This is a genomic window from Dactylosporangium salmoneum, from assembly GCF_039532525.1.
In the GTDB taxonomy this organism is placed as follows: Bacteria; Actinomycetota; Actinomycetes; order Mycobacteriales; family Micromonosporaceae; genus Dactylosporangium; species Dactylosporangium salmoneum.
Map to the genome: position 1 here is coordinate 291635 of NZ_BAAARV010000016.1, position 99961 is coordinate 391595.

Annotated in this window: 86 protein-coding genes (1 of these 86 only partly in view); 40 read left to right on the plus strand and 46 right to left on the minus strand. The window is 73.8% G+C overall.

Annotation, left to right across the window (positions count from 1 at the left end):
• Window positions 1–580 carry the 3' portion of a DUF998 domain-containing protein gene (locus ABD352_RS08960; protein ID WP_344611773.1) on the plus strand. The gene continues 125 nt to the left of window position 1, outside the view, so only the last 580 of its 705 coding nucleotides appear in the window; its start codon lies off the left edge, out of view; the stop codon is at window positions 578–580.
• A gap of 229 nt (window positions 581–809) precedes the next feature.
• Here ABD352_RS08960 and ABD352_RS08965 read toward each other — a convergent pair whose 3' ends face one another.
• The 6 genes from ABD352_RS08965 to ABD352_RS08990 all read right to left on the minus strand — a co-directional run bounded on the left by ABD352_RS08965 (window position 810) and on the right by ABD352_RS08990 (window position 8863).
• The gene (locus ABD352_RS08965; RefSeq protein ID WP_344611774.1) at window positions 810–3221 is read right to left on the minus strand and encodes an FtsX-like permease family protein; all 2412 of its coding nucleotides are present in this window, start codon (window positions 3219–3221) and stop codon (window positions 810–812) included.
• A 1-nt stretch (window position 3222) separates the two neighbouring features.
• Window positions 3223–3954, minus strand: coding sequence for an ABC transporter ATP-binding protein (locus tag ABD352_RS08970; protein ID WP_344611775.1), 732 nt, complete (start codon window positions 3952–3954; stop codon window positions 3223–3225).
• A 75-nt stretch (window positions 3955–4029) separates the two neighbouring features.
• Window positions 4030–5130 (minus strand): nucleotide disphospho-sugar-binding domain-containing protein, encoded by a 1101-nt coding sequence (locus tag ABD352_RS08975; RefSeq protein WP_344611776.1) that lies wholly within the window; start codon window positions 5128–5130, stop codon window positions 4030–4032.
• 3 nt (window positions 5131–5133) lie between these two features.
• The gene (locus ABD352_RS08980) at window positions 5134–7167 is read right to left on the minus strand and encodes an alpha/beta fold hydrolase (RefSeq protein WP_344611777.1); all 2034 of its coding nucleotides are present in this window, start codon (window positions 7165–7167) and stop codon (window positions 5134–5136) included.
• 35 nt (window positions 7168–7202) lie between these two features.
• Window positions 7203–8114: an N-acetylmuramic acid 6-phosphate etherase gene (locus tag ABD352_RS08985; protein ID WP_344611778.1), complete on the minus strand. Its 912-nt coding sequence runs from the start codon at window positions 8112–8114 to the stop codon at window positions 7203–7205.
• The gene (locus ABD352_RS08990) at window positions 8111–8863 is read right to left on the minus strand and encodes an ROK family protein (RefSeq protein WP_344611779.1); all 753 of its coding nucleotides are present in this window, start codon (window positions 8861–8863) and stop codon (window positions 8111–8113) included. Before ABD352_RS08990 ends, ABD352_RS08985 begins: the two co-directional genes overlap by 4 nt.
• Before the next feature lie 210 nt (window positions 8864–9073).
• Between ABD352_RS08990 and ABD352_RS08995 the strand changes: the two genes are divergently transcribed.
• Window positions 9074–10186 carry an RICIN domain-containing protein gene (locus tag ABD352_RS08995; protein ID WP_344611780.1) on the plus strand — a complete coding sequence of 371 codons (1113 nt, stop codon included), beginning with the start codon at window positions 9074–9076 and terminating at the stop codon, window positions 10184–10186.
• Between the two features lie 178 nt (window positions 10187–10364).
• Here ABD352_RS08995 and ABD352_RS09000 read toward each other — a convergent pair whose 3' ends face one another.
• Together ABD352_RS09000 and ABD352_RS09005 are read right to left on the minus strand one after the other, a co-directional pair.
• Window positions 10365–11174, minus strand: a complete 810-nt coding sequence (locus ABD352_RS09000) for a class I SAM-dependent methyltransferase (RefSeq protein ID WP_344611781.1) — start codon at window positions 11172–11174, stop codon at window positions 10365–10367.
• Window positions 11175–11295: 121 nt separating this feature from the next.
• A complete protein-coding gene (locus ABD352_RS09005) occupies window positions 11296–12069 on the minus strand; it encodes an ROK family protein (protein WP_344611782.1) in 774 nt (257 codons plus the stop codon).
• An 84-nt stretch (window positions 12070–12153) separates the two neighbouring features.
• Between ABD352_RS09005 and ABD352_RS09010 the strand changes: the two genes are divergently transcribed.
• The 3 genes from ABD352_RS09010 to ABD352_RS09020 all read left to right on the plus strand — a co-directional run bounded on the left by ABD352_RS09010 (window position 12154) and on the right by ABD352_RS09020 (window position 15647).
• Window positions 12154–14514, plus strand: coding sequence for an RICIN domain-containing protein (locus ABD352_RS09010; RefSeq protein WP_344611783.1), 2361 nt, complete (start codon window positions 12154–12156; stop codon window positions 14512–14514).
• A 78-nt stretch (window positions 14515–14592) separates the two neighbouring features.
• A complete protein-coding gene (locus ABD352_RS09015) occupies window positions 14593–15237 on the plus strand; it encodes a TetR/AcrR family transcriptional regulator (protein ID WP_344611784.1) in 645 nt (214 codons plus the stop codon).
• Window positions 15238–15368: 131 nt separating this feature from the next.
• Entirely contained in the window at window positions 15369–15647 is a 279-nt protein-coding gene (locus ABD352_RS09020) for a hypothetical protein (protein WP_344611785.1), read from the plus strand.
• Between the two features lie 61 nt (window positions 15648–15708).
• Here ABD352_RS09020 and ABD352_RS09025 read toward each other — a convergent pair whose 3' ends face one another.
• On the minus strand, window positions 15709–18651 hold the full coding sequence (locus tag ABD352_RS09025) for a carbohydrate binding domain-containing protein (protein WP_344611786.1): 2943 nt from the start codon (window positions 18649–18651) through the stop codon (window positions 15709–15711).
• 197 nt (window positions 18652–18848) lie between these two features.
• A complete protein-coding gene (locus tag ABD352_RS09030) occupies window positions 18849–19610 on the minus strand; it encodes an SDR family NAD(P)-dependent oxidoreductase (RefSeq protein WP_344611787.1) in 762 nt (253 codons plus the stop codon).
• A gap of 41 nt (window positions 19611–19651) precedes the next feature.
• Between ABD352_RS09030 and ABD352_RS09035 the strand changes: the two genes are divergently transcribed.
• Entirely contained in the window at window positions 19652–22447 is a 2796-nt protein-coding gene (locus ABD352_RS09035; RefSeq protein ID WP_344611788.1) for an Hsp70 family protein, read from the plus strand.
• A gap of 16 nt (window positions 22448–22463) precedes the next feature.
• Here the strand turns inward: ABD352_RS09035 and ABD352_RS09040 are convergent, their stop codons facing one another.
• Entirely contained in the window at window positions 22464–26771 is a 4308-nt protein-coding gene (locus ABD352_RS09040) for an MBG domain-containing protein (RefSeq protein WP_344611789.1), read from the minus strand.
• Between the two features lie 193 nt (window positions 26772–26964).
• Between ABD352_RS09040 and ABD352_RS09045 the strand changes: the two genes are divergently transcribed.
• Window positions 26965–27996 carry a cation diffusion facilitator family transporter gene (locus ABD352_RS09045; protein ID WP_344611790.1) on the plus strand — a complete coding sequence of 344 codons (1032 nt, stop codon included), beginning with the start codon at window positions 26965–26967 and terminating at the stop codon, window positions 27994–27996.
• Here ABD352_RS09045 and ABD352_RS09050 read toward each other — a convergent pair.
• Window positions 27969–28925: a helix-turn-helix transcriptional regulator gene (locus tag ABD352_RS09050; RefSeq protein ID WP_344611791.1), complete on the minus strand. Its 957-nt coding sequence runs from the start codon at window positions 28923–28925 to the stop codon at window positions 27969–27971. The two genes, ABD352_RS09045 and ABD352_RS09050, sit on opposite strands and share 28 nt — an antisense overlap.
• Before the next feature lie 65 nt (window positions 28926–28990).
• On the opposite strand from ABD352_RS09050, the gene ABD352_RS09055 reads away from it, so the two are divergent.
• Entirely contained in the window at window positions 28991–29674 is a 684-nt protein-coding gene (locus ABD352_RS09055; protein ID WP_344611792.1) for an alpha/beta fold hydrolase, read from the plus strand.
• An 86-nt stretch (window positions 29675–29760) separates the two neighbouring features.
• Window positions 29761–30849: a cellulose binding domain-containing protein gene (locus tag ABD352_RS09060; RefSeq protein ID WP_344611793.1), complete on the plus strand. Its 1089-nt coding sequence runs from the start codon at window positions 29761–29763 to the stop codon at window positions 30847–30849.
• Here ABD352_RS09060 and ABD352_RS09065 read toward each other — a convergent pair.
• From ABD352_RS09065 to ABD352_RS09080, 4 genes are all read right to left on the minus strand, one after another.
• The gene (locus tag ABD352_RS09065) at window positions 30846–33446 is read right to left on the minus strand and encodes a putative bifunctional diguanylate cyclase/phosphodiesterase (protein WP_344611794.1); all 2601 of its coding nucleotides are present in this window, start codon (window positions 33444–33446) and stop codon (window positions 30846–30848) included. The two genes, ABD352_RS09060 and ABD352_RS09065, sit on opposite strands and share 4 nt — an antisense overlap.
• A 186-nt stretch (window positions 33447–33632) precedes the next feature.
• Window positions 33633–35921: an ABC transporter permease gene (locus tag ABD352_RS09070; protein ID WP_344611795.1), complete on the minus strand. Its 2289-nt coding sequence runs from the start codon at window positions 35919–35921 to the stop codon at window positions 33633–33635.
• Window positions 35918–36649 (minus strand): ABC transporter ATP-binding protein, encoded by a 732-nt coding sequence (locus tag ABD352_RS09075; protein ID WP_344611796.1) that lies wholly within the window; start codon window positions 36647–36649, stop codon window positions 35918–35920. The genes ABD352_RS09070 and ABD352_RS09075 overlap by 4 nt, the downstream gene beginning before the upstream one ends.
• Window positions 36650–36727: 78 nt before the next feature.
• On the minus strand, window positions 36728–37159 hold the full coding sequence (locus ABD352_RS09080) for a hypothetical protein (RefSeq protein WP_344611797.1): 432 nt from the start codon (window positions 37157–37159) through the stop codon (window positions 36728–36730).
• A 48-nt stretch (window positions 37160–37207) separates the two neighbouring features.
• Here ABD352_RS09080 and ABD352_RS09085 point away from each other — a divergent pair, with 48 nt between their 5' ends.
• Window positions 37208–37636, plus strand: coding sequence for a DUF2716 domain-containing protein (locus ABD352_RS09085; RefSeq protein ID WP_344611798.1), 429 nt, complete (start codon window positions 37208–37210; stop codon window positions 37634–37636).
• Here the strand turns inward: ABD352_RS09085 and ABD352_RS09090 are convergent.
• A complete protein-coding gene (locus tag ABD352_RS09090; RefSeq protein ID WP_344611799.1) occupies window positions 37619–37990 on the minus strand; it encodes an STAS domain-containing protein in 372 nt (123 codons plus the stop codon). The genes ABD352_RS09085 and ABD352_RS09090 overlap by 18 nt on opposite strands.
• 346 nt (window positions 37991–38336) lie before the next feature.
• Between ABD352_RS09090 and ABD352_RS09095 the strand changes: the two genes are divergently transcribed.
• Genes ABD352_RS09095 through ABD352_RS09110 form a run of 4 tightly spaced genes read left to right on the plus strand, consistent with a single transcriptional unit; the run spans window position 38337 to window position 41965 of the window.
• Complete coding sequence (locus tag ABD352_RS09095; protein WP_344611800.1) at window positions 38337–39599, plus strand: ABC transporter substrate-binding protein; 1263 nt, start codon at window positions 38337–38339, stop codon at window positions 39597–39599.
• A complete protein-coding gene (locus ABD352_RS09100; protein ID WP_344611801.1) occupies window positions 39596–40582 on the plus strand; it encodes a carbohydrate ABC transporter permease in 987 nt (328 codons plus the stop codon). The genes ABD352_RS09095 and ABD352_RS09100 overlap by 4 nt, the downstream gene beginning before the upstream one ends.
• Before the next feature lie 4 nt (window positions 40583–40586).
• The gene (locus tag ABD352_RS09105) at window positions 40587–41513 is read left to right on the plus strand and encodes a carbohydrate ABC transporter permease (protein ID WP_344611802.1); all 927 of its coding nucleotides are present in this window, start codon (window positions 40587–40589) and stop codon (window positions 41511–41513) included.
• Between the two features lie 23 nt (window positions 41514–41536).
• Window positions 41537–41965 (plus strand): GNAT family N-acetyltransferase, encoded by a 429-nt coding sequence (locus ABD352_RS09110; RefSeq protein ID WP_344611803.1) that lies wholly within the window; start codon window positions 41537–41539, stop codon window positions 41963–41965.
• Between the two features lie 85 nt (window positions 41966–42050).
• Here the strand turns inward: ABD352_RS09110 and ABD352_RS09115 are convergent, their stop codons facing one another.
• The 4 genes from ABD352_RS09115 to ABD352_RS09130 form a co-directional block, all read right to left on the minus strand.
• A complete protein-coding gene (locus ABD352_RS09115) occupies window positions 42051–42467 on the minus strand; it encodes a hypothetical protein (protein WP_344611804.1) in 417 nt (138 codons plus the stop codon).
• A 48-nt stretch (window positions 42468–42515) separates the two neighbouring features.
• The gene (locus tag ABD352_RS09120) at window positions 42516–42941 is read right to left on the minus strand and encodes a MarR family winged helix-turn-helix transcriptional regulator (RefSeq protein WP_344611805.1); all 426 of its coding nucleotides are present in this window, start codon (window positions 42939–42941) and stop codon (window positions 42516–42518) included.
• Window positions 42942–42965: 24 nt separating this feature from the next.
• The gene (locus tag ABD352_RS09125) at window positions 42966–44183 is read right to left on the minus strand and encodes a PQQ-dependent sugar dehydrogenase (protein WP_425553508.1); all 1218 of its coding nucleotides are present in this window, start codon (window positions 44181–44183) and stop codon (window positions 42966–42968) included.
• Window positions 44184–44332: 149 nt separating this feature from the next.
• Window positions 44333–47977 (minus strand): choice-of-anchor D domain-containing protein, encoded by a 3645-nt coding sequence (locus ABD352_RS09130; RefSeq protein ID WP_344611807.1) that lies wholly within the window; start codon window positions 47975–47977, stop codon window positions 44333–44335.
• Window positions 47978–48247: 270 nt separating this feature from the next.
• On the opposite strand from ABD352_RS09130, the gene ABD352_RS09135 reads away from it, so the two are divergent.
• A complete protein-coding gene (locus tag ABD352_RS09135) occupies window positions 48248–48706 on the plus strand; it encodes a hypothetical protein (RefSeq protein WP_344611808.1) in 459 nt (152 codons plus the stop codon).
• Between the two features lie 4 nt (window positions 48707–48710).
• The gene (locus ABD352_RS09140; protein ID WP_344611809.1) at window positions 48711–49355 is read left to right on the plus strand and encodes a class F sortase; all 645 of its coding nucleotides are present in this window, start codon (window positions 48711–48713) and stop codon (window positions 49353–49355) included.
• Here the strand turns inward: ABD352_RS09140 and ABD352_RS09145 are convergent.
• The 6 genes from ABD352_RS09145 to ABD352_RS09170 all read right to left on the minus strand — a co-directional run bounded on the left by ABD352_RS09145 (window position 49328) and on the right by ABD352_RS09170 (window position 55021).
• A complete protein-coding gene (locus tag ABD352_RS09145) occupies window positions 49328–49987 on the minus strand; it encodes an isochorismatase family protein (protein WP_344611810.1) in 660 nt (219 codons plus the stop codon). The two genes, ABD352_RS09140 and ABD352_RS09145, sit on opposite strands and share 28 nt — an antisense overlap.
• Window positions 49984–51027 (minus strand): FAD-dependent monooxygenase, encoded by a 1044-nt coding sequence (locus ABD352_RS09150; RefSeq protein ID WP_344611811.1) that lies wholly within the window; start codon window positions 51025–51027, stop codon window positions 49984–49986. The genes ABD352_RS09145 and ABD352_RS09150 overlap by 4 nt, the downstream gene beginning before the upstream one ends.
• A 9-nt stretch (window positions 51028–51036) precedes the next feature.
• On the minus strand, window positions 51037–52296 hold the full coding sequence (locus ABD352_RS09155) for a phenylacetate--CoA ligase family protein (protein ID WP_344611812.1): 1260 nt from the start codon (window positions 52294–52296) through the stop codon (window positions 51037–51039).
• On the minus strand, window positions 52293–53042 hold the full coding sequence (locus ABD352_RS09160; RefSeq protein ID WP_344611813.1) for an amidohydrolase family protein: 750 nt from the start codon (window positions 53040–53042) through the stop codon (window positions 52293–52295). Before ABD352_RS09160 ends, ABD352_RS09155 begins: the two co-directional genes overlap by 4 nt.
• Complete coding sequence (locus ABD352_RS09165; RefSeq protein ID WP_344611814.1) at window positions 53039–54097, minus strand: 3-dehydroquinate synthase II family protein; 1059 nt, start codon at window positions 54095–54097, stop codon at window positions 53039–53041. Before ABD352_RS09165 ends, ABD352_RS09160 begins: the two co-directional genes overlap by 4 nt.
• A 129-nt stretch (window positions 54098–54226) precedes the next feature.
• Window positions 54227–55021: a 2-amino-3,7-dideoxy-D-threo-hept-6-ulosonate synthase gene (locus ABD352_RS09170; protein ID WP_344611815.1), complete on the minus strand. Its 795-nt coding sequence runs from the start codon at window positions 55019–55021 to the stop codon at window positions 54227–54229.
• 80 nt (window positions 55022–55101) lie between these two features.
• Here ABD352_RS09170 and ABD352_RS09175 point away from each other — a divergent pair, with 80 nt between their 5' ends.
• The 9 genes from ABD352_RS09175 (at window position 55102) to ABD352_RS09215 (ending at window position 65575) form a co-directional block, all read left to right on the plus strand.
• Complete coding sequence (locus ABD352_RS09175; protein ID WP_425553504.1) at window positions 55102–56943, plus strand: anthranilate synthase family protein; 1842 nt, start codon at window positions 55102–55104, stop codon at window positions 56941–56943.
• 105 nt (window positions 56944–57048) lie between these two features.
• Complete coding sequence (locus tag ABD352_RS09180) at window positions 57049–59847, plus strand: helix-turn-helix transcriptional regulator (RefSeq protein WP_344611817.1); 2799 nt, start codon at window positions 57049–57051, stop codon at window positions 59845–59847.
• Between the two features lie 120 nt (window positions 59848–59967).
• The gene (locus ABD352_RS09185; RefSeq protein ID WP_344611818.1) at window positions 59968–61497 is read left to right on the plus strand and encodes an FAD-dependent monooxygenase; all 1530 of its coding nucleotides are present in this window, start codon (window positions 59968–59970) and stop codon (window positions 61495–61497) included.
• 93 nt (window positions 61498–61590) lie between these two features.
• Window positions 61591–62211, plus strand: a complete 621-nt coding sequence (locus ABD352_RS09190; RefSeq protein ID WP_344611819.1) for a hypothetical protein — start codon at window positions 61591–61593, stop codon at window positions 62209–62211.
• A 161-nt stretch (window positions 62212–62372) separates the two neighbouring features.
• Window positions 62373–63443 (plus strand): MAB_1171c family putative transporter, encoded by a 1071-nt coding sequence (locus tag ABD352_RS09195; protein WP_344611820.1) that lies wholly within the window; start codon window positions 62373–62375, stop codon window positions 63441–63443.
• 77 nt (window positions 63444–63520) lie between these two features.
• Window positions 63521–63928: a helix-turn-helix domain-containing protein gene (locus tag ABD352_RS09200; protein WP_344611821.1), complete on the plus strand. Its 408-nt coding sequence runs from the start codon at window positions 63521–63523 to the stop codon at window positions 63926–63928.
• Window positions 63929–63976: 48 nt separating this feature from the next.
• Window positions 63977–64339 carry a MerR family transcriptional regulator gene (locus ABD352_RS09205; protein ID WP_344611822.1) on the plus strand — a complete coding sequence of 121 codons (363 nt, stop codon included), beginning with the start codon at window positions 63977–63979 and terminating at the stop codon, window positions 64337–64339.
• The gene (gene trxA / locus ABD352_RS09210) at window positions 64339–64656 is read left to right on the plus strand and encodes a thioredoxin (protein WP_425553505.1); all 318 of its coding nucleotides are present in this window, start codon (window positions 64339–64341) and stop codon (window positions 64654–64656) included. Before ABD352_RS09205 ends, trxA begins: the two co-directional genes overlap by 1 nt.
• A gap of 61 nt (window positions 64657–64717) precedes the next feature.
• On the plus strand, window positions 64718–65575 hold the full coding sequence (locus ABD352_RS09215) for a siderophore-interacting protein (protein WP_344611824.1): 858 nt from the start codon (window positions 64718–64720) through the stop codon (window positions 65573–65575).
• Window positions 65576–65594: 19 nt separating this feature from the next.
• On the opposite strand, the gene ABD352_RS09220 is transcribed toward ABD352_RS09215, so the two are convergent.
• Together ABD352_RS09220 and ABD352_RS09225 are read right to left on the minus strand one after the other, a co-directional pair.
• The gene (locus tag ABD352_RS09220; RefSeq protein ID WP_344611825.1) at window positions 65595–66254 is read right to left on the minus strand and encodes an SIMPL domain-containing protein; all 660 of its coding nucleotides are present in this window, start codon (window positions 66252–66254) and stop codon (window positions 65595–65597) included.
• Window positions 66255–66408: 154 nt separating this feature from the next.
• Window positions 66409–67023, minus strand: coding sequence for a DUF1707 SHOCT-like domain-containing protein (locus ABD352_RS09225; RefSeq protein ID WP_344611826.1), 615 nt, complete (start codon window positions 67021–67023; stop codon window positions 66409–66411).
• A 291-nt stretch (window positions 67024–67314) separates the two neighbouring features.
• Here ABD352_RS09225 and ABD352_RS09230 point away from each other — a divergent pair, with 291 nt between their 5' ends.
• The 3 genes from ABD352_RS09230 to ABD352_RS09240 all read left to right on the plus strand — a co-directional run bounded on the left by ABD352_RS09230 (window position 67315) and on the right by ABD352_RS09240 (window position 70099).
• Window positions 67315–68589: a coiled-coil domain-containing protein gene (locus ABD352_RS09230; RefSeq protein ID WP_344611827.1), complete on the plus strand. Its 1275-nt coding sequence runs from the start codon at window positions 67315–67317 to the stop codon at window positions 68587–68589.
• A gap of 179 nt (window positions 68590–68768) precedes the next feature.
• The gene (locus ABD352_RS09235; protein WP_344611884.1) at window positions 68769–69659 is read left to right on the plus strand and encodes a ParA family protein; all 891 of its coding nucleotides are present in this window, start codon (window positions 68769–68771) and stop codon (window positions 69657–69659) included.
• A 2-nt stretch (window positions 69660–69661) separates the two neighbouring features.
• A complete protein-coding gene (locus ABD352_RS09240; RefSeq protein ID WP_344611828.1) occupies window positions 69662–70099 on the plus strand; it encodes a hypothetical protein in 438 nt (145 codons plus the stop codon).
• Between the two features lie 13 nt (window positions 70100–70112).
• Here ABD352_RS09240 and ABD352_RS09245 read toward each other — a convergent pair whose 3' ends face one another.
• The 5 genes from ABD352_RS09245 to ABD352_RS09265 form a co-directional block, all read right to left on the minus strand.
• Window positions 70113–72089 (minus strand): GmrSD restriction endonuclease domain-containing protein, encoded by a 1977-nt coding sequence (locus tag ABD352_RS09245; RefSeq protein WP_344611829.1) that lies wholly within the window; start codon window positions 72087–72089, stop codon window positions 70113–70115.
• A gap of 105 nt (window positions 72090–72194) precedes the next feature.
• Window positions 72195–74372 (minus strand): FtsX-like permease family protein, encoded by a 2178-nt coding sequence (locus tag ABD352_RS09250; protein ID WP_344611830.1) that lies wholly within the window; start codon window positions 74370–74372, stop codon window positions 72195–72197.
• A complete protein-coding gene (locus ABD352_RS09255; protein ID WP_344611831.1) occupies window positions 74369–75055 on the minus strand; it encodes an ABC transporter ATP-binding protein in 687 nt (228 codons plus the stop codon). Before ABD352_RS09255 ends, ABD352_RS09250 begins: the two co-directional genes overlap by 4 nt.
• Complete coding sequence (locus ABD352_RS09260; RefSeq protein WP_344611832.1) at window positions 75052–75576, minus strand: PadR family transcriptional regulator; 525 nt, start codon at window positions 75574–75576, stop codon at window positions 75052–75054. Before ABD352_RS09260 ends, ABD352_RS09255 begins: the two co-directional genes overlap by 4 nt.
• A gap of 370 nt (window positions 75577–75946) precedes the next feature.
• Window positions 75947–76756, minus strand: coding sequence for an SAM-dependent methyltransferase (locus ABD352_RS09265; protein ID WP_344611833.1), 810 nt, complete (start codon window positions 76754–76756; stop codon window positions 75947–75949).
• Between the two features lie 147 nt (window positions 76757–76903).
• On the opposite strand from ABD352_RS09265, the gene ABD352_RS09270 reads away from it, so the two are divergent.
• Window positions 76904–77215, plus strand: coding sequence for a diacylglycerol/lipid kinase family protein (locus tag ABD352_RS09270; RefSeq protein ID WP_344611885.1), 312 nt, complete (start codon window positions 76904–76906; stop codon window positions 77213–77215).
• Window positions 77216–77232: 17 nt separating this feature from the next.
• Here the strand turns inward: ABD352_RS09270 and ABD352_RS09275 are convergent, their stop codons facing one another.
• Entirely contained in the window at window positions 77233–78306 is a 1074-nt protein-coding gene (locus ABD352_RS09275; RefSeq protein WP_344611834.1) for an LLM class flavin-dependent oxidoreductase, read from the minus strand.
• Window positions 78307–78416: 110 nt separating this feature from the next.
• Between ABD352_RS09275 and otsB the strand changes: the two genes are divergently transcribed.
• The gene (gene otsB, locus ABD352_RS09280) at window positions 78417–79244 is read left to right on the plus strand and encodes a trehalose-phosphatase (RefSeq protein ID WP_344611835.1); all 828 of its coding nucleotides are present in this window, start codon (window positions 78417–78419) and stop codon (window positions 79242–79244) included.
• A gap of 39 nt (window positions 79245–79283) precedes the next feature.
• Here otsB and ABD352_RS09285 read toward each other — a convergent pair whose 3' ends face one another.
• The 3 genes from ABD352_RS09285 to ABD352_RS09295 all read right to left on the minus strand — a co-directional run bounded on the left by ABD352_RS09285 (window position 79284) and on the right by ABD352_RS09295 (window position 84420).
• Window positions 79284–80654, minus strand: a complete 1371-nt coding sequence (locus ABD352_RS09285) for an EAL domain-containing protein (protein WP_344611836.1) — start codon at window positions 80652–80654, stop codon at window positions 79284–79286.
• Window positions 80655–80818: 164 nt separating this feature from the next.
• A complete protein-coding gene (locus ABD352_RS09290; protein WP_344611837.1) occupies window positions 80819–83224 on the minus strand; it encodes a penicillin acylase family protein in 2406 nt (801 codons plus the stop codon).
• A gap of 56 nt (window positions 83225–83280) precedes the next feature.
• Complete coding sequence (locus tag ABD352_RS09295) at window positions 83281–84420, minus strand: type III PLP-dependent enzyme domain-containing protein (RefSeq protein WP_344611838.1); 1140 nt, start codon at window positions 84418–84420, stop codon at window positions 83281–83283.
• Between the two features lie 171 nt (window positions 84421–84591).
• On the opposite strand from ABD352_RS09295, the gene ABD352_RS09300 reads away from it, so the two are divergent.
• Window positions 84592–85140 (plus strand): hypothetical protein, encoded by a 549-nt coding sequence (locus ABD352_RS09300; RefSeq protein WP_344611839.1) that lies wholly within the window; start codon window positions 84592–84594, stop codon window positions 85138–85140.
• A gap of 7 nt (window positions 85141–85147) precedes the next feature.
• Here the strand turns inward: ABD352_RS09300 and ABD352_RS09305 are convergent, their stop codons facing one another.
• The 3 genes from ABD352_RS09305 to ABD352_RS09315 are packed head-to-tail and all read right to left on the minus strand — an operon-like array spanning window position 85148 to window position 87990.
• A complete protein-coding gene (locus ABD352_RS09305) occupies window positions 85148–85762 on the minus strand; it encodes a GNAT family N-acetyltransferase (RefSeq protein ID WP_344611840.1) in 615 nt (204 codons plus the stop codon).
• Window positions 85763–85791: 29 nt separating this feature from the next.
• Window positions 85792–87318, minus strand: coding sequence for an APC family permease (locus ABD352_RS09310; protein WP_344611841.1), 1527 nt, complete (start codon window positions 87316–87318; stop codon window positions 85792–85794).
• A 33-nt stretch (window positions 87319–87351) separates the two neighbouring features.
• A complete protein-coding gene (locus ABD352_RS09315) occupies window positions 87352–87990 on the minus strand; it encodes a GOLPH3/VPS74 family protein (RefSeq protein WP_344611842.1) in 639 nt (212 codons plus the stop codon).
• 193 nt (window positions 87991–88183) lie between these two features.
• Here ABD352_RS09315 and ABD352_RS09320 point away from each other — a divergent pair, with 193 nt between their 5' ends.
• The 4 genes from ABD352_RS09320 to ABD352_RS09335 all read left to right on the plus strand — a co-directional run bounded on the left by ABD352_RS09320 (window position 88184) and on the right by ABD352_RS09335 (window position 92357).
• Window positions 88184–89032 carry a helix-turn-helix domain-containing protein gene (locus tag ABD352_RS09320; protein ID WP_344611843.1) on the plus strand — a complete coding sequence of 283 codons (849 nt, stop codon included), beginning with the start codon at window positions 88184–88186 and terminating at the stop codon, window positions 89030–89032.
• A gap of 38 nt (window positions 89033–89070) precedes the next feature.
• Complete coding sequence (locus ABD352_RS09325; RefSeq protein WP_344611844.1) at window positions 89071–89283, plus strand: DUF397 domain-containing protein; 213 nt, start codon at window positions 89071–89073, stop codon at window positions 89281–89283.
• 917 nt (window positions 89284–90200) lie between these two features.
• The gene (locus ABD352_RS09330) at window positions 90201–91517 is read left to right on the plus strand and encodes a condensation domain-containing protein (protein ID WP_344611845.1); all 1317 of its coding nucleotides are present in this window, start codon (window positions 90201–90203) and stop codon (window positions 91515–91517) included.
• Between the two features lie 87 nt (window positions 91518–91604).
• Window positions 91605–92357, plus strand: a complete 753-nt coding sequence (locus ABD352_RS09335; protein ID WP_344611846.1) for an SDR family NAD(P)-dependent oxidoreductase — start codon at window positions 91605–91607, stop codon at window positions 92355–92357.
• Window positions 92358–92429: 72 nt separating this feature from the next.
• On the opposite strand, the gene ABD352_RS09340 is transcribed toward ABD352_RS09335, so the two are convergent.
• The 4 genes from ABD352_RS09340 to ABD352_RS09355 all read right to left on the minus strand — a co-directional run bounded on the left by ABD352_RS09340 (window position 92430) and on the right by ABD352_RS09355 (window position 94716).
• Window positions 92430–93260, minus strand: coding sequence for a type 1 glutamine amidotransferase (locus ABD352_RS09340; RefSeq protein WP_344611847.1), 831 nt, complete (start codon window positions 93258–93260; stop codon window positions 92430–92432).
• A gap of 106 nt (window positions 93261–93366) precedes the next feature.
• A complete protein-coding gene (locus ABD352_RS09345) occupies window positions 93367–93777 on the minus strand; it encodes an FMN-binding protein (protein ID WP_344611848.1) in 411 nt (136 codons plus the stop codon).
• A gap of 16 nt (window positions 93778–93793) precedes the next feature.
• Window positions 93794–93922, minus strand: a complete 129-nt coding sequence (locus ABD352_RS09350; protein ID WP_344611849.1) for a hypothetical protein — start codon at window positions 93920–93922, stop codon at window positions 93794–93796.
• 182 nt (window positions 93923–94104) lie between these two features.
• Window positions 94105–94716 carry a TetR/AcrR family transcriptional regulator gene (locus ABD352_RS09355; protein ID WP_344611850.1) on the minus strand — a complete coding sequence of 204 codons (612 nt, stop codon included), beginning with the start codon at window positions 94714–94716 and terminating at the stop codon, window positions 94105–94107.
• A 95-nt stretch (window positions 94717–94811) separates the two neighbouring features.
• Between ABD352_RS09355 and ABD352_RS09360 the strand changes: the two genes are divergently transcribed.
• Complete coding sequence (locus tag ABD352_RS09360) at window positions 94812–95375, plus strand: class I SAM-dependent methyltransferase (protein WP_344611851.1); 564 nt, start codon at window positions 94812–94814, stop codon at window positions 95373–95375.
• A 5-nt stretch (window positions 95376–95380) separates the two neighbouring features.
• Window positions 95381–95872 carry a DinB family protein gene (locus ABD352_RS09365; protein WP_344611852.1) on the plus strand — a complete coding sequence of 164 codons (492 nt, stop codon included), beginning with the start codon at window positions 95381–95383 and terminating at the stop codon, window positions 95870–95872.
• Here ABD352_RS09365 and ABD352_RS09370 read toward each other — a convergent pair.
• Window positions 95869–96579 (minus strand): MBL fold metallo-hydrolase, encoded by a 711-nt coding sequence (locus tag ABD352_RS09370; protein ID WP_344611853.1) that lies wholly within the window; start codon window positions 96577–96579, stop codon window positions 95869–95871. The two genes, ABD352_RS09365 and ABD352_RS09370, sit on opposite strands and share 4 nt — an antisense overlap.
• 71 nt (window positions 96580–96650) lie before the next feature.
• On the opposite strand from ABD352_RS09370, the gene ABD352_RS09375 reads away from it, so the two are divergent.
• The 3 genes from ABD352_RS09375 to ABD352_RS09385 all read left to right on the plus strand — a co-directional run.
• Window positions 96651–97580: a GlxA family transcriptional regulator gene (locus tag ABD352_RS09375; RefSeq protein ID WP_344611854.1), complete on the plus strand. Its 930-nt coding sequence runs from the start codon at window positions 96651–96653 to the stop codon at window positions 97578–97580.
• Window positions 97581–97639: 59 nt separating this feature from the next.
• Entirely contained in the window at window positions 97640–98938 is a 1299-nt protein-coding gene (locus tag ABD352_RS09380; protein ID WP_344611855.1) for a helix-turn-helix domain-containing protein, read from the plus strand.
• A partial coding sequence (locus ABD352_RS09385) for a helix-turn-helix domain-containing protein (RefSeq protein ID WP_344611856.1) occupies window positions 98935–99961 on the plus strand: 1027 nt, incomplete at its 3' end. The genes ABD352_RS09380 and ABD352_RS09385, both read left to right, overlap by 4 nt.

The window sequence follows — 99961 nt, forward strand, 5'->3', positions numbered from 1 at the left end:
CCAGGAGGCCACCCGAGTCGGCTTCGACCCGTCCCGACACCCGCTCAGCGCCCTCAGCCTCGGCGACTTCGGCTGGATCCAGACCACGAACTTCGTCGTCACCGGGCTGCTCGCCGCGGCTGGCGCCGTTGGCGCGCGACGGGTGCTCGGCTCCGGCCCCGCCCGGACCTGGGGGCCTCGCCTGCTCGGCGTGTTCGGCCTCGCCCTCGTCGCAGCCGCCGCCTTCGTCACCGACCCGGTGTCCGGCTTCCCCGCCGCCGGCACCGGCGCGGCGACGCCGTCCTGGCAGGGGCAGGCGCACAACACGGCGGCCCTTGTCTCCGGACTCGCGCTGGACGCCGCCAGCATCGTGTTCGCCCGGCGGTTCCTCAGCCGAGGCCAGCACGCGTGGGCGGCGTACAGCATCGCCGCCGTCGCCGCCGACCTCGCCGCCGCGGGAATCGCTGCAACGACCGGCGACTTCCGGTGGCTGCTTCTCGGCGGAGCGGTCACCTGGACCTGGGCCTCCGCCATCAGCCTAAAGCTCCTCCGCCAACACACCACCGGCCAGGACACCGGCCGCTCAGTTGATTGCGTATGAGGACCCATCGGAGCGGCTGTATGGCAGCTACAGCACTCCGGGCTGTCGCAGTCCCACGGTTGACCGCCGGGCGGCATCAGCACTTCAGGTAGCCGCTGGTGGTGCCGTCGCTGTTGAGGGTCCCGCACGAGGACGGTCAGCACTTGACATAGCCGGTTGCGGTGCCGTCGTCGGCGAGGGTGCCGCACCACGCTGGCACACATAGACCCTTTACCAACAGGCACTTAGGTTAGGCCGGGGGTACGACAAGGTTGGCCGTTCGCGCCGCCCGCCGGGCCGGCAGCACGGCGGCCACGACGGCGGCGAGCGCGGCCAGCCCGACGAACAGGGCAAGGCGGGCCACCGGGACGTCGAACAGGACCGTGCCGCCCAGCGCCGCGGTGGTGGTCAGCCAGCCGTAGGGCACCCCGAACGCCACCCCGCCCAGCGCCCCGGCCAGGGCCATGAGCAGCGCCTCGGTCAGCAGGGTGGCGCCGAGCTGCGCGCGGGTCAGCCCGAGCGCCCGCACCAGGGCCGACTCCGGCGCCCGCTCCAGCACCGACAGCGACAACGTGTTGCCGATGCCGATCACGGCGATGACGAGCGCGAAGCCGAGCAGGGCGGCGATCACGGCGACGAACTGGCCGATGGCGGCGTCGCGCTCGTCGCGGACCTGGGCCAGGTCGGCCACCTGGACCAGCGGGTGGGCGGCCAGCGCGGCGTCCAGCCGGGCCCGTGTGCCCCCGGACACCAGCACCATCGCGTCGTCGCGCACGTCCGGGAAGAGGGCGTCGAAGTCGGCCGCGGTCACGAGCACGTCGCCGGCCAGGGACGAGTTCTGCGCGGCGGCCACGGTCAGGCTCAGCCGGCGGGGGCCCGCGACGAGGTCGACGCGTCCCGACCGGGCCGCCGCCGAGCCGGCGGGCACGACCGCGGCGCCGGGCCGCGGGGACGGCAGGCCGCCCGCGAGGGCCGCCGGGTCGAGCGTGCCGACCAGCACGTCGCCGGCCCGGCCCTGGCGCACGGGAACGACGACAGGGAAGCCCGCGGCGCGGATCTCGCCGGCCACCTCGGCCGGCACCGACTGGCCCGCCACCGCCGGGGTGAGCAGGAAGTCGACTGGGAACGCGGCGTTCAGGCGGGCCTCGGCGGTGCGGCTGACGGTGGCCGCGACCGTGCCGCCGCCGGCCATCAGGGCCACCCCGATGAGGAGGGTCGCCGTCGTGGCCGCGGTCCGCGCCGGGTTGCGGGCCGCATTCGCCGTGGCCATTTTCGCCGGTACGCCGAACAGCCGCCCCGGCAGCCACCCCAACGCCCGCACCACCGGCCCGACGAGCCGCGGCGCGAGCAGCAGCAGCGCCAGGAAGATGCCGATCCCGCCGAGCATCACCAGCGTCATGCCGGCGAGCGGGCCGCCGGTCCCGCGCACCCCGACCACGGTGAGCGCGGCGCCCGCGACCGCCGAGAGCCCGGCGAGCACGACCGACAGCCGGCCGCGCGGGCGGGGCGAGGGCGCCGCCGCCCGCAGCGCCGCCACCGGGCGCACCCGGGCCGACCGAAGCGCCGGCGCGACGGCCGCGGCCACGGTGACCAGCACACCGAGGGCCGGGCCGGCCAGCAGCGGCAGCGGGCCGAGCACGACCGGGCCGGCGGGCAGGCCGAGCACCGGCGAGAGGCGGGACAGGCCGAGCGCGACGAGCACCCCGAGCGCGGTGCCGGCCACCGCGCCGGCCAGGCCGACGAGCGCGGCCTCCGCGAGCACCAGCCGGAAGACCTGGCCCCGCCCGGCGCCGACGCAGCGCAGCAGCGCCGTCTCCCGCAGCCGCTGGGCCATCAGGATCGTGAACGTGTTGACGATGACGAACCCGGCGACCAGCACGGCCACGAGGGCGAACAGGGCGATGCCGACCAAGAGCCCGCTGAGCTGGCCGGAGGCCTCCCGGGCCAGGTCGCGGCGCAGCTGGTCGCCGGTGCGCGCCCGCGCGGCCGGGTCGAGGCGGGCGGCGCGCTCGCGCACCGCGGCGGCGTCCGCGCCCGGGCGCAGCGACGCCACCACCTCCCGGTAGCCGCGGTCGCCGGTGAGCCGGGTCAGCTCGGCGTCGGTGAGCACCACGGTGGACGTCCCGCTGCCGCCGACGCCGGTGACGTCGACGAGGCCGACCAGGCGCAGCGGGCGGCGGGTCTCCCCCGCGTCGACCACGGTCACGTCGGCGCCGACCGTCGCGCCGATCCGGGCCGCGGTGCGGGCGTCGAGCGCGGCCTCGCCCTCGCGCTCGGGCAGCCGCCCGGCGTGCAGGTCGAAGGGGCGAAGCGCCGCGACCGCGCCGGCGTTCACCGCGAAGCCGGGCTCGCCGAGGTCGGTGACGAGCCGGCCGTTGCGGTCCAGCAGCGGCAGGCGGGCGGCCATCCGCCCGTCGGCCGCGGCCACCCCGGCGTCCGCGCGCAGCGCGTCGAGTGCGGCCGGGTCGAGGCGGGCGCCGCCGCGGGCGGTGAGGGCCACGCCGACGTTTCTGGCCCCGCGGGCGTACTCGTCGTAGAGCGCGGCCCGGGCAGTGTCGCGGTAGATGAGCGTCCCGGCGACGAACGCGACGGCCAGGACCACCGCGACCAGGGTCGCCCCGAGCCGCCGGACCCGCAGGCGGGAAAGCGCGAGCGCACGCATCTCAACCACCCAGCCGGCGAAGACCGGCCAGGACCGACTCCGGGTCCGGCTGCTGGATCTCGTCCACGATCCGGCCGTCGGCCAGCAGGACCGCCCGATCGGCGTGGCCGGCCGCCACCGGGTCGTGGGTCACCATGACGATGGTCTGCCCCAGCTCGCGCACGCTGCGCCGCAGGAACTCCAGCACGCCGGCCCCGGTGCGCGAGTCGAGGTTGCCGGTCGGCTCGTCGGCGAAGACCACATCGGGCCGGCCGAGCAGCGCCCGCGCGCACGCCACCCGCTGCTGCTGCCCGCCGGACAGCTCGGCCGGCCGGTGCCGCAGCCGGTCCTGCAGACCGAGCGCGGCGACCAGCTCGCGCATCCAGGCCGGGTCGGGGCGGCGCCCGGCCAGGTCCAGCGGCAGCGTGATGTTCTGCTCGGCGGTGAGCGTCGGCAGCAGGTTGAACGACTGGAACACGAAGCCGATCCGCTCCCGCCGCAGCCGGGTCAGCGCCCGGTCCCCCAGCCCGGTCAACTCGGCCCCGCCGACCTGCACCGAACCGCCGTCGACCGCGTCCAGCCCGGCCAGGCAGTGCATGAGGGTCGACTTGCCGGAGCCCGACGGGCCCATCACGGCGGTGAACTCCCCCGCCGCGAACTCGACACCCACCCCGTCCAGCGCCCGCACCGCGGTCTCCCCGGTGCCGTACACCTTCACCACATCGGCGGCCCGCACCGCCACAGTTCTCGTCACGCTCAGCCACGCTAGGCACGCGAGCGGACGGCGTCGTCTGCGCGAGGTCGTACGACCAAAGTCGCACGACGGTCGTCAGGCCCTCACGAGCGCGGCGATCCTGTCGGCCACCGACGCCGGGGAGGGCATCGCGGCGATCTCGGCGGCCAGCGCGGCCGCCCGGGCCCGGTAGCCGTCGTCCGAGAGCAGCTTCGCCGCCTCGATCCGCACGGCGGCCGCCGAGCGCTCCGGAAACGGCACGCACCGCGCCGCGCCGGCCGCGGTGAGCCGCTCGGCGATGGCGAACTGGTCGCACATCTGCGGCATGAGCAGCTGCGGCCGCCCGATGGTCAGGGCCGCCATCGAGCTGCCCGACCCGCCGTGGTGCACGAAGAGCGCGCACGAGGGCAGCACCTGGTTGTGCGGGATCCAGCCGATGCGCCGCGCGTTGCCCGGCAGGTCGGCCACGCCGTGCACGCCGGCGCCGGAGACCACCACCTCCACGTCGAGGTCGCGCAGGCCGTGCACGGCGGCGGTGAGGCCGTCGACGCCCTCCGGGATCGGCACGGTGCCCATCGACACGCACACCCGCGGGCGCCGCGGCGGCTCCAGCAGCCAGTCGGGGACGGTGCAGGCGGCGTTGTAGGGCACGTACCGCATCGGCGTCCCGCCCGCCGCCGCGCCCAGGCTCGGCGGGCAGGTGTCGACCGTGAGGGCGGGCGGGTCGACCACGATCCCGCCGTACAACTGGGAAAGCCTCGGCTCGACGCGGGCCAGCGCGGACCGGTGCGCCGGCTCGGGCACCGGCAGCCCCCAGTGCTGCAGCACCCACGGGATGCCGGCCCGGGTGGCGGCGAGCGGCCCGGCGTACTCCACCGGCTCGGTCACGACCAGGTCGGGCCGCCACGCCCGCACCAGCGCGCCGACGTCGTCGCGGGTGCGCTCGGCGATGGCCACGAAGACGTCGAGGTCGAGCTCCTCGTTGCCGCCGAGCTCCAGCCCGGCCGGCCACAGCTCGAAGAACGACGCCTCGCCGCCGACGACCGCGGCGGTCAGCCCGGCCCGGCGGACCTGCTGGTGCAGGGGCTGCGGCACGGCCACGAGCACCTGGTCGCCGCGCAGGTGCAGCGCCCAGGCCAGCGGCACCATCGAGAACAGGTGCCCCGGGGCCGGGTTCATGGTGAACAGCACGCGCACGGGTCAGGCCTCCAGGGTGACGGGCAGGTCCTCGATGCCGCGCAGCATGGTGCCGGGCGCGCGGAAGCGGGGCGGTCCGGCCGGGCGCAGGCCCGGGAACCGGCGCAGCAGGCGCGGGAAGAGCACCTGGGCGTGCATGCGGGCCAGCGCCGCGCCCGGGCAGAAGTGCCGCCCGGCGCCGAAGCTCAGCGACGCGCGGGCCGGCCGCCGCAGCACGTCGAACCGTTCGGGATCCGTGGTGTACGCCGGATCCCGGTTGGCCGCCCCGACCAGCCCGAGCACGGCCATGCCCGGCTCGACCTCGACGTCGCCGAAGCGGGCCGGCACGGTCGCGATCCGCACCGCGATCTGCACCGGCGGCTCGTACCGCAGGATCTCCTCGACGGCCCGCTCGGCGGTGGCGTCGTCGCGCACCAGCGCGGCCTGGTCCGGGTGCTCCAGCAGCAGCCGCGCCCCGAGGGTGACGAGGCTCGCGGGCGAGTCGTAGCCGGCGCCGAACAGCAGGACGAGGTCGCCGAGGTACTGTTCGCCGGCGTCCGGGCGCAGCCGCCGTACCACCGCGAGCAGCCCGTCCTGGCGATCGGCCGCCAGCGTCTCGAGCGCGTCCAGGAGGAGCTCCCCGGCGTCGGCCATCTCGCCGCGCTGGCGGGGGGTCATGAACGGCTCGAAGGCGGCCGAGGCCACCCGGGCCGCCTCGCCCAGCCGCAGCGCCTCCGCGTCGGGCAGGTCCAGCAGCCGCCCGATGACCAGCGACGCGAACGGGATGGCCAGCGCCTCGGCCAGGTTGACCACGCCGCCGCCGGCCAGCCGGGCGCCGAGCATGTCCAGGCACTCCTCCGCGGTCGCCGCCGTGCTCTCGCGCAGCTCCTCGGCCCGCCGGGGCACCAGCCGGCGGCCCAGCGCGGCGCGCAGCTCGCCGTGGACCGTCCCCTCGCGCCAGCCGAACGACTGGTAGAGGCAGCGGATGATCCGCACGTCCCGCCAGCTCGGGGTCAGCCGGGCCGGGTCCTCGCCGGGGCTGACGAACCCGGACTCCTGCAGCACCCGGGCCACGTCGGCGTGCCGGCTGAGCACCACCGCGGCGGCCTTGCCGGGCAGCTCGATGCGCAGCACCGGCGTGCGCTCGCGCAAGGCCCGGTAGGCGGCGTAGGGGTCGGGCAGGCCGCGGGGCCGGACCAGATCCAGGAACAGCCGCTCGGCCGCGCGCCGCTCGGCACCGGCCCAGAACCGCAGCAGCGCCGCGACGGTGCGCTCCGGCTGCTCCAGGTTGGGGCTGTGCGAGGCGTCCGGGATGATCTCCAGCTCGGCGCCGAGCCGTTCGGCGTAGGAGGCGAAGTCGCGGGCGGACCACAGGCGCTGGTCGCGGTGGCCGTGCAGCAGCAGCACCGGCAGCCGGGTGGCGCGCAGGTCGGCGCCGCGGTCGCCCTCGACGGTGAGCGAGCGCAGCGCCCCCTGCAGGAACGCCAGCCGCATCCCGGCCAGCCGGCGACGCCAGAACTCGCGACGGGCCACGTCGCCCTCCGGCACCAGCCGCCGTACCACCGGCCACATAACGGCCGAGCCCTGCAGCCGCAGCGTGTGGTCGAAGCCGGACAGCAGCTTGCGGTGCTTGGCGTTGTCCATGCCGGGCCCGGCGCCGATCAGCGTCACCGAGGCCGGCAGGTCGGGCCGGGCCAGGGCGGCGGCGCGGGCCACGAAGCCGCCGTAGGAGTGCCCGACGAGGTGCACCGGGCGCTTCGAGCCGAGGCGCTCCAGCAGCGCCACGAGGTCGGCGCCGTGCCGCTCGATGGTGTGCCGGTCCGGGGACTCGCCGGGCAGCTCCGCGTAGTGGCCGTGGTAGTCGTAGGCGTAGGCGTGGTACCCGGCCGCGGCCAGGCTCGGCAGCACCGGCCCGAAGTCCTCCTTGGAGCCGACCACGCCCGCGCACAGCACGACGGCGGCGCCCCGGTCCGCGTCCGGCGGCGGCAGCGCCCGCAGCGCCGCGACCGGCCCGCGGGCGGTGGCGAGCAGCAGTTCGGAGTCGCTGTACGTGAGCACCCCGCCACCCTAATCGGACTTAACGGATTTTTCCGTCAGGTCCGACCGGATGTCACCGCCCGGACGCTCCCACCGGCGGCCTCCAGCGAGGCCCGCGCCTCTTCCGGCGTAACGCCGGTCAGCAGCACGACCAGGGCGGTGCGCAGGTCGCCGCCGGCCGCCGCGAGGGCCTCGGCGCAGGCCGCCGGGTCCGCCCCGGTCGCCTCGCCCAGAATGGTGAGGGTCCGGCCGCGCAGCTTGGCGTTGGTGGCCCGCAGGCCCACCATGAGGTTCGAGTAGGTGTACCCCAGCCGGACCAGCACCGCCGTGGAGAACGTGTGCAGCACCAGCTTCTGCGCGGTGCCCGCCTTCATCCGGGTGGAGCCGGTGACCACCTCCGGCCCGGTGTCCACGACGATGCAGACGTCCCGCCCGGCGGCCAGCGGCGCGCCCGGGTTGGACGTGACGAGCACGGTCCCCGCCCCGGCGTCGGCCGCCGCCGCGAATGCCCCGGCCAGGTACGGCGTGCGCCCGCTGGCGGCCAGCCCGACCAGCAGGTCGCCCGGGGCCAGGGCGGCGGCCAGCTCGGCCCGGGCCTGCCCGGCGTCGTCCTCGACCGACTCCAGCGCGGTGCGCAGCGCGCGCTCGCCCCCCGCGATGTGCGCCACGAACCGGTCCGGCGCCAGCCCGAAGGTCGGCGGCAGCTCGGCCGCGTCCAGGACGGCCAGCCGCCCCGACGTGCCGGCCCCCGCGTAGTGCACCCGTCCCCCGCCGCGCAGCGCGGCGACCGCCAGGTCCACGGCCCGCGCGATGGCGGGCAGGGCGGCGGCCACGGCGGCCGGGACGGTGGCGTCCGCGGCGTGGATGCGGGCCACCAGCTCCGGCGTGTCGAGCAGGTCCAGGTCCAGGGTGTCCGGGTCGCGCAGCTCGGTCGGCGACCGGACGATCACCGGCTCGGGGTCGGTCATGCCCCCATCAGCTTCCAGGCCCGCGCCCCGCCGACCACGCCGGCGGTGTTGGGCACGATCGTCACGTCCGGGCCGAGGCGGGCCACGGTGTCGGCGTCGATCAGCGCCGAGTTCCCGCCGCCGATGTAGAGCCGGTCCCAGTGGAACACCGGCCGCAGCCCCTCCACCACGCGGCGCACCCGCCGCGACCACCGGGCGTTGCCCAGCTCCCGGCGCTGGATCTCGCCGATGTACGTGTCGTAGGTGCGCTTGCGCCGGATGGGACCGTGCGAGAGCTCCAGGTGCGGCGCGAGCACCCCGTCGTCGAAGAGCGCGTTGCCCAGCCCCGTGCCGAGGGTGATCACCAGCTCGAGGCCGGTGCCGTCGACCAGGGCGGCCCCGTGCACCTCGGCGTCGTTGAGCACGAGCACCGGCCGATCCAGCGCCCGGTGCAGCGCGGCCCGCGCGTCGTAGCCGGTCCAGGCGGCGTACAGGCCCGGGTCGACCGCGGTGTGCGGGCCGGCCTTGGTGACGTAGTGCGGGGTGGCGACCACCACGCCGTGACGGATCATGCCCGGCAGCCCGATCGTGGCCCGCTCGGCCGGCGGCAGCTGGGCCTCGATGTCGAGCACGGCCCGGATGAACCGCTCGGGTGGAAACGGATACGGCGTCGGGACCCGGATCGGTCCCCCGGCCAACGCGTCGGAGTCGTCGACCACGGCCGCCTTGAGGCCGCCGCCGCCACAGTCGATCGTCAGCGTGTTCACCACCCGCTGGATTCTGCGCCACCGGGCGGCCGGTTGCCGCATCCGCGGCGAAAATGCCTCGCTGATCACGTGTGCCGACCACTCGGCGCACCGGCCGGGACACTCGCCGCGCCCGCCGGACCGCCCAGCCCCTCGAAGCGCTTGACATCGTCGACACTCGATGCGCCCGCCGCCCCCGCCAGGGCGGCGCGCTTCGGAAGGAGGACCGAATCCATGCGTCACACCCTGCGCCGGCTCGCCGCCGGCGGCCTCGGGCTGGCCCTGGCGGCCGCCGCGCTCGTGCTGGGCCCCGCCGGCCCGGCCCACGCGGAGTCCAACGGCGGCGTGAAGATCATGCCGCTGGGCGACTCCATCACCGACGGCTACAACGTACCCGGCGGCTACCGCATCGAGCTGTGGAAACGCCTGGCCGCCGGCGGCTACACCGCGGACTTCGTCGGCTCCGGCTCGAACGGCCCGGCGAGCCTCGGCGACCACGACCACGAGGGCCACTCCGGCTGGCGCATCGACCAGATCGACGCCAACATCGTCGGCTGGCTGCAGGCCTACGCGCCGCGCACCATCCTGCTGCACATCGGCACGAACGACATGAACCAGAACTACGACATCGCCAACGCCCCCGCCCGCCTGTCCGCGCTGATCGACAAGATCCGGGCCAACGACCCGACGGTCGAGCTGTTCGTCGCCCAGATCACCCCGGAGAGCGACGCCACGCTCGAGTCCCGGGTCCAGGCCTACAACGCCGCGCTGCCCGGCGTGGTCGCCTCGAAGGGCGCGCACACCCACCTGGTCGACATGCACTCGGCGATCACCACCGCCGACCTGGCCGACGGCGTGCACCCCAACGCCGGCGGCTACGACAAGATGGGCGCCCGGTGGTACTCCGCGCTGCAGTCCGTCCCGGCCAGCCTCGCCTACGTCGGCGTGCCCCCGGTCGGCTCGGCCGTGTCCGTGCTCAACCCGCAGTCGGGCCGCTGCCTGGACGTCTACGGCGCCGGCACCGCCAGCGGCACCCAGCTCATCATCTGGGACTGCCACGGCGGCACCAACCAGTCCTGGACCCGCACGGCCGCCGGTGAGCTGCGGGTGTACGGCAGCAAGTGCCTCGACATCAACGGCAACGGCACCGCCAACGGCACGAAGGTGCAGATCTGGGACTGCAACGGCACAACGGCCCAGAAGTTCACGTTCAACGCTGACGGCAGCATCGTCGGCGCCGGCTCGGGCAAGTGCGTGGACGTGACCTCGAGCGGCACCGCCAACGGCACGATCGTGCAGCTGTACCAGTGCAACGGCACCGGCGCCCAGAAGTGGACGACCCGGTAGCAACTCCCCGGCGCGGGCCTTCCCCGGAGGGCCCGCGCCTTCGTCGCGGCTCGAGCGGCGGCACGTGGACCGACCTCCACGTGGCGACCTGAGGGCTACTCCAGCACGGTGACCCCGTCCGGTGCTTCGCTTCGATCTGGCTCTGTCGGCAGGCTTTGACGTGAGCCTCTCGCGGCACTCACCCGGGTTTGCGGCCGGACCAGATGCCCGTTGTTCGCCGCAGGACGTGGTCGTCGGTGGGAAGCTCCATGACACGATGGTGGAATTCGCGGCGGCGATCGTCCGGCAGATCCTCGATGAATGCTCGGTAACCGTGGCTCAGCGCCCATCGCCATAGCATCGCGTTGTCCGGGAACGCGATGGCGATCTCGGCGCGGTCCTTGTGGAGGTCCACGAAGCCCGCCTCCTCCAGCAAGTCGGCGGTGTCGACCGCTTGACCCATGCTTCCGTTCGGGGGCAGGTAGGCGGCGAACTCCTCGAACAGTGCGTCGAGGCGGCCGCCGAGTGAAGGCGTCTGGATGGCCGGGTGCTCACCGGGGCGGTGGCCGTTGCTCTGACGGGCGCTGCTACCAGTGAACGCGAACCGCCCGCCAGGTACCAGGACGCGATACGCTTCGGCAACTCCAGCCGCCGGATCGTCCAGGATGTGGATGACGAACGAGGAGGCGACGAGGTCGAAGGAGTCCGAAGGAAGTCTCAGGGCTTGCGCGTTCATGACGTGTGTGACTGCTGCGGGATAGTCCGCGGCCAGCCGCTCGATCATCGCCGGTGCCGCGTCAACGGCTGTCACGACACAGCCTCGCTCAAGGGCTGGCGCGGTGAGCGCACCACGTCCAGCACCCAGATCCAGGAATCGGCAACCAGCCGGAGGGTCGAGGACGTCCATGATGGCTTCGCCATATTCGGCAAAGAATGGGGCTACCTGGTCGTAGTCGGCGGCGACGCGATCGAACAGCTTCCATGCCGATTCTTCCATGGCGACGAACATCGCGGTGATCGCACGTCTGCGCAAACTATTTCCCACGCTGGCCCGGTCCTGTGGGAGCTGTTGAGCAGCTGAACCGGCGCCGGCTGCCGGGCGGCCACAACGGGCCGCCCGACAGCCGTGATCAGTGCAGGACCGAGTCCGGCGGCAGTTCGGGCAGCGCTTCGGCGCCGCGTAGCGGTGCGTCCTCGCCCAGCGCGGCCGGGACCACCGACACCTGCTGGTAGGTCAGAATTCGGGCGAGGGCCTCGCGCAGGGGCGGCCACAACAGCGGGTTCAGGGCGATGGCGCCGCCCAGGGCGACCGCCTCCAGGCCCGCCGTCAGCGCGAAGTTGGCCACGCCGAGGGCGAGGCTCCCGGCGTACGAAACCCAGAAACCCTCGTCCGTGATGGTCTCCAAGGGGCGGCCGAGACGCCTGGCGAGCGCGGCGCCGCCGGTCAGGGTCTGCAGGCAGCCGGCCTGGCCGCAGTCGCACCGCAGGTTGTTGCCCGCGATCAGCTGGTGGCCGGCCTCGGTGGTGAGGTGCACGCCGCCCAGCCGCAGCGCCGCGCCGACCCCGGTGGACAGGGTCAGGTAGCCGCAGCGCTCGAAGCCGCGCAGGGCGCCCTCGCGGGCCTCGCCGATCAGGCCGCAGGTGGCGTCGTGGGCCACCCGCACCGGCCGGCCCAGGGCCGCGGCCAGGTCGGCGGCGAGCGGCCGGCCCTCGTAGCCGCGCAGGTTGAGGGCGACCCGCACCTCGCCCGCGGCGGTGACGCGGCCGCCGAACGAGACCCCGACCGGATCATCTCCCGGCGGCACGGCGTGCGCGATCGTGTCGATTTCGCGGTGGTACTCCGGGAGCGTCCGAAATCGCGCCGGCCCCACCCGGGTCCACGTGCCGCCGATGTCCACCGCCACAGCAACCGACATTAGCGTGTAGATTCCTGTCGATGTGTGTGCGAATCTGATGGTGGTTCACACCACCGCCAGGGAGGACCGCACATGAAGCTTCGTCTCGCCCTGTTCGCCGCCCTCTGCCTCGTCGCCGCCCAACTGGTGGCGCCCGGCGCGGCCAGCGCGGCGACCACCGTCACCATCAACGGCACCGCCGCCGGGCGCACGTTCGACGGCGTCGGCGCCATCTCCGGCGGCGGGGGCAACAGCCGCCTGCTGTACGACTACCCGGAGCCGCAGCGCACCCAGATCCTCGACTACCTGTTCAAGCCGGGCTACGGCGCGGCGATGCAGATCCTCAAGGTCGAGGTCGGCGGCGACACCAACTCGACCAGCGGCGCGGAGCCCAGCCACCAGCACACCGCGGCCGACCTCAACTGCAACCGCGGCTACGAGTGGTGGCTGGCCGAGCAGGCCCGCGCCCGCAACCCGCAGATCAAGCTCTACGCGCTGGCCTGGGGCGCGCCCGGGTGGATCGGCAACGGCAGCTTCTGGTCCACCGACATGGTCAACTACTACCTGAGCTTCCTGGACTGCGCGAAGAACAGCCACGGGCTCACCTTCGACTACATCGGCGGCTGGAACGAGCGCGGCTACAACAAGGGCTGGTACGAGCAGCTCAAGTCGGCCCTGGGCAGCCACGGCTACGGCAACGTGCAGGTGGTCGCCGACGACACCAGCTTCGACCCCGCCAACGACGTGGTCACCGATCCGGCGTTCGCGGCGGCCGTGGACGTGCTCGGCTCGCACTACGTCTGCGGGTACCGCGGCTCGCAGTCCAACTGCCCCAGCAGTACCAACGCGATCAACAGCGGCAAGAAGGTCTGGGCCAGCGAGAACGGCTCCGACGACTACAACCTCGGCGCGGTCGCGCTGGCCCGCGGCATCAACCGCGGCTACCTCGACGGCAAGATGACCGCGTACATCAACTGGCCGGTCATCGCCGCGATCACGCCGAACATCCCGTTCCCGACGATGGGCGTGGCGCTGGCCGCCCAGCCCTGGTCGGGCAACTACTCGGTCGGCAAGAACGCCTGGGTGATGGCCCACACCACGCAGTTCACCGCGCCGGGCTGGCGCTACCTGGACTCCGCGTCCGGGTACCTGGGTGGCAACCGGGCCAACGGCAGCTACGTGACCATGCGCGACCCGAACAGCGGCAACTACAGCGTGGTCATCGAGACGCTGGACGCCACCGCGGCGCAGACCTTCACCGCCACGGTCACCGGCGGCCTGTCCACCGGTTCGGTGCACGTCTGGTCGAGCCTGCTGAGCTCGTCGAACGGCGCCGACCTCTTCGCGCACACCACCGACGTGACCCCGTCCGGCGGCTCCTACACGGTCACCCTCCAGCCGGGCCGGGTGTACACGCTGAGCACCACGACCGGGCAGGGCAAGGGCACCGCGACGTCGCCCGCGGCCGGGAGCCTCGCGCTGCCGTACACCGACGACTTCAACTCCTACGCGATCGGGCGGGAGGCGAAGTACCTGGCCGACATGCAGGGCGCCTTCGAGATCGCCCAGTGCGGCGGCACCCGCTGCGTGCGCCAGATGTCCCCGCGGGCGCCGATCACCTGGGACGACCTGAGCGACCCCTACGCGCTGCTCGGCGACCTCGGGTGGAGCAACTACAAGGTCTCCGCGGACGTACTGCTGGAGCAGGCCGGTTACGCCGAGGTCATCGGCCGGGCGGGCACGCAGCACGCCTTCGGCCCGGCCGGGCTGAACGCGTACTACCTCCGGCTGTCCAACACCGGCGCCTGGAGTCTCTTCCGCAACGACACCAACAACACGAACGTCACGCTTCGCAGCGGTACCGTCACTGCTCCTGGCACCGGAACGTGGCACAACGTCGCGCTGACGTTCTCGGGCACCAACCTCACCGCCCAGATCGACGGCGCCACGGTGGCCACGCTGTCCGACTCGACCTGGAGCACCGGCCAGGTCGGCATCGGCACCAGCCAGGGCGAGACCGCCGAGTTCGACAACCTCTCGGTGACCGCCGTCGCCGGCCCACCCCCGCCGGTCAGCGGCCAGCTGATCTCCGCCCAGTCCGGCCGCTGCCTCGACGTGCCCAACGCCTCGCAGACCAACGGCACGCAGGTCGAGATCTGGGACTGCAACGGCGGCGGCAACCAGCAGTGGACGCAACTGTCGTCAGGGGCGCTGCGGGTGTACTCCAACAAGTGCCTCGACGTGCTGAACAACGCCACGGCCCCGGGCTCCACGGTGGCTATCTGGGACTGCAACAGCGGGACCAACCAGCAGTGGCGCGTCAACTCCGACGGCACCATCGTCGGCGTCCAGTCCGGCCTCTGCCTGGACGTGACCGGCCAGGGCGCGGCCAACGGCACGCTGGTGGAGATCTGGACCTGCAACGGCGGCGCCAACCAGCGCTGGACCCGCTGACCCACCGGACTCCGGGCGCGGTGCGACGCATCGCGCCCGGAGCGGGCCAGGGGCGGCGGCCCTTCGTACAGTGGTGGGGTGGCGGAACACCAGTCGATCTTCCAGCGGCCGCAGCGCGGCACCCGCGGCCCGGCGCCCTCGCACAGCCGGGAGGAGATCGTCGAGGCCGCCGTCGCCCTGGCCGACGCCGACGGCCTGGCCGCCGTCTCCATGCGCGCGGTCGCGGCCCGCCTGGGCACGGCCGCCGGATCGCTGTACCGCTACCTGTCCTCCCGCGACGACCTGCTGGAGCTGATGTCGGACGCGGTGGTGGCCGAGCTGCGCCCGTTCCCGTCCGCCGCCGACCCGCTGGACGCCCTGGTCGTCCTGGCCCGGGCCCAGCTGGCCATGTACCAGCGCCACCCGTGGCTGACGGAGGCCATCCAGCACGCCTCGGGCCTGGGCCCGAACTCCCTCGCGTACTTCGACCACTGCCTGGGCGCGATCGCCCCGCTGCCGTGCCCGGTGACCGCGAAGTTCGAGGCCATCGCGATGCTGACCGGCATCGTGACGCTCTTCGCCCGCCCGCAGGCCGGGGCCGGCGTCTTCGCGGGGCTGGACTTCACGCCGTACCCGAACCTGATCGCCGCCATGACCTCGGCCGCCACCGACCCCGCGGCCCCGCAGGCCCGGGACCTGTTCGAGCGCACGATCCGGGCCGTGATGTCCGGCCTGCTGCGCTGACGAGCGGCAGTTCCACTCACGGGAGCACCGCAGGGTTCCCTCGTCTTTCGGCCGTCCTGCAACGGACCGTTGCGATCGGCGGCCACGGGCTGACCATCCGCATGACCAGCCCGATATGCGATCCTGAGCGCGTGTACGAACGCGCCGACGAGCTGCGACGACTGCTCAACGAATGGGACTTCGTCGGCGTCTTCGACCCCGACACCAACGTCGACGAGTATGACTGCATGCTCTCCCCGTTGCTGGAGAAGCTGGCGGGCGGGGCGGACGCCGATGAGGTCCGGGCATTCCTGGACCAGGAGGTCAGCGGTCACTTCGGCATGTCACCACAGCTCGTCGGCACCGCGCCCATGGCCGAGCGCCTCATTGCCTGGCGCGACGCAGGGCGGTCGATCGCGGGGAATCCCTAAACCAACCGGCCGCCTCGACCAACTCGGCGAGGCGGCCGGCTGAGCCGTATCCCAGGGCCGGTCAGCGCAGGTACGGGCCGTCCGTGCCGACCTTGCCCGGGGCCGGGTTGCCAGGCAGAGACAGGACGTAGGCGCGCAGGTCGCCCTTGGCGGTGACGGTGGCGGTGAGGACCCCGTTGGTGACGACCTTGACGTCGCCCGTCACGGCGTCGGTGTAGGTGCCGTTCGGGATGCCGGTGAAGGTGGCGGTCGAGGAGACGGTCACCAGGACGAAGCTGTCCACCGAGCCGCTGGTGTAGCGGCGCTTGAAGGCGATCTGGCTGCCCGTGATCCCGGCCGTCGAGTACTGGCCCATCTGCAGGGCCGGGACGGCGCGGCGGATCTGGTTCAGCCGCTGCAGGTGCTTCACCAGCGGCTGGGACAGGGTGGTGGCCACCGCGCCGGAGGAGGCGGTCACCACGCCGTAGTCCGGGGCGGTCACCGTGCCGGTGATGTGGTCGCCGTAGTAGGCGCGGCCGGTGGTGGCCAGCGGGCAGCTCGGGCCGCAGTCGATCTGCTTGCCGGCCTGGAACTCGATCTCGGAGCCGTAGTAGAGAACCGGTACGCCGCGGAAGGTCCACATCAGGGACATGTTCTCGGCCCAGGCGTCGGTGCCGCCGGCGTAGCGGGTGGAGCTCTTGTTCGGGCCGTAGTCGTGGGAGTCGACGTAGACCGCGTTGTACGTGGCGTCGTTGGTCGAGTCGTCGGAGTCGGCGCCGTTGCGGAAGGCGTTCGGGGCGTCGCCGAAGTTCATGTGCATCCGCATGTCGATGATGTTCATGCCGGAGAACTGCGAGTGGTCCGGGGCGTGGTACTCGTTGCCGTTGAGGAAGGCGTTGGTGCTCGCCGGCTGGCCGGCCGGGCCCTGCTGCTCCTCGTAGTTGTACTGGTCGAGCGCGGCCTGGACGTCGTCGTCCACATAGGACCGGCGCTCCTTCCAGGTGTAGAACTGGGCCGAGTGGTTGACCGAGCCGCGGTTCCACTTGTCGTTCACGAACGCCGCGACCTCGCCGAAGACGTAGAAGTCGGCCGCCTTCGCCGCGCCGTACTTCTGGATCAGGTGCTGCTGCAGGGCCGGCAGGAAGCGGCGGTTCCACGTCACCCGGGGGATGTGGACGGCGGTGTCGACCCGGAAGCCGTCCACGCCCATGTCGATGTACTTGTTGTACGCCCCGATGAGGTACTGCTGGACCACCGGGTTCTCGGTGTTGAGGTCGGCGAGGTCGTCGGCCAGCCAGCAGGAGCGGGAGTCCTCGCCCTCCCAGTTGCCGATCCAGCACTGGTGGTAGAGGCTCGCGGGGAACATCGAGGCGGTCGGGCTCGGCCACTGGCAGCTGTGGATGGTGTACCCCTCCGGGCTGTACTGCCCGTTCGGCAGGCCGTAGTTCGGGCAGGTGTTGCCGGGCGGGGCGGTGCTGGACCACAGGTCGCCGTTGTAGGCGCGGCCGAGCGAGTTCTCCTGCATCGGGTCGTAGACCGCGCCGGGGACCTTCTCGCTGTACATCCAGTCCCACTGCCCGTCGCGGGCGCCCCACACGGTGGGCACGAACAGCCCGTTGGCGCCCCAGCGGGAGCTGTGGTTGTAGACCACGTCCTGGTATATCTTCAGGCCCTTGGCGTGCGCGGCGTTGATGAGGTCCTGGTACGTCGCGCCCGGCGACTCCAGGCGCGGGTCGACGCGGTAGAAGTCCCAGCCGTGGTACCCGTGGTAGTCGTAGTCGGAGCGGTTGAGCACGACCGGCGTGATCCAGATGGCGGAGAAGCCGAGGCCCTTGATGTAGTCGAGGCGGTCCACGAGGCCCTTGAAGTCGCCGCGGAACATCGGGTCGTTGTTGGCCGCGTTGCCCGACCGGACGTGCTGGCTGCCGCCGCGGTCGTTGGACGTGTCGCCGTCGTAGAAGCGGGCGGTGAGCACGAAGTAGATGCTCTCCTTGCGCGGGTCGCCGCCGAGCATCGTCCCGCCGGGCGGCAGCGGCGGCGCGTCGCCGGTCGTGACGGTGACGGTCGCGCTCGCGGCGGAGAGGTTGCCGGCGGCGTCGACCGCGCGGACCGAGTACGAGTAGGTGGTCTGCGGGGCCAGGCTGCCGTCGATGTAGGCGTTGGTGGACGTCGTGAGGACGTTCCCGCCCGGGTTTCTGGTCACCTGGTACCCCGTGACGCCCCGGTCGTCACTCGAGGCGCTCCACCCGAGGGTGACCGTCACGTGGTCCACGGCGGCGGTGAGGTTGCCCGGCACGCTCGGCGGCGTGGTGTCCGGCGGCACCGCGGCGCACGGGTCGGCCGCGTTGCCGGTGACGACCCCGCCCGCGACCCGCGTGGTGCCCGCGGCGATGCGGTAGTTGTTGCCGTTGTTGTTGTCCCACACGCCGGATCCGTTGTTGAACACGGCCTGCATGCCGGTGGCCGCGCCCAGCTGGACGGTCTTCTTGGTCCAGCCGGCGCACGCGGTCTCGTTCATCGGCACGCCCGGCACGGCGGTCCAGGCCTCGCCGTCGGGCGCGTAGTGGATGTTCACCGTCGGCCACGTCTTGCCGGCGGTCGAGTAGAAGACGGTGGCGGTGTTGCCGCCCGGCGGCGAGGAGGTCGGCGGCGCCGAGCAGGGGTTGGCGGTACCGATGCTGCCGTTCGAGATCGCCACGATCCCGGTGCCGACGGAGTAGTTCGCCCCCGAGTGGTTGTCCCAGGTGCCCGACCCGTTGTTGAACGTCAGCTGGGCGCCGGTGGCGGAGCCGAGGTCGAGCGTGCGGGTGTACCAGCCGGCGCAGCCCGCGGCCGACATCGGCTGGCCGGGCACGGCGGTCCAGGCGCCGCCGTTGGGCGCCCAGTGCACGTTGACGGTGCTCCAGGCGGCGGGCGGCTTGTAGTAGACGGTCAGGGCGTTGCCGGCGGCCGCGAGGGCGCGGGCCGGCAGCAGCGCGGCGAGCAGGGACAGGACGACGATCCAGGCACGTCTGCGGCGGGGCATGGTGGGGGTACTCCTTGCACTCTGCGAATCGGTGGCGGCCGGCGGAGACACAAGGCGTTGCAACGCGTGGGGGAAGAGTGGTCGTTCCCATTCATGCTTGTCAAGGTTCTTGCAGGAATTGCCCCAGCTCATCGCCAATAACACGGCCTGAGCTGGGGCAACTTCCTGAAACAACGGCAAGTTCTTGCAATGATCGACTAGTCGAACGCCGCCCCCGCGGAGATGTTGATCGAGGCGCCGGTGACGGTCCGGGCCAGGTCCGACGCGGCGAACGCGGCGACCTCGCCGACGTCGGCCAGGGTGGCCGGCCGGCCGGAGATCGTGAGGTCGGTCAGCGCCTTGACGAGCTCGTCCCGCCCGGCGAAGTCGTCCGGGATGGTCTCCGGCAGCCCGCCGGTGTGCAGCGTGACCACCCGGATGCCGTGCGGGCCCAGCTCGGCGGCGAGCTGCCGGCGCATCGACTCGACCGCGTCGAACATGACGCCCAGCCCGCCGACGCTGAACCGGCGGCACACGGTCCAGTCGAATCGGCCCCCGAAGTACAGGATGAGGCCCGAACGCCGCGGCACCATGACGCGAGCGGCGGCGCGGGCGGTGAGGAACTTGGACCGCACCGCCGTGACCACCGGTGACAGGTAGTCCTCGACGCTCATCTCGACCATCGGCGTGCCCTGCACGTCCCGGTCGGAGATGACGTTGACGGACGCGTCGAGCCGGCCCGAGCGCGCCACGACCCGCTCGACGTGCTCGTCCACGGCCCGCTCGTCGAGCGCGTCGACGACGTCCACGTGGGCCGTGCCGCCGGCGCCGGCGATCTCGTCGGCCACGTCCCGCAACGTCGCCTCGGTCCGCCCGGCCAGGTGCACCACCGCACCGTGGCGCGCGTACGCCCGGGCGATCGCGCCGCCGACCGACCCCGCGCCTCCATAGACAATCGCAACCTTGTCCTGTAGCAGCATGGTTCCACCACTACCAGACTCGGCTGGCTATCGTGTGCGTCGTGGACGGTTACCGCCTGGCGATCGACTTCGGGACGTCCACCACCGTGGGCGTGCTGCGCGACGCGTCCGGGCGCGTGCGGCCGCTGCTGTTCGACGCCTCCCCGCTGCTCTCCTCCGCCGTCTGGGCGGCGGCCGGCGAGGAGGTGCTCACGGGGTCCGACGCCGAGCGGGCCGCGCTGGCCCGGCCGGCCGGGCTGGAGCCCAACCCGAAGCTGCGCATCGACGACGGCACCGTGTGGCTGGGCGAGCGGGAGATGGCCGTCGCGGACCTCGTCGCCGCGGTGCTGGACCGGGTGGCCGGCGAGGCGCGGCGGGTGGCCGGCGGCGCCCCGATCGACGCCGTGCTGACCCACCCGAGCGGCTGGCGGCACCTGCGCAAGGGCGTGCTGGCCGAGGCGGCCGCGCGGGCCGGGCTGGGCGACGTGCGCATGGTCGCCGAGCCGGTGGCGGCGGCCGCCTACTACGCGGGCGTGCTGAGCAAGCGGCTCGCCGAGGGCCAGTGCCTCGTCGTCTACGACCTCGGGGCCGGCACGTTCGACGTCAGCGTGGTACAGCGGCGCGGCGACGGCTTCGCGGTGCTGGCCGAGGACGGGCTGGCCGACGTGGGCGGGCTGTACCTCGACGCGGCCATCCTCGACCACGTGCGGGCCCAGACGCCGCACGAGCGCTGGGCGGACCTCGACCGGCCGGTCACCAACCCGCACCGGCGGGCCCGCTACGAGCTGCTGCGGTCCGCCCGGGCGGTCAAGGAGCAGCTGTCGCGGCGGCCTTCCGCGGGGCTGCACGTGCCGCTCGTCGGGGCCGACGTGCACGTGACGCGGGAGGAGTTCGAGGCGCTGGCCCGGCCGATCCTGGAGCGCACGACGGCGCTGACCCGGACGGTACTGCGCACCGTCGGCGTCGAGCCGGAGTCCCTTGGCGGGGTCTTCCTGGTCGGGGGTGCCTCCCGGGTGCCGCTGGTGGCCACGCTGCTGCACCGGTCCCTGCGCGTCGCACCGACCACATTGGACCTTCCCGAGCTGGTCGTGGCCGAGGGCGCGCTCGACGCCGGCGGCGACATCGTGCCGGCACCCGCCGTACCGCCGCAGCGAAACGCCGAGGAGGAACTGCGGCTGGCCGAGCGGCTCCTGAACACCCCCTCGGCGCGGGCGGACGGGCAGACGGTGCTGCGCGCGCTGCTGGGCGAGCCCGACCGGGCCGTGGCGCGGCGGGCGCGCGAGCTGTGGTACGGCAACGGCCTCGGCGCCATCCCCGGCCAGCGGCCGCCGACCGATCGCGACCCGATCGTCGGCATCGACCTCGGCACCACGAACGCCTCGGTCGGCCTCCTCGAGCAGGGCCGGGTGCGGCTGCTGCCCAACGCCGAGGGCGCCGAGACCACCCCGAGCGTCGTGGCCGTGACCGCGGACGGCGCGGCCCTCGCGGGCGCCGCGGCGGCCCGGCAGGCGATGACCAACCCCGACGGCACCGTGCGGGCGGCCAAGCTCAAGGTCGGCACGGGCTGGAGCATCGCCCGGGGCGGGGTGCGGTACTCCGCCGAAGACCTCCTGACCCTGCTGGTCGCCCGCCTGCACGTCGACGCCGAGTCCTATGTGGACGGGCCGATCCGCGGCGCGGTGCTCACCGTGCCGGCCTCCTTCGACCAGCGGCAGCGGCTGGCCCTGGCCGGCGCGGTCCGCCGGGCCGGCCTCGACGTGCTGCGCATCCTCAACGAGCCCACCGCCGCGGCGCTGGCGCACGGGCTGCACCGGAACGCGGAGGAGACGGTCCTCGTGTTCGACCTGGGCGGCGGCACGTTCGACGTGTCGCTGGTCGAGATCGGCGAGGGCATCATCGAGATCAAGTCGACCGCGAGCGACCCGAACCTCGGCGGCGACGACTGGGACCGCCGGCTCGTGACGCACCTGACGAGCCTGATCCGGCAGCGGTACGGCCTGGACGTGACCGGCCGCCCCGCCGCCCTCGAGCGCCTTCGCGAGGCGGCGGAGCGGGCCAAGGTCGAGCTGTCCTCGGCCGGCAGCGCGGAGATCGCCCTGCCGTACCTGGGCACGACCGAGGCCGGCCCGGTCCACGTCGCCGAGACCATCACCCGCCCGGCCTTCGAGCAGCTCACCCGCGACCTGCTGGCCCGCTGCCGGGCCCCGGTCGAGCGGGTCCTGCGCGACGCGGGCATCCAGATCGGCGGTGTGGACCGGGTCGTCCTCGTCGGCGGCGCGGCCCGGATGCCCGCGGTCGGCAACCTGGTCCGCGACCTGACCGCGGGCCGCGCGCCGTACCGCGGCCTGCCCCCGGAGGGCGTGGTCATGGGCGCCACCCTGCAGGCGGGCGTGCTCGGCGGCGGCCTGAAGGACGTCATCCTGCTCGACGTGACCTCGCTCGGCCTGGGCATCGAGCTCGCGGGCGGCGCGATGCTGACCCTGATCGAGCGCAACACCTCCATCCCGACCCGCATCACCCGGACCGTCACCACGGCCGCCGAGACCCAGGATTCGGTACTGCTGCGCGTCTTCGAGGGCGACCACCCCGAGGCGCCGGCGAACACGCCCCTGGCCGCCTTCGAGCTGACCGGCCTGCCGGCGCCCGGCCCGATCGACGTGTGCTTCGACATCGACGCCAACGGCCTGCTGGAGGTCACGGCCACGGACCGCGGCAGCCGGCGGCGCAGCTCGGTGACGGTGGACCTGACAACCGTGGCCGCGGCCGGGGCGTTCACCCCGACCGCGGCCCAGTCCGCCCTGCTCCCGGCACTGCCCCCGCCACCGCCTCCCCCTGAGCCCGTCGAGGGCCACGAATAGCGACACGCCGGGTCCGCTACGAGAACACCCCCAGGGCCGCCGCGATGCCGACCGCCACCACCGCGCCGCCGGCGAGCTCGCGGGGCCAGCTCTGGTCCTTGGTCTCGCCCTCGCGGCCGAAGAGCTCGATGAGCGAGAAGGCCAGGCCCGGCAGGGTCAGCAGGATGAAGCCGTTGACGATGCGCGACTCCGGGTCGTGGATCAGCTTGGCCAGGACCAGGCTGGCCACCGTGCCGACGAGCATCATGAAGACCGTCTTCACGATCCGCTTCGGCAGCACGCGGAACAGCTTCGGCTGGTTCGGGAACTTGTCCTCGTACACGCTGAGCACCTGCGGCACGATGAACAGCACGGTGCCGACCCACAGCTGCCAGGGCGCGCCCAGGAACGAGACGGACACGAAGACGAACACCGCGGTCCGCAGGCCGATGGCGGTGAGCCGCTGCACGGTGCCCGGCTTCGGCAGCTTCTCCGGGCGCACCTCGCACAGCCGCTGCGGGTACGCCCACGCCGCCACGGTCTCCAGGACGATCCGCCCGGCGATGGTCGCGAGCGCGGCCAGCGCGATCCGGTCGGCCGACGACGCGATCGGCAGGTGGTGCCCGGCCAGCCCGGACAGTGCGCCCACGGCCTTCTGCACGGCCCAGCCGCCCATGAGCGACGCGATGAGCACGTCGGCGCCGCGGGTCCACCAGTCCAGCGCGCGCTCGGCCGGAGGCCGCCGGAACGGCCGGACGACCCCGGCGAGCAGGGCGAACGCGAACCACATGGCGCACACGCCGAGCAGCAGGCGCAGCCCGTCGGCCGAGGTGACGCCGCCGGAGGCGACCACGGACGCGAAGAACACGACGGCGGCGGCGAGGCCGGCGAACGCGTCCAGGATGCCCAGCACCACGAGCGCGAGCATGATTCCGGCCGACGGCAGCGGCGAGCCGTGGCTCTGCACCGCGGCCACGGCGCCGAGCACCGCGCCGGCCGCGGGGACCGCCCACCAGCCGACGCCGAACATCGAGCGCAGGTAGGAGCCGTCGCCGAGGATCCGGGCGATCAGCGGCGAGTACGGCGCCACCCGTTGCGGCAGCGCGAGGCTCAGCCGGTCCAGCCATCCGGAGGGCAACAGCCGCCACGTGAACGAGCGGTCGCCCGGGCCGGTGCCGTCCCAGCGCTCCTTGAAGAACTTCGAGGAGCCGGAGCTGATCTTCCCGCCCTTGCGCCGGCTGGTCTTGTGCGTGGCCGCGCCGGCGCCCGCACCGGCCGAGACGGCCAGCAGGGTGAAGCCGGCGACGCCGGTGTTGAGCACGGCGGCGGCGTGGGCGGCCGGGACGTACTTCGGCAGCCGGTCCAGCGGGTCGGAGCTCGCCGGCGGCGCCGGTGCGGTGGTCCTCACCGGCCCGGACGGGACGGCCTGCACGTCGCTGGGCTCCGCCGGGGCCGTGGTGGCCGGGCCCGAGGCGGCCGGCGTCGGGGTGGCCGGCACGTCGACGAGCACCAGCCCGACGGCGAGCGAGCGCTGCTGCCCGTCCGCGGTGAGCCCGTTGACCTGCAGCGTGTGCTCGCCGACCGGCAGCGACGCGGGCACCGGCAGCGTGGCGTCCACCGAGCCGTCGGCGCCGGCGGTGACACGTCCGATGAGCACCGGGTCGGAGAACAGCCACACGTCCGCGCGGGTGTTGGCGGCGAAGCCGGTCATCGAGACGAGCACCTCGTGCTTGCGGTCGACGACGAGCTTGCCGTCGGCGTCCAGCGGCTGCCGGACGCGGCTCGCGCTGAGCGCGGCGACCGCGGCGGTGAAGCCGGAGCCGGTCAGCTTCAGCCCGCCGCCCTGGTCGGGGGCGCGGGTGATCGTGGACGCCTTGCCGCCGACCATGGACAGCGCCGCGTTCGGGGCCAGCTCCGGCCGGGTGCCGGTGATCGGGTTCTGCACCGGCGCCGGGGCGGGCTGCGCGAGGGTCAGCCGCGCGACCACGGGCGCCGCGACCCAGTCGGGGTTGTCGAGCGCGGCGACGACCCGGTAGGTGCCGGGCTTGCGGGGTGCCGTGCCGGAGGCGTTGTAGGTGACGGCGACGCCGGTGAGGCCGGACGGCGTGGTGGTCACCGCGGCCGTGTGCTGCCGGCCGTCGGCCGCCTGGGACAGGTCGCGCACGTGCAGCGTCGCCGCGCCCCGGGCGACCCGGGCCGTGGCGGTCGCGGTGGCCGCCGGCAAATAGGACTCGTCGCCCGGCTGGGCGGCGGTGACCGTGCAGTCGCCGGCGTGCACCGGCGCGAGGGTGCCGGCGCCGGCCTCGGTGCGCAGCTCGCAGCCGCCGGCCGCGGACACCTGGACCGGCAGCCCGGCGCTGGACTCGGCGGCGACCGCGCCCGCGGCCCCGCCCACGGTGAGGGCGCCGGGCGCGCTCAGGCGCAGCTCCTGCACGGCCCGGGCCACGTCGATGGTGCGGGCCACGCCGGGCGCCGCGAGCCGGTTCGCGTCGCCGTCCTGGTGGGCGGTCACGACGCACTCGCCGCCGCGCGCGAAGGCGAGCGCGCCGTCGCGCAGCTCGCAGCTGCCGGTCGCGGTGAAGCGCACCGGCAGCCCGGACGACGCGGTGGCCGCCAGCGGGCGTGGGGCGTCGCCGAACGTCGCGGCGGCCAGGTCGGCGAAGTCGACCGCCTGCGGCGCCTTGGCGACGGTCAGCGTCGCCTCGAGCAGGCCCTCGCGGTTCGGGCCGTCCACGCTCACCACGACGTGGTAGGTGCCGGCCGTGGTGGGCGGGGTGAGCGACCCGTCGTAGGTGATGCGCACGGTGCCGACGCCGGCGGGGTCGACGGCCGCCTTCACCTCGCGGGCGGTACCGCTGTACACCTGCGACAGCCCGGTCAGCGTGATCGTGACGGCGCCCTTGGCCACGGCGAAGGAGCGCGAGACGGGCGCGGCGGCGGTGTGGTTGGCGTCGCCGCCCTGCGCCGCGGTGACGGTGCACTGCCCGGCGCCGGTGATGGTCAGCGTGGCGCCGGCCACCGCGCAGGTGCCGGCGGCGGCGTAGGTGACGGGCAGCCCGGCGCCGCTGGAGGCGCCCAGGCGGACCGGGTTGTCGCCGAAGCTGCGGCCGGGCAGCTCGGGGAAGGTGATGGTCTGCGCCGCCCTGGCCACCACGAGCGTGCCGGACGCGCTGCCGGCGTGCGTGGCGGAGGAGTACGTGGCCTGCACCGCGTAGCTGCCGGCGACGGTCGGCGCGGTCGCGGAGCCGTCGTAGGTGACGGTCATCGCGCCGTTGCCCGGGTCGGGGTCGGCGACCGCGGTGACGGCGCGCTGGGTGCCGTCGTACGTCTGCCCCAGCCCGGCCAGCGACACCGGCACCGGCGCCTTGGTGACCTGGAACGCGCGGGTGACCGGGGCGGCCGCGGTGTAGGTGCCGTCGCCGGCCTGGCTCGCGGTCAGCGTGCAGGTGCCGACGGCGGTGACGGCGACGGTCGAGCCGGACACCGTGCACGCGCCGGACGCGGCGAGCGACACCGGCAGGCCGGACGAGGCGGCCGGGCCGACCGTGAACGGGGCGACCCCGTACGTGACGTCGGCGATCGCCGCGAAGTCGATGGACTGCCCGCCGGGCGGGCTCGGCCGGCCGCCGCGCACCTGGTACACGTACCGCCCGCGCTGGCTGCTGCCGCCCGAGTTGTGCACGAGCCCGGTCGAGGTGTTGGTGTCGACGAGCGCGCCGGCCACGCCGGAGCCCGGGTAGACGTAGGTGGAGGCCTCGGTGCCGCTGGAGTAGCCGACGGTCAGGCCGCCCGACGGCTCGTAGACCAGGCGGTCGTAGTTCATGACGATGTCGAAGTTGTTCGCCCCGGTGTCCGACCTGTCGACCAGCAGCAGCTGGGAGCTGTTGAGCCGGTCCTCGCCGTTGTTGTAGTAGCCGACGTTGACCCAGTTCACGCAGTAGGCGGGCCGGCCGGCGTAGGTGACCGGGCCGTAGGAGACCGGGGTGGTGCCGGCAGATCGGGTGTCGACGTCGTAGAACGCGACCGCGACGATCGGGCTGCCGAAGGCGGAGAGGTCAAGCCCGGAGTAGCCGGAGTAGGCCTCGCCGAACGTGACGTCGCCGTTGTTGCTGACGAACATGCCGCCGTACGTCGTGCCGAAGAAGTTGACCGAGAACCCGAGCGGGACCTCGCCCGACGTGCCGTCGTCGGAGCGGCCGAGCGAGGTCGTGCGGCAGCCGGCGTCGGTGATCACCGCATTGGGCCCCGCCGCCTCGGCCGGCGCCGCGTCGACCAGGAGGAATGCTCCCTGGATGGCGAGGGCGAGCAGTGCGAGGAGCCGGTAGGCACGACGGCGGTAGGTCATGCGCGCACCATCGGCGGGCCCGCCGCCCGGTTGATCTCTTCTCGGTGTGGACCGGGGAACACCACAGGCCAGAAGCGGACAGATGCCCCGCAAAACGAAAAATCCGATAGGTCGCGGCGGGCCGGCGCCCGCCCCTTGTCGAAAACCGGCACCACCACCCCATGGCCCGGTGCGCGTGGGAGAGTCTTGAAGCGTGAGCGACCACCACGACGAGCACCGGAGCCTCCCGCACGACCATGAGCACGACCACGACGAGCACGCGGGGCACGAGCACGGGGAGCACGGGCACCACCACGGGGTGCAGCGCGATGCCGACCGGCGCTGGCTGAGCCTCGCGCTCGGGCTGATCGGCGCCTTCATGGCCGGCGAGGTGGTCGTCGGCCTGCTGGCCCGCTCGCTGGCGCTGCTCTCCGACGCCGCGCACATGCTCACCGACGCCGGGGCGATCGGGCTGGCGCTCGTGGCCATGCGGCTCGCGGCGCGGCCGCCCAAAGGGGGGTACACCTTCGGCCTGAAGCGGGCCGAGATCCTCTCCGCGCAGGCGAACGGGATCACCATGCTCATCCTCGGGGCGGTGCTCGCCGTCGAGGCGGTGCGGCGGCTGATCGAACCGCCGGCCGTCGTCGGGTGGCCGGTGCTGGTCACGGCGGTCGCGGGCATCGGGGTCAACCTCGCGGCGGCGTGGGCGATGAGCAAGGCGAACCGGCGCAGCCTCAACGTCGAAGGGGCGTTCCAGCACGTCCTCAACGACCTGTTCGCGTTCATCGCGACGGCGGCGGCCGGGCTGGTCATGGTGGTCACCGGGTTCACCCGGGCCGACGCGATCGCCACGCTGCTGGTGGTGGCGCTCATGGTGCGGGCCGGTTTCGGGCTGGTGCGGGCGTCCGGGCGGATCTTCCTGGAGGCGGCGCCGAGCGGGATCGACCCGCCGGCGCTGGGGTCGCGGCTGGCCGGCGTGCCGGACGTGGTCGAGGTGCACGACCTGCACGTATGGCAGATCACCTCCGGGGAGCCGGCGCTGTCGGCCCACGTGCTGGTGGCCGAGGGGCGGGACTGCCACCGGGTGCGGGCGGCGATCGAGGGGTTGTTGCGCCGGGAGTACCGCATCACGCACTCGACGCTGCAGGTCGACCACGCCGCCATCACGGCGGCGGTCGCGGCCGACGACCAGCACTGCGCCGACGCGCACGGCGAGTCCTACCGGCCGGCCACCCCGCTCAGGTAGCGGGCCAGCGCGGCCACCTCGTCGCGCAGCGCGTCCGGGCGGACGATCTCGAACTCCCAGCCCAGGCCGGCGAGCATCCGGGCCATGCCGTCGAGGTGCTCGGCCCGGCAGGTCAGGCGGGCGCGGTCCCCGGCCGGCTCGACGGCGCCGATGGTGGCCGGGATGCGGCGGCGGACCTCGTCTACGCCGGCCCGCAGCAGGACCTCGACCTCGTGGCGGTACGGCACCGCGGCCAGCCCGGCCACGACGTGCCCGACCGGGTCGAAGGTCTCCGGCGGGGGCTCGAACCGGTCCTGCCCCAGCACGACGGTCCCGATGCGGTCCAGCCGCAGCGTGCGGGGCTCGCCGCGGAGGTGGTCGAGGCCGGTGGCGTACCAGCGGCCGGCGTGGAAGACGAGGCCGTAGGGGTCGAAGGCGCGCTCGGTCTCCTCGCCGCGCCACGAGCGGTACGACAGCGTCACCCGCCGCCGGTCCCGCGCCGCCTCGCCGAGGGTCAGCAGGTGCCGGGCCTCGACCGCGACCTGCTCCTTCGGCGGCTGGGTGAAGCCCAGGGTGGCGCGCACCGCCCGGACCCGCTCGCGCAGGGCGTCGGGCAGCACCCGCTCGATCTTGGCCAGCGCCGTCTCGCGCGCGGGCGCGGTGACGCCGAGGCCCAGCCGTTCGGCGGCGAGCAGGCCGAGCACCACGGCCACGGCCTCGTCGTCGGCGAGCATCAGCGGCGGCAGGCGGTAGCCGGGGGCGAGGCGGTAGCCGCCGTAGCGCCCGCGGCCGGCCCGCACCGGCAGGCCGAGGTCGGCCAGGGCGGCGGCGTAGCGGCGCACGGTGCGCTGGTCGACGCCGAGCCGCTCGGCCAGCTGGGGGCCGGTCAGCCCGGGCCGGGCCTGGAGCACCTCGAGCAGGGCGAGCACGTTGCCCGTCGACTGTGACACGGGCCACTCCGGATGGGCGCTGAATCAGGACGGATCTCGCCCTGATTCGATCCTAGCCTCGGGGCATGACGAACTTCATCCTGGTGCCGGGCATGTGGCTGGGCGGCTGGGCGTGGGACGCGGTGGCGGAGCCGCTGCGCGCGGCCGGGCACGACGTGACCGCGGTGACGCTGGGCGGGCTGGCCGAGCGGCGGGCCGAGGCGGGCACCGCGACGCTCGAGTCGCACATCGAGGACGTGGTCGCGGCGGCCGGCGACCGGGCGGCGGTGACGCTGGTCGGGCACAGCTACGGCGGGCTCCCGGTGCGGGGCGCGGCCGAGCGGCTGCCCGGCCGGGTCTCCCGCGTGGTGTACATCGACAGCGGCCCCGTCCCGGACGGCACCCGCCAGGCCGACTTCTCCGCGAAGGTCGACGAGCAGGACGTCGTGCCGCCCTCGTTCGACCCGGCCGACGACCCGGCGCTCTTCGCCGGCCTGGAGGGCCGGTCGGCCTGGATCCGCGAGCGGGCCACCCCGCACCCGTGGGCCACCGTCGTCGAGCCGCTGCGGCTGCGCGCGCCCGAGCAGCCGCCGACCGAGCTGGTGCTCAACACGTTCACCAGGGCGGCGGTCGAGGGGATGATCGCGGCCGGGCACCCGTTCGTCGCCGGGCTGGACCGCCGCGCGTACCGGCTGCACGAGCTGCCCACCGGGCACTGGCCGATGTTCAGCCGGCCCGCGGACCTGGCCGCCCTGCTGCAGGCGCTGTGAAACGTTCACCCGCCGGGCCCTGGTCCGGCGGGTGCCACACTGATCGACATTGAGCGATCGTCGAAGCGCTTGCTGCACTGCTGGGCATGCGCCTGCGGATGATGTCGACGATCTCGGCGGTGCTGGCCTGCGTCGCCGCCACGGTCCTGCTCGCCCTGCCCGGGGCGGCCGCGGCCGCCCCGGTGCGGATCATGCCCCTCGGCGACTCGATCACCGGCTCGCCGGGCTGCTGGCGGGCGCTGCTGTGGCAGGCCTTGCAGTCCGGTGGGTACACCAACATCGACTTCGTCGGCACCCAGCCCCCGCAGGGCTGCTCGGTGCCGTACGACGGCGACGGCGAGGGCCACGGCGGCGCCCTCGTCACCGCGGTCGCCGACCAGAACCAGCTCCCCGGCTGGCTCGCGGCCACCCACCCGGACGTGGTGCTCATGCACTTCGGCACCAACGACGTGTGGAGCAACCGCTCGGTCGACACGATCCTGGCCGCGTACTCCAAGCTGCTCGACCAGATGCGCGCCAGCAACCCGGCCATGCGCCTGCTCGTCGCCCAGATCATCCCGATGAACCCGTCCTCGTGCCCCGAGTGCGCGCAGCGGGTGGTGGCGCTCAACGCCGCGATCCCGGGCTGGGCGGCGGCGCACACCACGGCGGCCTCCCCCGTCGTGGTGGTCGACCAGTGGACCGGCTTCGACACGGCCGCGGACACGGGCGACGGGGTGCACCCGAACGACAACGGCAACCGCAAGATGGCCGACCGCTGGTACCCGCCCCTGGCGGCGGTCCTGAACAAGGTGCCGACCAGCCCCTCAGCCTCCACATCGGCCTCCGCATCGGCCACGCCATCGGCCTCGGCCTCGGCATCACCGAGCGCCAGCACCGGCACGTCGGCCTGCACCGCCACGTACAAGGTGACGAACCAGTGGCAGGGCGGCTTCCAGGCGGAGGTCACCGTAAAGGCCACGACGGCCATCACCGGCTGGACGACCCGGTTCACGTTCGCGAACGGGGAGCAGGTCACGCAGTCCTGGAACGCGACGCTCACCCAGTCCGGGGCCGCGGTCACCGCCTCCAACGTCGCCTGGAACGGCACCCTGGCGGCCGGCGCGACGGTCAGCTACGGCTTCATCGGCTCCGGCACCGGCGGCACTCCCGCCGTGGCCTGCACGAAGTCCTAGACCAGGGCGAAGGAGCCCTTGGCCAGCAGGGTCGCGAAGGCGGCCTCCGGCACCGGCCGGGAGAAGTGGAAGCCCTGGCCGATCGGGCAGCCCAGGCGGCGCAGTTCGCGCGCCTGGGCGGCGTCCTCGATGCCCTCGGCCACCACCTGCAGGCCCAGCGCCTGCGCCAGGTCGAGGATGGCCCGGGCCAGGGCCGAGTGCTCCTGGCCGCCGGCCACCCCGTCGACGAACGGCTTGGGGATCTTCAGGATGTCGATCGGGAAGGCGTGCAGGCGCGACAGCGACGAGTAGCCCGTGCCGAAGTCGTCGACCGCCAGCCGTACGCCCAGCGCCTTGAGCTCGGCGAGGCGGTTCGCGGCGACCTCGGCGTCCTCGCTGAGCAGCGACTCGGTGATCTCCAGGGTCAGCCGGTGCGGCGGCAGGCCGCTGTGCAGGAGGGTCTGCTGGACGTACAGCGTGACGGCCGGGTCCTGCACCTGGCGCGGGGAGAGGTTCACGCTGATGCGCTGCTCCCCCGGCCAGCCGGCGGCGGCCCGGCAGGCGGCGCCGAGCACCTCGTAGCCCAGCGGCAGGATCAGGCCGGTCTCCTCGGCCAGCCCGATGAACCGGTCCGGCGGGATGAGCCCCTTCTCCGGGTGCGGCCAGCGGACCAGCGCCTCGGCGCCGACGATCGCGCCGTCGCGCAGGTCGACGAAGGGCTGGTAGTGCGCGAGCAGCTCGTGCCGCTCGATGGCGCCGCGCAGGTCCTCGGCCAGGTCGAGCTTCTCCATCAGGCCGGCGTGCATGCTGGGGGCGAAGTAGGCGTAGCGGTTGCGGCCCTGACGCTTGGCCATGTGCATGGCCACGTCGGCGTTGCGCAGCAGCTCGTCGGCGTCCGGCAGGCGGTCCGGGTCGGGCAGCGCGATGCCGACGCTGGCCCGCGGCTGGATCTCCCGGCCCTCGACGGTCAGCGGCCGGCGCACGGTCGCGAGCACCCGCTCGGCGATGCGGGCCGCCTCGGCGGCGTCGTCGAGCTGCTCCAGCAGCATCGCGAACTCGTCGCCGCCGAGGCGGGCGGCGGTGTCCGCGGAGCGCAGGCAGGAGCGCAGCCGGTCGGCGGTGGTCCGGAGCAGGGCGTCGCCGGCGACCCGGCCGAGGGAGTCGTTGACCGTCTTGAAGTCGTCGAGGTCGACGATGAGCAGGGCGATGTGGCGGTACGGCGTGCCGCGCCGCTCCAGCGCGTGGTGAATCCGGTCGGCCAGCAGGGCGCGGTTGGCCAGGCCGGTCAGCTCGTCGTGGAACGCGCGGTGGGTCAGCTGCTCCTCGAGCGCCTTGCGTTCCGTGATGTCCCGGGTAGTGAAGAGGTAGCCGCTCTCGTCGGCGTCGTCGACGGCCCGGCCCACGGTCTCGGTGATCACGTACCTGCCGTCGGCCCGCCGCAGCCGGCACTCCACCGGCCCGACCAGACCGGCCTCGTCGCGGGTGTCGAGCAGGACGGCGACCCCGTCCCGGTCGTCGGGGTGGACCAGGTCGGTGAGCGGCCGGCCGAGCACGGCCGCCGGTGGCACGCCGAGCAGCGACTCCACCGAGGGCGTCACGTACTGCACGACGCCGTCGCGCCGGCAGATCGACAGCAGGTCGGTGACCTGCTCGGTGAGGCGCTGGAACCGGCCCTCGGCCCGCTGCCGCTGCACCTCGCGCAGCACCTCGACCACGTCGGCCAGGCGGACCAGGACCAGCACGAACAGCACGCACGAGGCGGTGAGGAAGACCGCCAGCTCGGCCGAGGCGGCCGCCTTGACGGTGATCACGACCGGGATGAGCAGCGCGGCCACGGCCAGCAGCACGGCCACCCGGCCGCTGGACAGCCGGGGCGCGGCCGGCGGGAGCCGCTCGTCGACCAGGCGCATGCCCGGGTGCAGCGCGGCGCCGCCGATGCCGAGGTAGAAGCCGATCCAGAGGAGGTCGGGCCAGCTGCCGGCGTGGAAGGTGCCGCGCAGCGACTGCCAGGTGAAGGCGGCGTCGGCGGCGAGCAGGCAGGCGAAGCCGGCGAAGAGGATGCGCAGCGGCGCGGCGCGGGCGCTGCGGCCGCCGCCGATCCGGGCCATGACGGCCAGCACCAGCACGTCGCCGAGGGGGTAGCCGACCGCGATGACGCGCTGGACGCCGGAGATGCCGGGCTGGCTCAGGTACGGCTCGATGAGGAACACCCACGTCAGCAGCGCGGCGCCGACGGTGACGATGGTGCCGTCGATGAGCGCGGCCCGGTCGCCGCCGGGGTTCTGCCGGCGCACCACGATGACCAGGGCTATGGCCAGGCAGGGGTACATCACCAGGTAGAGCACGTCGGCCAGCCCCGGGCCGGGTGGCGGCCGGCCCTCGACGAGCTGGGGCCAGTAGAACACCCCGTCGCCGGTCGCGTAGCAGGCCACCCCGGCCGCGAGGAGCAGCCACGGCAGGGTCCGGGCCGGCCGGTGCACGGCCACGCCGAGCAGCACGGCCCCGACCGACGACGCGGCGATCGCGATCAACAGCAGGGTGCGCAGGGGTGAGTCGGGCGTCAGGAAGTAGCCGACGCTCAGCGCCACGCCCACGGCGAGGTACGCCCGCAGCAGCACAAGCTCTCGATCGGCCGCGAACCGTGCGTCTTTACCCTTTCCGCGCGTTCACTCCCGCACGGCCGCCATCCGGGCGGCCGGGATGCGCCGCCGTTCACTCCCGCACGGCCGCCATCCGGGCGGCCGGAATGCGCCGCCGTTCACTCCCGCACGGCCGCCATCCGGGCGGCCGGGATGCGCCGCCGTTCACTCCCGCACGGCCGCCATCCGGGCGGCCGGGGTGCGCAGGGCGACGGCCGCCGGGATCAGCGCGGCCAGGAGCGCGACCACCGCGCAGGCCCCCGCCACGCCGAGGACGCGGTCCCAGGGCACGACGATGATCGCGGCGACGCCCTGGTCGTGCAGGCGCGGGACCATGCCCAGCAGCATGCCGCCCGCCACCAGCCAGGCCAGCGCCGTCCCCGCCGCGGCGCACAGCAGCGCCTCCAGCCCCACCATGGCCAGCACCCGGCGCGGCGTGGCGCCGGCCAGCCGGAGCACGGCCAGGTCCCGCGACCGGTCCGCGGTCGCCATGACGAGCGTGTTGGCGATGCCGATCATCGTGTACACCATGGCCATCCCCAGCACCGCCAGCAACGCGAGGTCGTTCATCCGCCGCTGCTCGGCCTCCAGGCTCGCGAAGTACTGCCGCGGGGTCAGCACCTGACCGGCGATCCCGGTGGCGGGGCCCGGCAGGTAGACCGCGTCGGGGCGGCCGGGCCCGAGCGACCAGGGCAGCAGGACGGCGTCGTCGAGGTCGGCCGACGGTGCGAGGACGCCCGCCACCGTCAGGTGCACCGGCGTGGAGTCGTCGAGCCAGAAGTCCGCGGTGCCGCCGGGGTGCCAGCCCATCGAGGCGGCCAGGCCGTGCCCGGCGACGACGGTGCCGTCGGCCGGCTCGACGGGCACCTTCATGACGCGGGACAGGCCCGGGCCGGCGAACACGGCGTCGAACGGCTCGGCGTAGTCGGACTGGTTCACGTACACCACCGAGCGGGCCACCGGCACCCCACCGGGCGGCACCGACGCGGGCGCCACCAGCACCCCGCTCGCGGTGAGCCGGTCGGCGCCGGCCCGCTCCTGGGCGCCCCACAGCGTCGCCGAGCCGGCCAGGGTGCTGGCCGCGATGCCCGCGGTCACCAGGATCGGGGCCACGGTCGAGGCGGTGCGCCGCACGGAGGTGCGGGCCCCGTCGCGGGCCAGGGCGGCGGTCACGCCGGGCAGCAGCCGGCCGAGCAGCCAGGCCGTGCCGGGGGCGAGCAGCGGGGCGAAGAGCGCCACCCCGGTGATGGCCAGCTGGGCCTCCAGCAGCACCAGCGCGATCACCTCGACCCCGCCGGACAGCGTCAGCACGAGCGTGAGCGCGCCGCCGAGGAACAGCAGGCCGAAGACGAACCGGCCGGCGGTCATCACCCGCCGGTCGGCGGTGGCGTCGCGCAGCGCCTCGATCGGGCGGACCCGCCCGGCCCGGTGCGCCGCGACGGCCGCGCCGGACAGCGCCACGAGCAGCCCCGCGCCGAACGCGGCCAGCAGCGGCCAGAGCACGAAGCCGGCGGTGAAGTCGCGCGGGGCGAAGCCGGCCCGGGCCAGCCCGTGCGCGAAGGGCGGGGCGGCGAGCAGGCCCACCCCGCAGCCGGCCAGCCCGGCGATCACCCCGACGACGAGGGCCTCGCCGAGCACCAGCCGGCGCACCTGGCGCGGGGTGGCCCCGGCCGCTCGCAGCAGCGCGAGCTCCCGCCGGCGCTGGGCGACGGCGAAGGCGAAGGTGCTCGCCACCACGAAGACGGCGACGAACGAGGCCAGGCCGGCCGTGGTGCCCATCATCGAGGCGGCCACGGCGAGCAGGTCGGCGTCCTGGTCCGGCTCGGCGTCGGCCCGGGCGTCGCCGGTGAGCACCCGCGGCCCGTCGCCGACGGCCTTGCGGACCTGGTCGGCGGTCATGCCCCGCACCGCGATCGCGTCGATCCGCCCGCCGCTGAGCTCCTCGGCGGCCTTGTCGGTGAGGTACACGGCGGGCGGCCCGCCGACCGTGCCGGTCACGGTGAAGGTCCGGCCGGCGACGTCGACGCGGTCGCCGGTGCGCGCGCCCGGGCCGGACACCACGGCCTCGTCGTCGCGGGCCGGCCCGGCGCCGGGCAGGTCGTGCAGGGCGGCGGCGGACCAGGGGTGGGCGCCGCCGGGCAGCCAGCGGTCGACGACGGCGCCGGGCAGCCGCGCGGGGAGGTCGGCGGGCAGCGCGCGGCTGCGGTTGGTCGTGGTGGTGCTGGTGTACTCCTCTTCGGTCCCGGGTCTGACCACCACCGTGATGCTGTTGTTCCCGGCCACCACCACGTCGGCGCGGTCGTACCAGGCCGGGTGCCGCTCCCGCCCGACGCTGGAGGCGAGGGTGAGCCCGGTCGTGGCCAGCAGCGCCACGCCGAGCCCGACGGCGATGAAGACCCCGGCGAACGAGGCCCAGCGCGCGCGGACCGTCTGCAGCGCGATGCCCGTCATCATCGGCCGGCGCCCGTCGTCTCCAGGCCGGTCATGCGCTCGGCCACGGCCTGCGGGGTCGGCGCGGCCATCTCCCCGGCGACCCGCCCGTCGGCCAGGAACACCACCCGGTCCGCGTGCGCGGCGGCGACCGGGTCGTGGGTGACCATCACGACGGTCTGGCCCTGGCCGTCCACCATGGAGCGCAGCAGGCCGAGCACCTCCCGGCCGGTGTGCGAGTCGAGCGCCCCGGTCGGCTCGTCGGCGAAGAGCACGTCGGGCCTGGTGATGACGGCCCGGGCGATGGCGACCCGCTGCTGCTGGCCGCCGGAGAGCTCCGCGGGGCGGTGCCGGGCCCGGTCGGCCAGCCCGACGGCGGCGAGCACGGCCCGCACCTCGCGGCGGGCGGGTCGCCGGCCGGCCAGCCGCAGCGGCAGGGCCACGTTCTGCTCGGCGGTGAGCGAGGACAGCAGGTTGAAGGCCTGGAAGACGAAGCCGATCCGGTCCCGGCGCAGCACGGTCAGCCGGGTCTCGCTCAGCGGGCCGAGGTCGGTGCCGGCCAGCCGCACGGTCCCCTCGGTCGGGCGGTCCAGGCCGGCCGCGACCTGCAGCAGCGTGGACTTGCCGGAGCCGGACGGCCCCATCACGGCGGTGAACGTGCCCCGGGCGAAGCCCAGCGTCACCGCGTCCAGCGCGGTGACGGCGCCGAACCGCTTGGCGACACGGTCGAGCTCGACGACGTGTTCGGTCATGCGTCGATCGAACCGTGCGCGACCGGTCCGCCACACGCCCGCGGACCGGTGTCTGGGAGGTAGGGCTGGCCGTACCCCCTAGTTGGGGTAGGGGTACACCTTCCACGGCTGCGTCTTGAGGCCGCCACGGCCGTCGATGCCGGTCTTCATCCGCTCGCTGGTCTCGTGGGAGATGCCGGGCGACTCCGCCGGCGGCACCTCGACCGCGGTGGCGGTGAAGGTCTTCTCGTCGGTGCCCCGGTAGTCGACCCGGACCACGGCGGTGCCGCCGGCCGTCTCCAGCAGCAGGAAGACGTGCCCGTCCCCCGGCAGCGGCGGGGTGCGCCGGCCGAGGTCGATGCAGCTGTTGACCTGCCCGAAGGGCGACGAGCGGGCCACCAGCCCGCAGGCCTTCGGCTCCTGGTCGGCCAGGAAGCTCGACCGCTGCGGGAAGGTCACCGCGAACGGCAGCCCGCCGCACACCACCAGGGCCGCCCCCGCCGCGCTCAACGCCCACCCGAGTCGATTCATGCGGACATTGTTAGCAGAACCGGCCCCGGCGCCAATATCCTGGGCCGCGTGGCGGCGTGGGAAGAGCTTCCGTTCGACACCTACGAAGAGCTGTGGTCACGCGTGCCGGCCGACCCGGAGCCGTCGGTCACCTTCGATCTGAGCGGCTTCTTCACCGCGAAGGTGCAGGCCGAGTTCAACTCCGCGGAGCGGGCCGTCAACGACCTGGCGCAGCTGGCGTTCGTGCGGCTGCTGCCGCCCGAGCGGCCGCTGCTGGTGCTCGACTGGGAGCACGCGTCCTTCCGGTTCTGGCCGCACCGGAGCACCGAGCCGCTGGACCGGCTGGTGGTGCCCAACGGCGACCACTACATCGTCGGCACCGAGGACTTCTCCATGGGTACCGCGGGCCACCCCTGGGAGCAGACCCTGCGCGTCTGGGGCGAGCCGCTCCTCGGCGTGCTCGCCCCCATGCTCTCCTGGCTACCGCTGCGCGGGTAGCCCGCCGGCGGGCCTGAGCAGCCCCCCGGAGGGATCGGCCGCGCCCATCAGCACCTGGACGGGGACGTCCAGGTCGCCGGCGGAGTCGATGGTGGCCAGGATCGCGCCGACCACCCGCGGGTCGAGCCGGGTGGCGCCACGCAGGTCGATCACGATCGGGTCGGGGCGGTGGTGCAGGAGGGCCTCGACGAGCCGGCGCTGCGCCTGGGCGGCCCAGGAAGCGTCGATCTCGCCGTCGAACTGGACTGCAACGGGGCTGGCGGGGGCGTGCAGGAGGGTGACTGCCCCGCCGCCGGGGACCGGTGAACGCTCGTACGGCACCTTCGCCTCCGAGGTGTCGGCTGGATGTTGCACCGTGGGCCACAGTAACCAACCTCACACCGGAATGTGAACAGCCTTACGCCATCCGGTGCGTCGCCGTAGGGCGTCCTGCAGGGTCTCCCGCGCGCGTGACCTGTCGAATCGTCAGACATCACCGCGAGCGACGCTTCCATTACGCCGTGATGGAAGTTCATCCATTCGTCGGATGTAAGTGCCCGATCGACGCTACGTAGCGACCTAAGGTTCAATCACCAACCGGTATGTGCGCGCAATACGGTCCCAGGACGACATACGTGCGCCGCCCCGCCACATGGAATCGCCGCGCCGCGTCCTGAATGCAGATCCCAGCGCCGCCGCGTGGACTCCTGGAGGATTTGGCGTGTGGAAGGGCCGCTTGGCCATCGTGGCGATCCTGGCCGTATCGCTGCTCGCCACCCTGTCGATGTTCGCCGTGCGGGGCGCGAGCGACGACCAGCTCGAGGTGTACTCCTGGTGGACCGGGCCGGGTGAGGAGGAGGGACTGGCCGCGATGGCCAAGTCCTTCGAGACGGCCAACCCGGGCGTGCGGTTCGTCAACGCGGCCGTCTCCGGGGGCGCCGGCTCCAACGCCAAGGCGATCCTGGCCAGCCGGCTGCTGGCCAACGACCCGCCCGACTCCTACCAGCGCCACGCCGGCCTGGAGCTGCTCGACGACGTGCGCTCGGGCAAGGTCCAGGACCTGAGCGACCTGTACCGGCAGCAGGGCTGGACGAAGGTGTTCCCCAAGGGCCTGGTCGACAACCTCACCATCGAGAACAAGATCTATGCGGTGCCGGTGAACATCCACCGGGCCAACCTGCTGTGGTACAACCCCAAGGCCCTCAGGGAGCTGGGGATCGCCGCGCCGCCGAAGACCTGGGCGGAGTTCCTGCAGCAGGCCGAGGCCATCAAGGCGAAGGGCAAGATCCCGCTCGCCGTCGGGCCGGAGTGGACCCAGAAGCACCTGCTGGAGACGGTACTGCTCGGGGAGCTCGGCCCGGACAAGTACGAGAACCTCTTCGCCGGCGGCATGAGCTGGCTCGCCCCGGACGTCGCCGGCGCGCTGGACATGTACGCCAAGGTGCTCGCCGAGTCCGACGTGAAGTCCGCCGCCGGGGACTGGCAGCCGCAGCTGGACAAGGTGTTCTCCGGGTCGGCCGTGTACGCCGTGATGGGCGACTGGTCGTCGTCGTACCTCGAAGGCTCCAAGAAGCTGCAGTTCCACGCCGACTACGACGTGGTCGCCTCGCCGGGCAGCAACGGGGTGTACGACTTCCTCTCCGACTCCTTCACCCTGCCCACCGGCGCCCGCCGGCCCGACCTGGCCCGCAAGTGGCTGGTCGAGTGCGGCTCGACCGAGGGGCAGAACCTGTTCAACCCGCTGAAGGGCTCCATTCCGGCCCGCACCGACACCGACGCCGCCCTCTACAAGGGCTACCTCGAGTGGGCGCTGCAGCAGTGGCGCGACCCCAAGACCCGCATCGTCGGCTCGCTGACCCACGGCGTGGTGGCGAACAACGCGTACAACGCGGAGATCGACTCGGCGCTTGGCCTGTTCGTCCAGCACGGCGACGAGGGCAAGTTCGCCCAGACCGTCGAGCGGCAGTTCCGGGAGACGCAGTGAGCGCGATCGACCAGCACGGCCCCGCATCGCACGTCGCGCGGCACTCCTCCGAGCCGGCCCGCCCGACCTACGTGCCCAAGCAGCGCAGGCCGCGCAAGCAGCGCGGCCCCCGGTGGCTGCCGGGCCTGGTGCTGGTCTCCCCGTCGCTGATCCTCATCGGCATCTTCGTGTACGGCTTCCTGGGCTGGAACGTGCGGGTGTCGTTCACCAACTGGCGTGGGCTCTCCCCGAAGTACCACTTCGTGGGCCTCGACAACTACACGGCGCTGCTGCGCGACGAGCGCTTCCGCGCCGACGTGCGCAACCTGGTCGTCTTCACCGTCGTCTTCGTCGCCGGGGCCCTGCTGCTGGGCTTCTTCATGGCGATGCTGCTGGACCGGGGCGTGCGCGGCGAGGGCTTCCTGCGCGGCGTGTACCTCTTCCCGATGGCCATCTCGTTCATCGCCACCGCGATCGTGTGGCGCTGGCTGCTGGACAACGGCGAAGGCGCCGACACCGCCGGCATCAACAAGCTCCTGTCCGAGGTCGGGCTGGGCTTCCTGCGCAGCGACTGGCACAAGTCCGACTCGATGTGGGCGATCGCCGCGGTCGCGCTGCCGGCCGGCTGGGCCCTGTCCGGCTACGTGATGGCGCTGTTCCTGGCCGGCATGCGCGGCGTCAACGAGACCCTGCGCGAGTCGGCCCGCATGGACGGGGCCAGCGAGCGGCAGATCTTCTGGTACGTCGTGCGCCCCGCCCTGCGCCCGGTGACCTTCAGCGCGCTGCTCATCATGGTGCACATCTCGCTCAAGACGTTCGACCTGCTCTACGCCCTCGACCAGGGCAACCTGCGCATCGACACGCCGTCGCTCTACATGTGGTTCACCACCTTCGACGGCGGCTTCTACGACCGCGGCGCCACCATCGCCACGGTCCTGCTCCTCGGGGTGGCCCTCACGGTCGGCCCCTACGTCTGGTACAGCCTGCGTACGGAACGGCGGTAATCCCATGGTCCGCGCAACCGCCGTCGTGCCCCGGCAGAACATGGCCTCGCCGCCGCTGCCGCCGCCCCCCGTCGCCGAGACCCCTCGCTGGCAGCGTCCCAGCCGCGCCCGCACCGTGGCCCGCTACGTCGTGCTGTGGGCCCTGGCCGCGTTCTTCCTCATGCCGGTCTACGTGCTCGTGGTCACCAGCTTCAAGAACCCGGCCGACGTGAGCGTCACGCGCATCTGGGAGCTGCCGACCAGCTTCTCCTTCGCCAACTTCGGTGCCGTGCTGCCCAAGCTGTCGTCGGGCTTCCGCAACTCCCTGGCCCTGTCCATCCCGGCCAGCCTCATCTCGGCCCTGCTGGGCTGCGCCAACGGGTTCGTGCTGTCGAAGTTCCGCTTCCCGCTGTCCAACGTCGTCTTCCCGCTGATCCTGTTCGGGATCTTCGTGCCGTACCAGGCGGTCATCATCCCGGTCTCGCAGACCATGACCGCCGTCGGCCTGCGCGGCGCGGGAGACGCCACCGGGGGCCTGCTCGGCCTGATGCTCATCCACATCATCTACGGTCTGCCGATCACCACCCTGATCTTCCGCAACCACTTCATCTCGCTGCCCGACCCGTTGCTGGAGTCGGCCCGCCTCGACGGCGCGGGCGTGCTGCGGACCTGGGTGGACCTGGCGGTACCGCTGTCCAAGCCGGCCTTCGCGGTCGCGGTGATCTGGCAGTTCACCTCGTCCTGGAACGACTTCATGTTCGGCGCGATGATGACCAGCCGCGACTCCTGGCCGGTGACCATCGCCCTGAACAACGTGGCCGGCGGCCAGTCCGTCCCCTTCGGCCAGGCCATGGCCGGCGCCCTGCTGGTGAGCCTGCCGACCCTGGCCATCTACGTCCTGCTGGGCCGCTTCTTCATGCGCGGCCTGCTGGCCGGCACCCTGCAGGAGTAGCGCCTGCGGTTAGAGTCGGCCGAATGACCGTCGAGATCTTCCTCGCCCGCGACGTCGACGATGAGCTGGTGGCCGCCTTCGCCCGCCTGCTGCCCCAGCTCTCCCGCTCGGCCACGCCGCTGGACCCCGCCGCCCTGCAGGCGCTGGTCGCGTGGCCCGGCACCCACCTGCTGCTGGCCCGCGTGGACGGCACGATCCAGGGCACCCTGACCCTGGTGACCTTCCCGATCCCGACGGGCCTGCGCGCCTGGATCGAGGACGTGGTGGTCGACGAGTCCGCCCGCGGCCGCGGCGTCGGCGCCGCCCTGACCGAGGAGGCGATCCGCGTCGCCCGCGCGGCCGGGGCCCGCACGGTGGACCTGACGTCCCGCCCCTCCCGCGAGGCGGCCAACCGGCTCTACGAGCGCCTGGGCTTCGAGCGGCGCAACTCCACCGTCTACCGCCTGGCCTGAGGCACTTGCGCAATCGGTCAGGCACGAGGCGCTGGTCGCCGTTGCGGAGCGGCCGAGACGGCGAACCATTCCGGGTTCCAGTCGATCAAGATGCAGGAATGCTCGCCCGCCGCTGGATTGCCGCGCTCCTCGCCGTCGCCGCGCTCGCCGCCTGCACCCCGCAGGCGCCGGCCAAGCCGAACACCGCCGTCGGCGCGCTGCCGAGCAGCAGCGCCGACGGCTCGCCGAGTGCGTCGCCGAGCCCGTCGCCGTCGTCGTCGCCCTCGCCGAGCCCCGCCGCGGACGTGCCGACCACGGCGCCCGCGGTGCCGGCGCCGGGAAACACCACGACGACCAAGCCCGCGCCGGGGAACACGACGACGAAGCCCGCGCCGGTGAAGACGACCACGAAGCCGCCGGTGGTGAAGACGACGCCGCCGGCCGGGCCGGTCGGGAACGTGCATCCCGGGGCGTTCTGCTCGCCGGAGGGGGCGTTGGGGTACACCTCGGCGGGGACGCTCATGCGGTGCACCCTCAAGGCCGGGGAGAAGCAGCCCCGGTGGCGCGCTGCCTAGTTGTGGGCGCCGTGATGGGTCAGCAGCCTGGTGAGCAGGGTGGTCAGCTGGGCGCGCTCGTCCGGGCTCAGCGGGGCGAGCAGGTCGTCCTGGACGCGGGCCAGCTGCTTCTCCAGGCGGCGCAGGTGGCGACGGCCCGGCGGGGTGATGGTGATGACGTTGCGCCGCCGGTCGGACGGGTCCGGGGTGCGCTCGACGTAGCCGCCCTCGGACAGCTCGTTCAGGGTCGCCACCAGGTCGCTCAGGTGGATGCCGCTGCGCCGGCCCAGGTCGGCCTGGCTGGCGGGGCCCTCGCGGTCCAGGGCGGTCAGGGCGCGGAAGTGGTAGCCTCGCGCGCCCGCCGCCCCCAGACCCTCGGCGACCAGGCGGTGTGCGTGGGCGGCCGTCTGGGTCAGCAGCCAGCTCGGCAGCTCCGTGAACATGCGCGAAGCCTAACCACCGGCGGGTCAGACGGGGCCGAGGGTCAGGCGCAAGATGCGGTCGTCGTCCGCGGTCGGGCCGCCGGGCCGGCGGCCGTCGCGGTTCGACGTGGTGATCCAGACGCTGCCGTCGGGGGCGGCCAGGGCGGTGCGCAGCCGGCCGTACTTCTCGAACAGCGCCTCGACCGGGCGGCCGCTCACGCCGACGCCCTGGCGCCACCGGACGCTGGCCGTGACGTCGAAGGACGGCTCGGGTGACGGTGCCCTCGTCTTTCCCAGCGGTACCAGATAGATGCGCTGGCCCCGCAGGCACGTCACGACGGCCGTCTCGCCGACCACCGCCACGCCGGAGCTGACGCCGACCTCCGGGTGCCAGGCCACGATCGGGTCGATGTACTTCGGGTTGTGCCCGATCCCCTCGACGATCGGCCAGCCGTAGTCCCCGCCCGGGCGGATGATGTTGAGCTCGTCCCAGACCGCCTGGCCGATCTCGGACTCGTACATGGTGCCGTTCGCGTCCCAGGCCATGCCCTCCGGGTTGCGGTGGCCGTAGGACCACACGAGCGAGTGCGGGAACGGGTTGCCGGGCGGCGGCTTGCCGTCGGTGGTCATGCGCAGGATCTTGCCGCCGAGGTTGTGCAGGTCCTGCGCGGCCTCGGTGCGGGAGGCCTCGCCGGTGCTCGCGTAGAGGTAGCCGTCGGGGCCGAAGGCGAGCCGGCCGCCGTCGTGGATGCCGCCCTTCGGGATGCCGGTGAGGATCGGCTGCGGGCGGGAGCGGCCGTCCAGGCGCAGGCGGGCGACGCGGTTGTCGTCCTTCGTGGTGTAGTACACGAAGACCGTCCGGTCCGTCTTGTACTGCGGGGAGACCGCGAGCCCCAGCAGCCCGCCCTCGTTGTCGGCGGTTGCCTCCGTGACCCGGGCCAGCGGGGTGATCTGCCCCTCGGGGGTGACGTGCAGGATGCGCAGCGTGGCGCGCTCGGTGACCAGGGCGCTGCCGTCCGGCAGGAAGCCCAGCCCCCACGGGATCTCCAAGTGCTTGGCGATCGTCGAGACGTGGACGTACCCGTCGGCCCCGCCGGACGGGTCGGCCCCCGCGTGGTGGAAGTCGGTCGGGTCGATGCCCGGCAGCTGCTTCCCGCTGGCCTTGGCCGGCGTCGGCGTGCAGCCGCCGAGCAGCCCGGCGGCGAGGACCGGGACGAGCACCCCGGACGCGACACGTAGCGCCCGGCGGGGTGGCGCGATCATCGGGCGGCGCCCGGCGCGCGGCCGGACGGAGGAGGCGCGAAGCGCCCGGGCGACGGGCGCGATCATCGAGCGACGCACCGTCCCAGGCTCCCGCGCCCGAGGATGGTCCGCCCTCACCCGGAGCCGGATGAGGGCGGACCGCAGCGACCTCAGGCCGAGTACACCTCCAGCTCCGACAGCTGCCCGGCCGGCCACCCGGTGTTCGCGGTGAACGTGACCCGCAGGTTGCGCACCCCGGTCGCGGCGAACGTCAGGGTGACGGCGTTGCCGGAGGCCGGGTCGAAGGTGCACTGCCGCGAGGCGACGAGCACCGCGCCCGTGGTGGCGTCGGTGACGGTCACCGTCTGGGTCCGGGTCGCCCAGGCCGTGAGCGGCGGCAGCCGCAGCACCACGCGGCCGACGGTCTGGGTGCTGCCGAGGTCGACCTGGACCCACTGCGGGAAGGCGTTGTTGGCGCTCTCCCAGTACGTGCCCGTGTCGCCGTCGACAACGTTGCCAGACCCGTAGTTCTGCGTGTTGGACGACTGGGTCGTGGTCCGGTGCAGGGCCAGGTTGGTCCCCGCGGCCGCGACGCCGGTGCCGGACAGGACCACCGTCGCCTCGGCGTTGGTCGCGGTACTGCGCACCACCAGCGAACCGCTGCGCGAACCCGCCGCGCTCGGGTGGAACGTGACCGTGGCCGTGCAGTTCGCCCCCGGCGCGATGCTGCTGCCGCACGTGGTGGTGACCGTGAAGTCGCCCGTGGCGGTGATGGACTGGACGGTCGCCGGGGCCGTGCCGGTGTTGGTGACGGTCACGGTCTGCCAGTCACTGTTGGTGTTGACGTCGGTGTTCTCGAAGTCGAGGCGCGACGGGCTCAGCGCCAGGGTGGCCGTGCCGCCGCTCGTGCCGTACACCTCGAAGGAGGACAGCTGCCCCGCGGGCCATCCGGTGTTGCCGGTGATGTTCAGCCGGACGTAGCGGGCGGTCACCGACGGGAACGCGATGCTCACGGTGTTGCCGGTGGCCGGGTCGAACATGTAGTCGGCCGAGCCCACGACCGTCGACCAGGCGGATCCGTCCACGCTGGACAGCACCGACATGGTCTGCCGGCGGGCGGCCCAGGCGGTCGGCGGCGGCAGGCGAAGGGTCACCTTGCCCACGGTGGCCTGGGCGCCCAGGTCGACCTGGATCCACTGCGGGAAGGCGTTGTTGGCGCTCTCCCAGTACGAGTTCGCGTCGGCGTCGGTGACGTTGCTCGCCGGGTAGCCGCCCTGCGTCGACTGGGCGGTGGCGGGCCGGCCGGCGGCCAGGTTGGTGGTGCTGGTCGGGGGCACGCCGGTGCCGGTCAGCTGCACCAGGACGGCGCCCTGGCCGTCGTCGCCGGTGATGGAGTAGACCGCCGACTGGGCGCCCTGCGCAGTCGGGGTGAAGGTGACGGTCTGGTGGATGACGTCGCCGGGCGAGAGCTGCTGGCCCTCGGAGATCGGCGTCGAGGTGTTGAACGCACCGACCGGCGGGGCGGCCTTGGTGATGGTCAGCGTGATGTTGCCGGTGTTGGCGATGTCGAAGGTCTGGGTGGCGGTGGTGCCGACCGGGACCGAGCCGAACGCCACCGGGTTGGGCGTGATGCTCAGGTGGGCGGCGCCGGTGACGGCGGTCCCGCTGAGCGGCACGGTGACCGAGCCGGCGCTGCTGGCGATGCTCAGCGATCCGGTCTGGTTGCCGGCCACGGTCGGGGCGTACTTCACGGTGACCGACACGGAGGCGCCGGCCGCGAGCGTGCTGCCGTTGGCCGGGAAGCCGGTCGCGGTGAAGGGCGCGGCCGGAGCGGTCGAGCCGGTGATGGTCACCGCGCTCGTGCCGGTGTTGGTGATGCTGACGCCGAGGGTCTTGCTCGCCCCGGTCGGCACCGTGCCGAAGACCAGCGCCGACGGCGTCGCCCCGAGGCCGGGCTGGGTGCCGGTGCCGTGCAGGTCGAGCGCGACGGTCCCGGCGTCGGTGGTGAACGTCAGGCTGCCGGCGGCGCCGCCCGCCGCGGTCGGCGTGAATCGCACCGGTACCGCCAGTGTCTGCCCCGTGTTGAGGCTGACCGGCAGCGCAGGCGGGGTCGCGCCGAACGGTGCGGCGGCCGAGATCGCGGTGATGCGCACCGCGCGGGTGGCCGTGACGGTGACGGTCGCGTTGGCGGTGGCGCCGACCGCGACGTTGCCGAAGTCGGTCGGCGGGGCGTTCAGCGCGGCGGTGGTGGGCCGGCCGAAGCCGAAGATCCGCCCGTCGCGGTTGCCGACGTAGACGCGGCCGTTGTCGGTGGCGGGCACCACGAACTTGGTGGCGGTGCCGATGGGCGCCGAGTAGCGCAGGTGGAGCTGGTTGCCGGTGGGCAGTGCGTCATACGCGCGCAGCTGGCCGTTCGCGCCGGTGGAGCCGTCGCTGTACACCGCCCAGACGATCGCCGAGCCCGACGTGGTACCGCTGGAGGTCACCACGGGCGAGCCGGACGTGTAGCCGAAGGTGGACGGGCTGGTGGCCGCGGACGTGAGCGTGGGCAGGCCGTTGCCGTTGACGCCGTACTTGAAGGCGCGCAGGAAGCCCTGGTTCTCGACCTGGTAGACGTAGCCCCCGTCGCCGCCCCAGACCGCGGGGTGGCCCCAGACGCCGTTGTACGGGCCGGCCGGCGCAACCAGCGACCCGTCCGAGCCGCCCGGGCCCTGGCCCATGCCGCCGAGGTTGTCGCGGTCCAGCAGGTAGACCCGGCCGTCCTTGCCGGTCTGCACGAGCAGGTGCGGGTGGGCGGCGGTGCCGAACTGGGCGGGCAGCGCGACCGGGCCGCCCGAGCCGAAGTCGGTGTCGTCCTGATCGAGCTTGCCGTTGTTGGCCGGGCTGAAGAAGTCCTTGGCCGACAGCGAGCCGTCCCCGTTGACCTGCAGGCGGATCACCGACTCGGCCAGCGTCGCGGGCGGGTTGGTACCGGGGCCGGGCGCGGGCGACACGCCGTTGCCCGTGGCCACGATGATCCGGCCGGAGCCGTCGGAGACCAGGCCGCCGCCGGACTGCCAGATGCCGCCCATGCCGGTCGAGCGGCCGGCCTCGGTGGACCACAGGGTCGACATGGCGGGGGTGGTGGTCTTGACGCCGGCGATGTAGCCGACGTACGGGCCGTAGTCGCAGTGGCTGGCGAACCCGGCGTAGACGACGCCGTCGAGCAGCAGCAGGCCGGGGCGCTGGGCCGCGGTCTTCGGGTTGAAGGTGTTGGCCGGGTCGTTGGTCGGCGAGCCCTGGATGGTGACCGGCCAGCCGCTGCGCTCGGCCCCGGTGGTGGGGTTGATCGAGTGCATGTAGAAGTGCGGGTGGCTGGTGTCGGACCCGTCGTTGACCTTGGCGGTGAAGAACACCGACTGCGTCGCCGGGTCGTAGACCGGCGTGCTGGTGACGCCGATGTTCGGCACCAGGTCGCCGCAGCCGATGGCCGAGGCGGGCCAGGCCGGCCCGACGCTGCGGGACCAGACGATGGCCCCGGTCTGCGGGTTGAGCCCGTAGATCCAGTTGTTCTCGGTGGCGGCGATGAGCGTGCCCTGCGCCACGATCGGCTGGGCGTAGATCTGCCCGTTGAGGTCGGTGGCGAAGAGCTGCCCGAAGTCGGCGGCGGAGACGGCGGACGGCCCGAGTGCGGGCTCGTTCTGGTCCCAGCCGGTGCGGAGGGTGTCGACGGAGACCGTGGTCTCGTCGGCGGCGGCGGTGTGCGCGAGGGCGACGGCGGCGCCGAGCGCGAGGAGGGGTGGCAGGAGTGCGGCGGCCAGCCGGCGTGCGGCCATGACTGCTCCAGAGGGGGCGCGGCGGGGTGACGGCGGGACTCCGGAGGTTGGCGGCGGCTCCAGGGTCGACGGGAACCGTAACCCGCCCGACAGACGGCCGCAAGATACTGACATCGATGCGAAATACTTGCACGCATCGTTGCAACTGATCGCGACGGCGCCGAGGGGCGCCACCCTAGGGGGTATTGATCGTTATAGGTCCGTGGCCGTGGGGTACCACACTCGAACCCACCTGCGGATTCTCGGGGCCATCTCGGGAGGGACGGACCGATGACCGAACCAGCACGGCGACACTTCGGCGGCCGCGACAGCCGCACCGCGATCGCGGCCGGCGGCGCGGTGCTCATCGTGCTGCTCCTGGCGCTGCTGGGCTACTGCCAGTACCACGGCTCCGGCTCGGGCGACGACGCCGCGCCCGGCCCCTCGAGCACCGCCCTGCCGGCCCGCACCGGCGGGGACGCGTCCGTGGCCCCCTCGACCGGCCGTACCGGCGCCGCCGGCGCGCTCGCCCCGACCCGGACCACCGCGGCGCCGTCGGAGCCGACCGGCGACGCGGGCGTGGGGGCGGCGCCGACGACCGCCACCGCGGCGGCACCGAGCGGCGCGCCCCACACCGGCGGCGGCGACGGGCTCGGCATGCGCAGCCCGGTCCTCGCCGGCACCGGCATCGTGCTGCTGCTGGGCGCCGCCGCCCTGTACGTGTTCCGCCTGCGCCCCCGCGAGCGCTGAGCCCGTGCGCCCGATCGTCGGCAACGGGCTCGTCGCGGCGCTGGCGGTGAGCGGCCTGACCCTGCTGGTCGTCGGGGCCTCCCCCGCTCCCCCGCCGCCGCCCCGGGCCGAGCCGCGGCAGGCCCTGGCGTCCCCCAGCCCGATCGCGAGCTCGCCGGCGGCCGGGCCGGTGGCGACGCGGGGACTGCCGGCCTCGGTGCCGGTGCGCCTGCAGATCCCGGCGATCGGCGTGGACACCTCGCTCATGTCGCTCGGCCTCAACCCCGACGGCACGGTCGAGGTGCCGCCGCTGCGGTCCGGGGCCCCCGCCGGCTGGTACCGCAACCTGCGCACCCCCGGCGAGACCGGCCCCGCGGTCATCCTCGGCCACGTGGACACCGCGCACGACGGCCCGGCCGTGTTCTACCGGCTGCGCGAGCTGCGCCCCGGCGACACCGCGACCGTGCGCCGGACCGACGGCGCCGCGGCGGTGTTCGTCGTCGAGCGGGTGGTGGAGGTACCGAAGAACGACTTCCCCACCGACGACGTCTACGGCCCCGTCGACTACCCGGCGCTGCGCCTGGTCACCTGCGGCGGCACGTTCGACCACCTCCGCCACGAGTACCTCGGCAACATCCTGGTCTACGCCCGGCTCGAGCCCGCGGCCTGAGGCACCCCGGCCAGCCGGGCCAGCACCGTCTCCGTCGTCGGGGTGGCGGCGCAGCTGCGGGCGGCGTAGTCCAGCGCCATCGCGTGGTCGGCCGCGGTGAAGTCGGCCATCGCGTCGGCGACCAGGAACGGCTGGATGTCGTGCGCGTAGGCGTCGCAGGCGGTGAGCAGGCAGCCCAGGTGGGCGAAGACGCCGCACACGAGCAGCTGGTCGCGGCCCAGCGCGCGCAGGGTCACGCCGAGGTTGGTGCGGTGGAAGGCGCTGTACCGGTGCTTGGTCACCACGACGTCGGCCGGGCCGGGCGCGATCGCCGGCACGATGCCGCGGCTCTGCTCGTCGTCGGTCATGCCGGGGCCCCACACGTCGTGGAGCAGCCCGCGCTCGGCCCGGGTCATCCGGCCCGGCTGGGCGGTGTACACGACCGGGATCCCGCGCCGCGCGCACGCCGCGCGCAGGGCGGCCACGTTGGCCAGCAGCTCGCGGCCGGGCGAGAGGTCCGGCGCGAAGCGGTCCACGAAGTACCGCTGCATGTCGTGGATGAGCAGCACGCTGCGGTGCGGCTCGACCCGCCACGGGGCCGGGCCCTCGCGCCGCGGCACGGGGATCGCATAGGGGGCGATGGTGGGAATCATCGGCAGTACAACCAATCCTGGTCGGGCAGCCCGGAGGCCGCGATCCGCTGGTCCCGGCGGCGCTGGTCGGCCCCGTCGGGGAGGTGGTGCTCGACGCCGCCGGCGGTGCTCGCCGCGGCGATCCGCTCGGCCCGCGGCCGGCGGGCCGCCTCGAACGCGGTCAGGTCGTCCACCGTGGACGCCAGAGCAGCGGCGTCCTCGATGGCCTGGGCCGCGCCCTGGGCGATGAACGGGGGCATTGGGTGGGCCGCGTCGCCGAGCACGACCAGACGCCCCCGGTGCCACGCCGGCAGCGCCGGTCGGACCCTGATCTCGTGGGCGGCGGCGGCCCCGGCCGCGCGGACCATGTCGCGCACCGGCGCGTGCCATCCGTCGAACGCGCCGTCGAGCGGCCCGGCAGTGACGGCGACGACGTTGCGCCCGCCCGGCACCGGGTAGGCGACCACGTGCCGCCCCGGGCCGAGCCACACGGTGACCACCGGCGGCGGGTCGGCGGCCGGCAGCACGGCCCGGAAGGCGGTCAGGCCGATCGGCCGCGCAGCGTCGCCGGGGCTGGAGAGGGCGCCCCGGACGGCGGAGTGCAGCCCGTCGGCGCCGACGACGAGGCCGGCCCGCACCACGGCGCCGCCGGCCAGGCGCAGCGTGCCGTCGGGCGCCGCGCCGACACAGCGGGCGCCGAAGCGGACCGTGCCGGGCGCCAGCGCGTCGAAGAGGACCCGGACCAGGTCGGCGCGGCGCATCGCGAGGTACGGCGCGCCGTAGCGCCGCTCCGCCTCCGCGCCGAGCGGCACGCGGCCGATCAGGGCGCCGTCGCACCAGCGGCGCAGCTCCCGGGCGACCGGGCGGACCGAGATCGCGGCCAGGGCCGGGCCGAGGCCGAGCGCCGCCAGCGCGCGGGTCGCGTTGGGCGGCAGCTGGATGCCGAAGCCGTCGGCGGCCGGGGCCGGCGCCCGCTCCAGGACCGTGCACCGGCCGGGGACGGCAAGGGCCGCGGTCAGGCCGCCGATCCCGGCGCCCACGATCGCCACGTCGATGTTCATCGGGGTCTCCTAGTAGTACTGCAGCGCGGCGTCCCAGTCCTCGCCCGGCCCGAACAGGCCGCGCGGCTTCATCACCTCGGCCTGGGCGGTGAGCATCCGGAAGGGCACGAGGCCGCCCGGCGGGACGGGGACGACGGTGGTCTCCACGGCCGGATGGGCGGCCCGGACGGCCGCGCCGAGCGTGTGCACGGCCGCGCTGCGCCAGCGGTCGGCCACCTCGATCTCGACGCGCAGCCGGTCGCCGTCGGCGCGGGCCCGCCAGAACCAGACGCCGAAGTCGTCGGGCAGGCCGAAGACGAGGTCCTCGAGGCCCAGCTGGGTGAGCTCCCCGGCGGCGAACGCCGAGCGGCCGAGGATGCGCACGGCGGGCAGGTGCCAGCCGCAGGGGCACTCGCGGTACGACACCTCGGCCTCGTCCTCGATGGCATAGCGCAGCAGGGGCATGGCCTCGCGGAACAGCGGCGTGACGACCAGCCGCCCGCGGCCCTGCGGGCTCAGCTCGCCCGTTGCCGGGTCCTGGACCTCGAAGATCGCCCGGTCGGCCCACAGGTGCATGGTGCCGTGCTCGCACTCGCCGGCCAGGCTGCCGGTCTCGGTGGCGCCGTACTCCTCCACCACCGGCGCGCCCCAGATCCGCGCGATGCGGGCCTTGCGGGCCGGGCCGACGGGCTCGCCGCCGACGAAGAGGGCGCGCAGGGCCGGGAAGTCGCGATAGCCGGCGATCCGGGCGGCGGCCGCCCACAGCAGCGCGTCGGTCGGCAGCGACCAGGTGAGCGTGACGCCGAGGTCGTGCAGCAGGCGCACGACCCGGGAGTACGGGGTGGCCAGCGAGCGGTTGTCGGCCGGCACGACGGTGGCCCCGTGCCGGCGCGCGGCGGCGTGGGCGAGATGCCCGGTGATCATCAGCGCGTACGGGGTGCGCACCAGCATGGTGTCGGCGGCGGTGATGCCGGTCCACTTGCGGGCGAAGCACTCGGCCAGGTCGACCCAGTCGGCCTCGGTGTAGTAGGAGGCGGTCGCGTCGCCGGTGCTGCCGCTGGACTCGTGGTAGGTGGCCAGGTCGGCGCGGTCGGCGGCGAGCATCCCGAACGGGTAGGCGTCGCGCAGGTCCTGCTTGGTGGTGAGCGGCTGCTCCTCCAGCGGCCCGACGCCGCGCTTGCGGTAGAACGGCGAGCGCTCGGCCGCGGCCAGGACGGCCGGCAGGCGGTCGCGCTGTAACCGGGCGAGGCCGTCGAAATCGGCCCAGTCGCCGATCTGGGGCAGGTTCATCGGTCCTCCAAGGACAGCAGGCGCAGCGCGTTGCCGCCGGCCACCAGCGCGTGCTCGCCCGGCGGGAGGCCGAGCGCGCGCAGCTTGGCCACCTCGACGGCGGGGTGCTGCAGGGGATGTTCGGTGCCGAACAGCACCCGGCCGGCGCCGAGGCGGCGCACGGCCAGGCGGGCCACGGCGGTGAAGCAGCCGGACAGCTCGACGGCGACGTTGGGCACGCCGGCCAGGCGGGTCAGGCCGGCCGCGTCCAGGCCGGTGTGCCCGCAGTGGCCGGACACGAAGGTGACCGACGGGTGCCGGCCGGCCAGCGCGGCCAGGTCCTCGGCGCGGGTGCCCGGGCGGCCCAGGCACACCACGTAGACCGGGTGGCCGTGGCGGGCCGCGACGGCGGCGAGCTCGTCGACGCCGGGGTCGTCGAGCCGGAACCCGTGCACCGCCGGGGAGATCTCCAGGCCGCGGTACCCGGAGGCCACCGCGGCGTACTCGGCGGCGTCGCGGCCCGGGTCGGCGAAGAAGAACGGCACCAGCCGGCCGCCGGACGCCGCGCACGCCCGGCGGACCCCCTCGTTGTCGGCCCGCGCCTCGCTCCGCCCGCCGTCGACGATCTGCACGGAGAGCCGGTCGAGGTCGACCAGGCCGCCGGCGCAGACCGCGGCCCGGTCCACCCCGGCCGAGTCCAGCGCCCCGAGGAGGGCGTCGAGCGCGCCCGGGCCGGGGCTCAGGCGCGCGTGGAAGTCGACGATCATTGCTCGTAGCACAGCTCGTCGATGGGGTAGCCGACGTGCCGCTCGCGCTGGGGCAGGTACCCCAGCAGCCGGTCGCCGGGGCGCAGGGCGGTCGAGTTGAGCACCTTGCCGCCCGGGCCGAGCACCCGCACGTGCCAGTCGTCCTGCAGGATCAGGTTGACCGGCTCCCCGCTGTCGGAGACGGCGTCGACGGACAGCAGCGGCCGGGTCTCGATCTTCACCCGGCCGACGACGACCGGCCGGGTCCGCCCGTCCGCCCCGACGGCCAGCACGACGCCGCCGGCCCGCAGCTCGCTGAGGTAGCGGGTGTGCCCGTCCTCGGTGAGCGTGTAGGACATGATCGCGCCGGCGTTGACCCGGAACGGCCGGGTCGGCATGTACGGCAGCGGGTGCGTCTCGCTGACGCACAGCACCATGCCCTTGGCCCGCGAGCCGACCAGGATGCCCTCGTCCTGGGCCAGGTACGTGCACGTGTCCACGCAGGCCCGCTCCCCCATCCCGGCGTGGGTGATGCCGGTGACGGTCAGCTCGGTCAGCGCGAGGTCGGGCGAGCGGCGCTCGACGGCGTCCTTGAGCCGGCCCGCCTCGCCGGGCGCGGTGGGGGCGATCATGACCCCGTCCGGGCCGTGCTCGAGCACGCCGAGGAACACGGCGGCCTCCTCGGGCCGGTCCAGCACGGTGATGCAGACCCCGCCGGCGTCGGCCGCCGCGGCCAGCACGATCTCCAGGGGGATGTTGGTCGGGTCGGCGAAGCGCACCACGGTCACCGGGTCGCGCACCACGCTCTCGCAGGCCTCGGCCAGCGTCTCGGCGTCGACCACCTCGACGTAGGCGCCCTGCTTCGAGCCGAGCACGAGGTCGATGTACTCGGGAATGTCGGAAGGCGCGCCGCCCGGGCCGGGCAGCAGCACCCTGGTCACGGTCGGCGGCAGGCCGTCGAGGTCGGCCGGGTCGGCGGCGACGATCGCGTCGAAGCCGCGGTGGATGGCCTCCTGGCACAGGGCGGACTTCAGGGCGTCGTCGGCGGAGCGGATGTCGAGCCAGCACTGCTTCACGGTGGGATTCCCTTCACCGGCCGGTGGCCGGGGTTACCGGCTGTGGGCCGGGGCGCGGTCGTGAACGAACGGTGGTTTCGCTCACCGGCTGTGGGCCGGGGCGCGGTCGTGAACGAACGGTGGTTTCGCTCACCGGCTGTGGACCGGGGCGCGGTCGTGGACGAGGGCGGCGAGCCGGCGCAGCACGGCGGCCGGGTCGGGGTTGGTGAAGACGAGCCGGCCGGCGGCGATCCCGCCGGCCCCGGCCCGCATGGCTTCGGCGAGGTGGCCGAGGGTGGCCGCCCCGTCCGCGGCGTCGCCGCCGGCGGCCAGCACGGGGATCGGGCAGCCGGCCATCAGCGCCTCGAGGTCCGCCCCGGCCCGCGGCAGCACCGTCTTGACCAGGTCGGCGCCGAGCTCAGCGGCGATGGTGGCGGCGTGCGCGACCAGGCGCGGCGCGCGGCCGTCGGTGATGCCGGGGCCGCGGGCGTACACCATGGCCAGCAGCGGCACGCCCCAGTCCTGGCAGGCGGCGGCGACGGCGCCGAGGTCGGCCAGCTGCCGGGGCTCGGTCGCGGCGCCCGCGTTGACGTGCACGCTGATCGCGTCGGCGCCCAGCCGCAGCGCCTCCTCGACGCCGCAGACCAGCACCTTGTCGTCCGGGTCGGACAGGCCGGTGCCGGCGCTGCAGTGCACGATGAGGGACAGGTCGCGAAACCAGCGGGGCTGGACGTGGCGCAGCGCGCCCTTGTGCAGCACCACGGCGTCGGCGCCGTTGCCGGCGAGCTCGCCGACGAGCCGGTCGAGGCTGCCGTGGCGTCCACTGTGGAGGTTCGGGCCGCCGCTGACCGGGTGGTCGAGCGGGACCACGAGGAGGCCGCCGGATCCGTTGCGGTACAGGCGGTCGAGCCGCACCCGGCGGGCGAAGGTGTCGTTGTGAGCCACGTCGCCGACGCTAGCCACGGGCCCGGACACGGCCCACTACCTCAATGAGTAGTGGCCGCCCACGCGCGGGGACTGCCAGCGTGGGGACCATGATGCCGCTGCTGGACCGAATCGCCGCCGGGGACGCCGAGGCGTTCGCACTCATCCGCCGGGGCGACCGGGTGGAGATCCGCACCGGAGCACCCCTGGGCGAGCTGCCCGACCGGCCGGTGGCCGCCGAGATCGTGGCCGCGCTGCCGTACCGCGCCATCGCCGACGCCGGCCTGCCCTGCATCGAGGACGGCGCCCCGCTGCTCGCCTTCGCCGCCGCCGAGCGGGCCGACCTGCCGGTGGCCGAGGCCCTCGAGCTGCTGCCGCACGACCCCGTGCGGGTCGAGGGCGGCCGGTTCGACCTCGACGACGAGGCCTACGCCGCGATCGTGCGGCGGGTCGTCGCCGAGGACATCGGCGGCGGCACCGGCTCCAACTTCGTGATCCGCCGGGCCTACCGCGCGAGCATCCCGGGCTTCTCCGCGCGCCTGGCGCTGGCCGCGTTCCGCCGGCTGCTGCTGGCCGAGCGCGGCGCCTACTGGACGTTCCTGGTGCACGGCGGCGGCCGGACGCTGCTCGGCGCGACCCCGGAGGCGCAGGCCCGCCTGGCCGGCGGGGTGGCCGCGATGAACCCGATCAGCGGCACCTACCGCTACCCGCCCGGCGGACCGACCGCCCGCGGGCTGCGCCGTTTCCTCGCCGACCGCAAGGAGACCGAGGAGCTGTACATGGTCGCCGACGAGGAGCTCAAGATGATGGCCCGGGTGTGCCCGGGCGGCGCCCGGCTGCGCGGGCCGTGGCTGCGGCCGATGTCCCGGCTGGCGCACACCGAGTACGTGATCGACGGGCGGACCGCGCTCGGGCCGGCCGAGGTGCTGCGGGCCACGATGCCGGCCCCGACGGTGACCGGCAGCCCGCTGACCGCCGCCTGCCGGGTGGTCGCCGCCCGCGAGCGCACCGGCCGCGGCCACTACGGCGGCGCGGTCGCGCTGCTCGGCCCCGGCACCCTGGACTCGGCGCTGATCATCCGCACCGCCGAGATCGACGCGGACGGCGGCCTGGTCATCGGCGTCGGGGCGACGCTGGTGCGCCACTCCGACCCGGCCGCGGAGGCCGCGGAGACGCGGGTCAAGGCCGCCGCGCTGCTCGCCGCGCTGGGTCAGGAGCAAGACCCGGCAGCGGTACGACGAACAGCCCTCCCCAAGGTCGAGGGCGCCCTGCGGCGGCGCAACGCGGGCCTGTCCCCGTTCTGGCTCGGCCGCCCGGTCGCGTTGCCGCCGCTGTCCGGCCGGGTGCTCGTCGTCGACGCCGAGGACGACTTCACCGCGATGCTGGCCCGGCTCACCGAGGCGCTCGGCCTGACGGTCGACGTGGACACCAAGCTGCGCGACGGCTACGACGCGGTCGTGGTCGGCCCCGGGCCGGGCGACCCGCGCGACCGCACCGACCCGCGCATCGACGCGCTGCACGGGATCGTGCGGCGGCTGCTGGAGGAGCGCACCCCGATGCTCGCCGTGTGCCTGGGCCACCAGGTGCTCGCCGACGAGTGCGGCCTGCCCATCCGGCGCCTGACCGAGCCGGCCCAGGGCGTGCCGCGGCGCGTCCCCGGATTCGGCACGGTGGGCTTCTACAACACGTTCGTGGCCGTGAGCGACGCGCCCGACCGCCGCGTGAATGCCATTCACGTGGCGACGGTGCGTGACGGCGGGCCGGAACGGATCGGGATATTGCGGGACGCACGCACCGGCGCCGTGCACGCACTGCGTCTGGCCGGTGTGCGATCGATCCAGTTCCACGTCGAGTCGGTGCTGACCGAGCGCGGCCCGCAGATCCTCCGGCGACTCCTGGCCGAAATCCTCGACCCGGCGCCGGGTGGCCCCGAGCAGGACTGAATCGGTCCTACGGCCGATGCCGTCCGGGTTCGCCAGGGTCCCCCGAAAGGCTGTTCAAGTGGATCTTCAACGGCCGCGAGAATCAGCAGACCGCCATTCATCTCAATGACATCGAGGGTGATTCCGCTGACGCTGCCACACTCGGCCACGTTCGGACGAGACCGCGAGCTCGCTGTCCTGCGCAGAGCGGTGACCGGCGCCGCGGACGGCTTCGGCGGCTGCACGGTCCTCACCGGCTCGTCCGGCATCGGCAAGTCGCACCTGCTGCGGGCGACCGCCGAGTGCGCGCAGCGGCGGGGCGTGGCGGTGGCGGCCCGGGCCGCGTTCGAGCTCGACAAGGCGGCCCCGCTCATCACCCTGCAGTCCGCGCTGCAGCAGCTGCAGCCGGCCGTGGACTGGACCCGCGAGGACGGCGACGCGCAGTACCGCATCATCGAACGCCTCGGCGCGGCGCTGGAGGACTACGCCGCCCAGCGCCCGCTGGTCATCGTGATCGACGACGCCCAGTGGATGGACGAGCTGTCCGCCCTGGCCGTGGCCGAGCTGGTGCCGGCGCTGGCCTCCTCGCCGGTGCGCTGGATCTTCGCGCACCGCCCGGCGCCGACCGGCACGCCCGGGCAGCAGCTGATGGAGCGGCTGGTGCGCGACGGGCACGAGCACGTGGTGCTCGGCGCGCTCGACGACGACGCCGTGCGCCGGCTCTGCGCCCAGGTGGTCGGCGCCGACGTGGACAACACGGTGCTCGCCCTGGCCGGCTTCTGCGACGGCAACCCGCTGCAGGTCGAGCAGCTGGTCCGCACCCTGCACCTGACCGGCCAGATCGTGGTCGCCGACGGGGTGGCCACGGTGGTCGGCGAGGAGCTGCCGTCGAGCTTCATCACGATCGTCGACCAGATGCTGCACGGGCTGTCCAGCGACGCCCAGGAGCTGCTGCAGGCGGCCTCGGTCTTCGGCCGGCCCTTCGGCGTCGAGTCGGTCGCGCAGCTGCTGGAGGTGCGCCCGGCGACGCTGCTCAAGCGGATCAAGGAGGCGACCACGGCGAAGATCCTCGTCGACCACGGCGAGGGGCTCACGTTCGTGCACGACCTGGTCCGCCTGGCCGTCTACGGCACGCTCAACAGCGCCGTCGCCACGATGCTGCACCGGCAGGCCGCGGCGATCACCCGGGCCGAGGGTCGCTCCCCGATCGAGGTGGCCGAGCACCTGCTCAAGACCGGGCGCTCGGGCAGCGCGGAGGCGGTCACCATCCTGCACGACGCCGCGCTCGAGGTGGCCCCGGCCGCGCCCAGCACCGCCGCCGACCTGATCCTGCACGCCCTCGACGTGATCGGCGAGCACGACCCCGGCCGGGTCCGGCTGATCGCCGACGCGGTCGGGCTGCTCGCCTCGGCCGGCCGGTTGGAGCGGGCGCACGACCTCGGCGAGACCGCGCTGCTGGCCGGCCTGGACCCGCGCACCGAGGCGCAGCTGCTGCTCGGGCTCGCCGACGCGTTCAAGCACGCCGGGCAGAACCGGACCGCGGTGGAGTACGCCGACCGCGCGCTGGCCGTCCCGGACGTGCCCGATTCGGTGCGGGCGAAGCTGCACGCGGTGCGCGCCCACGCCCGCTTCTACAGCGACGACCTGCGCGGCGCCGACGAGGACGGCGAGCGGGCCACCGAGGCCGGGCTGGGCACCGGGGAGTACGCCGCCAGCGTCTTCGGCCTCACCGCGCGCAGCCTCGCCGCTCAGGCCGAGGGGCGCCTCGACGACGCGCACGGGCACGCCGAGCGGGCCACCGGCATCGCCGACAGGGTCCGCGGCGACGCGATCCACCGCCACCCGCGCATCTGGCTCGGCAGCGCCCAGGCCGGGCTGGATCGGTTCGACGAGGCCGAGCAGACGTACCGCCGCGGCCGGGAGACGTCCGAACGGCTCGGCACCGCCTGGTCGACCCCGCTGTGGCACTACTACCACGCCGGGCTGCTCACGGCCCGCGGTCAGCTCGACGACGCCGTGGCGGAGGCCGAGGCCGGGGTGGCCGTGGCGCTGAACATGACGGCCTACGCGCTTGCCGTACCACTGCTGGGAATGCTGACCAGGCTCGCCGTCCTGCAGGGCGACCTGCCCCAGGCCCAGGCGCACCTGGCCCACCTGCAGCGGCGCACGGCGGCCGGCACCACCGCGGCGCCCGAGGACATCACGTGGAGCGAGGGCGTGCTGCAGGATGCCGTCGCCGGGCCGGGGACCGCGCTGGCCACCCTCGCCGGCATGTACGACGCGCTGCCCGCGCGGCCCGCGCTCATCGCCCAGGACCCGGCCACCGCGGCCGCCCTCGTGCACATCGCGGCCAAGGCCGGCGACGAGGCCCGCGCCCGCGTGGCCGTCGCCGCCGCCCGCCGCCTCGCCGAGCGCAACCCGGGCGTGATCTCCCTCGCCGCCGCCGCCGACCACGCCGAGGGCCTCCTCACCGGCGACCCGTGGCTGCTGCGGGCGGCCGTCGAGCGCTTCCGCCGCACCCCGCGCCGGCTCGCGCTGGCCGGCGCCCTCGAGGACGCCGCGCTCAACGCCGCCGACCCCGAGCAGGGCCGGGCCTGGGCCACCGAGGCGATCGCGATCGTCACCGAGTGCCGGGCCGAGCGGGCCCGCCGCCGCCTGGAGTTCGCCCTCGGCGGCCCCAAGGCCACGTCCGAGGCGGCCGCGTTCCGGCCCGGCTCGCCGCTGCACCAGCTGACCCGGGCCGAGCTCGGGGTGGCCGTGTGGGTCGCCGACGGGTTCACCAACCGGCAGGTGGCCGCCGAGCTCTTCCTCTCCCGGCACACCGTCGACAGCCACCTGCGCAAGATCTTCACCAAGCTCGGCCTGCGCGGCCGCGTCGAGCTGGCCCAGCTGGTCGCCCGCGATCGCCTGGGGCCCGCTGCATAACAGGCCCTAACCACGTGAACGCGTGATACCGCGTTTCCCTCGCCGGACCCGAGCATGACTTAGGCGACGCTGCGGTCGCCGGGTCCGGACGACTGGGGGACGAGCCATGGTGGTGGATCGGTGACGGCGGCCGCGCTGCGCGCCCAGGTTCTCGTGGTCGGGGCCGGCCCCGCCGGCGCCGTGCTGGCGCTGGAGCTCGCCCACCACAACGTGCCCTGCCTGGTCGTCGAGCGCGCGGTCGCGCCGCCCCGCCACCCGGGCGTCGACCGGGTCACCGGCCCCGGGATGGACCTGCTGCGCCGGCTCGGCCTGGCCGACCTGGTCCGCAAGTACGGCGCCGGCCCCGACGGCGGGCCCGGGGACGTCGAGTGGCGGACCCGCCTCGACGACGCACCGGTGCTGGTCGCGGCCGGGATCCCGGCCGGCGAGCCCGACCACCGCATCGGCGCGGCCGAGCTGACCCGGCGGTTACGCGACGAGCTGCGCGGGCACCCGCTCATCGAGCTGCGCGAGGGCTGGACGTTCACCGGCCTGCGGATGGAGCCCGGCGGCGCCATGGCCAACGTCCTGGACGTGCGAAGCGGCGTGCGGCACGCGGTCGCGACCCGGCACCTGGTCGGCTGCGACGGCGCGCAGAGCACCGTGCGGCGCTGCCTCGAGGTGCCGATGGACCAGCTCGGCCACCCGGTCCAGCACTGCTCGGTGTTCTTCCGCAGCACCGACCCACGGCTACCGGCCGCCGACCGGCCCCGCACCACCGTCGTGGTCGGCGGGCTGACCTGCGTGAGCCGCGGCGACGGCGACAGCTGGGTGGCCCACCTGCCGCTGGGCGCCGACGAGCCGGTGACCACCGACCCGGTGGCGATGCTGCGCGACCGGCTCGGCGCCGCCCTGGAGGTGCCGGAGATCCTGGGCGTGGTCCAGTGGGACGACGCGCTGGCGGTCGCCACGGTGTACCGCCGCGGGCCGGTCTTCCTGGCCGGCGAGGCCGCGCACCGCTTCCATCCGGCCGGCGAGCTGCTCGACACCAGCCTGGCCGACGCCGTCGACCTGGGCTGGAAGCTCGCCGCCGAGATCAACGGCTGGGGCGGGCCGGGCCTGCTGGCCAGCTACGAGGCGGAGCGCCGCCCGCGCGCCCTGCTCGACCGCGAGCTGCTGGCCCGGGCGCAGGAGACCCGGCGCCGGTTCGGCCGGCTCACCGCCGCCGGCGCCGCCCCCGAGCTGCTGGCCGGGGTGCTGCGGCAGGAGGCGCACCGCCCCGACGCCGGCGGGCTGCCCGCCCGGCACGCGACCTCGGCCGTCGTCTGGCACGACGGGATGCTCGCGGGCACGACGCCCGACGCCGCGGTCCGCGCGGGCGGGCTGGCCCCGGACGTGCGGCTGGGCGGCGGCGACCCGCTGGCCGACCGCTTCGGCCCCGAGCTGACCCTCGTCGACCTCACCCGCGACGCCACGGGGGCGCGGCTGGCCGCCGCGGCCACCGGGCGGGGCATCCCCGTGCGGCACCTGCCGGTCGCCGACCCGGCGGTGCGGGCCGGCTGGGACCGGCCGCTGGTGCTCGTCCGCCCGGACCGCCACGTCGCCTGGTGCGCCGACGCCGCCCCGCGCGACTGGGACGCGGTGCTGGACCTGGTCAGCGGCAGGGGCTAGCGCGAAGACCACGCACATTCGGGATATCCACGCCGCACGGGGGCGGCCAGTCTCAAGAGACGCCCGCTACGACAGCCAGGAGACAGGACCGCGATGATGACGACGACCCTGACAAGCCTGACGGTCACCCCGGATCTGAGCAACACCGTCGTCGCCCGGTGGCACCGTCGCCTGTCGGCCAACCCGACTGCCAAGCGCAGCCACTGGCGGACGAAGACCGTCTACTTCCGGGCGGTCGCCGCCCTCGTGACCACCACGCCGACCGCCCAGATCAACTGGAAGAACATCGTCGAGACGGCGGCCCCGCACGGCAGCCGCAGCACCTTCTACGAGGTTGCCGGTGCGCACGCCCGCCACCCGCTCCTCGAGGCCTTCATCAACGACGGGCGCAACGAGTCCACGCTGCTGGCGCTGCACTACCAGCGCGGGGACGCGGTCGCCCAGCTCATCGACGAGACGAAGGTCTGGTCGTACTGGCCCTACCGGGACCGGATGATCGACGCGCTCACCGGCCCGGCGGCCCCCGAGGCGGTGCAGGCCGAGGTGGTCGCCGCGGTGCAGAAGTGGGGACGGGCCAACCCGCAGCTGGCCGCGGCGCTGGAGCACGCGCCGCCGGCCTGCGCCGTCGAGGACCTCATGCTCGCGCACAACGGCCGGCTGGTCGCCACGCGGGCCGCGCACCTGCTCGCCGACGAGCTGCGGCGAACCGTCTGACCCGACCTGCGGTGCGCCGTGGCAACGTGCCGCGGCGCACCGTTCGGCGTCTCTGGGGCCGGCGCGTACCTGGCCGCCGTGGGACTGCGGCGCCTGGAGCGGGAGTGCCGGCGACCCGCTGCTGCGGGGGCTGCAGGAGGCGCTCATCCCGGGGCCGGGGCATGGCCTTCGCTGACACCCTCGAGTTCCTCGTCCTCGCCGCGTTCTGGGCGTTCACGGTCTGGCGCTTCGTCACGCCGCAGCCGCCCCGCGGGCGGGCCATCCGGCTGGTCGCGCTGCTCGTCACGATCTCGTTCACGGTCAACCGGCGGGAGATCTCGTTCGCCACGGACCGGCTGCTGCACGTGGCCGACGTGTCGGTACCGCTGAAGAACCTCGCGACCGTCGCGGCGTCCGTGGCGATGGTCCACCTCACCGGACTCCTGCCCGGCCCGGTCGCCGACCGCCCCCGCCTACGCCGGTGGGCCTACGCGCTGCTGGCCGCGGCCGGCACGGGGATGATCGGGCTCTTCCTCGCCGTGCCCCGCAGCCCGGCCCGCGGCGACTTGGTGGCCGAGCGGGCCGGCACGCCGGCGGTCACCGCCTACTCGGTGCTCACCCAGTTCGGCCTCTTCGTCGGGCGGGCCTGCTGCCTGGCGCTGTTCCACCCCGCGGCCGGGCGGGCCGGGCGGGGCGCGCTGCGGCTGGGCCTGCGCCTGCTCACCGCCGGCGCGCTGGTCGGCCTGCTGTTCATACTCAACCGGGTGGCGTTCCAGGTCAGCAACGCCCTGGGCAGCGACGCGCTGAACGGCCCGGCCGCGCAGAGCGCCTCGCGCAGCCTGCTGGCGGCGATGCTGCTGCTCTTCGCGGCGGGGGCGGCCCTGCCGGCGCTGGGCGGGCTACGACGGTGGGCGGCGCGCTACGCGGCCCTGCAGCGGCTGCGTCCGCTGTGGGCGTCGGCGGTGGCATCGGTACCGCACGTGGTGCTGGGCGATCCGCCGGGGCGCGTGGCCGACCTGCTGGCCGTGCGAAGCGTGGACCTGCGGCTGTACCGCCGCATCATCGAGATCCGGGACGCGCAGTGGGAGCTGGGGCTGCACCACGACCGCTTCGACGCCGCCATGCCCGCGGACGCCGACCTGGTGGATCAGGCGCGGGCCCTGCTGGCGGCTGGAAGCGTTGTGGCCACCCCCGTCTCAGTGCCCGGCCACAACGATCCGCCCGACACCCCCCGCATCGTCAATCTGAGTTGATGACGCGCCAGAGCCCATAAATCTGAGCTTATGATGGAGATTCCACCGATGCGGTGGGATTGTCAAGGGTTGATGCGATGAGTGAACCGACACTGGCCGGCAAGCTGGACCGCCTGTTCCGCACCGTGCACCCGGCCGGCCGCGGCGAGTACACGTACGAGGAGGTCGCCGCCGCCATCCGCGACCGCGGCGTGATGATCTCGCACACGTACGTGTGGCAGCTGCGCAAGGGCGTGCGCGACAACCCGACGAAGCGGCACCTGGAGGCCCTGGCCGAGTTCTTCGGGGTCAACGCCGCCTACTTCCTCGACGACGACCCGGCCACCGTGCGCCGCACCGAGGAGCAGCTCGACCTGCTGGCCGCCCTGCGCGACAGCGCCGTGCGCGCGGTCGCCCTGCGCGCCGCGGGCCTGTCCGCCCCCAGCCTGGAGGCCATCCACGGCATGATCGAGCACGCCCGCCGCATCGAGGGTCTGTCCGAATAGCTGTTCGCACTAGCCTTGACATGGGCGTCAAGGTCTACCGTCGGCTGCATGCGGATCGGCGAGCTGGCGGAGCGGACGGGCACGAGCACCCGGTCGCTGCGGTACTACGAGCAGCACGGCCTCCTCGAGGCCCGGCGCACCTCCAACGGCTACCGCGAGTACGACGAGATCGACCTGCGCCTGGTCCGGGAGATCCGATCTCTGCTGGAGATCGGCTTCAACCTGGAGGACACCCGCCCGTTCGTGGAGTGCCTGCGCTCGGGCCGCGCCACCGGCGCCGAGTGCCCCGGGTCGATCGATGTGCTGTCGAGAAAGCTGGACGACCTGGACGGCTGCATCGCCCGCCTGCAGGCGGCGAGGGCGCTGGTCGAGCGCGAGCTGGCCCAGGCCAAGGACGAATGGGAGAACTGATGACCGCCGAGGTGACCGACGCGACGTTCGCGACGGAGGTGCTGGACAGCGACGTGCCGGTGCTCGTCGACTTCTGGGCGCAGTGGTGCCCGCCGTGCCACCGCATCGCCCCGATGCTCGACGACCTGGCCGCGGAGTACGAGGGCCGCGTCCGCATCGTGAAGCTCAACGCGGACGACAACCCGGTGACGGCCCGCAAGTACGGCGTGATGGCGATGCCCACGCTGGCCGTCTTCCGCGCGGGGGAGGTCGTCTCGCAGCAGGTGGGCGCCCGGCCGAAGGCCAGGTTGCGCGAGCAGCTCGACGCCGCGCTGTAGTCCACGCAGCCCGGGGCGAACGGACCGGCGCCGGAGGGAAAGGGGAGGCTACCCTGATCCCGTGTCCGTCCAACCGACGGGGCCGTCGCAGCAGCGGCCCACACCGCAGACCCACACCGGCCGCGTCGTGCGGGGCGAGCGGCTCACGCCGAACCTGCACCGCGTGGTCCTCGGCGGCCCCGAGCTCGACCGCTTCGCCGCCGGCGAGCACACCGACCACTACGTCAAGCTGCTGTTCCCGCGGCCCGGCGTGCAGTACCCGCAACCGTTCGACGCCGCCGCGATCCGCGCCACGTTCCCGCGCGAGCAGTGGCCGGTGACCCGGACGTACACGGTGCGCGCCTGGGACCCGCGGGAGCGGGAGCTCACCCTCGACTTCGTCCTGCACGGCGACTCCGGCCTGGCCGCCCAGTGGGCGGTGCGCGCCCGGCCCGGCGACGAGCTGCAGTTCAACGGGCCCGGCGGCGGGTACTCCCCCGACCCGGGCGCCGCCTGGCACCTGCTGGCCGGTGACGAGACCGCGCTGCCCGCCATCGCCGCCGCCCTGCCCCGGGTGCCGGCGGGCGCACCGTGCGTGGCGCTCGTCGAGCTGGGCGATCCCGCCGACCGGCAGGACATCCCGGGGGTCACGTGGTTGTACCGCGGCGACGGCCCCGTCGGCTCCGCGCTCGTCCCCGCGGTCCTGGCCCACCCGTTCGCGGCCGGCGACGACCCGGCCAAGGGCCACGCGTTCGTGCACGGCGAGGCGACGTTCGTCAAGGAGCTGCGCCGCTACCTGCGGGTCGAGCGGGGCATGCCGCGCGAGCGGATGTCGATCTCGGGGTACTGGCGGCTCGGCCACGACGAGGACGGCTGGCAGGCCTCCAAGCGGGCCTGGAACGCGCAGATCGAGGCCGAGCAGGAGCCCGCCTTCTCCTGAGGCGGGCCCCGGCGCCGGGCTACAGCGCCGTCGGGCTGGTGATCGTGAACCGGGCCTCGACGGCGGCGTACACGCGCTGCAACTGCGGGTCGAGCTCCAGCTCCGGGCCGCCGCCGCTGCCGAAGGACTTGCCGCGCGGCGCCCCGTAGGCCTGGTAGGTCGCCACCGCCTCCACCCGGCCGCTCAGGCCCGGGTCGGCCAGCTCGACGAGCTCGACCACCTCGGCGCCGAGGGCCGCCGCGTACTCGCGCGCCCGGGCGATGGCGTCGGCCACCGCGGCCCGGCGGGACTCGGCGTGCACCGGGCTGTCCGGACGCAGGGACCAGGCCGGGCCGTTCACGCGGGTCTGGTCCTGGGCGGCCGCGGCCAGCATCATCTCGCCCAGCGCGGCGAAGTCCGTCACGACGACCGTCGTCGAAACGCTGCCGTTGTACGCCGAGACGCGCTCCCCGCGCTTCCCGCCCTCCGGATAGACGTGCAGCCCGCCGGTCTCCCGGCGCTCGATCGCGCCCGCAAACTCGGGGCGCTCCAGCAGCTGGCGCAGGGCGTCGGCCCGCTCGCGCAGCCGGGTGAGGGTCGTGGCCCGGTCCTTGTCCCGGGCCGTGCTGACCACCGTGAACTGAGCCAGCTCGGGCTCGACCTCGCGCACCGACTCTCCGCGCACCGCGACCGTCGTCATGGGGCTAGAGCCTAGGTCGTCCCGCGGGAGCGGTGGGACCGGCACGGGTGGCCGGCCCCGCCGCCGGGTCGGTGTCGCGCGGCTCGCGCCGGCTGGACCTCGGGGTCGCCGGGCTCGCGGCGGCTAAGCCTCGGGGGCGCGGCGCTCGCGGCGGCTAAGCCTCGGGGGCGCGGCGCTTGCGGCGGCGGCGCTCGACCGCGACGCCGCCCCAGAAGGCGAAGCCGGTGACGACGATCCGCGGGGCGCCGTGGCGGCCCGGACCCGCCGCGTCGTGGCCGAACCCGCCCATCAGGCCCATGCCCGTCACGTGCACCTCGGCGTCCTCGGGGACGATGACGTTCACCCCGCCCATGACCGCGAAGGCGCGGATCTTCACCTCGCCGTGCAGCATGCGCGCCTCGCGCAGGTCGACCGTGCCGCCGCCCCAGAAGGCCAGGCAGCTGAAGACGCGCGGCGGGATCCACGGGCCGCGGCGGGTGAAGCCGCTCATCACCGCGACCGCACCGCCGGCGGCCGGCACCTCGCCGGGGCGGGGCGGCAGGCCGTCCAGCGCCATCGGGGCCGACCGGGCCGCGGGCAAGTCGCGGGTGATGGGCTCCAACTCGGCGTAGGTGCGGGCGGCGTACACCTGGTGCAGTCGGTCGTCGACCTCGTCGAGGTCGAGCCGTCCCTCGGCTGCGGCGGCGCGCAGGACCTCGGCCACGCGCTCGCGGTCGGCGTCCGAGGCGCGCATCTGCCGAGGGTCCATCTGCTCGGGGAGTTCGGCCATGGCGACCAGCGTAGGGCGCCGGGCCGGCGGCCGTGGACCGGCACCGGCGACGAACGGCCCCCGGCGACGCATCCAGGTAGACCAGTGCGACACCTCCGGACGAGCCGGCACGACACGTCGGGAAAAATCCGGAAAAAACGGGCTTGCCGCGTATCCTGCCGAAGCAGCCGAATCGCAAACCGGAGACTTGCGCTAGAGCCTCAGTAGCGTTTTGGATGTCCTGGCGGGCCGTATGCCACGGTCCGTGAGCGTCGGCGTCGCAAGCTTCCCGATCGTATGGAGGATCCACCCATGACCCACGGCGGGGATCTGCTAACGCAGCGCGACGATGCCGGCACGCGCCCGAGCTTCACGCAGCAGGTGCGCGGCTACGACAAGCGCCAGGTCGACCAGTACCTCAACCAGCTCGACCGGCAGATCAACAACCTCACCGCCGAGCGCAAGCGCGCCGCCGGGCAGGCCCAGGAGCTGACCAACCAGGTCCAGGAGCTCACGGCGCAGCTCAAGCAGCTGCAGGCCGAGATCGTCGAGGTGCGCCAGCGGCCGGCCCGCGTGGACCGGGCCTCGTTCCGCCACCTCGGGCCGATGGTCGACCAGATCCTCGCGCTGGCCGAGAAGCAGGCCGGCGTCATCATCGACAACACCGAGCAGAAGGCGGCCGAGCACCAGGCCGCGGCCGAGAAGGCGCTCGCGGAGGCCAAGGAGCGGGCCGAGAAGCTCGTCGCCGACGGCGAGGCCGCGCACGAGCGCGCCGAGGCCGAGGCCAAGCGGATCAACGAGCAGAGCATCGAGCACATGGAGAAGACCCGTGCCGAGGCCGACCAGCTCGCCGAGGCCGCCCGCCAGCAGGTGCTGCAGGAGGTCAAGACCGGCCGGGCCCAGGCCCAGCAGGAGCTGGCGCAGTGGAAGGCCACCGCGCAGCGCGAGATCGAGGAGCTCAAGGCCGCCTGCGACCGGGAGCTGGCCGAGCAGCGGGCCACCACCGAGCGGGACCTGACCCAGCAGCGCCAGGCCTCCGACCAGAAGAACGCGGCCCTGCACGCCGACGCGCAGAAGTACGCCGCGGACGTGCGCAAGCGCGCCGACGAGGAGAACGCCCGGCACCAGCAGCAGCTCGCCGTGGTACAGCAGGACATCCAGGCCCGGCAGAAGGCGCTCACGCAGCTGCAGACCGAGCTGGAGGCGACCCAGACGCACCTCGGCGAGGCCCGCCGCGAGTCCACGACGCTCGGCCGCGAGGTCAACCAGCTCCAGCAGCGCCTGGCCGACACCAAGCAGAGCCTGACCAGCGAGCTGACCCGCCTCGAGCACGCCCGCCAGGCCGCCGACTCGGCCGAGCGGCACGCCAAGGAGGTCCGCGCCCGCGTCCAGCGCGAGGCGAAGCGGGTCGCCGACCTGGCCGCCGCGGCGGTCATGGCGGCGGCCGCGGGTGGCGCCGACACGGGCGAGTACCCGAAGGTCCCGACGCGCCAGCTGCCCGAGGCCCTGCCGACCCAGCCGGACAGCACCAGCGCCGCCGACGCCGACCAGCGCCCGGTGCGCCGCGAGGAGACCGAGCAGGCCTGACCCGCCGAGCCCGGCAAGGCGAACGCGCCCCGCGATTACCCGGAATACATCCGTTGACCGGCTCGCGGGGCGCCGCCGTTCGGCCCCGATGATGCCGTCCCCGGGCCGGTGCCGGGGAGGCGAGGATTCCTCTAGCGTCCTGCGTGGTGTCCGACCGCGGAGGTGAGCGCTTGAAGATCGTGGCCGTTGTCAACAACAAGGGCGGGGTCGGCAAGACCACCGTCACCGCCAATCTCGGCGCCGGCCTGGCCGCCCGCGGCCTGAACGTCCTGCTGATCGACCTGGACGCGCAGGCGAGCCTGACGAAGTCGTTCTTCACCGTCCAGGAGACGCAGGACTTCGTGCTGGCCAAGCGCACGATCGGCGCCTGGCTGCAGAGCAGCGACCGGGGCCGGGCCCAGACGCTGGCCGACCTCATCCTGTCGCCGCAGCGGTGCAACGCCCTGCTCAAGAACACCGGCGGGCGGCTCGACCTCGTGCCCTCCGACCCGTTCATCGTCGATGCCGAGGTCCTCGTGCCGGGCGCGGTCGACCAGACCGGCCACATCAAGGCCGCGAAGTTCGTGCCGTTGCACCGCCGCCTCGCCGACGACCTGGCCGACCCGGCCTTTTCCAAGTACGACGTGATCCTGGTCGACTGCGCCCCCGCCTTCGCGCTGACCACGAAGATGGCGTCGGTGGCCAGCGACATGATGGTCATGCCGGCCCGGGCCGACTTCCTGTCCACCGAGGCGATCCAGGACATGGGGCGCCGGCTGCTGGACCTGACGAAGGAGTACAACAAGCACCAGGGCGAGCCGCCGATGCGGATGCCCCGGGTGAAGGTGCTCTTCACGATGGTGCAGATGCGCGGCAACCAGCCGATCGAGGTGCAGGCCCAGTTCATCAACGAGGTGACCGCGCTGGGCGTGAAGGTCTTCGGCACCCTCGTGCGGGACCGCAGCAGCGCCTACGCCGCCTCCGGCCGCCACGGCGTGCCCACCATCCTCGCCACCGGCGTGCCGCCCGAGATCCGCGGCGACCTGCACGGCTGCGTCGACGAGCTGCTCCAGACCCTCGAGAGGTTGTGACCGTGACCCAATCCCCGCAGCTGGCCGCGCTCGCCCTGAACGAGATCGGCAAGCTCCTCGGCAGGCTCACCGAGGACCAGCTCGCCGCCCTGGCCGACGGCCGCGCGCACGTCGAGTTCCGCAACGACGACGAGGGCGTCGCCGGTGCCCGCGGCCCGGCCCGGCCGCCCCGGGCTGCGGCCAAGGACCCGGTCGACCTCGACGCCATCGTCGCCGACATCAAGGCGCTGACCGAGGAGGACGCGGTCGAGCGGTACCTCATCGACCGCGACCGCGACCTCCCCCTGCCGCGGCTGCGCGAGCTGGCCGACCGGATCGGCCCGCCGGTGACGTCGAAGGGCGCCAAGTCGAAGGCCCAGCTGCGCAAGAACATCGCCGCCGGCACCGCGGGCCTGCTCAACCGCCCGGCCTCGGCCTTCGGCGCCGGCTGGGACCGCTAGCCCGGCCCCTTCTTCAGTCCGTGCTCCCGGCCGGCAGCGGGATCCGCTCGCCGGCCCACGGCTTGTGCTCCACCGCCGGCATCCGCCCGGGCGCCTGCATCACCGCCCGCTCCCGGTGGATGATGTCGAGCCACTCCTGGGCGGTCCCCGACACCACGAACGGCCCGATCGGCACCTCGATCGCGTCCTCCACGACCTGCACGGGCACCTGCTCGTCGCTGATCCGCACGTCCCCGTCCTGACCGCGGGTGGCCGCCGTGATCGCCGCGACGAAGTCGTCCATGTCGGTCGACCCGGACCACGCCACCCCGGCCCCGGACGCATGGAGCACGAGCGTCCCGGGGATCCAGGCGCTGCCGTACAGCACCATCGTGAGCTTGTACCCGTCGCTGTTCGTCGCCGGCGCGCTCGGCAGCTGGTCGAGCCAGCCCGGCCGGAACGAGGCGAGCAGCTCCGTCATCGCCTCGGCCAGCAGCCGCCGCCGCTCGGCCAGGAACCGCGGAAACGCCTCGGCCGCCCGCAGGTCCTCGGCCACCGGGATGAGGTGCTCGGTCAATCGATCCTGGTTGACCGTGGGAAAGTAGTCGACCGGCGAGCGGTCGCTGATCTTCAGGTTCGCCTTGCGGGAGATGAACGCCAGGTTCGCGAGGTCGTTGATCTCGCCCTTGTCGAAGCGCTCCAGCGTGGCCACCGGGTGGACGTGGTGAAATTGCAGCTGGTAGTCCTGCTCCCCGGGCATGATCTCGGTCGAATACCACCAGTCCCGCACCCGCCGGCGCTGGGCCACGAGGAGGCTCAGGAAGAAGTAGGGGCTCTCCTTGGAGCGCCCGGCGATCGAGTCGGGGGTGATGGCCGGCACCGCCTGCAGCACGCCCAGGTTGCGCAGCAGACCCCGGACCGGCTCCGGCTTGCGCACCGCCTGGATGTCCCGCGTGAGGTTGGTGTCGGAGGAGGTCGAGTAGCGGGCGCGCACGGTCGCGATGAGCAGCCAGTAGAGCAGCGCCTTGTTCGTCTGCTCATCGACCGGCTCGTCGGGCCGTTCGCCGAGCAGCACGACGAGCGGGATGAGCACCGTGAGCGAGGGAAGCGACTCCGACCGGGACAGACGAAGGTCCGACTTCAACAGGTGCACCAGCGCCTTGAGACCGCGTTGCACGACGTCCCAGGCGCGGGCCAGGTCGGGCTCGGCGACCTTGCTCAGGTCGCTGACGGACCAGGAGGACATGCCGCCGCCGAACAGCGCCGCGGCGAAGGCGCGGGTCAGGAAGTCCACGTCGAGGTCGCCGTAGCCGGCGTGGCGCCAGTGGGCGGCCTCCTTCTGGAACTTCTCGAGCACGCCCGGCCACCTTGCCGACAGGGTCGACATGGCCAGGTCGGCGCGGCTCAGCGGGCGGCCCGCGCTGTTGACCCGCACGAAGATCTCGGAGACGTCGTGGTAGTCGCAGTCCCGGAGGATCTCGACGTGGAACGTGCGCCGCTCCAGCGCCCGCACGGCGGAGAGGCGGCGCTCGATCTCCAGGTCCGGCAGCTGGCACCCGGCCGAACGCAGCCGGCCGATCATCGAGATGAGCGACTCCTCGCCGCGCAGCAGGGAGTACACCTTGATCCAGTTCGGATCGGCCTCGGTGACCGCGCTCTGGTTCTGGAAGCGCTCCTTCTCGACGTGGAAGACGATCTGGGCTTCCTGGTGGTCGGTGAAGACCCGGTGCAGCGAGGTGAGGCGCTGCTGGCCGTCGAGGAGGTACAGCGGCGGCTTGAAGGGCTTCTCGACCGCCCCGGCGACCGCCATCGCCCGGGTCGCCGGCTCCTCGTCCGACTGCCAGAAGAGCAGCGAGCCGAAGGGGAATCCGCGGTACAGCGAGTCGACCAGCTTGGCGACCTGGGTCGGCCGCCACACGTAGCTGCGCTGCAGCTCGGGCAGGCGGATCTCGGTGTGCGTGACCTGGCGGATGAGCTCGCCGACCTGCAGGGTGGCCTGGTCGATGTGCATCCGCCCATCGTGGCCGGGGCGCGGCGGGCACGGTAGCGCCCGGACGCGCGCCCCGGCATCGACGGTTCGGCGTGGAAGCGGGACCCTCGGTCATTGCATTCCGGGTCAGTCGTTGCGGGCGGTCTCCGGGCCGGTGATGCGCTCCAGCAGCGGCAGGGTCGAGCCGATGATGCCCAGCGACATGAGCAGGCCCAGGGCGGCCAGCGCGTAGAAGGTCCAGCCCGGCGGGGTCAGCGTGTAGCCCATCTGGGCCTTCAGGAACAGCTGGGCCGCGGCGAACCCGACGCCGGTGGCCAGCACCGCGACGGCGAGCAGCGGCACCGCGCTCTCCAGCGCCACCACCTGGCGCAGCGCGCGCAGCGGTACCCCTGTCAGCCGCAACAGGCTGAACGGGCGCTTGCGCTCGGCCAGGCCCGCCGCCACCGCCACCGCCAGGCTGCAGCCGGCGATCGGCAGGCTGAACAGCATGATGACGTCGGCCAGCTGCTGGAACAGGTTCAACTGGGTGCGCGAGTCCCCGCTGAAGTCGACGTCGGTGCCCGGCATGACCCCGTCGGGAAAGGCCAGCTCCACCGCTGTCCGAGCCCGCTCGTGGGCCGCCGTCGAGCCGTCCAGGCCGACGATCAGCATGCCGATCGGGAAGGCGTCGAGGTCCGCCGCGCGCAACGCGGTCGCGGGCCAGACGGTCACGGACCCGGCGCCGGTGCGGTCGCGGCCGTAGCCGATCAGGTTGGCGTAGACGCTGACGACCTCGGCGCCGGGGGCGCACGTGCCGTACTGCGGGATCCGCGCCAGATCGGCGCACGCGATGACGGCACCCAGCTCATCGGGGACAGGGTCGGGGTTGAAGCGCAGCGGCTGGACGAAGGTCACCCCGGGGATGGCGTGCAGCCGGTCCTTCAGCTCGTCCGGAACCTTGCCGCCGCCGGCCCTGAAGTCGAACTGCTCCATCATCGTGACGTTGGCGAGCGAGTTGTAGCGCACCGACCGCTCCTGCACGATGGTCCCGATCACGCCGGTGGCCACGCTGACCACGAAGAGCCCCAGCACCACGCCGCTGATCGCGCGGAACGCGGCCCGCGGGTTGTCGGCCAGGCGGCGGGCCGCGACGAGCGTGGGCAGCCGGCGGGCGCGGCGGGCCATGAACCGGGCGCCGACCATGGTGATCCACGGGCCGGCGAACACCAGCCCGACCATGATCAGCAGGAACCCGGGCAGGAAGGCCGCCGTCTGCCCGTTGGAGGTCGGGGGCCGGCGACCCACGAAGTACGCCAGCTCCAGCAGCCCGGCCAGCACGGGGACCAGCCGCCAGGCGCTCGGCGGCTTCGGGGTGACCTGGCGGGCCACGCCGAGCGGCGAGATGCGCACCCGGCGCATGGCGAGGCGGGCCGCGACGGCGGCGGCCAGCGGCACGCCGACCGCGACGAGCACGCCGCCGAGCCAGCCCGGCGAGATGTCGGACGAGAACGGGCGCTGGCCGGTGATCATCCCGTACTGCGCCATCGCCGAGCGCAGCGGCAGGAACAGCGCGAAGCCCAGCAGCGTGCCGATGACCGCGGCGGCCGTGGACTCGACCGCGGCGAGCGTGCTGACCTGCCGCGGGGTGGCGCCGATCAGCCGCATGGCCGCGAAGCGCTGTTCCCTTCGGGTGGCGTTGAGCCTGGTCGCGGTACCGATGAAGATCAGGACGGGGAACAGCAGCCCGCCGGCCACGACCGAGAGCACCAGGTCGAGGGCGGCCTGCGGCACATCGTGGCCCTCGCTGGACAGCGAGGTGACCTTCCGCTCCCCGTAGATCCCGCCGACCTCGCCGGCCGTGCGCCCGACGACGACCACGAGCGAGTCCGGCGAGGCCAGCGCCGCGTCGCCGATCAGCCCGGCCTGGTGGCCAGGGAAGCGGGCGGCGAGCTGGTCGTACGGGTTCGCGGCGATGAGGTCGCGCAGGGCCGGGGAGACGTAGTACTCCCCCGGGCCCGGCAGCCGCGGCAGTCCGGGCGCGTCAGGCGTGCGGGGGCCCGTTGCGCCGACGTCGATGCGCTCGATGCCATGGCCGTCGAAGTAGTCGTACCGGTGCACCCACACGACGGGATCGGCGGACCCCACGGCGTAGGGCGACGGGTTCATCCACCCGATCCGGTCGAACTGGCCGTTGACGGCGCGGACCCCGCCCACGGTACACAGCAGCAGCCCGACGCCGAGGGTCACGGCGAGCGCGAGGACCACGAACCGCACGAGCGCGTCCCGCCCGGCGGCCACGGCGAGGCGCAGGCCGAAGGGGATCACGACCCGCTCCGCTCGGCGGTCAGCGCGTGCACCGTGCCGTCGCGCACGATGACCTCCCGGTCGGCGTACATGGCGACCCGCGGCTCGTGCGTGACCAGCACGACGGTGGTCCCCTGCTCGCGGGCGGCGGCGACCATGAGGTCCATGACCTGCTCGCCGGTGAGCGAGTCGAGCGACCCAGTCGGCTCGTCGGCGAAGAGCACCCGGGGCCGGTTGATCATGCCGCGGGCCAGCGCGACCCGCTGGGCCTGCCCGCCGGACAGCTCCCCGGAGCGCCGGCCCTGTGTGCCCTCCAGGCCGAGCCGCTCCAGCCAGCCGCAGGCCTGGCGCAGCGCCCCGGCCCGCCGGATGCCGCCGAGCAGCAGCGGCAGGGCCACGTTCTCCTCGACCGTGAGTTCCGGCACCAGCTGGCCGAACTGGAACACGAACCCGAAGTGCTGCCGGCGCAGGGTGCTGCGCGCCTGCTCGTCGAGCCCGTCGATGCGCTGCCCGTCGAAGCGGATCTCGCCCTTCTCGGGCGTGAGAATGCCGGCCAGGCAGTGCAGCAGGGTCGACTTGCCGGAGCCGCTGGGCCCCATGACGGCGACGATCTCGCCCGGCCCCGCCTCGAAGGACGCGCCACGCAGGGCCGGGGTGGCGCCGAAGGACAGCACGGCATCGCGGGCCTCGATGAGGGCGCTCATCGGCGCACCAGCCCGGCGAGGTGGTCCAGGCGCGCGACGGTCAGGTCGATCCAGCGCAGGTCGGCCTCGAGGTGGAACAGCCCGTGGTCGGCGAGCATCGCCTCGATGAGGTCGTCGCCCTTCTTGATCTCGTGCAGCTCGCGCATCCGCTTGAGGTGCGCGGCGCGCTGCATGTCGAGGTACTCCCGCGCCGGGCGGTCCAGCATGAGCGAGAGCATCACCTTGGAGAACAGCACCGTCTGCAGGTGCGGCTCGGGCTCGACCGGCTGGGTGAGCCAGGCGTCGACCTCGGTCGCGCCGAGCTCGGTGATGACGTACCGCTTCCGTTCCGGCCCCTCGCCGGCCTCGACCTCGCTGATCACGACCTTGCCGTCGCGGGCCAGGCGGCCGAGCGTGGAGTACACCTGCCCGAAGGGCAGCGGACGGCCGCGGCCGAAGAAGGTGTCGTAGTCGCGCTTGAGGTCGTAGCCGTGGCTGGGCTCGCGCTCGAGCAGGCCGAGCAGGGTCAGAGGAACGCTCATGCCGGACACCATACACCGGGGATATACACTCGGTATATACCCCGGGGGAATACGCCGGTTCGTGTTCGAGTACGTCGTCACGGCTCGGATGAGACCGCAGCTGACGGACCTGGCCGTGGACGGCTGCATCACCAAAGCGGTCCGCGGCGACGCTCACGTCGGCCGGCCCTGGTCGGCTGAGGCAGAGGCGGCCGGGAACGCTTCGTCGCCACCGACCGCGGCAGCGTCCCGCCCGGCATTGCGGCGCTCCGGCCCGCCAACCCCTCGCCACACGTGGCCGGCGCGGCCGCATCGCCCGCTCCGAGTAACGGCACGGAGCGCCGCACATGTCGATATGCGACTTACGCCCGTTTCATCGGTGGGCGGAGGCTCAGCCGATCCGGGCCACGAGTCCGTGACAGGCGACGTCTTCGGCCGACGGGCGCGGCCCGGGGACATCGTCCGCGCGCCAATGCGCGACGGAGACCATCCCCGGCGGCACCGGCGAGCAGCGGGACAGCAGCTCGGCGAAGCGCGCCGCCGTGCGCGGCTGGAACCGCCCGTCCCGGTTGTTCGCGATCAGCGCCGCGATCGCCTCCGCCGGCAGGTACTCCCAGGTGGCGTGGGAGGCGACGATGAAGCTGCCGGGCGCGAGGGCCCCCGTGAGCGCATCGATGATCGCCTGTGGGTCCTCGTCCTCGCGGATGAAGTGCAGCACGGCGACGAGCAGCAGGCCGACCGGGCGGGAGAGGTCGAGCGTGGCCCGCAGGTCCGGGTGGTCCAGGACCGAGCGCGGCTCGCGCACGTCGGCGTCGATGTACGCGTTCACGCCGCCCGGCTCGCTGGCCAGCAGGGCGCAGGCGCGGGTGGGAACGATCGGGTCGTTGTCGACGTACACGACGCGCGTGGCCGGGTCGACGGACTGCGCGACCTCGTGGGTGTTGTTCGGGGCCGGGATGCCGGTGCCGATGTCGAGGAACTGCCGGATGCCCTGCTGGGCAAGGTATCGCACGGCCCGGGCCATGAACGCGCGGTTCTCGACAGCCATGAGCTTCACGCCCGGCATGGCGAACGCGATGGCATCGCCCGAGGCACGGTCGGCGGCGAAGTGGTCGCGCCCGCCGAGCCAGTAGTTGTACCGCCGGGCGGGGTGGGCCACGGTCGTGTCGATCCGGGCGGACAGGTCGTCGGTGGCGTCCATCAACCGCTCATCGTAGCCATCGGTGACCGCGATTGCCGGACCCCGCGGCTGGGTACCCGGCGTTTGTGAGGGTGGCGGTGGTGGCACATCGGAAGAAGATCCTCGGCGGCGGACTGGGCGTTCGAGGGCCCCTCGACCTGCCTGCTGCTGGGCAACATCGGCCGGATCATGGGCGGCATCAAGGCGTTCGACGACGCCAGCCCCTTCGACGGGCGCCTGGAGGTCGGGGTGGCGACCGCGCGCAATGCGCTGCAGTGGGGCCGCACGCTGGGCCGCATGGCGACCGGCCGGACCGAGAAGTCGCCCTTCGTGCGGATGGGCAGTGCCCGCAAGGTGTACGCCGAGTTCGACGAGCCCGTGCTGGTGGAGCTGGACGGCGGGGCGCGCAAGAAGCTCAAGCGCCTGGAGGCCGAGGCCGTCCCCGCCGCCGTCACGCTGGCCGTCCCCGCTAGCCGCTGAACAGCGCCGGGCCGCGCCTACCCGGCGGTCGCGGCCGGGAACGGGCGGCTGGGGATCTCGCGGCGCAGCACCGGGGCGACGGCCGACTGGAAGAGCTCCAGCGAGGCGTGGTGCTGCCGGTCGGTCAGCCCGTCGGCGTCGGCCTGCACGTGCATCACCTCGTGGCCGAGGTGCTCGTGGTAGCGGTGCACCTTGTCGACGATCTGCTGCGGGCTGCCGACCAGGATGGAGCCGCGCTCGATCGCGTCCTCCAGGCTGTGGAAGACCGGCTCGACCCCCAGCCGGCGGAAGGTCTCCCGGCGGGCGTCGAAGATCGGGCGGTACGTCTCGAGGGCCACCTGCGACCGCTCGTGCACGTAGAGGCCCGCCGAGCCGGCCCCGACGAGGGCCGCGGCCGGGTCGTGGCCGTGGAAGGCCAGCCGCTCCCGGTAGTGGGCGACGAGCTGCGCGTAGGGCTCGACCGGGTTCGTCACGTTGGCCGAGAAAAGCGGGTCGCCGTGGATCGCGGCCAGCTCGACCGACTGCCGGCTGGTCGCGCTGCCGTGCCAGATCCGGATCGGCTGCTGCAGCGGCCGCGGCCAGGTCTCGGCGTCCTCCAGCGGCGGGCGGAACCGGCCGGACCAGGTGACCCGGTCCTCCCGCCACAGCCGGGTGAACAGCTCGTACCCCTCCCGGTTGCGCTCCCACTGGTCCTCGGCGGTGACGTGGAACAGCTTGGCCTGCGCGGCCCCGTTGCCCTTGCCGACGATGAGCTCGAGCCGGCCACCGGAGAGGTTGTCGAGCGTCGCGTAGTCCTCGAACGCCCGCACCGGGTCGAGCAGGCTGAGCGTGGTGACCGCGGTGAAGAGCCGGATCCGGGCGGTGCGGGCCGCGATGTGGCTGAGCACCACCGGCGGCGAGGAGGAGATGAACGGCCGCTCGTGTCGCTCCCCCACGCCGAAGCCGTCGAACCCGAGCGACTCGGCCAGCACCGCGTTGTCCACGACCTCGCGCAGCCGCTCCTGGGCCGGCTTCGCGCCGTCGCTCACGATGAGCGTGATGGCCAGGAACTTCATCGCGTCGCCGCCGTCGCCCCAAGTCTGTGCATGCAACTAATCCTATCGGAAAAGTATTCTTTGGGGAACCGGGCCGAGCTATGCGGCTGTGCGCCGCGTCACCACGTCATAGGTGGCATCCGTGGCCGTCCGGTAGCCTTCGGTGCATGGTGCTGAAAAGCCCCGGAACGGCGGAAGGTGCGGCCGGGCTGGCCGCGATCCTCGACCGGCCGCAGGAGGCGTCCCTCGCGTTCGACTTCGATGGCGTGCTCTCGCCGATCGTGGCCGACCCGGGGCTTTCCCGGCCCTATCCGGGGGTCGTCGCCGCGCTCGGGCGCCTCGCCGAGCTGGCCGGATCGGTCTCGATCATCACCGGCCGGCCGGTCGCCGACGTGCTGCGCCTGGGCGAGCTCGGGGAGCTGGCCGCGCTGGAGCACTTCTCGATCTTCGGGCTCTACGGCATGCAGCGCTGGGACTGGGGCAGCCGGTCGGTGGTCTCCGAGCCCGCCCTGCCCGGGGTGGCGGCGGCCCGGGCCGAGCTGCCGGGGCTGCTGGAGCGGGCCGGGCTGCGCGGGGTGTCGGTCGAGGACAAGACGATGTCGGTCGCGGTGCACACCCGCCGGGCCGACCAGCCGCAGCAGGCCTTCGAGGCGCTGCGCGAGCCGCTGCGCGAGCTGGCCGGCCGGCACGGGCTGGCGCTGGAGCCGGGACGGATGGTCCTGGAGCTGCGCCCGCCGGGCATCGACAAGGGCCACGCGCTGGAGGCGATCGCCGAGCAGCACCGGGTCCGGGCGGTCGCCTACTTCGGCGACGACCTCGGCGACCTGGCCGCCTTCGACGCCGTCGAGCGGCTGCGGGAGGCCGGCCTGGCCGGGCTCAAGGTCTGCAGCGGCTCGGACGAGGTGCCCCGGCTCGCCGAGCGGGCCGACCTCATCGTGGACGGCCCGCCGGGCGTGCTGGAGTTCGTCGAGGGGCTCAACGAGCGTCTCAAGTAGACACCCGGCCTCGGGCAGACACCCGAGTGCGGGCGGACGTCAGCGGGGCAGCTGCTGCAGGACGATGCGCGCAATGGAGGCGACCAGCGCGCGGTCCTCGGTGTGGGCGAAGGCGATCGACTCGTGGCCGCCGCGCCCGCACAGCGCCGCCGCGTACCGCGGCGCGATGACCACCGCCGCGCACTCCTCGACCTCAGCGCCCGGGCCGGCGGCGAAGCGCACGCCCGGGCCGACCGCCGCCGGGTCCAACGGGGCGACCAGGCCGACGAACGCGGCCCGCTCGGCGAGCCCGCGCAGCGACGGCAGCCACGACAGTGCGGTCTCGGCGTCGGTGCAGGACGCCAGCACCACCGCACCGGCGCCGTGGTCCTGGTGGGCCCGGCGCAGCAGGTGATCCATGTGGGCGGCGAACGCCGCGGCGGTGCCCTGACGCGCCTTGCCCCGGGCCGCGGCCGCCTCGAACGGCGTGCCGGAGGGCAGGTGCAGCCCGGGCCGGGAAGGGCGCAGCAGCGAGGCCGAGCCCAGGTCGGCGGTGTCGGCGATGCCGGCCTCGTCGAAGGGCGCGAGCGGGGCCGGGCCGCCGAAGAGCAGTCCCTGACCCCAGTTGGCCCCGAGCGCACGGGCGTTGGCCAGGTCGTCCTCGGTCTCGATGCCCTCGGCGACGATAAGCGCGCCGGTCCGCTCGGCCACTGCGTGCACCGCGGCGACCACCTCGACGGTCCGGGGCGAGTGCGGGGCGCGCAGCAGCTGCAGGTCGAGCTTGACCACCTCGGGCTCCAGCAGCGGCAGGAAGGCCAGCGACATCGGGTCGGCGCCGACGTCGTCGAGGGCCAGGCCGTGGCCGTGGGACTGGATCGCGGCGGCCAGCTGCAGCAGCGCGGCCGGACGGGCGGCCAGCGACCGCTCGGTGTACTCCACCACGATCCGGAAGGGCGGGTCGCTCGTCATCAGCTCCAGCAGCCGGGCCGACGGCGGCTGGTCGACGACGGCCGGCTCGGCGTTGACGAACACCAGCGGCGGCGGCGCGGCGGCGGCCCGGGCCAGCTCCAACGCCCGCTCGGCGCAGAGCGTGTCGAGCTCGGCCAGGCGCCCGGCGGCGACGGCCGCGGCGAAGAGCGGCCGCGGGTGCCACAGCCGGCTGCCGGCCGGCCCGCGGGCCAGCGCCTCCACGCCGACCGGCCGCAGCGAGTGCAGCTCGACGATCGGCTGGAACAGCGGCTCGATCGCCCGCTCGGCGAGCACCCGCTCGATCGACCAGTCGTCGTGCTCGCCCCCACCCGTGAGGGCGGCGAGCGCGGGCGCCTCGACGGTGGCGGTGCGGCGGGACCGGGGCGCGAGCGTGCGGCTCACCCGGGAGACCCGGGAGCGGAAGGAGGACGGGCTCAGCGGCATGGGTGCCGGAACGGACACGGAGGGTGAGGATGCGGTCGCTGCCATCGGAAGCATTGGCTGGTCCTGGGCCTGCATGCCAACCTCCCGGTGCGACACCGCCGTGTGCCCGCCTACGCAACCCTAGACCCTGACCGCCCGGCTAACCAGCCGAGCAGGTCAGGGCCCACAGAGCGAGATATCGATCAAGCGGTGGCGGCGACCAGCTCAATCGACTGGGTGTCGGCCGAGATGGCCGAGTCCGAGTACCGGCAGTCGCGCAGCTTCTTCTGGGAGTACAGCTGCGTCTGGTCGCTGTAGTGCGACGAGGCCGGGTCGGCGGACTCGCTGAAGGTGAGGATGCACTTGGCCGACGGCCCGCTCGAGGTGTAGGCCAGGGTCAGCAGGAAGCTGGTCCCGTAGTTGACCACGTACCCCTTGTCGGTGAGGTCGCTGCCGTCGGCGAACGTGCCCGGGTCAATGAACGGCTCGAGCGAGGAGCCGGGCACCGCCTCGTACTGCGCCATGTTGGCGATGCCGATGTTCTCCGTCGAGCCCGGCACCGGGATCTTCTGGCCGTTCTTGATCGTGTACTGCACCTGGGAAAGCGGCACGTTGAGCGCCAGCCCGACGGCCCGCATCCGCAGGATGGCCCGGGCCAGCCCGTCGAGGATCGCGTCCGGCGACGCCGGCCCGCCGCGCGGGGTGCGGGTCGGGTCGGTGGCGCTGAACGGCGTGCCGAACAGAGGCCCGTCGGCGTCCAGCGCGCCCGGGTTCTGGGCCACGAGCGCGCCGACCGTCTCCCGCCAGAGCACCGCGCCGCGGCTGGAGAGCTCGAACTGCTTGTCCCAGTTGGCCAGCGCGGTGCAGCCGGGACTGACGTCGACCGGCGCGCCGTCGACGACCACGGGCGTGGTGCCGCGGGCCCGGCAGGCGGCGACCGTGTAGGCGGCCAGCTGCGCGGCGGTGTACGTGTCGCCGGACAGGATCGTGGTGCCCAGGCCGGCGAGGTCGAACTTGGCCTGGCTGGCGACCAGCTTGAAGTTCTGCCGGGTGCGCACGGTCAGCGGCGCGCCCTCCGGGCCTTGCAGCGGCGAGAACCCGGTCAGGAACTGGTTGGCGTTGGGCACCCAGTGGCTGTCGTTGGAGTTGAGCACGTAGTCGCGGCGCTGCAGCTGCGGCTGCTGGGCGAAGGGGATCAGGCCCGGCGAGCGGGCGCCCGGCGCGACGACCCAGGCGTTGGCGCTGTTGCTGCCGTCGAGCAGGCCGAGCGGGTTGCTGCCCCACTCCGCGAGGGCCGACGCCGAGAGGTTGGCCGTGGGCGAGGAGTCGAGGTAGAGCGCGTTGCCGGCCGAGTCGGTGGCCATCGTGTTGACCCACGGGATGCCCTGGTCGCGGCCGATCGAGGCCTTGAGCCCGTTGACGTCGGTGGCGCGGGCCATGTTCCACCAGACCCGGGTCAGCCGGTCGTTGTCGATGTTGGCGTCGCGGTAGCTGATCGCGCTGACCGTGCTCCAGCCCAGCGACGGGTCGAGCGCCCCGAGGTCCAGCACCGGGCCGTACCGCGTCGACCACATGGTGCGGGTGACGTTCTGCAGCGAACCGTTGGGCTGCTTGACCTTCACCGTGACCGTCTTGCCGGCCATCGCCTCGCTGCGCCCGTCGACGATGTACCGCGTCGGCGAGGACGGGTCGAGGGTCATCGCGTAGAACGTGTAGCGCTGGCCGGCGGCGATCGTGTGCGTCCAGGCCACCTTGTCGGTGAAGCCGATCTGCACGCCGGGCAGGCCGCCGAGGCTGGCGCCGTACACGTTGACGTTGCCCGGCACGGTCAGCTGGGACTCCCAGAAGCGCAGCTCGCCCTCCCACGGGAAGTGCGGGTTGCCCACGAGCATGCCCTTGCCGGTCTGCGACTTGTCGGCGCCCAGTGCCCAGCCGTTGCTGGAGAGCTTCTTGTCCTGGTCGATCAGCTGCTGCGCACCCTCGCGGACCAGCGACGGGGCGATCGCCGGCGCGGCGGTGACCGGCGGGGTGGCCGCGGCGATCGGGGCCAGCAGTGCGCCACCGCTGCCCAGCAGGGCGATATCGCGCTCGTACGCCAGCAGGTCCACATTCGTGATCGGCCCGACCCACGGCTGGCCGGCGCACCAGCCCGGCACCCGGGTGGCGCCCCTGGTGGCCAGGAAGGCGTTGTAGCCGCGCACGTAGCCGTTGACGATCGACAGCTCCTCGGGCGAGAGCTGCGCGAGCTGGGTGCGGGCGCGGTCGACGACGCCGAGCGAGGCGTAGGCGAAGTCGGTGGCGAGGTTGGCGCCGTCCGCCCCCGGGCCGAACCAGCGGGACCGCTCGCCGCGCACCTTCACGATCTGGTCGGCGAGGTCGCAGAAGCGGTCCTCGGCGTAGGCCCAGGCCTGGCCGAAGGCGACGCTGCCGACGCTGTTGGCGGTGATGTGCGGCACCCCGTAGGAGGTGCGCTTGATGACGGCGGAGTATCCACCGGACGCGACGGCGTCGGCGGCCGCGGCGGCCGGCCCGGCCGTGGCGAGGACGGCGGCGGGGACTACAAGCGCCGCGGCAGTGAGCGCATGGACGATCCGGCGGGTTCGGGACACGGTTCCTCCGTTAGTCGGACCGAGGAAGCACGACGGAGATCAGGAAACTGAGCGCATCAACCACAGTACGCAGCGTCATCACTGGTTTCAATGGCCACACCAGTCACACAGCGAACAACCGGCACATCAAAACCATTGAACCTTGACGCATAAACCGTGGTATATGCGCCTGCGCACTCCAGGTACACCTCGTCGCCGGTGCGCAGGTCGGCCGACAGCTCGACGTCGAACATGATCGTGTCCTGGCTGTCGCACGTCGGCCCGGTCAGGTGGAACCGGTCGCGGGTCGCGCTCCCCCGCGAGTCGGAGACGGGAAACCGCAGCTGGTTGCCGGTCTCCAGGCTCTCCATGAGCCCGTTGAAGGCCCCCACGTCCAGGTGCGCCCAGCGCCGGCCGCCCCGCTCGGCGGTGCCGATCACGGTCGCCCGCAGGCGCCCGGCCTCGGCCACGAGCGCCCGCCCGGGCTCACAGACGGCGGCCACGCGATACGGCAGATCCTGCAGCCCGGCGTCGATCGTGGCCCAATATTCGGCCAGCGTTGGCGTCTTTCCGGCGTACCGCGCGGGAAACCCACCGCCAAGGTTCACCATTTGCAAGAACACATCTTCGGCCGCCAATTTGTACATGAGGGCGCCCACGGCCCGCAGCGGCGCCCGCCAGGCGTGCGGCAGCAGCATCTGCGACCCGACGTGGAAGGCGGCGCCGCAGGGCACCAGGCCGCGCCCGCGGGCCGCCAGCATGAGCGCCGCCGCGGCGTCGACACCGACGCCGAACTTGCCCTCGCTCGGCACGCCGCTGCGGATCTGGTGCGCCGCCAGCCGCACGAACACGGCCGCCCCCGGCGCGGCCACGGCCAGCTTGTCCAGCTCACTCTCGGAGTCGAAGGCGAAGCACCGCACCCCGGCCGCGAACTGCCGGGCGATGTGCGCGGCCGGCTTGACCGGGTTGCTCGACAGCACCAGCGCCGGGTCGGCCCCGACCGCCACCAGGGCGTCGAGCTCGGCGGCGGAGGCGATCTCGAAGCGGCACCCGAGCGCGTGCAGCAGCGCCAGGATCTCCGGGTGCGGGTTGCACTTCATTGCGAAATGCACGTTGACGCCTGGCAAACCCGTGGCCAACGCGCGGTAGCTCGCGGCAACTTTGTCCAGGTCAATGACGAGTTCGGGGGCCGGCGGGAAGCCGTACGGGCGGTCCATGGACTCTCCCGAGATCGCAAATGGCGACGGATTGCAGTCACCATATTGCACTCGGTGACTCTTGGACTACTCTCAATACACAAACGATCGAAGGTAATTGATCGACTGCCCCACCGCTTCCCCCATGCAGCAAGCACGTGTGCCTGGCCGACGGCGATCGGAGTGCTGGACATGAACGTCAAGATTGTCGATCAAGTGGATGGCGACCAGCGCGAAGAGGCGTGGACGCTCTACTCGGAGGCATTCGCCGAGCTCAACGCGCTGGCCGTGCAGCGCCACCTGATGTACCGCCACGAGTTCGACGACGTCATGGGCGACCCGCAGATCTCGAAGTACCTCTGCCTGGACGACGACGACACGATCCGCGGCATGTCGATCTACACCAACAACCTCTCCGCGGTGCCGCTGATCTCGCCGCCGTACTTCGCACGCCGCTGGCCGCAGCACTACGCCGAGAAGCGGATCTGGTACTGCGGCTTCGTCGCCACCCAGGCCGACGCCCGGGCCGCCACGGCCTTCGGCGAGCTCGTGACGGCCATGTACCTGACGGCGGCGGCGCAGAACGGCCTCATCGCGCTGGACTTCTGCAACCGCACCGACGACGTCCGGCACATGGCCCGCGTGGTGCGGCTGATGCTGCACCGCCTGTCCGGCGACGTGAAGGCGCAGCGCATCGACGAGCAGCAGTACTGGCTCTACGAGTTCCCCGCCGCCGCCTAGAAGCGTTCTACACCAACGGCTCCCGCCACATCGGCCACACCGGCGGGCCGTCGGGCAGCAGCACCGGCGGCCGGCTCACGTAGCCGTGGCGCAGGTACAGCTCCCGGTTGCGCGGGTCGTTGGCCTCCAGATACGCGGGGAGGGCGGCGCGGTCCAGCCGGGCGTGGTGACGCGCCAGCAGCGAGCTGCCGATGCCGAGGTTCTGCCGGTCGGGCCGCACCGCGATGAACGCCAGATAGTGGTGCGGCACCAGCGGGTGCTCGGCCTCGAGGGCCGCGTCGAGGTAGCTGATGCGGTCGAACGCGGGGCCGGTCACCTCCTTCAGCCGGCTGTCGTAGTCGACCGGCGGCGGGATCGCCTGGGTGAGCGGGAACCACAGCGCCACCCCGGAGAGCTTGCCGTCGATCGGGTCGACGCTCGCGTACACCTCGCCGTGGCGCACCGCGTGCTCGGCGAAGATGGCGAAGTACTCCGGGCTGGACTCGCGGCGCAGCGCCGCGTCGGGCATCAGCCAGCGCGCGACGGCGCCGTCGCCCATCGCCGCCGCCAGCACCTCGGTGATCTCCTCGGTGGCGACCGGGTCGATGTCGCGAACGACGACGTCCTGAATGGCGTGCGTCATGACCATCCTCTCCGGAACAGCGAGTGCGGCTAGGCCGCGTGGTGGGCGACGTCGGCGGTCACCCGGTGCGGGCGCGCCGGGCGGCCGAAGACGTTCTCCGGCACCACGAAGCCCTCGGTGCCGCGGCCGATGCCGGCGTAGGCCTCGGGCCGGGCGCCGCGCATGATCGCGGCCCACCCGATGCCAAAGGTCGCGCAGACCGCGTAGACGGTCGGGAAGAGCCAGTTGAACGGCGAGTCCGACGGCACCTGCAGTAGCTGCCCGAGCCCGATCACGGTGGCCGCGAGCACGATGCTGAGCAGCAGGAACGCGAGCATCGGGGCGATGCGGGCGCGCCAGACGTTCTCCCGGCGCCGGTCGCGCAGGAAGAAGCCGATCACCGCGGCCGACGTGGCCCACATGAGGATCAGCACGCCGAGGCCGCCGACGACCGTCATCCACGCGAACAGGTGGACCAGCGGGTCGGTATGCGTGACGAAGTACACGATGAGCACGCCCAGCGCGAGGACGCTCTGCGTCAGCGAGCCCGCGATCGGCGCGCCGGTGCGCGGGTGCGCGACGCCGTAGATCCGCGGCAGCACGCGCTCGCGGCCGAGGGCGAACTGGTAGCGGGTCACCGACGTGTGGAAGGCCAGCGTCGCGGCGAACACGCTGGTCAGGAACAGGATGTACCCGATGTTGACCAACGCCTCCGGCACGTAGGACGCCACGAGGTTGAACACCAGGTCCGTCTGGTCGGACTTGGCCCGCCCGACGACGTCTCCGGCGTTGACCGACATCGCCCAGGCCGAGACCCCGCACAGCAGGCCGGGCAGGAACACGGCCCAGTGGGTGGCCCGGCCGATGGTCTTCTTCGGGTCCTTCGCCTCCTCCGACAGCACGACGGTGGCCTCGAAGCCGACGAAGCCCGCGATCGCCAGCACCAGCATCGCGACCACCTCGGGGGTGGCCAGCTGCTGCGGGCTGAGCGGTCCGAAGTCGACCTTCCCGCCGTGCGGGTGGGCGAGCATCACGAAGTCGTAGATGAGCACGATCGCGATCTCGACGGTGAGCAGGACCGCGAGCACCTTGCCGCTGAGGTCGACCCACAGCACGCCGAGGATCGCCACGAGGAACCAGCCCACGAGCGCGCACACGAACCAGCTGGTCTTCACCCCGCTGGCCGCGAGGATGCCCTTCGCCACGACGCCGAAGAGGCCGAGCAGGCCGATCTGCATGGCGGCGTACGCGGGCAGCGCGATGAACGCCGCGGCCACCCCGATCATGCGGCCCAGCCCGTGGCTGATGTAGCTGTAGAAGGCCCCCGAGTTGACGATGTGCCGGCTCATGGCCACGAACCCGACCGTGAACAGCGACAGGATGAGGGCGGCGACGAAGTACACCAGGGGAACGGCGGTGTTGCCGACGACGGCGTAGATCGTCGAGATCGAGCCGAGGATCACCGTCAGCGGTGCGGCGCCGGCGACGCCGAAGAACACCACCGACGGCACGCCGAGCCGGTTGTTGGCCAGCCCGCGGGTGACGATGTCGGGCCCGGTCATGGTGGAACGCGCCATGGTTCGCTTAACTCCTCAGGCAGCGGGGGTTGTTCACCGGCGACCGGCGGCCAGGGCGGACCCGACCGCGGCCTCGGTGTACTGCACGAGCTGGACGAGGTCGTCGGGCAGGGAGCTCATGAGCCCGGGCATGGCCTGCATGCAGTCGCGCTGCTGCTGCGGGCTGAAGAAGACGTACTTCGTCAGGCCGGTGGCCACGACCAGCGCCACGAGCACACGGTCCGACAGGTTCATCGACCGGCGCCGGCCCAGCGCCTCGGCGAGCCGGATCGACTCCCACGCCGCGGCGTTGCGCTGGTCGGGACTGACCGGCATGTACAGCGTCTGGGCCCCGAGCAGCTTGCGCTTGGTCACCGGCTCGACCACGCCGGCCCGCAGCAGCCGCTCGCCGACCTGGTCCGCCGCGTCCTGCGAGAGGTAGGCGAGCCACGTGCGGATCTCTTTGTGCTGCGGCTGGGCGACGAGCAGATCGAGCAGGGTGTGCGCGAGCGAGTCGCCGGGCGGCTCGTGGCTCACGACGTAGAGGTCGCCGGTCATCGCCCGGAGCCGGCCGAACAGCATCAGCTCGCCCAGCAGGCCCGCCGCCAGGCCGAGCCCGGTCGCCCTCGGGTGCAGGCGGGAGCGGCCCGTCCGGTCGTCGTGCGCAATCAGGAAATAGCTGTTGGCCAGCATGAAGACACACTCCTCGGCACTTGGCGAAAGGAGATCATGAATGAGTGGGGGGTTCACCTCGATGTCCCCAGCATCATGTACCAAGCACTACGCGTAGTGCAACGAGTACTAGACTCGGAGTATCAGCCAACGCCGAATTGTTTAAGATCACTGGGTGAGAACGGACACCACCAGAGCACCGGAGGAGGTAACGGTGGCTGTCGACGAGGGGCCGACATTGCGCCGCCGTCGGCTGGCCGCCGAGTTGAAGAAGTGCCGGGAAGACGCGGGTTTCACCCAGGAGTACGTCTCGCGGCACTTCGAATGGCACTCGGCCAAGGTCACCCGCATCGAGAATGCGCGCGTCCCGGTCACCCCCCGGGACGTGAACGATCTTCTGACGCTGTACCGCGTGGCGGACAGCGACTACCGCGACGCCCTGATGACCCTGGCCCGGCTGGCCCGCCAGCGGGGCTGGTGGACGGACTACAAGGACGTCATGCGGCCGGGGAACTTCGTGGGCATGGAGGCCGACGCCTCCTCGGCCAAGGTCTGGGAGCCGATCGTGCTGCCCGGCCTGCTGCAGAGCGAGCGGTACATGCGCGCGCTCATGGGCAGCGGCCGCAGCCACGACCCCCAGGCCGCCCTCGAACGCCGGGTCGAGCTGCGAAAGACCAGGCAGCGACGGCTGAGCGGCCCGGCGCCGCTGCAGCTGTGGGCGATCGTCGACGAGTCGGTGGTCCGCCGGCACGTCGGCGGCGTCGAGGTCATGCGCGACCAGTGGCGCCGCCTGATCGAGGCCACCGAACGGCCCAACGTGACGCTGCAGATCCTGCCACTGGACGCCGGCGAGCATGCGTTCCTCGGCGGTTCGGTCGCACTGCTGGAGTTCCCGGACGTCGCCCACTTGGACGTCGTGTACCTCGAAGGGCTTGCCGGGGACTACTACGAAGAGCAGCCTGCAGAGGTCAAGCGTTACCGGGTCGAGTTCGAGCGCCTCAGCACGAGAGCACTCGGCCAGGACGCGTCGATCGGCATGATCAAGCGCCTGCTCGACGACTGATTGGCCGGGGAGTCCCGCCAGGAAGGGAGGTGCTATGTATGGAGACGATTTTTCAACACGCCGCCTGGCGTAAGAGCAGCCGCAGCAACGGTAACGGCGGCAGCAACTGTGTCGAGGTCGCGTTCGCGGGCCCGAGAATCGGCGTCCGCGACAGCAAGAATCCCCTTGGGCCGGTCCTGCAATTTACGCCCACGGATTGGGAATCGTTTGTGGACGGCGCCAAGCACGGCCGCTTCGATCCCGCCCACTAAACGATTTTCTGTATCACCGACGGCGCTGCCGACGCCGCCCGTGAATTGTGCAGGGGCACGCTACGGTGCCACCTTTCGAACCGTTGACGCCTGACGGCGCGTTGCGGAGGGCCGATGCGCACAGCATCGGTCCTCCACAATGGGACGCATCGATGTTATTGCTTGCGCCTGCGGAAGCACAGCACGCCGTTTTGCAGCATCTGCGATTTCTACCAAGCCCCACGTCGGGGTGCCTCGGAGCTGCTCCCATGTCCGAAAAATCCGGACACCTGGCTGACTCAACCCGCCCGCCGGCCCTTGCCCGTGGCGAGTTGTTGGCGGGATGGATCGGCGATCCCGACATGTCGGGCGCTCCGCGCCACGACATGTCGGATTTATACCCCGACAGGCGTAATAACCGGCAGGGCGGTTTCGGCGTCCGAAAAGCGCTGGATGCGCACAAAGCCGACGTTCTCAGCCGCGCCGAGTTGGCCGCTCCGCCTGGAAGGGCCCGCGCCGCTTGGAGGGCCCGCGCCGCGTAGAGCGCCCGCGCCGCTTGGAGGGCCCGCGCCGCGTAGAGCGCCCGCGCCGCGTAGAGCGCCCGCGCCGCGTGAAGACCCGCTCCGCGGGGAACGCCCACGCCGCCCAGCGCCCGCGCCGCGTGGAACGCCCGCGCCGCCCAGAGCCCCGCGCCGCCCAGAGCGCCCGCGCCGCGTGGAACGCCCGCGCCGCCCAGAGCCCCGCGCCGCCCAGAGCGCCCACGCCGCGTGGAACGTCCGCGCCGCCCAGAGGGCCCGCGCCGCGTGAGGACCCGCTCCCGTAGAACGCCCGCTCCGCGTGGAAGCCACCCGGGGCGGCCGGGTGAAATGGGTGGCGGCCCGGTATATGGCGGCCGAGCGGGCGTCGACAACCATCCATTGATCCGCGAGACTCACGGCGTGGAGTCCGAGCTCGTGTTCGCCGGGGCCCGGGCGGGTACCGGCCCCGCGACCTGGGGTCAGAGTGCGATCTGGGACGTCGTCCGGCGCCTCGGCGACGACGCGGCGCGGTACAACGTCTCCGGCGGCCTGCGGCTCGACCCCCCGCTGCCGATGGACCGGGTCGCCGACATCATCCGGGCGCTGCTGCGGCGCCACGACTCGCTCCGGACACGACTCGCGGACGGGGATGACCGCCTGCAGCAGGTCGTGCACGCGGAGGGGGCGGTGCCCGTGCACACCCGCGAGTGCGCGCCCGCCGACGTGATCGACACGGCGTACGCCTTCTACCACGAGCTGCAGGGCATGGCGTTCGACGCCGAGCGCGAGTTGCCGGTCCGGGTCGGGGTGGTGGTGGCCGAGGGGCGGGTCGGGTACCTCATCCTCTCCCTCTCCCACACCGCCACCGACGGCTGGGGGCTGCGCAACCTCCTCGCCGAGTGCGGCGCACTGTGCGCGGGGGGAGAACTGCCGGAGGAGGAGCTGCTGCAGCCGCTCGAGGAGGCGGCGTTCCAGCAGTCCGACAAGGGGCGGCGGCAGGACTCGAGCGCGCGGCGGTCGTGGGTGGACAAGCTCACGCGCGGGCCCGAGAGCCAGTTCCCCGAGCGGGCCGGGCGGCCGGCCGCGGACGTGTTCCCGAACGCGGTGCTCAACTCGCCCGCGCTGGCGCTGGCCCTCGACCGGGTGGCCAGCGGGCTGGCGGTCAGCCCCAACGCGGTGCTGCTCGCGGCGGCGGCCGCCGCGGCCGCGCGGCTCGGCGGGGCGCCCGACGCGGTGTTCCAGGTGGTGGTGAACAACCGGTTCCGGCCCGGGATGGCGGGGGCGGTGAACACGATCGCGCAGGAGGGGCTGTTGCACCTGCCAGGCACGGCCGGGGACTTCGCGGGGCTGGTCCGGCGGACCTTCGGGGCGGCGCTGTCGGCGCAGCGGCACGCGTACTACGACAAGCTCGCCCTGGAGCGCGACATCGCCCAGCTGCGCGCCACCTGCGACCACTCGTGCTTCGTCAACGACACGCGCGGGCTCATGCCGATCCTCGGCTACGCCGCGCCCGCCGACGAGCCGCTGCACCGGGCCCGGGCGCGCACCACGCTGACCTGGCCGGTGGAGCACGCGCCCCGGCGCAACACCACGTTCGCCCTCGACGCCCAGGACGCGCCCGGGAGCCTGGAGCTCGCGATGACGGCCGACGCCGCCGTGCTGCCCCGCGACGACATGGAGCGGTTCCTGTACGGCATCGAGGACCTCGTCGTCGGCGAGGCCATCAAACTTTCTTGAGACGCCGCCGATGAGTTCCGGCGGAGGGCGGCGTTACACCTCGCGTCCACGGCACACGGCCGGGACGACGAGGAGGAATGAACAGCGATGAACGTGGTCATCTACGGCGCGGCGGGCAGCATCGGCACGGCGGTCGCGGAGGTCTTCGCGCGACAGGGCGCCACGGTGCACCTGACCGGCCGGACCGCGGCCCCGCTCGAGGCCCTCGCCGAGCGGCTGCGCGCCGCCGGGGGCAAGGCCGAGGCCGCGGTGCTCGACGCGCTCGACGAGGACGCGGTCGAGGCGCACGCGGCGAGCGTGGGGCGCATCGACGTGTCGCTCAACCTGGTGCCGCGCGGGGACGTGCAGGGCGTCCCGCTGGTCGACATGAGCGTGGCCGACCTCACCCGGGCCGTCACCGCCGGGCTCACCAGCAACTTCGTCACCGCCCGGGCCGCCGCCCGCCGGATGGCGGAGCAGGGTGAGGGGCTGATCCTGGCCCTGAACAGCGGCTCGGCGCACACCAGCCCGATGATGGGCAGCACCTGCCCGGCCGACGCGGCGCTCGACGCGCTGGTGCGCAGCCTGGCCATGGAGCTCGGGCCGAACGGCGTGCGGGTCATGGGCATCTGGGTGGCCGGCATCCCGGAGACGCTCACCATCGAGAAGCTGCGGACGGTCAACGCCGGCATCGACGAGGGCGCGCTGGCCGGCATCCACGCCCACCTCGACTCGCTGCGCCTGCTGCGCCGCTCGCCGCGGCTGCCCGACATCGCCGAGACGATCGCGTTCCTGGCCTCCCCCGCCGCCCGGGGCATCACCGGCACGTGGGTCAACGCCACCGGCATGTTCGTGAGCTGAAACCCGGCGCCGCCCGGGGCATCACCGGCACGTGCGTCAACGCCACCGGCATGTTCGTGAGCTGAAACCCGGCTACAGCACCGGGGCGACGTAGTAGCGCAGCCAGTTGTCCAGCAGGGTGCGCATCCGGGCCCGGATCTCGCGGTCGGCCCAGTCCAGGGACTCCAGGAACGCGGCGTAGTCCACCACCGACGGGCCGAGCCGGCCCTCGGCGATGAGCTGCGGCCGCCGGACCCGGGCCAGGGCGGCCGCGATCCCGGCGGTCAGCTCCGGGTGCACCTGCAGCGTGCGGGCGGTCGGGCCGATGGCGAGGGCCTCGTTGCGGTACACCTCGCCCCGCGCCAGCTCCGTCACGGAACCGAACTCGCAGGCGGCCGGCGGGTCGTAGACGGCGTCGACGTGCGAGGTGAAGACGTCGAAGGAGTCGGGCAGGCCGTGGAAGAGCGGGTCGCGGCGGCCGGCCGGGGTGAGGGTGAGCCGCTCGATGCCGAACCGGCGGCCGTGGTGGCCGACCTTGGACACGGCCCCGACGGTCTCCGCCTTGGCCTGGTGCGACCAGCAGATGTGCAGCTCGGGCACCCCGCGGCGCTGGGCCTCGGTGAGGTACTGCTTCACCCGCCGGATCCACGGCAGCTCCTCGTAGGAGGAGTGCCCCGAGCCGCCGCCGATGATGGCGTGGGCGTCGATGGTCTCGGGCAGGGGCTCGCCGTCGGCCACGTTCACCACGTGGATCTGGTCCGGGGCGAGCCGGGTCACCTCGGCGATCCAGTCCCGGTACGGCGTCAGCCCCATGTCCCGGATCGGGTCCAGCTCCTGGGTGTTGAGGAACAGCAGCCGGCAGCGCTGCCGCACGTGCAGCGGGCGCCGCGCGGTGCGCTGATCCAGAACGTGGACCGTCGCCATGCCGTGGAAACTCCTAGTGGCCAGGGATGCAAACCGGCCAATTGTGCCGCGTCGCGCGCCCCCGGCACGTCCGTTCCCAAAAATATCCGATAACGGATCAGTCAAGTCAGTCGATGTGTGCGGCGTCCAGGGCGGCCTGCAGCGACTCCTTGTACCCCTCGCTGGTGACCGTCGCGCCCGAGACGCTGTCGATGTCCGCGCTCTGCGCCTGGAGGACCTCGCTGCGCAGCTGCGGCAGCGCGTAGTCGTTGATCTCCAGGTCGCGGCGGTTGCCGTTGGGGTAGGTCACCGCGGCGACGTCGGTGATCTTGCCGCCGTCCACGGTGATCCGCACCTGCACCGGCCCCCAGCGGGTCTGCACGGTCGACCCGTCGTAGGTCTTGCCGGAGCCGGTGGCGCCGCTACCGGACGTCGGCGGCGCCGTAGCCGTGGAGAACGCACCCGTGCTCGTGCGGTAGCTGAAGAGCAACACCAGCGCGGCCACCGTGGACGCGAGCCACAGCGCGATCCGGCGCATCAGGACCTCCTCGCGGTCACCAGGCGAACCGTTCGGTGTGCGGCCGCTCGGACGGGACGCCGCCGGCGCGGGCCTCGCGCAGGACGGCATCCGTCCAGTCCGGAGGGCCGCAGACGTAGACGTGGTGGCCGCCCGGACCCGGCACGACGGCGTCCAGCGCCAGGCCGGCCGATCCGGTAGACCAGCACGGCGCCGGCCGCGGCGGCGTACAGCGTCCACCAGTAGGCGCGGGCCGCCGCCGAGCCGATGAAGTCCGCGCCCGCCCACCACCACGGCGTATCCGGCCGCCTCGCCTGCACCCGCGGGGCGGCCTGAGTTGTCATGCGCTCAACGATCGGGGAGATGGTTCCTCGCGGGCTGTGCGGAGACTGGGAAGTCGCTGAGAGGCGAGCCGACCGCGGCGCTGATGCCGGGCGCGGCCAACCGCTGGTACAACACCGCCATCCGCTGCGGCGAGAACTGGAAGCCCCCGTCGATCCACCACACCAGCAGGCCGATCGCCGCGCTGGTCACGAACTCGACGGCCACGTCGAGCGGCACGCCGGCCCGGGCGGCGGCCAGGTGCGGGGCGAGATGCGCGCGGACGAGGCCGGCGACGAGCTCGTGCAGCCGCCGGGCGAAGACGGCTCCCCCGCGCCGGCCGAACAGCGCGGTGTAGACGGTGCGGTTACGGTACGCGTGCGCGAACAGCCCCTCGATCGGCTGCCCGGGTGCGGGCGGCACGCCGGGGCCAACCGCGTCGAGGTCGGCCCGCAGCCGCTCGGCCAGGTCCTCGAAGCCGGCCATGAGCAGCGCGTCCTTGTCGCGGAAGTGGGTGTAGAAGGTGGACCGCCCGACGTCGGCGCGGTCCAGCACGTCCTGCACGGTGGTCCGCTCGTACCCCTGCTCGATGATCAGCTCGACCAGCGCCTCGCCGAGAATCCGGCGCGTGCGGCGCACCCGGCGGTCCATCGGCCACCCCACTTCCCGGACGGATCCGCGCCCGTGTGCGGTATCGAACGCCCCCGCAGCGAGCGTAACCGAACATGGTGTTCATGAACGCTCACGAACGCATGTTCGGCCTGGCCGGGCACGCCCGCCTCTACCACGGGCTGGTTCGTTCCTTCTTCACGCCGATGTACCGCAGGATCGTCGCCGACGTCGAAGGCGCGGGGCTGCCGCCCGGCGCGCGGATCCTCGACGCCGGCACCGGCCCCGGCCGCGTCCCCCTGGCCCTCGCCGAGGCCCTGCCGCGGGCCCGCGTCGACGGCGTCGACCTGTCCACCGCGATGATCGAGGAGGCCCGCAGGGGCGCGGCGGCGCGCGGCCTGGCCGACCGGGTGACGTTCACCGTCGCCGACGTGGGCGCGCTGCCCTTCATGGACGCCACGTTCGACCTCATCGTGTCGTCGATGAGCCTGCACCACTGGACCGAGCCGGCCGCCGGCGTGCGGGAGCTGCGCCGCGTCCTGCGCCCCGGCGGCCGGATGTGGATCTACGACGCCCGCATCGCGCTGCGCCGCGGCGAGGTGCCCGGCATCCCGTCCCGCCGCGAGCCGGTCCGCACCGGCCGCCTGCCGTTCCGCCTCGTCGGGAGGCTCGTGTTCCAAGTACCGTGACCGGCGTGGATCGATGTGACGAGTGCGGGTTCGAGTACGGGACCGTCGATGCCGGGGCGATCCCGGACCGGCTCGGCACGTTCGCCGGGCTCTACGCCGCGGCGCTCGCCGCCGTCCCCGACGTGCGCCGCCGGCCGGCCCCGCAGGTGTGGTCGCCCCTGGAGTACGCCTGCCACCTGCGCGACGTGCTCGACGTGCAGCGGGAGCGCCTCGAGCTGGCCCTGCGGGTCGACGCCCCCGAGTTCGCGCCCATGGGCCGGGACGAGCTCGTGGTGACCCGCGCGTACAACACCCAGGAGCCTTCCGCCGTGCTCGCCGACCTGGCCGCCAACGCCGAACGCCTCGCGGCCGCCTTCGGCGCGCTCGACGCCGCCGCGCTGGCCCGGGTCGGTTCCTACCCGTGGCCCGAGCCGGTCGAGCGCACCCTGCTGTGGCTCGGCCGGCACACCGTCCACGAGGGCGAGCACCACCTCATGGACATCACCCGCATGGCCTAGACGAGCACCTTTTCGAGCCCGGCCGCCGCGAACGCCGCCTCGACGGCGGCCCGGTCCTCGGTGAAGTGGCCCCAGGAGTCGACGTGGGCCACCGTCACCTCGCGGGCGCCGAGGATCCGGACTGCCTCGACCAGCCCGGCCGCGTCCAGGGTGAGGTTCGCCTCGCCGAGCAGCGCGGTGCGGGCCCGGCCGCCGTGCAGCACCGCTGCCTCGATGTCGGGGAAGCGGGCGGCGACGGCCCGCACGACGTCCAGCGAGGCGTTGTCGCCGCTGACGTACAGCGTCGGCTCCCCCGGTGCGCGCAGCACGAACCCGGTGACGGGCCCGGTGAGGTGCTCGGTGCCGTCGGGCCCGTGCTGGGCGGGCACCCCCGTGAACGTGACCCCGCCCGCCGACGTCTGCGCCCACGGCTCCAGCCCGCGCGCGGCGCCCCCGAGCCGTCCGGCGCCGAGCGGGGTGGTGAGCACCAGGGGTACCGACGCCAGATAGTCGCGGCCCGAGCGGTCCAGGTTGTCCGGGTGCTGGTCGTGGGAGAGCAGCACGACGTCGACCCGCTCCGGCGCGGGTGCGAGCGGCGGGGCGGTCTTGACCAGGACGCGCTGGCCGAGCGGGTACTCCCCCGGGCCGTCGAACGTCGGGTCGGTGAGCAGCGTCAGGCCGCCGTAGGTGAACAGGACGGTCGGCCCGCCGAAGTGCGTGAATTCCATGCCGCACAGCCTGGCCGCCGGGCCCGGCGCCCGTGAGTGGCTTGAAGGACGTCGTGCGATAGGTTCAAGCCATGATTGGCGTGATCATCGGCGACGGCGCTCCGATGCTGGAGGTCGCGGTCGCCCCCCGGGTGTTCGGCGCGGCCGGCTTCGAGGTCCGCACCGCCGGCGAGCGCTCGGGCCCCCTCGCCACGACGGCCGGCATCGCGCTGACGCCGCCGTCCACCTTGAACGCCCTCGACGGCGCCGGCACGGTGATCGTCCCCGGCTGGCGCCCGCCCGGCGGCCCGCCGCCCGCCCCTGCCGTCCTCGACACCCTCCGCCGCGCCCACGCCGGCGGCGCCACCGTGGTCGGCCTGTGCATGGGCGCCTTCGTCCTGGCCGAGGCGGGCCTGCTCGACGGGCGCCGGGCCACCACCCACTGGCGTCACCTGGACGACTTCGCGCAGACCTACCCGGAGGTGTCCGTGGTCGGCGACGTCCTGTACGTCGACGAGGGCACCATCGTCACCAGCGCGGGCAGCGCCGCCGGCCTGGACGCCTGCCTGCATCTCCTGCGCCGCGACCACGGCCCGGCCGTGGCCAACGCCGTCGCCCGCGCCCTGGTCGTCGCGCCGCAGCGGGCCGGCGGCCAGGCCCAGTTCGTCGAGCACCCGGTCCCCCGCCTGCCGGCCGGCGACGCCATCGCCGACGCGATGCGGTTCGCGCTGCAGCGCCTGCCCGACCCGGCCCTGGACGTGGCCGCCCTGGCCGCCGAGGTCCACCTGAGCCGGCGCACCTTCGACCGCCGCTTCCGGGAGGCGACCGGCTGCTCCCCGCTGCAGTGGCTCCTCACCCAGCGGGTCCTGCGCGCCCAGCACCTGCTGTCCACGACCGGCAGCCCGATCGACACCGTGGCCCGGGCAAGCGGCTTCTCCGACGGGGTGGCCCTGCGGCCGCACTTCCGGCGGGTGGTCGGCGTGCCCCCGCAGTCGTACCGCGCCAGCTTCCACGTCTCGTAGCCCTCCCCGCCGGCGCCCGCTCCACCTCGGTCGCGTGCCCCGGCCGTACAGTGGTTGGCGTGAGTGCCGAGGCCGTGGAGTCCGTCGGGGCCGGCATCCGCCGGCTGCGGACGGCCCGCGGGCTCACGCAGCGGGACCTCGCGCAGCCCGAGTACAGCCGGGCGCTGCTCGCCGCCGTCGAGGCCGGCATCCGCTCCCCGACCGACGACCTGCTGCGGCACGTGGCCCGGCGGCTCGACGTGGAGCTCGACGACTTGCGGTACGCGCGCCCGCCCGGCCTCGCCGACGAGCTCGCGGCGGCGCTGCGCGACGCCCGCCGGTCGCTCGCCCAGGGCGAGGCCGACGCCGCCGAGGCCGTGTTCGACCGCATCCTGGCCGAGGGCGCCCGCTACGGGCTGACCGACCTGGCCTGCTGGGCCGGGTACCTGGTCGGCGAGGCCCGCCTCCAGCGCGGCGAGCTGACCGCGGCCATGGCCGCCTTCGACGGGCTCGGCGACGTGCTGGCCGCGGCCGGCCCCGCCCCGCGCGCGGCGGTGCTCGCCCGGCGGGCCTACTGCCAGTTCGCGGCCGGTGACGCGGCCGGGGCGGTGGCCGCGGTCGAGGCGGCGCTGACCGCCGAGCGGCGTGCCGCCGACGGCGACCCGGACGCGCAGCTGCGGCTGTCCAGCGGCCTGATGTACGCCTACCTCGAGCTCGACTGGCGCGACCGCGCCCGCCAGATCGAGGCCCAGGCCCGCCCGCTGCTGCCGCGGGTCACCAACCGCGAGTGGCTGGCCCAGTTCCTCACCATCGCCGGCCAGCTGCGCCGGGGCGAAGACGAGCTGGCCGAGGCCGAGCGCATGTTCACCGACGCCGGCCGGCTCTACGAGGAGCTCGGCCTCACCCGCGAGGTCGGCCTGTGCCGCTGGGCCCACGGCTACGTGCTGCGCCGGGTCGGGCACCTGGACGGCGCCGCCGAGGCCTTCGACGCCGCCTGCCGGGTGCTCGAGCGGGTGGGCGCCACGCAGGACCTGGCCGGGGCCGCGCTGGAGCTCGCCGAGGTGCGCCGCCGCCAGGGCGACCTTGCCGCGGCCGGGCGCCTGGCCCGCGAGGCCGCCGAGGTCTGCGCCCGCTCCCAGCACCTGGAGTGCATGGCCGAGGCCGATCGCCTGCTCGGCCTCGTCGCCGCCGCCCGCGCCGAGGCCGGCGCCGAGGAGCTGCTGCAGCGTGCGACCGACCGCTACGCCCGCATCGGGCTGATGGCCGAGGTCATGGCGACCTGCCGGGCCCTGGGCGAGCTGCAGCTGGCCCAGGGCGAGACCGCCGCGGCGGCGGGCACGTTCCGCCGTGGCCTCGAGGCCGCGCGGGTGCTCCGATGACGGACATCGGGCGCCGGCTCTACGAGCTGCGCACCGCGCAGGGCATGACCCAGCGGCAGCTGGCCGAGCCGCGGTACACCGCCGCCTACGTCTCCTCCGTCGAGGCCGGCCGCCGCACCCCGAGCACCGACGCGCTCGCCCACTTCGCCGAGCGCCTGGGGATCAGCCGGCAGCAGCTCGTGACCGGCCGTCCGGCCGCCGCGGGGGTACTGCTGATCCGCGCCCTGACCGAGGCCGACCTCGACGACCCGGCCGCGGCCCGCTCCGCCTACTCGGCCCTGACCGCCGAGCCCGAGGTCGCCGGCGGCGCCCACGAGGGCCTGGGCCGCCTCGCCCTGGCGGAGGGCGATCCGGTGACGGCGCTCGCCCACTTCGCCGCGGCCGAGGAGCGCTACGCCGAGCAGCCCGCCCACCACGGCGCCGGCGCGCTCGCCGGCCGGGCCGCCTGCGTGCGGGCCCAGGGCGACGTGCGCTACGCCGCGTACCTGCTGTCCCGGGCGGTCGAGGACCTCCACGCGGCCGGTCTCCCCGACCCGTCCGCCCTGCTGGTCCTGCACGCCGACCTCGCCGTCGCCCAGGCCGAGGCCGGCGAGTGGGCGGCCGCGGCCCGCAGCGCCGGGACCGCCCTGTCCCTGTCCGGCGAGGACGACCCGCTGGCGGCCGCCCGCGGGCACCTCGCCGTCGCCGACACCCTCCTGGCCCGCGGCCACGAGCGGGCGGCCGAGACGGCCCTGCTGCTGGCCCGTGCCGCGATCCGCCGGGCCGCCCTGGCCGAGCAGCTGGCCCGCTGCCGCTGGCTGCGGGGGCGGGCGGCGGCCGAGCGCCACGACCCCGCGGCGGCCGAGCCGGACCTGTCCGCCGCCCACCGCGCCCTGCCGCGGGACGCCGCCGTGACCGCCGACCTGGCCCGCGCCTACCGCGCGCTGGGCCGCACCGGCGAGGCCGCCCGCCTACTGGAGTCCACTGTGGACGGCCCGGCGGTGGCGCACGCCCGGGCGCTGCTGGCCCTGGACCGGAACGAGG

Bases quoted from the DNA above. Each gene is read 5' to 3' on its own strand.
- ABD352_RS09060 (WP_344611793.1), top strand. From the start codon at position 29,761: ATGCGCCTGCGGATGATGTCGACGATCTCGGCGGTGCTGGCCTGCGTC.
- ABD352_RS09220 (WP_344611825.1), bottom strand. From the start codon at position 66,254: ATGACGACGGTCGCGGTGCGCGGAGAGTCGGTGCGCGAGGTCGAGCCC.
- ABD352_RS09025 (WP_344611786.1), bottom strand. From the start codon at position 18,651: ATGCCCCGCCGCAGACGTGCCTGGATCGTCGTCCTGTCCCTGCTCGCC.
- ABD352_RS09120 (WP_344611805.1), bottom strand. From the start codon at position 42,941: ATGTTCACGGAGCTGCCGAGCTGGCTGCTGACCCAGACGGCCGCCCAC.
- ABD352_RS09335 (WP_344611846.1), top strand. From the start codon at position 91,605: ATGAACGTGGTCATCTACGGCGCGGCGGGCAGCATCGGCACGGCGGTC.
- ABD352_RS09150 (WP_344611811.1), bottom strand. From the start codon at position 51,027: ATGAACATCGACGTGGCGATCGTGGGCGCCGGGATCGGCGGCCTGACC.
- ABD352_RS09225 (WP_344611826.1), bottom strand. From the start codon at position 67,023: ATGGCCGAACTCCCCGAGCAGATGGACCCTCGGCAGATGCGCGCCTCG.
- ABD352_RS09145 (WP_344611810.1), bottom strand. From the start codon at position 49,987: ATGATTCCCACCATCGCCCCCTATGCGATCCCCGTGCCGCGGCGCGAG.
- ABD352_RS09070 (WP_344611795.1), bottom strand. From the start codon at position 35,921: ATGATGACGGGCATCGCGCTGCAGACGGTCCGCGCGCGCTGGGCCTCG.
- ABD352_RS09055 (WP_344611792.1), top strand. From the start codon at position 28,991: ATGACGAACTTCATCCTGGTGCCGGGCATGTGGCTGGGCGGCTGGGCG.
- ABD352_RS09345 (WP_344611848.1), bottom strand. From the start codon at position 93,777: ATGCGCCGGATCGCGCTGTGGCTCGCGTCCACGGTGGCCGCGCTGGTG.
- ABD352_RS09325 (WP_344611844.1), top strand. From the start codon at position 89,071: ATGGAGACGATTTTTCAACACGCCGCCTGGCGTAAGAGCAGCCGCAGC.
- ABD352_RS09375 (WP_344611854.1), top strand. From the start codon at position 96,651: ATGATTGGCGTGATCATCGGCGACGGCGCTCCGATGCTGGAGGTCGCG.
- ABD352_RS09205 (WP_344611822.1), top strand. From the start codon at position 63,977: ATGCGGATCGGCGAGCTGGCGGAGCGGACGGGCACGAGCACCCGGTCG.
- ABD352_RS09010 (WP_344611783.1), top strand. From the start codon at position 12,154: ATGAAGCTTCGTCTCGCCCTGTTCGCCGCCCTCTGCCTCGTCGCCGCC.
- ABD352_RS09255 (WP_344611831.1), bottom strand. From the start codon at position 75,055: ATGAGCGCCCTCATCGAGGCCCGCGATGCCGTGCTGTCCTTCGGCGCC.
- ABD352_RS09115 (WP_344611804.1), bottom strand. From the start codon at position 42,467: ATGAGCGTCCCCGCCGAGGTGTACCCCAACGCCCCCTCCGGCGAGCAG.
- ABD352_RS08985 (WP_344611778.1), bottom strand. From the start codon at position 8,114: ATGACCGACCCCGAGCCGGTGATCGTCCGGTCGCCGACCGAGCTGCGC.
- ABD352_RS09160 (WP_344611813.1), bottom strand. From the start codon at position 53,042: ATGATCGTCGACTTCCACGCGCGCCTGAGCCCCGGCCCGGGCGCGCTC.
- ABD352_RS09080 (WP_344611797.1), bottom strand. From the start codon at position 37,159: ATGAATCGACTCGGGTGGGCGTTGAGCGCGGCGGGGGCGGCCCTGGTG.
- ABD352_RS09370 (WP_344611853.1), bottom strand. From the start codon at position 96,579: ATGGAATTCACGCACTTCGGCGGGCCGACCGTCCTGTTCACCTACGGC.
- ABD352_RS09260 (WP_344611832.1), bottom strand. From the start codon at position 75,576: ATGAGCGTTCCTCTGACCCTGCTCGGCCTGCTCGAGCGCGAGCCCAGC.
- ABD352_RS08965 (WP_344611774.1), bottom strand. From the start codon at position 3,221: ATGCGTGCGCTCGCGCTTTCCCGCCTGCGGGTCCGGCGGCTCGGGGCG.
- ABD352_RS09125 (WP_425553508.1), bottom strand. From the start codon at position 44,183: ATGATCGCGCCACCCCGCCGGGCGCTACGTGTCGCGTCCGGGGTGCTC.
- ABD352_RS09195 (WP_344611820.1), top strand. From the start codon at position 62,373: ATGGCCTTCGCTGACACCCTCGAGTTCCTCGTCCTCGCCGCGTTCTGG.
- trxA (WP_425553505.1), top strand. From the start codon at position 64,339: ATGACCGCCGAGGTGACCGACGCGACGTTCGCGACGGAGGTGCTGGAC.
- otsB (WP_344611835.1), top strand. From the start codon at position 78,417: ATGGTGCTGAAAAGCCCCGGAACGGCGGAAGGTGCGGCCGGGCTGGCC.
- ABD352_RS09310 (WP_344611841.1), bottom strand. From the start codon at position 87,318: ATGGCGCGTTCCACCATGACCGGGCCCGACATCGTCACCCGCGGGCTG.
- ABD352_RS09030 (WP_344611787.1), bottom strand. From the start codon at position 19,610: ATGCTGCTACAGGACAAGGTTGCGATTGTCTATGGAGGCGCGGGGTCG.
- ABD352_RS09110 (WP_344611803.1), top strand. From the start codon at position 41,537: ATGACCGTCGAGATCTTCCTCGCCCGCGACGTCGACGATGAGCTGGTG.
- ABD352_RS08995 (WP_344611780.1), top strand. From the start codon at position 9,074: ATGCGTCACACCCTGCGCCGGCTCGCCGCCGGCGGCCTCGGGCTGGCC.
- ABD352_RS09155 (WP_344611812.1), bottom strand. From the start codon at position 52,296: ATGAACCTGCCCCAGATCGGCGACTGGGCCGATTTCGACGGCCTCGCC.
- ABD352_RS09305 (WP_344611840.1), bottom strand. From the start codon at position 85,762: ATGACGCACGCCATTCAGGACGTCGTCGTTCGCGACATCGACCCGGTC.
- ABD352_RS09295 (WP_344611838.1), bottom strand. From the start codon at position 84,420: ATGGACCGCCCGTACGGCTTCCCGCCGGCCCCCGAACTCGTCATTGAC.
- ABD352_RS09340 (WP_344611847.1), bottom strand. From the start codon at position 93,260: ATGGCGACGGTCCACGTTCTGGATCAGCGCACCGCGCGGCGCCCGCTG.
- ABD352_RS09265 (WP_344611833.1), bottom strand. From the start codon at position 76,756: ATGGACGCCACCGACGACCTGTCCGCCCGGATCGACACGACCGTGGCC.
- ABD352_RS09300 (WP_344611839.1), top strand. From the start codon at position 84,592: ATGAACGTCAAGATTGTCGATCAAGTGGATGGCGACCAGCGCGAAGAG.
- ABD352_RS09040 (WP_344611789.1), bottom strand. From the start codon at position 26,771: ATGACCTACCGCCGTCGTGCCTACCGGCTCCTCGCACTGCTCGCCCTC.
- ABD352_RS09135 (WP_344611808.1), top strand. From the start codon at position 48,248: ATGACCGAACCAGCACGGCGACACTTCGGCGGCCGCGACAGCCGCACC.
- ABD352_RS09190 (WP_344611819.1), top strand. From the start codon at position 61,591: ATGATGACGACGACCCTGACAAGCCTGACGGTCACCCCGGATCTGAGC.
- ABD352_RS09230 (WP_344611827.1), top strand. From the start codon at position 67,315: ATGACCCACGGCGGGGATCTGCTAACGCAGCGCGACGATGCCGGCACG.
- ABD352_RS09000 (WP_344611781.1), bottom strand. From the start codon at position 11,174: ATGTTCGTCGCCATGGAAGAATCGGCATGGAAGCTGTTCGATCGCGTC.
- ABD352_RS09315 (WP_344611842.1), bottom strand. From the start codon at position 87,990: ATGCTGGCCAACAGCTATTTCCTGATTGCGCACGACGACCGGACGGGC.
- ABD352_RS09130 (WP_344611807.1), bottom strand. From the start codon at position 47,977: ATGGCCGCACGCCGGCTGGCCGCCGCACTCCTGCCACCCCTCCTCGCG.
- ABD352_RS09245 (WP_344611829.1), bottom strand. From the start codon at position 72,089: ATGCACATCGACCAGGCCACCCTGCAGGTCGGCGAGCTCATCCGCCAG.
- ABD352_RS09200 (WP_344611821.1), top strand. From the start codon at position 63,521: ATGAGTGAACCGACACTGGCCGGCAAGCTGGACCGCCTGTTCCGCACC.
- ABD352_RS09075 (WP_344611796.1), bottom strand. From the start codon at position 36,649: ATGACCGAACACGTCGTCGAGCTCGACCGTGTCGCCAAGCGGTTCGGC.
- ABD352_RS09360 (WP_344611851.1), top strand. From the start codon at position 94,812: ATGAACGCTCACGAACGCATGTTCGGCCTGGCCGGGCACGCCCGCCTC.
- ABD352_RS09180 (WP_344611817.1), top strand. From the start codon at position 57,049: ATGACATCGAGGGTGATTCCGCTGACGCTGCCACACTCGGCCACGTTC.
- ABD352_RS09105 (WP_344611802.1), top strand. From the start codon at position 40,587: ATGGTCCGCGCAACCGCCGTCGTGCCCCGGCAGAACATGGCCTCGCCG.